Here is a 90,290-nt window from a genome sequence, read left to right as displayed (position 1 = left end):
GCCTCGCCCGCCGCTGGCGCGGCGACTGCGGCGGGCTCGGCCCTGTCCGGGACCGGGGCAGCGGGCGGATCCTCGCGGCGGGGCGGCGCGGAGGCGGCGGCACCGTCCGCCGGGAGGTAGCCCTTCCCGGTCTTCTCCCGCACCAGCCGGTCCAGTTCCGCCTGCGCCGCGGCGGGGGCGGCGAAGGTCTTGTCCTTGGACTGCCCCTGGGTTCCGATCCGGCCGAACCGGACGGTGAGAACGTTGCCACGGATTCCGGCTTCCCAGAACTTGGACGACGATCCCGCCGTCAGCTCGTAACGCTGCATGCAGTTTCCTCCGGGCATGAGACATCCTGTCGAGCCGGCTCAGGTCAAGCCGTAGCGGGTGAGGCGGGCGGCGACCCGCGCCTCGTGGGCGAGGGCGGCGGCCTGATCGAGGGGACGCGCGCGCTGGCGCATCCAGGCCAGGGCCTCGGCCTCGGCCCGGGCCTCGCCGGCGCCGGACCGGCGCAGGATCGCCACGGCGATCCGCTCGCGCTCCCGCGGCGGGAACCAGCCGAACGCCATGCGCAGGGAGGGCAGCGCCCGCAGGAAGTCGTCGTCGTCCCAGGCGCCGACGAGATCCTCGACGGCGGCGAGCGTCGCGTCGCCGGCGATCTCCTCGCGGGCGAGCGCGAACAGGCCAGCCAGGAAATCGCCGAGGCTGTCGGGCCGGCCGAAGCGGCGCAGGCGGCGCACCGCATCGTCGGCCCCCGCGGCCGCCTCGCAGGCGACCAGGAAGCCGAGGGCCGCCCCGGCCAGGGCCGGCGGCGCGCCGGGGTCGGCGAGGCGGCGGCGCAGCATCGCCACGAACGGCGCCCGCAGGGGGCCGAGGCCGGCGAGGTCGGGACAATCGCGAAACAGGTCGCGGCAGGCGAGCAGCAGGTCGACGGTGCCGAGCCCGGCGCGGGGATCGGCGACCAGTTCGATCAGGACCAGGGCGCGCTCGGCGAGAACGAGGCCGAGCCTTGCCAGGGCGGCACCGGCCGCGTCCCCGAACGCCCCGCCGAAGCGGTGCAGCCGCACGATCCGGCGCCCGGCCGCCCCGAGGGCGGCGGGGTCGTGCGCGGCGGCGAGGCCGGCGCGCAGCCGCGCCAGCAGGTCGCCGTCGATCGGCAGCCCGGCGAACAGCGCCTGCGACAGGGCGCCGGCGAGGACGGGGAGCGAATCCGGCTCGGCCTCGATCCGGGTGGCGAGGCGGGCGCCCGCCGCCATCTCCAGCGTGCCGCCCCATTGCGACGCCTCGATCAGCGCGCCGGGCCAGTGCGGGTGGCGCAGGACCGAAAAGCCCTCCCGCGGCAGGCCCGGCTCGGCGAGGTCCGGCCCCTCCTCGCGGGCGATGCCCGGCAGGCCCAGGATGACGAGCCGGTGCAGCAGGTGCGCCCGCGCCCGGTCGGCCGCCTCGGCCCAGTCGAGGGCGATGTGGCGGCGGGTCGGGCCCGGCTCGAGGCCGGCCGCGCGCAGGCGCTCCTCGACGTCGGCGGCGAGCGGCGGCCGGCGGGTGCCGGGGGCGAGCCGGCCCTCGCGGGTGCCGGTCAGCGCCCGCAACATCGCGGCGAGCGCCGGATGGCCCGGGGCGCCGGTGCCCGCCGCCCAGGCCGGGGCCGCGTCGAGGGCGTCCTTGACGAGGCAGGCGAGCGCGCCGTCGATGAGGTCGGCGCGCAGCACCGCCGGATGCGCCCGCAGCCGCGCCAGCGCGCCGGCATGGGCCGCCCAGGCGATGCGGTCGGCGGTCGAGACCACCTGCCCGGCCTCGCGCAGGGCGGCCGCGATCGCCCCCGCGGCCCAGTCCGCCGCCGGCCCGAGCCCGTCCGCGGCGACGCGCTCGTAATAGCCCGGCGAGGGCATGCCGGCGCCGTAGCCCGAGAAGCGGTCGAGGCGGGCATAGGAGTACGGCACCACGTAGCTGCCGGTGCGGGTCCCCTCCTCGGCCGGCGCCGGCGCGGGCCGGGTGCCGTCGGCCTGCGCGGCGTAGCGCCGGATCGCCTCGGCGTGCCAGCCGCCGCAGACCAGCACCACCGGCCGGCCGCCGGCCTCGCGCAGGGCCCACGCGGCATGGGCCGCCATGAAGCGCTCGCGCGCCGCCTCGGCCGGGTCGTCGGTGCCGGGCGGGCGCAGGAGCGCGAAATAGCGGTCGAGCCGGGCCGGCAGCTCGTCCTCCGGCGCGGCCTCCGCGAGGGCGTCCCACAGGGCGTCCTGGTCCTCGGCGCCCAGCGCCGCGGCGAGCGCCCGCTCGGCCACCGCCGCGCGGGCGCCGTGCGGGTCGGCGTAGCGGTTGCGGCGCTGGCCGAAGGCCGGGTCCCAGGCCGGCAGGTCGCAGAACAGCGTCCCGGCCCCGACCTCGCGGCCGGCGACCAGCGCCGCCCATTCCGGCGAGAAGGCGCAGAACGGCGAGTACGAGGCCGAGCTGCCGCGGTCGTCGGCGCGGAACGAGAAGATCGCCACCGGCAGGGCGTGGTCGAGGGCGAGATCGGCGAGGAACGGGTTGTAGTCCGCCGGCCCCTCGACCAGCACGAAGGCCGGGCGCAGCGCCGCGATCGTGCGGCGCACCAGACGGGCGCAGGCCGGCGAATGGTGGCGCACCCCGACGACCGCGAGGGCGCCGGTGTCGGATCCGCTCATTGCGGGGTGAGCAGGTGGCGCGCGGCGTGCAGCTCGCGCCACGCCTCGCCCTTGCGGCGGCCGGCGCGCTGGTCGAGGTAGCGCCGCAGCCGCGCCAGATCCTCGGGATCGTCCTTGGCGGCGGTGCCGGCGAGGCAGGCGACGATGTCCTCGGGCCGCCCGGCATCGCCGCGCAGGAAATGCGCCTTGACGCCGATGGCGTGGGCGACGCTGACCGCCTCCGCCGTGCTCATCACCGCCGACAGCTTCTCGAGCCCGGTCCCCTCGTCGTCCACCGCCTCGCGCAACTCGCGAAAGCAGGTGACCAGGAGGTCGAGCACGTCCGGGTCGGGCGCGCGCGGCACGCCGGAGCGGGCGAGCAGCGCCGTCGCCTCCCGGCGCACCAGTTCGCGTTCCGCCGCCGGGTCGGCGATCGGAAACACCGTCTCGAAGCCGAACCGGCGCTTGAGCGCCGCCGACATCTCGTTGACGCCGCGGTCGCGGGTGTTGGCGGTGGCGATGAGGTTGAAGCCCTCGCGGGCATAGACCATGCCGGCCTCGCCGGAGAGTTCCGGCACCGCCATCACCCGGTCGGACAGGACCGAGAGCAGGCTGTCCTGCACCTCCAGCGGGCAGCGGGTGATCTCCTCGAAGCGCACGAGGCGGCCCTCGCGCATCCCGCGGTGGAGGGCGCCCGGCACCAGGGCGCGCTCGCTCGGGCCCTCGGCGACGAGGAGCGCGTAGTTCCAGCCATAGCGGATCTGGTCCTCGGTCAGCGAGGCGCCGCCCTGGATGGTGAGGGTCGAGCTGCCGCTGATCGCGGCGGCGAGCAGCTCGGACAGCAGGCTCTTGGCGGTGCCCGGCTCGCCGACGAGCAGGAGGGCGCGGGAGGTGGCGAGCGTCACCATCGCGCGCTCGACCAGCGCCGGGGCGCACACCACCTTGGCCGCGCCGGCAGGGTCGCCGCAGATGAAGCGTCGCACCGCCTGGAGCGAGAGCTGCCAGCCGGGCGGGCGCGGCGCGGAATCCTCGGCCCGCAGGCGCGCCAGTTCCTCGGCGTGGATCACCTCCGCCGGGGGGCGCTGCCGCGCTTCGTCCTCCGCCCGCGTCCGTCCGGCCTTCGCCATGCGCTCGCTCCTGATGCCCGCGCCCGTCACCCCAAGGCAGGACCGCCCGGCGGGCGGCCCATCGAACAGGATCCCGGATGGTCGACGGCGCCCGGTCGAAGGGTGATCGCAAAGGTGAGATGGCGAACGGGCGCGTTCCACGTCATGCACGCAAGATTAACCCGACCGGCGCCGACTTGCCAACCCTGCCGAACGATGCTTTACCACCGTCCGTTCGCGGCTATACTCGCGACGATGACACGATGACGACAGGCTGCCCGCATCGCGCCGTGCGGGAGCCGCCGAGGCCGGCCTCGAGCGCACTTCCGGCGCCGGTGACGCTCCGCAAAAACATTCGCGGCCCGTCCGCGAAACCGGTTCTGCCCCGCCCATGCCCCTGTCGAGGGCGGGCGATCCCCCGCCGGACCAGGGAGACCATCATGAACCGGACGACGATTCTCGCGCTCGCACTCGCCGCCGCCTTCGCCGCCCACCCGGCCCGGGCCGAGGAGGCGCCGCGCGGCAACCAGGAGTTCATCGGCGTCGATCTCGACAATGGCGGCGTGTACTACGACGGCCGCAACTCGGGCCGGTACTGCCTCTACCGCACGGTCGAGGTGTTCAACCGCGCCACCGGCTACGTCGAGCCGCGGCGGGTGCGCCGGTGCGGCCGCGGCCTCTACCTGCCGTAGGGCGCCGGCGGATGGTCGGACGCCGTCAGCGGCGGCACTCGCCCCCGTGCCTGGCTCCGCCGGCGTCGAGGCAGCCATCCCGCGCGATCGCGTCGCGCAGCCGGTGCCAGCCCGCCGCCGCGCCGACCGCCACGAGCGCCGCCACCATCCACCGCCTGACCGCCCGCCGCCTCATTCCCACCAGGATAATCCCGTGATCCGTCCCCGTCATGCCCTCCGCCGGTGGCCGGCGCCGCTGCTGCTCGCCCTCCTCGCCGGCCCGGCGGGCGCGCAGGAGAATGATGCCCGCAACGAGTGCCGGCGCACGCCCTCGCTCTCCGCCGGGCCGGCCCTCGCCTTCGGCCGGATCGCCGCGCCCGGCCGCACCGCCTTCGTCAAGGACGGTCTCGCCCGGGCGGGCTGTCCCGGGCCGGACCCGGCCTGCCGCGAGCGGGCCTATCTGGTGCCCGGCGACGGGGTGATCCTCGGCGAGCGGCGCGGGGCCTGGATCTGCGCGACCTATCAGGGCGACAAGGACGATATGGGCCGCACCGGATGGCTCCCGGCCGACGCGGTGGCGGTCGAGACCGCGCCCGCCGTCGCGCCCGAGGGCTGGCTCGGCACTTGGCTCGGTACTTGGACCCGGGCCGAGGCGCAGATCCGGGTGATTCCGGGCGGGCGGCCCGGCACCGTGTCGGTCGAGGGCGGCGCCACCTGGGGCGGCGGCGACCCGGATCGCGTGGCGCGCGGCGGGGTCCATATCGGCGAGATCGCCGGCACGGTCGCGCCCGCGGGCGATTCCGCGAGCTTCGCGATGGGCGAGAGCGAGACCCTGCCGGTCGAGAAGGGCGATCCCGCCGATTGCAAGGTCTGGCTGCGGCGCCTCGGCCCCTGGCTCGTCGTGGACGACAACCTCGCCTGCGGCGGCGTCAACGTCACGTTCCGCGGCGTCTACCGGCGCCGGCCGTGAGGCTGCGGGCCGGGCCGGACGAACCGGGCACCGGAAGGGAGACACGAGCCATGACGCGATTCGCGCGCCGCCGCGCCGGCCTGCTGCTCGCCGCGATGCTGGCCGCGGCGCCGGCCCTCGCCCAGGACGGCAGCCCCGCCCTGCCCTTCGCCACGTCGCAGCAACTGCGCGCCGCCACCGTCGCCCGCGAGGTGCAGGCCCTGCGCGCCACCAACCCGATCGGGGCGGCCGAGACCGCGCGGGAACTCGCCCGTCACGATTACGACGCGGTCTTCCGCGGCTTCCTCGCCGGCACGCCCCTGCGCGAGGACGATGCCGGCGACGTGCTCACCGCGTTCATCGTGCTGCAATGGATGGTGGCCAACGATGCCACCGCCGAGCCGAGCGCGGCCGCCCTCGCGGCGGTGCGCCGCCGCTTCGTCGTGCCGATGGCCGAGCGCCCTCCGCTGTCGCAGCCCGCCGCGCGCGCCGCCTTCGCCGAGCAGGTCAAGCTGCGGGCGGTGCTCCATCACGCCGGCTGGCAGGCGGCCAGGCAGCTCGGGGTGCTGCCGCGCTTCCTCGCCACCCTGTCGAACGAGTTCATCCCGGCAGCCCGGCTGCGCTCGCTGGCGCTGACCGACGACGGGCTGGTGCCCAAGGACGGCGCCAGGGGAGATCCCGACCGCCGCCCGTCCCGCCGCCCGCCGCCGTCGGCCGACGCCCGTCCGGGACCCACGCCCGCCCCGGTCGCCGCCGACGCCTCGGCGCCGCCGGCGCACGCGGCGAACTGGGCCGGAGTCGAGGGGGTGTATTTCCGCTCGACCACCGGCTTCGGCGTCGGCGGCCTGATGATCGTCGACTTCGAGCCTCTGATCGTGCTGCGCGACGGCACCTACTACGAGATCGGCGACACCGCGCTGGAGGATGTCGACCTCGCCGCCGAGCGGGCCGCCCGGCCGCGCCGCTTCGGCCGCTGGCGCAAGGCGGGCGAGAGCTTCGTGCTCACCGATTCCCGCGGCAACGCCAACGACTACAAGCCCGGGGACGGCAGCTTCTTCCCCGCCTTCCCGGCATCCGCCGGCGAGAGCGTCGGGCGCGCCTACCGGCGGCTGTCGGGCGGCGGCAACAGCGCCATGGGCGGCGACGTGGCGGTCGCGGTCGAGAGCCGCTACGACTTCCGGCCGGACGGCAGCTACGGCCGCGGCGGCTCGGTCGGGGCGATCAATTCCGGCGCCGGCACCGGCGTCGGCAGTTCGGTCAGCCGCCGCCGCGCGCCCGAGGGCGGCCGCTACGCCCTCGACCGCCACACCCTGACGCTGACCGGCGCCGACGGGCGCAGCCGACGCCTGTTCTTCGCCTGGGGCTCGCAGAAGGACCCGCCCGAGCCCGACCGCGACATGCTCTTCATCGGCGACGACGTGTTCACGTCGGCCGATTGAGAGCCTGTTTGACTCTCGATCTAAAGAACAAGCTCCCCCTTTCCCGGACGACTGGAACGCAGTGGAAGGAGATCCGGGATCCAGCACAAGAAGTCGCGAAGCGTCCATATGCAGCGACAGTGCCGGCACACGGAGCCGCTTCGCGGCACATCTGACGTCTGGATCCCGGATCTCCTTCCGCTATCGCTTCAGTCGTCCGGGAAAGGGGTGCTTCGCGCGATAAATACGATGGACCATCGCTCAAATAGGCTCTGAAGCAGCGCGGTCCATTTACGAAAGGGAAGACACTTCGTCGTATGGCTTCGTTCCAGGATGGGGGCAAGCCATGAAAATGTTTACGATGACCGTCAGGAAGCTCCTGATGGCGATGTTCGCCGCCCTCCTGTCGGTGACGGTGATCCAGGGCTGGATGGCGATCTCCCGGCTCGACGCGATCGGCGACAGGACCTCGGTCCTTCTCGACAACAGCATCCCGTCGATGAACGAGGCCCATGCGATCAACCAGCTCGTCGCGCGCACGCGTCTGTGGCAGTTCCGTTACATGACGGCCAAGAGCGAGGCCGTCCGGATCGACAGCATCGCGAAGGTCGAGGATCTGATACGCGAGCGGGATGCCAAGGTTACGGGCTACAAGACACTGGTCTCGTCGGCTGAGGAACAGAAGGTCTACGATTCCCTGCTGAGCGGGCTCGACGTGCTCCGGGCGAACTGGCGCGAGCTTCGCGCGTTCCCGCCGGGCGAGCGCGACAAGGCGATGGATTTTCTCCTCGGCGACATGAGCAGGAATTATCTGGCCGTGTCTGATGCCGCCCGGGCCCTCGTCGAGGTCAACCTGTCGGCGAGCCAGTCCGTCGAAGGCGAGATCCGGTCCGAGCAGTCCTCGGCGATCCGCAACACCTCGCTGATGCTGTGCGTCGCCGCCGCCATCGCGATCGGCGCGATGGCGTTCTCCTTCGCCGGCGTCGTGCGGCCGATCGACCGGATGACGCAGGCGATGGCGCGGCTCGCCGGCGGCGACACCGCATTTCCCATCCCGTACGCCCGGCGCCGCGACGAGATCGGCGCGATGGCCGGGGCCGTCCAGGTGTTCAAGGACAACCTGATCCGCACCCGGGCCCTGGAGGAGGAGACCGCCCTCGCCCGGGCCTCGGCCGAGGAACAGCGCAGGATCGGCATGCACCGGATGGCCGACGTCTTCGAGGGAGCGGTCGGCGGCATCGTCGGGCAGGTGTCGGCCGCGGCGACCGAGCTGCAGGCGACGGCCCGGCAGATGACCGCCACCGCCGGCGAGACCGCGGCGCAGTCCACGACCGTCGCGGCGGCGGCCGAGCAGGCGGCCTCCAACGTCGGCACCGTGGCGGCGGCGGCCGAGGAACTCGGCGCCTCGGTGGCCGAGATCGGCCGTCAGGTCTCCGGGTCGGCCGGCCTCGCCCAGGTGGCCGTCACCGAGGCCGAGACGACCGCGCAACTGGTCCAGGCCCTCAGCAGCGCCGCCACCCGGGTCGGCGACGTGGTGGCGATGATCTCGACCATCGCGAGCCAGACCAACCTCCTGGCCTTGAACGCCACCATCGAGGCGGCGCGCGCCGGCGAGGCGGGACGAGGCTTCGCGGTCGTCGCCGCCGAGGTCAAGGAACTGGCGAACCAGACGGCCAGGGCGACCGAGGAGATCGCCGGCCAGATCGCCCAGATCCAGGGGGCGACCGGGCAGGCGGTGGGCGCCATCGACGGGATCGGTGCGCGGATCCGCGAGATCAGCGAGGTGTCGGCCTCGATCGCGGCGGCGGTGGAGCAGCAGGGCGCGGCGACCCAGGAGATCGTGCGCAACGTCGCCCAGGCGGCGACGGGCACCGGCGAGGTCACGAGCAACATCGCCGGCGTGGCCGGCGCGGCCGAGGAGACCGGAGCGGCGGCGAGCCAGGTTCTGGGCGCGGCGTCCGAACTCTCGCGCCACTCCGAACACCTCTCGACGGAAGTCGACCGGTTCCTGGCGACCGTGCGGGCGGCCTGACCGGCGGCCGGCCGCGATCCCCGGGGATCGCGGCGAAGCCGTCAAGGGCGTCCGGCCCGCGCGATGGCGAGCAGCCGGTCGCAGTCGACGTGGGCTTCGAGGTGACCGGCCAGCCCATCGAGGACCCGGTCGATCTCCGCCTCGTAGGAGGCGCCCGAGACCGGGGCGCCGAGGCGGCCGAGCCACAGCGCGCGCTGGCGGTCGTCGGCGAACAGGCCGTGGACGTAGGTGCCGCAGACGAGGCCGTCCGCCGAGACCGCCCCGTCCGGGCGGCCGTCGGCGAGGCGCAGGAGCGGCCGGGCGGCGTCCGGCCCGGCGGTCGTGCCGAGATGCATCTCGTAGCCGGCGAACGGCGTGCCCTCGGGCAGGCTGGTCCCGGTGACCGCGACGAGGCGCTTGTCCGGCGTCATCACGGTGGCGACGTCGAGCAGGCCGAGGCCGGCGATCTCCCGCGGCCCGCCCTCGATCCCGTGCGGGTCCGACAGGTGCGTGCCGAGCATCTGGTAGCCGCCGCACAGGCCGAGGATCCGCCCGCCGCGGCGGCGATGCGCCTTGAGGTCGATGTCCCAGCCCTGCTCGCGCAGGACGACGAGGTCCGGGATCGTGGTCTTCGATCCCGGCAGCAGGACGAGGTCGGCCTCGGCCGGGATCGGCCGGCCCGGCTCGACCAGCACCACGCTGACCCCGGGCTCGGCCCGCAGCGGGTCGAGATCGTCGAAATTGGCGATGCGCGGCAGGACCGGCACCGCGACCACCCGAGCGCCGGGGCGCTCGCTGCCGCGCAGGCCGAGCACGTCCTCGGCCGGCAGCCGGGCCGCCTCGGGATAGTGCGGCACGAGGCCGAGGGCCGGCCAGCCGGTGCGGGCGGCGATCAGGGCCATTCCGTCGGAGAACAGCGCCGGGTCGCCGCGGAAGCGGTTGACGAGGAAGCCGCGCACCAGCGCGGCATCGTCCGGGTCGATCACCGCACGGGTGCCGACGAGGCTCGCGATCACCCCGCCGCGGTCGATGTCGCCGAGGAGCACCACCGGCGTGCCGCTGGCGCGGGCGAAGCCCATGTTGGCGATGTCGCCGGGCCGCAGGTTGACCTCCGAGGCCGACCCGGCCCCCTCGACCAGGACGAGGTCGGCCTCGGCGCAGAGATGCGCGAAGCTGTCGAGGACGGCGCCGAGCAGGCGCGGCTTCCACGCCTGGTATTCCCGCGCCCGCGCGGTTCCGGCCATCCGGCCCTGGACCACGACCTGCGAGCCGGTCTCGCTCTGCGGCTTGAGCAGGACCGGATTCATGTGGACGCTCGGCGCCGCGAAGGCCGCCCGGGCCTGGAGCGCCTGCGCCCGGCCGATCTCGCCGCCGTCGGGCGTGACCGCGGCGTTGTTCGACATGTTCTGCGGCTTGAACGGCCGCACCCGCAGGCCGCGGCGGGCGAAGGCGCGGGCGAGGCCGGCGACGATCAGCGACTTGCCGACGTCGGAGCCGGTCCCCTGGATCATCAGGGCGGGCGTCGTCATCGCGGGCCCTGCCCCGCCCGCACCCGCTCGGCCGTCTCCATGGCGCCCCCCGCGATCCCGGCACGGGGAGCCCGTGCGCCGGGAGCAGTATCGCGCCGCGGGCGATCGCGAAACCGCCCGGCCGATGCCGGCTCAGCCGGTGCCGGGGTCGACCTCGTCGCCCTGCCGGTCGGTGGCGTCGGCGCCGGACCCCTTGCCGCCCTTGCCGTCGCCGTCCTGCGGCACGGCGCTGACGCCCTTGAGATCCTCGGCCGTGATCGTGTCGTCCTTCGCCGTCTCGGCGCGCTTGCGCTCGTCCATCGATGCCCTGCCCTCTCGTGCTTCCTGCCGTACCAGATTCTCCCGCGCGCGGTCCGTCGCCGCGGCGCCGGACCTACCAGTCCACCTTGCCGCCGGTGCGCTCGGTCCGGGACCCGCCGTCGGCGACCTTGCGGCCCTCGTTCGGGCCCTGGGCTGCGACCTGATCGGAATGTCCGCCGGAACTGCCGCCGACCGAGACCGGAGGCCGGCCCTTCTCGCCGCCGGCCTGCGCCCATTCGGGGTTGCGCTCCCTGTCGTCGCGCCCACCCTCGCCCTGGCGGGTGATGGCCGCCTGCTGGGCGGTCTGGTGGCCGTCGCCGGCGGCGGGACCGCCGCGGGTGCCGACGTCGTCGTCGGGCTTGCGCGTCATGTCTCGTCTCCCTCGTCCTGCCCGAGCGCGGCGGTGGCGCGCTCGACCGCCTCGCGGGCGGGTCCCTCGGGCGGGGGCGGCACGGCCGCGTCCTTCGCCGCCGCGTCGGGCGTCAGCCGCCGCACGTCCCGGTCGTTGCGGTCACCGTAGGGATCGAACCCGTCCGGCCGCTTTTCCGGCTCTGGCCCCGACATGCTTGCGCCTCCTCGCGCCGCCGAGCGGCGGTGTCGCCATCAACCGGCCGGAGCCCGAGAAGTTGCCGGCGGGCCGCGTGATACGATCCTCGCCTCGCTCCAGCGCCGCGCGGGCTGGGGATCCGTGCACGGATCGAATGCGGGGCATGATCCAGGGTTCTTGGCTTCCGGGGCGACGTGCCGCACTCTGGCGCGATCAGGCCGCCGCAGAGCGGCCCGTCGTCTGGAGGTACGCCATGGTCACCGCCAACCGTCTGGTGAAGTCCGCCTGGATCGCCGCGGAAGTCGGCCGCGAGCGGTCCGAGAAGGTCCTGGTGGTCGAGGCCTACATCGCCGTGAGCCCGCTAGAGATGGGCTACGACGCCGTGCGCTACGGCCACCTCGTCGAGGACGTGCGCCGCATCCTGGCCGAGAACCCCGACATCGACCGCGCCTCGATCCTCAGCGTCCACCGCGAATCGCGCTGCTCCGCCCTGTTCCGCCGCGCCGCGCCGGAGATCGCCGAAGCGCCCGAACTCGTCGCCTGAGGCGCGCGTTCGTCCCTGGGGCGCGCGCCGACTCCCTCGCGACATCCTGGCATCGCCGCGCCCGAGGGGCCGCAGCCTCTTGCGGGGTCGGCGGCTTTTGCCGAGATGGAGCGCATGCCGGGCGGACCGCGGGTCCGCCGCCTGACCCGGGACGACCCATGCGCCGCCGCACCCGCTCGCTGATCGGGACGATCGTGATGATCGCCTTCGTGTTCGTCTACGCGCCGCTGGCGATGGCGCTCGCCGACAGCCGCATCGCCGAGACCCCGCCCCTGGTCCAGTCGGTGCTCTACGCCGTGCTCGGGATCGCCTGGATCTTTCCGCTGATGCCGCTGATCCGGTGGATGTCCCGCCCGGATCCAGAGCCGACGCGCTGACCGGCCGACCTCGGCCGGTTTTTCGCCCAACTCCTCCGCCAGAACCCCGCGCACAGGCTTGGCGGCGTCCGGATCCGGACGTCCCCGCACGGCCCGCCCCCTCCCGTTCTGCCAAGGCTCCCGACGCCCATGCGCCCTGCATACGCGCTGCTCCTCCTGATCGGTCCCCTGGCGGCACCGGCCCTCGCGCAGGGAGCGCCGCGCTCGGTCGGCGAGTGCGAGCGGATCCGGGGCGACCTCGCCTACAACCAGTGCCTGTCGCTGTTCGGGCCGGCGGCGCCGATCAAGGCGGCGACCGGGGCCGCGATCCCGGCCATGCCGGCGCCGGCCGCAGAGGCCCGCCTGCCCCAGACCGCCTCCGCCGCGGAGGTCGAGGCGCCGCGGAGCTACCGCGGCCGCAGCCGCTACGGCCGCCATCTTCGCCTCGGCCGCCAGCGCGCCACCTTCGCGGCCATCAGCGGTTCGCGCCGCCACACCCGCCGGCGCTGACCCTCACGCCACGTCGAGCCGCCGCCCGCGGTTCCAGGCCAGGAACGGCACGCCCGAGAGCAGCGCCCGCAGGGCCGCCTCGGTCTGGAAGCAGCCGTTGACGGAGACCCGCGGCAGGGCGTGCAGGTGGGCGGCGTGGCCGGCGAACAGGTGCCCGGGTCGGGTGGTGACCCCGGTGGAAAAGCCCGCCTCGCGGGCGAGGCGGAACTCCCGCGGTCCCGCCGAGCCGGCATCGCCCACCGGATAGGAGACGTGGTCGGGCGCCCGCCCGAGACGGTCGGCGATGATCCGGCGGGCGGTCTCGATCTCCCGGCGCGCCGTCACCGCGTCGTGCTTGGCCAGCATCGGGTGCGACAGGGTGTGGGCGCCGATCGTCACCGCCTCGTCGCGGGCGAGGGCGCGGATCTCGTCCCAGCTCAGGCACAGGCCGCGGGTGACGGCGGCGGAATCGAGCCCGGCCTCCCGCACGAGACGCGCGACCTCCGCCCGCAGCACGTCCTCGGGGCCGGCCCGCAGGCGGGCATAGACCTGCGCGAAGGCGGCGTTCCTGCCGGCCTCGTTTGCCGCCGGCAGGTCGAGCCCGGCCTCCGGCAGCACGATCCGGTCGAGGCGTGCGATCGCCCGCTCCAGCTCCACCCACCACAGCCGGCCGGTCCCCTCGGCGAAGTCGGTGGTGACGTAGAGCGTCCAGGGCACGCCGTGCCGGCGCAGCACCGGCAGCGCGTGCTCGACGTTGTCGCGGTAGCCGTCGTCGAAGGTCAGCACCGCGAACGGCCGGCCGGCCCGGCCGGCGCCGAGACGGGCCGGGACCGCATCGAGGCCGATCACCTCGAAGCCGCGCCCGGCGAGGCAATGCAGCGTCCGGTCGAGGAAGTCCGGGGTGATCGAGAGCAGCCGGTTGGGCGCGTAGGCGCCGGGGGGCGGCGCCTCGGGCGTCACCCGGTGGAAGGTCAGGATCACCCCGCGGCCGCGGGCGACCGGGGCGAGCCAGCGGTCGGCCCCGGTCGCCGCGATCGCCGCGAAGCCGGTCTGGAAGAGGCGATGGCGGTCGATCGGGATCATGCGGCGATCCTGGCCCGCGATCCGACGAGATTTCGTTACCGCCGCGATGCCGAGACCCCGACGAGGCCGGCCCCGATGGCTCGGATCTTCGCCATCGCCATCCGGAACTCTTTACGACCGCCCCGCTAGGATGTGCCCGAGCGAGGGGAAGGGATCGGGATGGATCTGGCGATGGAGCGGACCGGCTTCGGGGCGAGCGCCGGGTCCGTCACCCTGGTGCCGGAGGTCCATGACGGCCTCCCGGCGGCGGAGGCGGTGTGGCGCGAGGCCGAATCCCGGCCCGAGGTGCTGATGACGCCCTACCAGCGCTTCGACTGGATCCGCGCCTACGCGGCGGCCTTCGGCCCGGGCGAGCGGCTGCAGCCGCGGGTCGCGGTGCTGCGCGATCCGGGCGGGCGCCTGCGGCTGCTGCTGCCGCTCGGCGTGTGCCGGGAGGGCGGCCTGCGCGTGGCGCGGCCGATCGGCCGGCGGCAGGCGAACTTCCACATGCCGCTCTTCGCCAGCCGCGAGGCCGCTGCCCTGTCCGCCCCGGACCTCGCCGCCGCCCTGCGCCGCCTCGGGCGGGTTCTGGGGGTCGACGCCTTCGCGTTCCCCCACCAGCCGCGGGCCTGGAACGGCTGCCCCAACCCGCTCGCGGCCTTCGGCGAGCCGGCGGCGAGCGACGCCTTCGGCCTCGCCCTCGATCCCGACCCGGAGGACGCGGTGCGGCGCGCCTTCAGCGGCGACGCCCGCAAGAAGCAGCGTCAGAAGCTCGCCCGCCTCGTGGCGGCGCACGGCCCGGTCGAGCACCGCAGGGCGGCCGGCGAGGCCGGCCTCGCCGCGGCGCTCGACGCGTTCCTGGCCCAGAAGGCGGCCCGGTTCGCGCAGCTCGGCCTCCCGGACTCCTTTCGCGATCCTGCCGCGCGGGACTTCCTCTCCGCCCTGTGCCGGCCGGGGCCGGACGGCGGCCTGCCTGCCGCCGAACTGCATGCCCTGGTCGCCGCCGGCAGCGGACGGGTCTTCGCCACCTTCATGGGCGCGGTCGATGCCGGCCGGTTCAGCGGCATGCTGACCTCGTTCGACCCCGACCCGGAGGTCGCCCGCTCCAGCCCGGGCGACCTGCTGCTCGCGGCGCTGATCCGCGATCAGGCGGCGCGCGGCCGTACGGCCCTCGACCTCGGCGTCGGCGAGGCGCGCTACAAGGCGAGCGTGTGCGACGAGACCATCGCGCTGGTCGACGCGGTGGTGCCGGTCACCCTCCCGGGCCGGGCCTACGCCTGGGCGGCGAGGCGCTCGGTCCGGCTCAAGCGCCGGGTCAAGCAGGATGCCCGCCTGACCGCGGCGCTGAACCGGCTGCGCCGCGGGGCGCAGGACCGCTTCGCCCGTCGGAAGTCCTGATCGGGTCGAGCGCGGCGAGCGGTCCCGGCGGCCGACGATCCGCCACGACGAGAAGCCCCCGACGCCGGAGCGCCGGGGGCTTCGATCGGGTCTGCATCCACTTCACCGCCGAAACCGCGACCGTTCCGGCGAGCGATGCCGAGGAAAGGTCGGCTCAGCGCGGCGCGCGGTCGAGCCAGCCGATCGTGCGGCCGTCCTGCTGGCGTCCGCCGGCGGGGCGGCCGTTGCGGGTCTGGCCGGGGCCGCCCTCGCGCGGGGCCTGCCCCTGACGGTTCGGCTGCTGCGGCCGTCCCGCCTGCTGCGGCCGGCCCTCGTGCTGGGCGCGTCCCTCCTGGGCGGGACGGGCCTCGCGGGGGCCGCGCGGCTCCTGCGGCCGCCCGGCGCCGTGGCGCTCGCCGCGCGGGGCGCCGCCGTTGCGCGGGGCCTGGCCCGGCCGGCCGCCCTGGGGACGGCCGCCGCGGCCCTGCTGCGGCCGGCGCTGGTCGCGCTGCGCCTCGGCGATCGCCTCGGCCGCCTCCTGGCGCGACGGCGGCACGAAGCCCTCCGGCAGCGGCGCCACCGGCACCTTCTGGCGGGTCAGGCGCTCGATGTCGCGCAGGTAGGCGCGCTCCTCGTCGTTGCAGAACGAGATCGCCAGCCCGGCGGCGCCGGCGCGCGCGGTGCGGCCGATGCGGTGGACGTAGGCCTCCGGGACGTTCGGCAGGTCGAAGTTGACGACGTGGGACACGCCCTCGACGTCGATGCCGCGGGCGGCGATGTCGGTCGCCACCAGGACCCGGCAGGTGCCGGCCCGGAAGGCGGCGAGCGCCCGCTCGCGCTGGGGCTGGGACTTGTTGCCGTGGATTGCCGCCGAGCCGATGCCGTCCTTCTCGAGGCCGCGCACCACCCGGTCGGCGCCGTGCTTGGTGCGGGTGAAGACCAGCACCCGGTCGATGGCGTCGTCGCGCAGGATGGTGGCGAGCAGCGCCTGCTTGGCGCCGGTCGAGACGTGGATGACCGACTGGTCGACCCGCTCGGCGGTGGTGGCGACCGGGGTCACCGCGACCTGGACCGGGTTCTTCAGGTACTGGTCGGCGAGGCCGGCTATGTTCTTCGGCATGGTGGCCGAGAAGAACAGGCTCTGGCGCTGCTTCGGCAGCAGGGTGACGATGCGCTTGAGGGCGTGGATGAAGCCGAGGTCGAGCATCTGGTCGGCCTCGTCGAGGACGAGGTACTCGACGCCTTCGAGCGTCAGGGAGCGACGGTCGATGAGGTCGAGGAGCCGGCCCGGGGTGGCGACCAGGACGTCGACGCCGTTGGCCAGCGCCCGCTCCTGGCGGCCGATGGTGACGCCGCCGAACACCACCGTGGTGGTGAAGGGCAGGTAGCGGCCGTAATCGCGGAAGCTCTCGGCGATCTGGCTGGCGAGCTCGCGGGTCGGCGACAGCACCAGCACGCGGCAGCCGCGGCGCGGCGCGCGGCCGGCCGGGGTCTGGCTGGCGAGGCGGTGCAGGATCGGCAGCGCGAACGAGGCGGTCTTGCCGGTGCCGGTCTGGGCGATGCCGCAGAGGTCGCGGCCCTCCATGGCCGGGCGCAGGGCCTGGGCCTGGATCGGGGTCGGCGTCACGTAGCCGGCCTGGGCGAGCGCCTGGAGGAGGGGCGCCGCGAGGCCGAAATCGGAAAACTGGGTCAAGGAAGGACTTTCGAGAACAGCAGCGGGATCGCCGCGGCGCCAGGGGCGCCGGGGTGTACGCGATCCACCGAACGGGAGGCCGCCCGCGTGATGGGGCAGACTTGTGGTTCGAGCGATTGAAGAGAGGGGCCGGGCTGCCGCGCGAGGAAAACGCCGGCACTCCGTCACGCAGCCCCCTCAAGCGGCCCTCTTCGGACCGCTGACGCTGCACTGCCGCATATGGCGGGGTGCGGCTGCGAAGTCAAGCCGTGGAACGCGGCGAAGTCCGGATGATTGCCGGAAGGTCAGCGAAACCGTACCGGCCCGCCGCCTTCCGGCGTCCCGGTCAGGGACGGAGTGTCGACGACCGCGGCGTCGAGGACGAGGTCGTCGCGGGACTCGAGCAGCCAGAGGCGATCGACCGTGAACCGCAGCAGCGGCCGGTCCCAGGTCTCGTCGATCAGCCGCGCGAGCGCCGCGGCTTCCGGCGCCGAGAGGTCGTCGGTCAGGTTGTGGAGCCCGACGAGGGCGAGGTCGGTCTCCGGGCGTCCCAGTGCCCGTTGGACCAGCCGGAACGCGCTCTCGTCCCCGCGCCGCTCGGGATAGGCGCGCAGGTACAGGCGGCCGACATTGAGCGTGCCGGAGAACAGACCGCGCAGTTCGACCCCGATCGGACCGAGGCGGGCGAGCGCCGCCCGCTCCCCGGCACCGATGGGCCGCGCCGCCTCGGCCGGGCCGAGGCCCGCCAGCGTCGCGTGCAGCCGGTCGCGCCGCCGCGCCAGCAGGGGCCAGGCGATCTTGCCGGCGAAGGGCGCCGCCCGCAGGGCCGCGTCGAGGGCGCGGAAGGCCGGCGCGGCGTCGAGTGCCTCGCCCGGGACCGGCACCACCACCGACCGCGTTGGCGCGCGGCGGCCTATGCGGTAGCCGCGTCCCTCGCGGATCACCCCGGGATGGTCGGGCGCGACCAGCGGCAGGTGGGCGCGGCGGTAGGACTCGTCGAGGAGCAGGCCCTCGCCGGGGCGGAACACGGTCCGGCTGCGCCGGTAGCCGAGTTCGTCGTCGTCGCAGAAGGAGGGCACGGCGGGCTCCGGTCCGGGCCCGGCGAGGTATGGTGTCGGAGCACGGCATCGGCAAGGCCGGACAGGACTTGCGATTCGGGCGGATGCCGCAGGCTGGATCCCTGCGCCGTACGGAGGACCGAGGAGGACGCGGTGACGAGGCCCGGAACGACGATCGCCCTCACCTGGTATCGGCCCGAGGACTACCCGCGGGTCCTGGAGATCATGGAGGATGCCGACGACCTGCCGGACACCTATCTGGAGTGGCTGGAGAAGGCGACGGCACTCCTGGTCAAGCTACATGGCGAGGGCTTCGTGGCGCTTCCGGCCGTCCTGGAGCCGGACCGGTTCCTGGCGTGGTGCCGCGAGAACGGTCAGTCGCCCGCCGCCGTCGCCCGCACGGACTACGCGGTGGTGGTGGCCAACGGCGCGGTTCCCGCGCCGGGCACCAAGGGCGTCTTCGACCGGCGGCTGCATCGGCTGTAGCGGGTGGGGTCCGGAGGACCCGCGTCCGGAGGACCCGCGTCCGGGACGCCCTTGTCAGTGCGTCCGGTTCGGCGTTGGCTGAACGCGGACCCGATTCCGCCGAGATCCGCCGATGCCCGACACCCACCCCGCCCTCGCCCGTGCCCGCGCCTTCTGCGAGCGCTACGGCCTGCGCCGCCCGATCCTGCTCGCGCCGATGGCCGGCGCCTGCCCGCCGGCCCTGTCGGTCGCAGTGATGCGGGCCGGCGGCCTCGGGGCCTGCGGGGCGCTGCTGATGGGGCCGCCGGCGATCCGCGACTGGGCGGCGGCGGTGCGGGCCGGCAGCGACGGGCCGTTCCAGATCAACCTGTGGATCCCCGACCCGGCACCTGTGCGCGACGCCGGCCGCGAGGCCGAGGTCGCGGCGTTCCTCGGCGGGTTCGGGCCGGCGGTGGCCCCCGGCGCCGGCGACGCCCGCCCGCCGGACTTCTCCGCCCAGTGCGACGCGCTGATCGAGGCGGCGCCCGCGGTGGTGTCGTCGGTGATGGGGCTCTATCCGCCGGACGTCGTCGCCCGGCTGAAGGCGAAGGGGATCGCGTGGTGGGCCAACGTCTCGACGGTCGCCGAGGCGATGGCCGCCGAGGCCGCCGGCGCCGACGCGGTGGCGGTGCAGGGCGCCGAGGCCGGCGGCCATCGCGGCTGCTTCGAGGCCGGACAGGCCGAGGCCGGCATGGTCGGGCTCGTCGCCCTGGTGCCGGCGGTGGCAGATGCGGTTCGGATCCCAGTGGTGGCCACCGGCGGCATCGCCGATGCCCGCGCGGCCGCCGCCGCCCTGCTGCTCGGGGCGAGCGCGGTGCAGGTCGGCACCGGCTTCCTGCGCTGCCCCGAGGCCGGGCTGCCGCCGGCCTGGGCCGCGGCGCTCGGCCGGGCGCGGCCGGAGGACACCCGGGTCACCCGCGCCTTCAGCGGCCGGGCCGGGCGCAGCCTCGCCACGGCCTATGTCCGGGCGGCCGCGTCGCCCGAGGCGCCCTCCCCCGCGCCCTACCCGGTCCAGCGCGGGCTGACCGCGGCGATGCGCGAGGCGGCGGTGAGGGAGAACGACGTCGAGCGGATGCAGGCCTGGGCCGGGCAGGCCGCCGGCCTCGCCCGGGCGGTGCCGGCCGGCACCGTGGTCGAGGAGATCGCGGCCGGCGTCGAGGCGCTGCTGCGCTGACCGATCAATCCGCCGCGAGCGGCCGGGCGACGTCCTCCAGCGACTTGCGCTCGGCCGCCACGCCCCAGATGCCCGCCACCACGGCGGCGACCACCATCAGCACCGAGGCGAGGAGGTAGCCGCCGAGGACCGCGGTGCGGGACTGGCCCTCGATCAGCACGCCGAACAGGGCCGGCCCGGCGGCGCCGACCGCGGTGCCGAAGGCGTAGAACAGCGCGATGGCGAACGCCCGGATCTCGAGCGGAAACACCTCGCTCACCGTGAGATAGGCCGAGGAGGCCGCCGCGGAGGCGAAGAAGAACACCACCATCCAGCACGCCGTCATGGTGGTGGCGGTGAGCAGGTCCTGCTGGAACAGCACCCCGCTTCCCGCCAGCAGCAGCCCCGACATGGCGTAGGTGAAGGCGATCATCGGCCGCCGGCCGATCGTGTCGAAGAACCGCCCGAGCAGCAGCGGCCCGAAGAAGTTGCCGGCGGCGAAGGGCAGGATGTACCAGCCGACGCCGCCGCCGGGCACGCCGAAGAAGTCGATGAGGATCAGCCCGTAGGTGAAGAAGATCGCGTTGAAGAAGAACGCCTGGGCGGACATCAGCACCAGCCCGACCGCGACCCGGCTGCGGTAGCGCGCGAGGGTCGAAAACACCTCGCGCAGCGGCGTGTGGGTGCGCTGGCGCAGGCGCGTCGTCGGGAACGGCTCGGATTCGAGGTCGTGGCCCTCGCGGCGGAACCGTTCCTCGATGCCGGCGACCACCGCCTCGGCCTCGGCGGTGCGGCCGTGGGTCATCAGCCAGCGCGGGCTCTCGGGGATCCAGGTGCGCAGGAGCAGGATGACGAGGCCGAGCCCGGCCCCGAGGAAGAACGCCGCGCGCCAGCCCCAGTCCGGCGCGAACAGGTCGGGGTCGAGCACGACCAGCGAGGTGCCGGCGCCGAGCACCGCCCCGAGCCAGAAGCTGCCGTTGATGACGAGGTCGGTCCAGCCGCGGGCGCGAGCCGGAATCAGCTCCTGGATGGTCGAGTTGATCGCCGTGTACTCGCCGCCGATCCCCGCCCCGGTGAGGAAGCGGAAGAGGCAGAAGCTCCACAGGTTCCACGAGAAGCCGGTGGCGGCGGTGGCCGCGAGGTAGACCGCCAGCGTGATGAAGAACAGCTTCTTGCGCCCGAGCCGGTCGGTGAGCCAGCCGAAGCCGATGGCGCCGAGCACCGCGCCGGCGAGGTAGCTCGCCGTGGCGAGGCCGACATCGGCGGCGGAGAATTGCAGCACCGGGCTCGCCCGCAGCGCCCCGACCAGGGCGCCGGCGAGCGTCACCTCCAGGCCGTCGAGGACCCAGGTGATGCCGAGCGCCAGCACCACGAGGGTGTGGAAGCGGCCCCAGGGCAGCCGGTCGAGCCGGGCCGAGATGTCGGTCTCGGCGACGGAGGCCGTGGCGGGAGGGGGCATCGAAACCTCGGAGTGGCGGACGGGCTCACGGGAAACCGCCACCCCCGTGGCAAGTTCAGCCGTCGCGCCCGGTCGGCTTGAACACCCCGCTCGCCGTCGCCACCAGGGCCCCGGCCTCGCTGGTGATGTCGGCGTCGCAGAACAGGATCGACCGGCCGGCCCGCGTCACCCGCCCCTCGGCGGTGAGCACGCCGTGGCCCGGCGACAGGAAGCGGGTCTGCATGTCGAGGGTCACCACCGGCCGCCCGGCGGCGAGCCGCGCCGCGGTGCCCATGGCGATGTCGAGGAGCGTGCAGATCAGGCCGCCATGGGCGATGCCGAGGTTGTTGCCGTGCTGCGGCCCGAGGGCGAGGCGCAGCCGGGTCCGCCCCTCGACCACTCCGAGCGCCTCGACGCCGCAGAGCTGCGCGAACGGGATCGTGGCCCCGAAGATCGTATCCGGCGCGTCGCCCTCATTCATCCGCGATCACTCCCCCGATGCCGTTCTATGCTCAGCCGGTCCTCGACTTGCAACCTCTCGCGTTCCATCAGGGGCGCCCGCACGGCAACGATCCGCTGTGAAGGAGGGTCGAGATCTCGGCACACGTTCTCGCCGGTCACTCCTGCCGATCGCAGAAACAGGAGTGACAAGCCGGAGAACTGCCATCTAATGTGCGGAAATGCCGAGCTTGCCGACTCAATCAGAGATTACGAAGTCGATTTTTTCCTTGCGGCTGAAAAATTTCTCGAAAATGGCGAGCCGTCTTGGTCCCGCTCTGCGTATCCAGGTGAGTTGCAAGCCACATGGGGCATCATCGATGAGGATGGCATCCGAAGTGGTTCTCTGCGGTTTCGATGCCGTATGGATCGTTCCGATCCCAGTATCACGGTACTCTGGCGTGACAAGCTCATCTGGAGGACGGACTTGGTTGATCCGTTAGCCTGCAAGCCCAACCCCCTGGCGGCCTTCGGCATGGGGCTGCCCGCGATGGTATGCGGATCTCATCATCATTCCTGGCCCGACAACAAGGCTCATGTCGGGCGACACGGTTTCGGGTCGCTGCCGATCCGACGTCCTCTTCGTCCTCAGATCCGCCGTTTCCCGCAGGCCATGCTGGCTCTGGCCAGTGAGATCAATCTGACGCTACATACCCATCAGAGGGGTTTCGATCTTCCGCCGGTGACGGATCTCTTCGATGGGATGCAGTGATCGATGGCCTGCGACGATATCATGGCTGCCTTGAGCAGTTTTCAGGCTTGCACCGAGACACCGCATGGATCTCGCCTCGCAACACATTGTCTGTATCCGTCGTTCGAGCCTGTCGACGTTTATGTCCACAAATTCGGAGATGGATTTCGCGTTCACGATTGCGGCGGGGCCAGAAGAGAGGCTTGGCTGAGCGGTATCGATGATGCGTATGTCGCACGTCTCCTAAACAAAGAAGCGGCTCGATATCAGATCGAAGTAGAAGATGGTTGCCTGCGAGCAACTGCGCAAACAGCGGATTGGCTGCTTGCAGCCGTTCTCGCTGTGGCCAATGCTGCCGCGAGCGTAGCCCGCATCGCTGCAGACAAAGCCGAGACTGTCGCTCAAGGAGAACTCAAGGCACGCATCGACGAGCTTCTTTCATCGAGCTTTCCTGGCATCGTCCGCAGAGATTACGCGTTCCGTGGGAAAAGCGGAAAAGATCATCATTTCGACTTCGCGCTGAAGCCATCGATGGATCAATCGCTTTTAATCAATGCAGTTTTCCCTCATCACGCATCAATTTATGCAAATTATGTTATGTTTGCAGATACAAAAATCGAAGGCTATGAAAATATCGGAAGAATGGTTGTGTTCGACAAGCCCTTGAGCGAACCAGACAAGATTTTGCTCGAACAGGTGACCTCCATCGTTCCTGTGCGGTCTTTGCCTGTGGGTACAGCCCGTCTGCTGGAGCGACATAAGGTCGGGAGTGCATGAAAGTCCATGAGTAGCCCGACTTCTCCGCCCTTCGTCCGCACGCGCTGGTGGTGGGTGCGCCATGCCCCCGTCCGGAGCGACGGCGGCAAGATCTACGGCGGCGCCGACATCGCCTGCGATTGCGGCGACACCCACGTCTTCGACGCCCTCGCGCCGGTGCTGCCACGCGGCGCGGTCTGGGTGTCGAGCCATCTCGGCCGCACCCGACAGACCGCCGAGGCCCTGTGGCAGGCGGGCGATTTCTCGGTGGACGGCCGGACGCCGTCCCTGACCGCGCTGCCGGCGCTGGCCGAGCAGAATCTCGGCGAGTGGCAGGGCCGGGACCGCGCCCGCTTCTTCGTCGATCGCCCGCCGCTCGCCGCGAGCTACTGGTTCGCCCCGGCCGACGAGCAGCCCCCCGGCGGCGAGAGCTTCTCGCAGTTGTCGGACCGGGTGCGCGGCGCGATCGACGAACTCACCGTCGAGCATCGCGGCCGCGACATCGTCGCGGTGGCGCATGGCGGCACGATCCGGGCGGCGATCGCGATCGCCCTCGGGCTGCCGCCGCAGGGCGGGCTCGCCTTCGCGGTCGAGAACTGCTCGCTGACCCGCCTCGACCATTACGACGGCGCCGGCGGGACCGGCTGGCGGGTCGGCATGGTCAACGGCCAGCCCTGGCTCGGCGCGAGCCCCGAGGGCGGCGGGCCGATGGTCTGAGGCTCGCGGGGCGGCCGCAACCGCCCCGCCCGCCGCTCACTCCGTCAGCGCCGCGTAGGTCAGCACCCGCAATTCGCGCCGCAGCGGCAGGGCCGAGGACGGCATGAGCTGGGTCAGCAGGATCACGAACAGGTCCTCGGCCGGGTCGATCCAGAACGCCGTCGAGGCGGCGCCGCCCCACGCCACCTCGCCCGGCGTGCCGAGGATCTGCGCCTTGGCCGGATCGAGCATCACCGAGAAGCCGAGTCCGAAGCCGATGCCGCTGTAGCTCGATTCCGAGAAGCGCGGCTGGCCCATGTCGGCGAGGTCGCCGCGCAGGTGGTTGCTGGTCATCAGCTCGACGGTCTTGCGGCCGAGGAGCCGCACGCCGTCGAGCTCGCCCCGGCCGAGGATGAAGCGGCAGAACCGGGCGTAGTCGGCCGCCGTCGAGACGAGGCCGCCGCCGCCGGAGGGCACGCCGCGCGGGCGGGCGTAGCGGCCGTCCACGGCGTCGTCGATGAGCGTCAGGCGCCCGTCGGCGCCGCGGACGTAGTTCGAGGCGAAGCGGCCGAGCCTGTCGGCGGGCACGTGGAAGTCGGTGTCGACCATGCCGAGCGGCCGGATGATGCGCTCGCGCAGGAAGTCGTCGAAGGGCTGTCCGGCGATCACCTCGACGAGCCGGCCGAGGACGTCGGTGGCGATGCTGTAGTTCCACTCCGCCCCGGGCTGGGCGAGCAGCGGCATCCTGGCGGCGCGGGCGACCACGTCGGCGAGCGAGGTCTCGGCGGTCTGGAAGTCGACGCCGCCGTCCCGGTACATCCCGTCGACGAGAGTCGAGTCCATGAAGCCGTAGGTCAGGCCCGAGGTGTGGGTGAGCAGGTCGCGAAACGTGATGTCGCGCTCCGCCGGCACGCTCTCCCACTTGCCGCGGCTGCCGCCGGTGAAGACCCGCATGTCGCGGAACTCCGGCAGATGGCGGGTGATCGGATCGTCGAGCTGAAAGAGGCCCTCCTCGTACAGCATCAGGATCGCGGTCGAGGTCAGGGGCTTCGTCATCGAGTAGATGCGCACGATGGTGTCGTCCGCCATCGGCGTCCCGCGGGCGAGGTCGGCGAGGCCGTGGGCGCGCCGGAACGCGATTCGGCCGCGCCGCGACACCAGCACCGACAGCCCGGCGAGCTGGCCGGTCTCGACGTAGCGCTGCATCCACGGGACGATCCGCTCCAGCCGCTCCGACGAGAGGCCGACGGCCTCGGGCTCCGTCATCGATCCGTGCACCGGCACCACTCCCTGTCGTTGTCCCAGGCCGATGTAGCGCGACCGCGTTTGCGTGTCTCGGCCGCGCCCGTTGACCGTGGCGGGAGCGGGTGCGATGCCGGAGGCCGAGACGCGGGCCCGCGCAGGCCCGCCCGCCACGGGAGACCCGCCGCCGATGTCCCTGCCCGACCGCCTCGCCAACGCCCTCGCCCTGCCGGTGGTCGCCTCGCCGATGTTCATCGTCTCGGGGCCGGATCTCGTCATCGCCCAGTGCCTCGGCGGCATCGTCGGCTCGTTCCCGGCCCTCAACGCCCGGCCGAAGGAGGCGCTGGACGAGTGGCTGACCCGGATCGACACCGCGCTCGCCGAGGCGCGGACGGCGGACCCGTCGCGGATCGTCGCGCCCTACGCGGTCAACCAGATCGTCCACGCCTCGAACGACCGGCTGGAGCACGACCTGGAGGTCTGCGGCAGGCACCGGGTGCCGATCGTCATCACGTCGCTGCGGGCGCCGGACGCGGTGGTGTCGGCGGTGCACGGCTGGGGCGGCCTCGTCTTCCACGACGTCACCACCGTGCGCCACGCCCACAAGGCGCTGGAAGCCGGGGTCGACGGCCTGATCCTGGTCTGCGCCGGCGCCGGGGGCCACGCCGGCACCCTGAGCCCGTTCGCCCTGGTGAGCGAGGTGCGCCGGTTCTACGACGGCCCGCTGATCCTGTCGGGGGCGATCGCCACCGGCTCGGCGATCCTCGCCGCGCAGGCGATGGGCGCCGACCTCGCCTATATGGGCACCCGCTTCATCGCCACCGAGGAGGCCAACGCCGCCCCGGCCTACAAGGAGATGCTCGTCGGCACGAGCGCGGCCGACGTGGTCTATACCCCTTACTTCACCGGCGTGCCGGGCAACTATCTCGGCCCGAGCATCAGCGCCGCCGGGCTCGACCCCAATGCCCTGCCCCACGCCGACAAGACCAAGATGGATTTCGGCTCCGGCACCACCAAGGCGTGGCGCGACATCTGGGGCGCCGGCCAGGGCGTCGGCACCATCGACGACGCACCCTCGACCGCGGCGGTGATCGACCGGCTCAAGGCCGAGTACGCCGCGGCGCGCGAGAGCCTGCGCGGGCGCTCGGCCTTCGGCTGACGTTGGTCAGCACGCCCGCAGCCAGTCGCGCAGGCACGCCTCCGCGGAGCCCGGCGCGAGCGGGCGCGGCGCCAGCAGGCGGTAATCGGAACCGTCGGCGACGAAGCCGAGCGGTGCCGCGAGGAGCCCGCTCGCGATGTCGTCGCGGACGAGGCGCTCTGGTCCGATCGCGACCCCGAGCCCGGCGGCGGCGGCCTGGAGGCTGAGGTAGAAGTGCTCGAACGCGCGCGGCGGCCCGTCCGGGATCGGGCAGCCGCTACGCCCCGCCCAATCGACCCAGGCCCCCGGCCTCGACCGGGTGTGCAGGGACGGAGCACCGGACCGGAAGGCGGAATCCCCTCCGGGCGCGAGGAACTCGTCGACCCGGGACGGGGCGCAGACCGGCCCGACCCGCTCCTCGAACAGCACCGCCTCGTGCGTGCCGGGCGTCACCGGGTGGTCGTTGCGCCGGATTGCCAGATCGAGCCCCTGATCGAACCGCGCCGTGCCGCCGCCGGAGACGAACTGGAGCGCCACGTCCGGATGCACCGCGGCAAGCTCGCCGATCCGCGGGATCAGCCAGCGCATCAGCAGCGTCGGCTCGCAGGACAGGACCAGCGGCCGGTGACGCGCCCGCGCCCGCAGCATCCGGGTCGCCGCGCCGATGGTGCCGAACGCCTCCGCCACCGCCCGATGAAGGTCCACGCCGGCCTCGGTCAGGAACACCCGGCGGCTGCGCCGTTCGAACAGCGCGACGCCGAGCTCGTCCTCGATCGCCCGCACCGCGCGGCTGACGGCGCCGTGGGTGAGGTGCAGTTCCGCCGCCGCGCGGGTGAAGCTCTCGAGCCGGGCCGCGGCCTCGAAGCAGCGGAGCGCGCCGAGCGGCGGCAGGCGCTCCGGCCCGATCGGTGATCCAGGCTCACCGTCACGGTCAGCAATCATCGTTATGAGCCGCGGCAGGGGTGACGCTAGATCACCGATACCGCCTCAACGTCCCGAAGGACAATCCCGTGACCGAATGGCTCGCCGTCCTCCTCATCACCCTCTTCGCGGTCGTCAGCCCGGGGCCCGATTTCGCGATGGTCTCTCGCAACAGCCTCGTCCTGTCGCGCCGGGCCGGCCTGCTGACGGCGTTGGGCATCGGGCTGGGGGTCGCGGTCCACGTCGCCTACACCCTGCTCGGCCTCGGCCTCGTGATCCGGCAGTCGCTGGTGCTGTTCACCGCCCTGAAGCTCGCCGGCGCCGCCTACCTGATCTGGCTCGGTCTGCGGATGCTGGCCGCCCGGCCGCACGCCCCCGCCGAGGCCGCGCCCGCCGCCACGGACCGCGCCGCGCTCCGCACCGGCTTCCTCACCAACGCCCTCAATCCGAAGACCTCGATCTTCATCGTCAGCCTGTTCATGCAGGTGGTGCAGCCCGATACCCCGCTCGCGGTCCAGGTCGCCTACGGCGCCTTCATCATGGCGGCGCACGCCCTGTGGTTCGCCATCGTGGCCCTGGTGCTGTCGCAGGCGAGGATCCGCCGGCGCATCCTCGCCGCGGGCGCCTGGATCGACCGCGCCTTCGGGCTCGTCCTTACCGGGTTCGGCACGGCGCTGGCGGTCGCCACCCTGCGCGACTAGGACGGCGCGGCACCCCGTGCAGGGCCGTCCTGCGCCGGACGCCGCCTCCGCAGGCACGCCGCTCGCATGCGGCGCGCCAAACGCCCTGCCACCCCGCGAGGATCCCGATGGCGACCAACCTTTCCGTGAACGGCTCCCGGCTCTGGGACACCCTGATGGTGTCGGCCTCGATCGGCACCGGACCCCGCGGCGGCCTGCGGCGGCTGACCCTGACCGAGCCCGACCGGGCGATGCGCGACCAGCTCAAGGCCTGGGCGGCCGAGGGCGGCTATCCGCTGACGATCGACGGCCTCGGCAACATGGTGCTGCGCCGGGAGGGCTCCGAGCCCGACCTGCCGCCGGTGGTGATCGGCAGCCACCTCGACACGCAATGGGCCGGCGGGCGCTTCGACGGCATCCTCGGGGTGCTCGCCGGGCTGGAGGTGCTGCGCACCCTCGACGACCTCGGGATCGCCACCCGCCGCAGCATCGAGGTGGTGAACTGGACCAACGAGGAGGGCGCGCGGTTCTCGCCGCCGATGCTGTGCTCGCTCGCGTGGTCGGGACAGGCCACGCCGGACTGGGTCGAGGGCCGGCGCGACCGCGACGGCGTGCGCTTCGGCGACGCCCTCGACGGCATCGGCTATCGCGGGCCGGAGCCGGTCGGCGGGCGCGCGATCGACGCCTATTTCGAGCTGCACATCGAGCAGGGTCCGGAGCTCGACGCCGCCGGGGTGCCGGTCGGCATCGTCACCGGGGGCTTCCCGAGCCTCGGCATGCGCATCGCCGTCGAGGGCGCCACCGCCCATACCGGCCCGACGCCGATGCGCGAGCGCCGCAACGCGCTCGTCGGCGCCGCGATGGTGGCGGTGGCGGTCAACGACATCGGCTGGGCCCACGCCGACACCGACGCCAAGGCGACCGCCGCCCGGCTCGACCTCGTGCCGAACCTGCCCGGCACCCTGTCGGAATATGCCGAGCTGTTCATCGACATGCGGGCGCCGGCCCTCGACACCCTGAATACGATGAAGGCCGCGCTGCTCGCCGCGCTGCCCGCCTGCGGCGAGCGCTCGCGCACCGAGATCCGGGTCGCCGAGGAATGGGGCTTCGGGGTGTTCTCGTTCGACGACGGCCTGGTGGAGCTCCTGCGCGACACCGCCGGGCGCCTCGGCATCCCGACGATGGACCTGCGTTCCCAGGCCGGCCACGACGCCTACCACGTCGCCCGCGTCGCCCCGGCCTGCATGATCTTCACGCCGTGCCGCGAGGGCATCACCCACAACGAGGCCGAGGACATCGACCTCGACGCGACCCTGCCGGGCGTGAGCGTCCTGCTGCACGCGGTGCTGGCGCGGGCGAACCGCTGACGGAGCCTTGCCGGCGCCGTGTCCCGCGATAGAAGCGGACCTCATGCACCCGCAGCGTGCAAGCCCGGAGTGACGCCCCATGTCGATGAGCCGCCGCACCCTCATGGCCGGAGGTCTCCTGGCCGGTCCCGTCGCGGCGAGCGCGCCGGGCGTCGCGGCGGGCGGTGCGCCGTCCGCGGCCGGGCTGCCCGGCATCTACCGCTACGCGGTCGGCGACGCGACGGTGACCGCCCTGCACGAGGGCATGGCGCGCCGGCCGCTCGATGCCGGCTTCGTGCGCAACGCGCCCTTCGCCGAGGTCCAGGCGGCGATGGCCCGGGCCTTCCTGCCGACCGACGTGTTTCCGACCACCTTCACCCCGCTCCTCGTCGAGTCCGGCGGCCGGCGCGTGCTGATCGATGCCGGGTTCGGCGACAACGGCCCGCCGGGCTCCGGCGGCACCCTGAAGGGGCTGGCGGCCCTCGGGCTCGACCGAGGTCGCATCGACGCCGTGGTGGTGAGCCATTGCCACCCCGACCACATCCTCGGCCTGCGCCTGAAGGACGGCAGCCTCGCCTATCCCAACGCCCGCATCCTGGTGCCAGAGGCGGAATGGGCGTTCTGGATGGATCCGGGCCGCGTCGCCAACCCGCCCGAGGCGCTGAAAGCCGCCTTCGCGGCCGTGCAGCGCACCTTCGGGCCCGAGGCCGGCCGGGTCGAGCGCTACGCGCCGGACAAGGAGGTGGTGCCCGGCCTCACCGCGCTCGCCACCCCCGGCCACACGCCGGGCCACACCTCGTTCTGGCTCGAATCCGGCGGCCGGCGCCTGCTGGTGATGTCGGACGTCACCAATCACCCGGCCCTGTTCGTGCGCCATCCGGACTGGTCGGCGGTGTTCGACATCGACGCCGATCAGGCCCGCGCCACCCGCCGCCGGGTTCTCGACATGGCGGCCTCGGAGCGCGCCGCGGTGGCGTTCTACCACGCGCCGTTCCCGGCCGCCGGCCACATCGCCCGCGCGGGCGACGGCTACGAGATGGTGCCGCTGCAATGGGGGCTGGAGGTGGTGTGATACGGTTTTGCGATCCGTCCAGAAACCGCGTCGAAACCCGCGCCGCGCATGTAGGAGGGTCGGCGGTGCGTGGGCGAGCCCGTGGCGGGCCGGCTCTGGATCCGCACACCGATATCGCGCCGGATGCGCCTCGATTCCCGATCTCCGCTCCGCAGCGCGTCGGTCCGGCCTTGCCAATCCCGCACCCGGCTTGTATGAGGCCCGCATCCCGCCGCCGCTTCGACGCGACCGGCCGGCGCCGCAATAGCTCAGCTGGTAGAGCACCTCATTCGTAATGAGGGGGTCGGGGGTTCGAATCCCTCTTGCGGCACCACTCTATCTCCGCGACATCCCGATCCTGCGCCGCGATAGCGGCCTTCCCTGCCGTGATCACGGATGCGGCATGCCGTGGAGTTAATCCCGGCGAGAGCCTTTATTTTTTGCACGAACTGAATTGATCCGAGGCAGCCCCTGGCGCGTTGAGCGGCATATGCTGATCACGGAGCAGGCAATGTCGAAGACGATCCGCCACTGCCTCGCCGCCGCCGCCCTCGCCGGAGGCATGGCCTTCGCCGGCGCCGCCCAGGCCCAGACCGCCGCCTCGCCCGAGATGCCGTCGCGCGCGCCCATGACGATGCCCGGCCAAGCGGTCAATCCCAACGCCGACATCGCCACCGGCACCGTCAGCCCGCGCCAGCCGCAGAGCGACCAGATCCGCGGCCCGGTCGAGGACAGCATGGGCCGCACCCGGCCGGGGAACCCGTCGCCGTCGGTGCGCTGAGCCGCATCCCACACGAAAAAGGGGCGCGACCGCGTGGCGGCGCGCCCCTTCCCGTTGGTGGATTACTCCGAATCCTCGCCCTCGTCGTCGATGTCGACCAGGAACAGGATGTCGACGTCGTCCTCCTCGTCCTCGTCGTCCTGACTGTCGGACGCCGCCGTCCGCTCGCCCGGGACCTCGTCCTCGTCCTCGAAATCCTCCTCGTCCATCGCGTCGTCGAAGGTCTCGGCCTCGTCCTCGGTCGAGGGACGCAGCTTGAGCGCCGCGGCGTCGCCCGACCACAGCGGCTTGCCCTCGCTGGTCATGGTCCGCAGGTCGTCCTTGAAGCCCTCGACGTCGAGAAGCTCCCGGGCCCGGGCCTCGCTCGACCGGATGATCGCGACCGGCGTGCCGTCGATTTCGAGTGTGAACATCGTGCTGACCTCGGCATCAACCCGCGAACGGGGCGCACGTGCCGCGGGCGGAAGAGGCGGCGTCGTCGACGCCGGGCGGCCCCGTGGGTGAGGTCCGCGCATCCCGCCGGCGCGTGGCCCCGGCTCTGTAGGCGGGTTCCGCGCCCGGGCCAACCCTGCGGCTCCTCTAGCGCATGCACTCCGCCAGCCCGCCGAGCCGGGCCATGCGCACCTGGATCCGCCCGGCCAGCGCCTTGAGCGCGCGGCTCGGCCGGGCCGGGTTGCGGGCGATCGGGTTCGGCAGCGCCGCGACCAGCAGGGCCGCCTCGCCCCGGCTGAGGTCGCGCGCCGGCTTGCCGAACCAGTGCCGGGCCGCCGCTTCGGCCCCGAAGATCCCCTCCCCCCATTCGGCGACGTTGAGGTAGACCTCCATCGTGCGCCGCTTGCCCCACACCGCGTCGAGGGCGAGCGCCAGGGGAATCTCCAGCGCCTTGCGCAGGTACGAGCGGCCCGGCCACAGGAAGACGTTCTTGGCCGTCTGCATCGTCACCGTCGAGGCGCCCCGGCTCGGCCCGTCCTCGTCCGAGACCACGCTGCGCAACGCCCCCCAGTCGACGCCGCCGTGAGCGCAGAAGCGCTGGTCCTCCGAGGCGATCACGCCCTGGACCAGGGCCGGGGCGATCGCCTCCAGCGGCACCGCCTCGCGGGTCGCGCCCTGCCCGCTCAGCCAACGGCCGAGCATCAGGGTTGAGGGCGGTGTCACCGCGCGATAGACGAGCGCCAGGGCCAGCACGAGGGCGACCGTCATGACGGGGACGAGCACGAGCGCGCGCAGGGCGCGGCGCCGGCGCGTTCCCGGCCTCGGCGCCGCCGTCGGCGACGGCCGGACCCGGCCGGGATTCCCGTCGCGATCCGTCGTGGCGCGCGGCTCCTGAATCCGTCCCTCCCCGTCCTGCCCGGGCGGCTCCATTCCGAGGCCCACACCATGACGTCGATGCAGGCTCACCCCGCGGCCCGGCCGCCCCTCTCCCAGGATCCCTCCGCGCGTGCCTACCCGCAGGCGGCGGATTTCACCAGCCGCCTCACCGCCGTCGCCGACGCCGTCGAGGACTTTCTCGCCGACCGCCTCGGCGACGGGCTCCAGCCCGGCGAGATCGCCCGGCCGCCGCGGCTGATGCAGGCGATGCGTCACGCCGTGCTCGGCGGCGGCAAGCGGCTGCGGCCCTTCCTCGCCATCGAGACCGCCCGGATGCTCGGCGGCGCCTATCCGGGCGCCCTCGCGGCCGGGGCCGCGGTCGAGCTGGTCCACTGCTACTCCCTCGTCCACGACGACCTGCCGGCGATGGACGACGACGACCTGCGCCGCGGCAAGCCGACCGTCCACAAGGCCTACGACGAGGCGACCGCGATCCTCGTCGGCGACGCCCTCCAGACCCTCGCCTTCGAGATCCTCGCCGACGAGACCTGGCAGCCCGACGCGCGGATCCGCGCCGACCTCGTCCTCGGCCTCGCCCGGGCCTCGGGCCTCGGCGGCATGGTCGGCGGCCAGCTCCTCGATCTCGGGGCGGAAGGCCGCTTCGGCCCGGCCAACCTCGACGTCGAGGCGACGCTCCAGCTCCAGGCGATGAAGACCGGCGCGATCCTCGCCCATTCCGTCGAGGCCGGCACCCTGGTCGGCGGCGCCGACGCTGCCGGCCGCGCCGCCCTCCTGCGCTACGGCCGCGCCCTCGGGCAGGCGTTCCAGGTCGCCGACGACATCCTCGACCGCGAGGCGTCCTCCGAGGCGATGGGCAAGCGCACCGGCAAGGACAAGGATGCCGGCAAGGCCACCCTCGTCGACCGCCTCGGCCTCGACGGCGCCCGCGCCGAATGCGAGCGGCTCGTCGGCGAGTGCGAGGCCGCCCTGGCGCCCTGGGGCGAGGCGGCGCAGACCCTGAAGGACGCCGCGCGCTTCACCGTGGCGCGCAAGACCTGACCCACAGCAAGGCCCAGGGGCGCCGCCCCTGGGAGCCCCGGCAGGGGACGTGACATCCCCTGCACCCCCTGACTTCGAGTTTTCCATGGCCAGCTACAAGATCCTGCTCCTGCCGGGCGACGGCATCGGTCCCGAGGTGGCCCACGAGGCCGAGAAGGTGCTGGCGTGGTTCGGCCGGGCCGGGCTCGGGACGTTCGAGACCGAGACCGATCTCGTCGGCGGCGCCGCCATCGACGCCCACGGCGTGCCGCTCACCGAGGCGGCCCTCGGCCTCGCCAAGGCCGCCGACGCGGTGCTGTTCGGCGCCGTCGGCGGGCCGAAATGGGCCGGCGTGCCCTACGCCGTGCGCCCGGAGGCCGGCCTGCTGCGCCTGCGCAAGGATCTCGGCCTGTTCGCCAACCTGCGCCCGGCGATCTGCTACCCGGCGCTCGCCGCCGCCTCCTCGCTCAAGCCCGAACTGGTCGAAGGCCTCGACCTGATGATCGTGCGCGAGCTCACCGGCGGCGTCTATTTCGGCGAGCCCAAGGAGATCGTCACCCTCGAGGACGGCCAGCGCCGGGCGGTCGACACCCAGATCTACACCACCGGCGAGATCGAGCGCATCGCCGCGGTGGCCTTCGACCTCGCCCGCAAGCGCCGCAACAAGGTCGCCTCGGCCGAGAAGCACAACGTGATGAAGTCCGGCGTGCTGTGGAAGGACGTGGTCACGCGCCTGCACGCCGAGCACTACGCCGATGTCGGGCTGGAGCACGTGCTCGCCGACAACTGCGCCATGCAGCTCGTGCGCAACCCCAAGCAATACGACGTCGTCGTCACCGACAACCTGTTCGGCGACATCCTGTCCGACGTCGCCGCGATGCTCACCGGCTCCCTCGGGATGCTGCCCTCCGCCTCCCTCGGCGCGGTCGAGAACGGCACCCGCCGCGCCCTCTACGAGCCGGTCCACGGCTCGGCCCCGGACATCGCCGGCCAGAACGCCGCCAACCCGCTGGCGATGATCGGCTCGCTGGCGATGGCCCTGCGCTACTCCTTCGGCCTGTCCGACGCCGCCGACCGGCTCGACGCCGCGATCACCCGGACGCTCGCCGGCGGCACCCGTACCCGCGACATCGCCGGGACGGGCGTCAACGCGGTCGGCACCGGCGAGATGGGCGACGCGATCATCCGCGAGCTCGAAGCGCCGGCGCACTGAGGAGGATGACGATGCGGCTATGCGTGTTCTGCGGCTCGAACGACGGCGTCGCCCCGCTCTACCGCGAGGGCGCCCGGGCCCTCGGCCGGCATCTCGCCGGGAACGGCATCGACCTCGTCTACGGCGGCGGCAAGGTCGGGCTGATGGGGGCGGTGGCGGACGCCGTCCTCGCCGCCGGCGGCCGGGCGATCGGCGTCATGCCGCGCCCGCTGGTCGAGAAGGAGATCGCGCATCACGGCCTGACCGAGCTGCGCGTCGTCGGCTCGATGCACGAACGCAAGGCGCTGATGGCCGACCTCGCCGACGGCTTCGTGGCTTTGCCCGGCGGCCTCGGCACCTTCGAGGAACTGTTCGAGGTCTGGACCTGGGGCCAGCTCGGCTATCACCCGAAGCCGATGGCGGTGCTCAACCTCGGCGGCTTCTACGACCCCCTGCTGGGCTTCCTCGACCACGTCGTCGACCAGGGCTTCGTGCGCGAGGCCCATCGCGGGATGCTCATCGTCGCCCGCGATCCCGACGAACTCCTCGCCGGGATCCGGGGCTACACCCCGCCGACCCTGACCAAGTGGGTGAAGTCGGGCGAACGCTGAGGCGCCCCCTGCCCGGTCCGTGCCGCGCTTCGTCTCCGGCGCGGCCGCCTCAATGCGCCCCGCCGGCGGCCGTGTGACGGCCGGCCGCCTCCGCCTCGTCGCGGGCGCCGACGAAGCGGCCGAGCCCGCGGCCGAGCAGCCGCGACAGGCTCTCCATCAGCAGGAACACCGCCGGCACGAACACCAGCGACAGCAGGGTCGAGACGATCAGGCCGGCGATCACCGCCACCGCCATCGGGGCCCGGAACTCGCCGCCAATGCCGAGCGCCAGCGCCGAGGGCACCATGCCGGCCGCCATCGCGATCGTCGTCATCACGATCGGGCGGGCGCGCTTGCGGCCGGCATCGACGATCGCCGTGACCGGGTCGACGCCGCGGGCCATCTCCTCGACCGCGAAGTCGACCAGCATGATCGCGTTCTTGGTCACCAGCCCCATCAGCATCAGGATGCCGATCACCACCGGCATCGAGATCGGCATGTTGCAGATCAGGAGGCCAAGGATCGCCCCGCCGATCGACAACGGCAGCGAGAACAGGATTGTGAGCGGCTGCAGGAACGAGCCGAACAGCAGCACCAGCACCGCGTAGACCATCATCACGCCGGCGCCCATCGCCAGCAGGAAGCCGGAAAACACCTCCTGCATGATCTCGGCGTCGCCGGTCTGCTTGATCGTCACGCCCGGCGGCAGGGTCTTGGCGGTCGGGGTGTCGAGGGCCTGGGCGATCAGCGAGCCGAGGGCGTCCGAGCCCTGCATGTTGGCCTCGACGGCGACGCGCACCGCGCGGTCGTAGCGCTCGATCGCGCCGGGACCCTGGTCGAGCTCGATGTCGGCCACCGCCGCGAGCGGCACCGCGGCGCCGTTCTTGGCCGGCACCTTCAGGTTCTCCAGCCGCGAGACCGCGCCGCGGGCGCTTTCGGGCAGCATCACCCGGATCGGGATCTGGCGGTCCTTGGCGTTGAACTTGGCGAGGTTCAGGCCGATGTCGCCGATCGTGCCGACCCGCACCGTCTCGGCGATGGTGTCGGTCGAGACGCCGAGATCGGCCGCCGCGCCCTCGCGCGGGCGGATCCGCACCTCGGTGCGGTTGAGCGGCGCCGTCGACATCACGGCGACGAGGTGGGGGATCGCCGCCATCTCGCGCTGGAGCTTCGCCGCCACCTCGGTCACCACCTCGACGTCGGGCCCGGCCACCACCAGGGCGACGTCGCGCCGGCCGTCGCGCATCGTCCAGGAGCGGATGTCGGGCTCCTCGGCGAGCAGGGCGTTGATCTCGGTCTCGAGCTCGGCCTGCTTCTTGGTGCGCTGGTTCTTCGGCGTCAGGTTGACGATCAGCGAGGCGAGCCGCGTCTCCTTCTTGCCGCCGATCTGCCGGCCGCCGTCGACGAAGACCGAGGTCACCTCCGGCAGGGAGCGGATCCGCTCGGCGACCCGGTCGGCGACCGCGACCGTGTCGGCGAGCCTGGCGCCGGGCGCCAGCTCGACCATGAACAGCGTGCGGGCGTTGTCCTGCTTGGGCAGGAAGCCGGAGGGCAGGAGCCCGGTCGAGAACAGCGAGGCGGCGAACAGCCCCAGCCCGAGGATCAGCGTGATCGCCCGGTGGCGCACCGACCATTGCACGAGGCGGGTGTAGCCGCGCATCACCGGCCCCTCGCGCTCCTCGTGGTGGCCGTGGTCGCGCAGGAAGTAGGCGGCGAGCATCGGGGTGATGAGCCGGGCCACCAGCAGCGACATGAACACCGAGACCGCGATGGTCAGGCCGAACTGGATGAAGTAGCGCCCGGCGATGCCGCCCATGAACGACACCGGGGCGAACACCGCGATCAGCGTCGCGGTGATGGCGATGACCGCGAGCCCGATCTCGTCCGCGCCCTCGATCGCGGCGCGGTAGGGCGACTTGCCGAGCCGCATGTGCCGGACGATGTTCTCGATCTCGACGATCGCGTCGTCGACCAGGATGCCGGTGACGAGGGTGATGGCGAGCAGGCTGATCCCGTTGAGGGTGAAGCCGAGCGCGTCCATCGCCCAGAAGGTCGGGAAGATCGACAGCGGCAGCGCCAGGGCGGCGATGAGCGTGGCGCGCCAGTCGCGCAGGAACAGCAGCACCACCACGACCGCGAGCAGCGCGCCCTCGATGAGGGTGTGCATCGCCGAATCGTAGGAGCCGAGCGTCGCCGAGACCGAGGAATCGATCTTGTCGAACTGGATCTCGGGGTGCTCGGCGGCGAAGACCGCGATGCGCTTCTCGACCGCCGCCGCGACCTCGGCGTCGCTCGCCCCCGAGCCGCGGGAGATCGCCAGGGCGATCACCGGCTCGCCGTTGAAGCGCGCGAAGGTGCGCGGCTCCTCGATCGTGTCCTCGACGGTGGCGAGGTCGTCGAGGCGGACCTTGCGCCCGCCGGGCAGCACGATCGAGGTCGCCTTGAGGTCGCGCACCGAGCGCGAGGCGGCGAGCGTGCGGATCGACTGCTCGCGCCCGCCGACCTCGCCGCGCCCGCCCGCCATGTCGGCGGAGGTGAGGCGCAACTGCCGGTTCACGTCGGCGGCGGTGATCCCGAGCGCCAGCAGGCGGTCGGGCTGGAGCGCGACGCGGATCTCGCGGGCGACGCCGCCGACCCGCTCGACGCCGCCGACGCCCTTCACGCCCTGGAGCGTGCGGGCGACGGTATCCTCGACGAACCACGACAGGTCGGCCGGCGTCATCGCGGGGGCGCGCACGCCGTAGATGAGGATCGGCAGGCCGGCGATCTCGACCCGCTGGATCACCGGCTCGTCGATGGTGCGCGGCAGGTTGATGCGGATCTTCGAGATCGCGTCCTTGACGTCGTTGACCGCCCGGTCGGTGTTGACCTCCAGGCGGAACTCGACCGTCGTGACCGACGAGCCCTCGGTGATCGCCGAGGTGATGTGCTTGACCCCGCGCACGCCGGCGATGGAATCCTCGACCCACTTGGTGACCTGGGTCTGGAGCTCCGAGGGCGCGGCGCCGCTCTGGGTGATCGACACCGAGACGATCGGCACGTCGATGTTCGGCATCTGCGTGACCGCGAGGCCGCGGAAGCTCACCAGCCCCAGCACCAGCAGCACGAGGAACAGGACGAGCGACGGGATGGGCGTGCGGATCGCCCAGGCGGAGACGTTCAGGCGCATCGGGCGGTCCGGTGGTGGGAGAGGACGGGAGGGGCGCGGCTCAGGGCGCGCCGGCCTCCGCCGTGTCGCGGCGCGGCTCCGCGAGGCCCGGGGGCGCCGGGATGCTCGACGTCGTGGCGATGCCGGGCGCCTCGGCCGGCGGGACGAGGACCGGGCGCACCCGGTCGCCGTCGCGCAGGAAGCTGCCGGCCCGGGCGACGACCCGCTCGCCGGGTTCGAGCCCGGCCCGGATCTCGATGTCGTCGTCGTCGCTGAGCCCGGTGCGGACGGTGCGGGCCTCGACGACGTCGTTGGCGACCACCAGCACGCTGCTGCGCTGCGGTCCGCCGTAGAGCACCGCCGCCTGCGGCACCGTCACGCCGCGGGTGCGGGCGAGTTCGACCGCGCCGCGGGCGAAGGTGCCGATGCGCAGGCGCGGGTCGGGGTCGAGCCGGACCCGGACCTTGCCGAGCCGGGTCGCCCGGTCGACCTCCGGGTAGACCGCGCGGACGCGGCCCTGGACCCGCTCGCCCTCGGCGAGCTCGATCCAGGCCGGGGCGCCCTCGCGCAGGCGCGGCAGCCGGGTCTCGACGACCTCGCCCTCGAGTTCGATCTCGCCGCGGGCGATCAGGCGGAACAGCGGCTCGGCCGAGGCCGAGGCGGTCATGCCGACCCGGGCGGTGCGCCGGCTGACGATGCCGGCCTCCGGCGCCCGGATCTCGGTGCGGGCGAGCCGCAGGTCGAGCTCGTCGCGCACCGCCCGGGCCTGGTCCAGCTCGGCCCGGGCCATGACGAGGCCGTTGCGGGCGAAGGCGAGCCGCCCTTCGGCCTGCCGCAGGGCGGCGGTGCGGCCCTCCATGATGACCGCGGTGGCGTTGCCCGACTGCATCAGCTGCTTGGCACGGTCGAAGGCGAGGCGGGCCTCGGTCTCGGCGGCCTCGGCCTGCTCGATGGTGTTCTGCGCCTGCGGCACGGCGGCCTCGGCCTTGGCGACGAGCGCGCTCTGCTGGGCGATCTGGCGGTCGACGAGGTCGCGCGAGAGGCGCGCCAGCACCTGCCCGCGCTCGACCCGCATTCCTTCCTCGGCGAGCAGCTCGGTGATGCGGTAGCCGTCGATCTCCGGCGTCACCAGGATCTCGTCGCGCGGAACAAGGGTGCCGGTGACCACGACCGCCTCGGTGATCTCGCGCCGCGCCGCCTCGACCACGCTGACCGCCGGGGCCCGGGGGGCGGTGGCGGCAGGCTTCGAGGCAGGACTGGCGGGCTTGTCCTCGGCGAGCGCGCCGGTGACGCCGAGGGCCAGGAGCAGGAGCGCGGGCCGGATCCGCGTGAGGACGGGGCTCATCGGCCGGGCTCCTTGCCGGGGGACGGGGCGGACGGGAGGCGGCCGGCGAGGCCCGCCTCCATCAGGGCGTGCAACTGCGCGACGCCCGGGGCCGGGTCGTAGTCGGACGACAGCGCCCGCTCGATGACGAGGCCCTTCATCACGATGCTCATCGCGGCGTAGAGGGCGCCGGGATCGCAATCCGGCGAGGTGGCGAGCGCCGCGAGGGTCTCGACGAACCACGACCGCGCCTCGTCCTCGATGCGGGCGACCATCGCGCCGATGTCGGGGTTGCGGTTGGCCTCCGACCACAGGTCGAGGCGCAAGAGCGCCATCTCGCGGCTCGCCTGCAGGAAGTAGCGTTCGAGGATGCTCATCAGGGCGCCGCGCCGGTCGTCGGCGCGCTCCATCTCCTCGATGAGGACGCAGCCGCGCTCGTGCTCGCGGTCGGCGAGGCCGAGGACGACGGCCTCCTTGGACTCGAAGTAGCGGTAGATGTTGCCCGGGCTCATGCCGGCCTCGCGGGCGAGGTCCTGCATCGTCGAGCGGTGGAAGCCGTTGCGCACGAAGCACGCCTCGGCGGCGTCGAGGATGTGCTCGCGCCGGGCCGTCTGCGCGCCGCGCGCGTCGAGCACCGCGTTGGCCGCCGGGCTCACGAGGCGCTCCGTCCGGTCGCGGTGCCCTGCACCCCGTCGCAGGCCAGGGCCGGCGCATCGGCGCCGCACAGGCGCGCCTGCCAGCCGGTCGGGCCGCTCCAGCCGAGCAGCATCGCCCAGCCGAGGATCAGCGCCGCCGCGAAGACGAGGTTCTGCGGGGTGCAGGCCGCCCGCAGGGCCCACCAGGCTGTCCGCAGGGCCCACCACGCCGGGACCGGCCGAGGCTGCCGGGCGCCCCAGTGGGGAACAACGAACGGACGGGTCCCGGACATCGCCTTGCTCCTACGCTGGATCCGACCATAATGAACGTTCATTCTCGGGTCAATGAATGTTCATTCTCATCCGGTCCGGGTGTGGCTTCCGGGCCACCGGGCACGGGACGCTGCCGGAGTCAGGGGACGACCCTGCCGGCGGGAGGTTGCCCGGGGCTGTGCTGCCGGCCTCGCGCCGTGCCACAAGCGGGCGCGAGGGGGCCGCGGCTTCCGGCGAGGCGACCGATGGCATCCGTGTTCGATTTCGTTCCCCGGGCGGCGGACGGCAGCCCGCACCCGCTGGCGCAGTACCGCGGCCGGGTGCTGCTGATCGTCAACACCGCCTCGCGCTGCGGCTTCACCCCGCAATACGAGGACCTGGAGGCGCTGTGGCGGCGCCACCGCGAGGCCGGCCTCGTCGTGCTCGCCCTGCCCTGCAACCAGTTCGGCGCCCAGGAGCCCGGCGACGCCGAGGAGATCGCGCGGTTCTGCCGCCTCACCTACGAGGTCGGGTTCCCGGTCCTCGCCAAGGTGGCGGTGAACGGGCCCGGGGCCGACCCGCTGTTCGCGCATCTCAAGCGAGCCCGCCCCGGCCTGCTCGGGACCGAGGGCATCAAGTGGAACTTCACCAAGTTCCTAGTCGGCCGCGACGGCTGGGTGATCGGTCGCTACGCTCCGCGCACCCGCCCCCGCGAGCTCGATTCCGCCATCGCGGCGGCCTTGGCCGAGCCGGCGCCGGCCGGCTGAGTGGGAACCGAGGCGGGCTGGACGAGGGCAGCCTTGGAGCCAGAGTGATCCCTTCTTGAGCCGAGGCGAGCGGCGCTGTCCCCGCGCTCTCGTCGTTCGTCGGGTACGGGCCGACTCATACCAATGGCCCAGGATGCGGACGCATCACCATCGATCTGTCTCGAATTTTCTATGCCAAATCAGAGGCTTAGCGAAAAAATCGAGAAAGGAATCAAAGGTCGTTTTCCAACGACCGTTGGTATCAGTTGCACACCGGCATGGCCGTCCCTTGCGGATGAAACGGGGCGGCGGTCGTCTGCACCCGTTGCCCCGGTCGAAGGCGGCTCTCGGTGTGGCGCACCTCCCCTCTCCCGAGTGGGAGAGGGGCCGGGGGGGGGGGGGGGGGGGGTGGCTCGGACTCAGAATGAAACGCCGAATGTCGAGCTGTGCGGCTCGACCGTTGGTGCCTGATCCTGAGCCCGAGCCACCCTCACCCCTACCCCTCTCGGGAGAGGGGGATCCCGCGTTCAAAAATTACCCGTCAAGTCAGTCTCTTGAAGACAGTTTCCATTTAGACCACGACGAGGTCGTTGGCCGTCAGTGTCGGGTTGCCCGACAGCATCGCCAGCAGCGTGTCGCCACCGGTGGGCCCACCCGGTTTCCACCACAGGCTGCCGTTGCTCGTGCTGTAGAACAGGCCGGGTGACGGGGTGTTGCCCCTCATCATGGCGCCGGACGTCAGCGTCACCCCCGCGGCCGAAGCCGAATCGATCACGCCGGAGAGTCGGACCTCCAGCTTGTCAACGCCGGACGTGAAGTCGGTCAAGGTGTCGACCGAGGTCCCGCCGTCGCCCACGATCAGCACGAACGTGTCGGCCCCCGCCCCGCCGGTGAGGCGGTCGTAGCCCGCCCCGCCGATCAGCCGGTCGCTGCCGACGCCGCCGTCGAGAACGTCGCTTTTGGCGCCGCCCAGAAGCAGGTCGTCGCCGTCCTCGCCGAACAACTGGTCGGCCCCGGCAAGGCCCGACAGCGTGTCGTTGCCGGCCCCGCCGCGCACCGTGTCGGCGGCGGCGCTGCCCGAGAGGCTGTCCTCCTGGTCCGAGCCGATCAGGCCGGAGATGCGGCTGTAGCGGTCGCCGGCGGCGTCGCCGGTGTTGGCGGCGGCATTGCCGAGCTCGGCGGTGAGGCCGGTCAGGGCCGAGGCGTAGGACGCGGTGTTGAGCCCGTCGCCGCCGCTCAGCAGGTCGGCTCCGGCACCCCCGTCCAGCGTGTCGTCGCCGGCCTCGCCGAACAGCCGGTCGTTGCCGGCACTGCCGAACACGGTGTCCGTGCCGGTGCCGCCGTAGACGCGGTCGTCGCCCTCGTTGCCGTCGACTCGGTCGTCGTCGTCGTCGCCGAACAGCAGGTCGTTGCCGACCCCGCCGAGCACGGTGTCGTTGCCTCTGCCGCCGGAGCCGAAGTCGTCGCCCAGACCTCCGAGCACCGAGTCGTCGTCGTCGCCACCGTACAACTCGTCGTCGCCGGTATCGCCCTTGACGAGGTCATTGCCGCCTTCGCCGTCGAGCCGGTCCTTGCCCTCGCCTCCGAACATCGTGTCGCTGCCGATCCCGCTCCGGGCATGGTCGTTGCCGGCTCCGCCGATGAGGCGATCGTTTCCGGCCTCGCCGAACAGCAGGTCGTCGTCGGCGCCCCCGTCGAGGACGTCTTCACCGCCTCCGCCGTGGAGGGTGTCGTCGCCCGGCCCTCCGTTCAGCAGGTCGTTGCCGGCCTCTCCATCGTACTGGCGGACCGCGGCGGCATCCCTGCCCTGGACCGAGACGTTGAGCGTGTAGGTCCCGCCCGCCGGGATGCCGCCGACGAGGCTCCCGACCCCGATCATGTACTCGCCATCGATCGGCACCTCGAAAGACAACGCAGCATCATAAGTTCCGGTCGAGCCGGGGTCGTTCGCACCGTAACCGCCGAACGCGAGAAGATTACCGAGGGGGTCGAACAGGATCAGGCTGCTCAGGACGCTGGTCGCATCCGACGACCCCTTGTCGGCGCCGTCGATGTCAACGACGATCTTCGTGCCGCCGCTGACGTGGATCTTGTAGTATGCGTTGTTTCCGTCCCCCGTCGCGTTCACCGTCGTATGGGGATTGACCGTCGAATCGGCGATGTTCGGATCGTTGTCCAACGAGAACCGATCGGTGAGATCCAGCGCCGTGGCGGCCGAGGTGTTGCCGCTGCCCTGCGCCAGGGTCTGGACGGAGATCCCCATGCCGATGCCGATGGGCGGCGCGGTCCCGGCATCACCGAAGAGGACGTCGTCGCCCTCTCCACCCGACAGCGTATCGTCGTTGGCGCCGCCGATCAGGTAATCGTCGCCCTTTCCGCCGTTGAGCGTATCGTTCGTGACGTCTCCGACGTAGAAATCGCCCCCGTCGGTGCCGTTCGCCGTCACGGCGTTCACCATGTGGGCTTGCATCGTCATGGGAAGCGCCGAGGCGAATGTCGCAAAGCTCGGGAGCCAATGCCCGGACCCGATATCGGCGCCCAGTTCCGCCGCATAGGTCTCGGCGAAATCGACGATCCTGTCGTAGGCCCGGCCGAAGGTGATGACGCCCGTCTCCTGGAACAGCGCCCAGTACCCGTAGGCGGCCGTCAGGAGCAGGCCGGGAAAATGGCTGAAGCCGACTCGTCCGCTGGCGACATCGGCCGTCGTCTTTGCGATCAGCTCGTCCAGGCTCCCGTCCGAGGCGGAGGTGAGCATGCGATCGTAGGTCGTCTCGAATTTGGCGGTGTCGGTGACCCCCATCGCCACGTGCGAATACGCAGAGAGCCCCAGATTCGACCAGAAATTGTTGGTATTTGCGCCGAAATCGATCGATGTATAGGCATTTACCGGCTGGGCATCCTCGTTTTCAAGAAAAATATCTTTTGCTCTGTTGCTGATATCTGGTCGATTATTGCTTTTTCCCCATGTGTAGAGATTGGCCAAGAACCAGCGCGCGTCGGAATGCTGACCATAATCAGAGGAATTGGGAGCGAGTTCTTGCGCCTTGGTCAACAGGGCGCTGGCAAAGACGGTGGCGGCAGGATCGAGATTGTCGAAGCCGTGATCCTTGAGTTTCCGATCCAACTGCAGGAGCCATGCCCACCCGTACGGATCGTTCTGAAACCGCGTGATCTCTCCTTGCACGGCGTCCGGAGTGAACGTGCGTTCGACATAGGCCGCCAGACCGGCCTCGTCGCCGGCAGCTTCGAACCCCGAGATCACCGCGAGGTTCGAATGCACGCTGGAGTGCCAGTCGAAGGACCCGCTGAAGACCGGGCCGCTCTCGTACGGGTTGCTCTTCACGCCGACGTACAAACCTGCGTAATGCGCGTTCTGGGCGACCGCCTCTGCGTCGACATATCCGTCGAGGTAGAACTCCTTGGGATCGAATGAGATGGCGGCCATCCGTGATTGTCCTTCCGAATAGTTTGGCTGTGTCCTTCGTTCCGCAATCCGCGAGATCCAAATCTTCGACGAGAAAGATCGGATTGTCGGACGACGGATGAATGCTGGATTTTCTATCTTGACATGCCGACAGCTGGCACCGCCCGCCGCGGCGCGCCTCATCGATCGCAGCCTGGATTCGAGTCGATGCCGGACCATCCGGCGTGGATGGCGGGAGGCGACGCAGCGGCCGCGAGGCCAGAGAAGAACAGCGTCGTTCGTGAGAGCGGCCCGACGATGGGCAACCCGGTCGGCACGAGGCTCTCGCGCCAGTCGGACTTGCCGCTTACTGTTTCGGGCGGCATGTCATGTCGGGCCGGCGAACTGGTGACCCAGGGTTCCGGCTCGATGGATACAGCGTGTTCTTCAACCGACGAGGAGTCAACATTGTTGAACAAAAATTTCATGCTGCACTGCAATTATGCCTGCGAGCTGAGCAAGCTGACTGCTATCTAGCGCTTTTCGGGCCGCGATTGCCCAATCGTCGGACACGCACCGTGTGCGGAGCGCGAGACGATCGTCACGTTCGGAGACCAGAGTGACTCGTCAGGAGCCCGAACTCCCGCTGTCGGAGAAGCTAGCCCAGCGGATTCTCGACCTCGTGATCACGGGAGAGCTCCCGCCGGGGCGCAAGCTCTCCGAAGCCGAGTTCAGCGAACGGTACGACGTGTCGCGCAATACCCTGCGCGAGACGTTTCGGCTCCTGACCAAGGACGGATTGCTGCGGCACGAAGCCCATCGCGGGGTCTTCGTCAGCATCCCGACGACGGACATGATCCTCGACATCTACCGTGTGAGACGGATCGTCGAGTGCGGCTCCGTGCGGCAGGGGTGGCGGCAGCATCCGGCCGTGAGGGACATCCGCAGGGCGTACGAGAGGGCGCTCGCCTCGCAGGCCCAGGGAGACTGGCAGGCGGTCGGAAGCGCCAACATGGCCTATCATGCCGCCGTGGTCGATCTGTCGGATTGCGTCAGGCTGAGCGGTCTCTTCAAGCGGGTCTCCGCTGAACTGCGGCTCGCCTTCGGTGCCATCAGCGATCCGGAGCGCGTGCATGCGTCCTTCGTCGACATGAACGGGTCTATCCTCGCGCTCATCGAAGCCGGCGACATGGCGAAAGCGGCCGACGCCATGTCGACCTACCTCGATGCGTCCGAGAGAATGGTGCTGAAGCATTTTGCCTCGCAGCCTCCGGCGAGGACGTGATCGTCCGTGTCCGGCGACACCGGGACCATCGACCGGCGCAAACGCGGCGTGCGCGAGCGGACGCGCGCCGCTCGGACGGACCGGTGGCCGGGAACCGAACGGACCCCGGGTCCATTCCCTCCTCGACCGTAGACCCGCCAAGGAGGGGGCGATGACGACGATGCGGATTCCGATGGCGCTCGTGCTGGGCGCGCTCCTGAGCAGTGCGGCCCTGGCGCAGGCGGTGGACACGCCGCAGCGCAGCCGCGAGCAGGCCCCGAACATGCCCCCGGCCCACGAGACCGTGCCGGAGCGGGTGCGCCCGACCGATCCCGATGCCACCGGGACGACGAGGGGCGTCCTGCCGCCGGGCGAGGCCCCGAAGACCTCCGACGGCCTGCTGCGGCCGCAGAAGACCTCGACCGGCGAGTAGAGCCCGCTGTCAGGCGCTCGCCCGCGTGCCGGTTCCGAGTTGGCGCAGCCGGGCCTCGACCCAGTCGGCCTCCCGGCGCAGCAGCCGGGCGATCTCGCGCTGGCGGTCCTCGCGCAGGCGGCCCTCGATCGCGGCGATCGACAGGGCACCGACCGCCCGGCCGCCCTCGCCGCGGATCGCCACGCCGATGCCCCAGGAATCGGCCAGCAGCATCCCGGGATTGAGGGCGTAGCCCCGGGCCCTCGTTTCGCCCACCAGGGCCCGCAGTACCCCGCCGGCGTAGCGCGGGTAGTGCGCGGCGAGCACGTCGGCGTTGGCGGCGAGGATCTCGTCCACCTCCGTGTCCGGCAGGGCGGCGAGCAGCGCGAGGCTGCCGGCCCCGACCCCGAGCGGATGGCGGTCGCCGGCCTGGAGCGCGTGGACCCGGATCGGGTAGGCGCCGTCCTCCCGGTGCAGGCAGATCGCGTAGACGTCGCGGGCGACCGACAGGAAGGCGGTGTCGCCGGTCTCCTGGCTCAGCCGCACCAGGGCGCGCAGCGAGACCGGGTGCAGCCCGAACCGCGCGCTCGCCAGCGTGCCGAGCACGTAGATCTCCGGGCCGATGTGGTAGCGACGGGTCTCCGGCACCTGGTCGAGCAGCCCGGCCCGCACCAGGGCGGTGAGCATCCGGTGCACCGTCGGCTTGGCGAGGTCGGTCTGCGCCACCAGATCGGTGAGGCGCGCGCCCTGCGGCCCGGCCCGCCCGACGAGCAGCAGCAGCGTCGCGGCCCGGTCGATGCTCTGGGCGCCCGCCGCCTCGGCCGTGCTCTGGACCGCCTTCCGGGCCGAGATGCCGCGCGGATATTCCATATCGTGGACCTCTTGCGGCCGCCCAGGCCATGAGTCCCTAAGGGAAGACCCGTCCGCGCACGTTCGCGATTGACAGGCGGTTCCGTCGTTGTATCGATGGAGCGGTAAAACACAATGGTCCACCAAATGGACCACCATGGTCGAGGAAGCCCAGAGGGGGCCGGAAGGCTCTCCCTCTCTCGAACGGGCCGCGAGGTCCGCTCTTCAGGTCGAAGGGGCCGCGAGGCCCCGTTCAGGAGGTCCGTTCCAGCATGACCGTTTCCCGTCGCACCCTGCTCGCCGCCGGTTCGTCCGCCCTCGCGGGCGGGATCCTCGGGGCGCCGTGGGTCGCCCGCGCCCAGTCGGCCGAGTTCGTCTACAAGTTCGCCAACAACCTCGCCGACACGCATCCGCTCAACATCCGCGGGCGCGAGATGGCGGCGGCGATCAAGGCCGAGACCGGCGGCCGGGTCGAGATCCAGGTGTTCCCGTCGAGCCAGCTCGGCTCCGACACCGACACCCTGAGCCAGATCCGCTCCGGCGGCGTCGAGTTCTTCACCCTGTCGGGCCTGATCCTGTCGACCCTGGTGCCGGCGGCCTCGATCAACGGCATGGGCTTCGCCTTCCCGGATTACGACACGGTCTGGAAGGCGATGGACGGCGACCTCGGCGCCTACATCCGCGGCCAGATCGCCAAGGCCAACCTCGTGGCCATGGACAAGATCTGGGACAACGGCTTCCGCCAGACCACCTCGTCGACGAAGCCGATCACCGGCCCCGACGACCTCAAGGGCTTCAAGATCCGGGTGCCGCCCTCCCCGCTCTGGACCTCGATGTACCGGGCGTTCGACTCGGCCCCGACCTCGATCAACTTCAACGAGGTCTATTCCTCGCTGCAGACCCGGATCGTCGAGGGCCAGGAGAACCCGCTCGCCATCATCGCGACCGCGAAGCTGAACGAGGTGCAGAAGTACTGCTCGCTCACCAACCACATGTGGGACGGGTTCTGGTTCCTGGCCAACCGCCGCGCCTGGGAGCGGCTGCCGGCCGACCTGCGCACCGTCGTCGCCAAGCACATCAACGCCGCCGGCGTGAAGGAGCGCGAGGACGTCGCCAAGCTCAACGCCTCGCTGCAGCAGGAGCTCAGCGCCAAGGGGCTGGCCTTCAACCAGCCCGATCCGGCGCCGTTCCGCGAGAAGCTGCGCAAGGCCGGCTTCTACGGCGAGTGGAAGGGCCGCTACGGCGAGGAGGCCTTCGCGATCCTCGAGAAGAGCACCGGCAAGCTGGCCTGACCGACGAGGGGGGCGCCCGACCGGCGCCCCCGACCGGCCCGGCTCCGCCGCATCGGAGCCCATCGACACGGGAGACGAACATGGCGCGCGCGAGCATCGTGGGCTGGGCCCACACCCCCTTCGGCAAGCTGGAGGATCCGGACGTCGAGAGCCTGATGGCCCGGGTCTCCGGCGAGGCCCTGAGCCATGCCGGCCTCGGGGCCGAGCAGGTCGACGGCATCTATGTCGGGGTGATGAACAACGGCTTCTCGAAGCAGGGCTTCGAGGCGGCCCAGGTCGCGCTCGGCCTGCCCGAACTCGCCCACGTCCCGGCGATGCGCCTGGAGAACGCCTGCGCCACCGGCTCGGCCGCCCTCTACGCCGCCCTCGACTTCGTCGAGAGCGGCCGCGGCCGGGTCGCCCTGGTGGTCGGCGCGGAGAAGATGACCGCGACGCCGCTGGCCCAGACCAGCGACATCCTGCTCAGCGCCTCCTACCGCAAGGAGGAGGCCGACATCGACGGCGGCTTCGCCGGCGTGTTCGGGCGCATCGCCAACACCTACTTCCAGAAGTACGGCGACCGCAGCGAGGAGCTGGCCCGCATCGCCGCCAAGAACCACCGCAACGGCGTCGAGAACCCCTACGCCCAGATGCGGCGCGACTTCGGCTTCGAGTTCTGCAACCTCGTCTCCGACAAGAACCCCTACGTCGCGGCACCCCTGCGCCGGACCGACTGCTCGCTGATCTCGGACGGCGCCGCCGCGATCGTGGTCGCCGACGAGGAGGTCGCCGAGGGGCTCGCCCGCTCGATCGGCTTCCGCGCCCGGGCCCAGGCCAACGACATCCTGCCGCTGTCGCGGCGCGACCCCACCGCCTTCGCGGGCGCGCGTCTGGCCTGGGACAAGGCCAAGGCGGCGGCGGGCATCACCCTCGACGACCTCGACCTCGTCGAGACCCACGACTGCTTCACCGTCGCCGAGATGATCGAGTACGAGGCGATGGGCCTTGCCGAGCCGGGCCAGGGCTACCGGGTGGTGCGCGAGGGCATCACCCAGAAGGACGGCCGGCTGCCGGTCAATGCGTCGGGCGGCCTCAAGTCGAAGGGCCACCCGATCGGCGCCACCGGCGTGTCGATGCACGTCATGGCCTGCCTGCAGCTGATGAACGAGGCCGGCGGGATGCAGATCCCCGACGCCAGGCTCGCCGGCGTGTTCAACATGGGCGGCGCCGCGGTGGCGAACTTCGTGTCGATCCTGGAGCGCCGCCGGTGAGCGCGGCCGTCCATCCGAAGGGGGGCGTCGCCCCCTGCTCCCGGCGGGCGATGAACCTCGCCCACTGGGTGCGGCAGGCGGCCCGGCGCTTCCCCGGCGCGGTCGGCCTCGCCTGGGGCGACCGCGACTGGACCTGGGCCGAGATCGACGCCCGGGTCAACGCGATGGCGGCGGGGCTCGCCGAGCGCGGCGTCGCCAAGGGCGACCGGGTGCTGGTGCAGTCGAAGAACTGCAACCAGATGTTCGAGTCGCTGTTCGCCTGCCTGCGCCTCGGCGCGGTCTGGGTGCCGACGAACTTCCGCCAGACCCCCGGCGAGGTCGCCTACCTCGCCCAGGCGAGCGGCGCCTCGGCGATGATCTGCCACGCCGACTTCCCCGACCACGTCGCGGCGGTCCGCGAGGCGGTGCCGGATCTGCGCTTCGTGCTGGCGATCGGCCCGGCGGCGTTCGGCGAGGATTACGACGCGGTGGTGGCGGCTCATGCCGGCGCCGTCCCGCCGATGGCCGACGTCGAGTACGACGACCCGTGCTGGTTCTTCTTCACCTCCGGCACGACCGGGCGGCCGAAGGCGGCGGTGCTGACCCACGGCCACATGGCCTTCGTCGTCACCAACCACCTCTGCGACCTGATGCCGGGCACGACGCAAGCGGACGCCTCGCTCGTGGTGGCGCCGCTCTCGCACGGGGCCGGCATCCACCAGCTCACCCAGGTCGCCCGCGGAGCCAAGACCGTGCTGCTGACCAGCGACCGCTTCGACGCCGACGAGGCGTGGGGGCTGGTGGCGCGGCACCAGGTGACGAACCTGTTCACGGTGCCGACCATCGTGAAGATGCTGACCGAGCACCCCTCCGTCGACCGGCACGACCACTCGTCGCTGCGCCACGTCATCTATGCCGGCGCGCCGATGTACCGCGAGGACCAGAAACACGCCCTGCGCAAGCTCGGCAAGGTGCTGGTGCAGTATTTCGGGCTCGGCGAGGTCACCGGCAACATCACGGTCCTGCCCCCCGCCCTGCACGACCCGGAGGACGGCGGCAACACCAAGATCGGCACCTGCGGCTTCGAGCGGACGGGCATGCAGGTCTCGATCCAGGACGAGCACGGCCGCGAGGTCGGCCCGGACGAGACCGGCGAGATCTGCGTCTGCGGCCCGGCGGTGTTCGCCGGCTACTACGACAACCCCGAGGCCAACGCGAAGGCGTTTCGCGACGGCTGGTTCCGCACCGGCGATCTCGGTCACCTCGATGCGGAGGGCTTCCTCTACATCACCGGCCGCGCCTCGGACATGTACATCTCCGGCGGCTCGAACGTGTATCCGCGCGAGATCGAGGAGAAGGTGCTCAAGCACCCGGCGCTGGCCGAGGTCGCGATCCTCGGCGTGCCGGACAGGACCTGGGGCGAGGTCGGCGTCGCGGTCTGCGTGCTGCGTCCGGGCGAGACCGTCAACGAGCGCGAGCTGCTGACCTGGCTGGAGCCGCAGGTGTCCCGCTACAAGCTGCCCAAGCGGGTGTTCTTCTGGGACGAGCTGCCGAAATCGGCCTACGGCAAGATCACCAAGAAGTCGGTCCGGGCCGAGCTGGAGGCCCGCGGGCAGGTGCCGCTGGACCAGCCGGTGCCGGCCGCCGGCTGACGCGCCGCAGCACCCTCCCCCCTCTGCGGGGAGCTGCTCGGCGAAATGTCCGGCGACGAGACTGGCGCCGACTTCTCCTCTCCCCGCGGGCGGGGAGAGGGCTGTGCTCCCGTTCAGGGAGCGCAGCGAGCGCGATCCGCCAGGATCGTCGCGAGGGTGAGGGGGTGTTTCCGGAAGTGTCTCACTCGTCGACACCCCCTCACCCCCGCTCCGGCTTCGCCTGCGCTTGCCGTGTCCCCTGAACGGTGACACGGCCCTCTCCCCGCCCGCGGGGAGAGGGGAAAACCCGCGCCAGACATTCTCCCCCGAGGCTCCCCATGCGACCCCAGCCCACCCACGGCCAGCCCCGGGCGCGCACGCTCATCCATCCGGGCCGGTTCAACCCGGTGCGGATCCACAGCCAGCGGGCGCCGCGCGGGCGCCACGTCCGGCTGGCGCTCCAGCCGGGAACGAGCCTGTTCGACGGGCTGGTGCGGCCGCTGGCGGAGGCCGGGATCTTCCACGCCTCGACCACGATCCTCGGCGGCTGGTTCGAGTCGCTGCACTACTGCGTCGCCCCGCCCGACCCGACCGGGCAGGCGGTGATCGCCTACGGGCCGCCGATCCCGGCCGGCGAGACCTACATGGTCTTCGGCAACGCCACCCTCGGCAAGAGCATGGCCGGGCAGCCGCTGGTCCATTGCCACGCCACCATCCGGACTGAAGCCGGGCCGGTGAAGGGCGGGCACATCCTCACCGAGAGCTGCATCGTCGCCCGCCACCCGATCCCGGTCCTCGTCACCGCGCTCGACGGGTTCGAGCTGCGGCAGGCCTACGACCCCGAGACGAACATCCCGCTGCTGCAACCCTACCGCGAGAACCCCGATGAGTGAGGCACGCATCACGGTCGAGAGAGGCGCGATGGGCCGCGTCGCCTATGCCCGCATCGCCCCCAACGAGGATCTGGTCCAGGGCGTGGAGAAGCTCTGCCTCGCCGAGGGGTTTCGCAACGCCTTCGTGCGCGGCGCGCTCGGCAGCCTCGTCGATGCCTGCCTCGGCACGATCGACGGCCGCTACCAGCACGTCCGCGGCCCGGCGGTCGAGATCGTCAGCCTCGCGGGCGAGGTCCGGTCGACCCCCGACGGCTCGGTGCGGGCGGCGCTGACCGGCGTAGTCGCCGACCCGGAGGGCAACGTCCATGGCGGCCCGTTCGTCGCCGGCGCCAACACCATCTGCATGACCTTCGAGGTCACGCTGGAGGAGTGGCTGCCCGAGGCGGCCTCGGCCTGACGGATTAGACCGGACTGCCGCGACGTTACACTCTCGGGCTCCCCTGCGTCAGGGGAGCGAGGTGGGACGTCAGAATGGTATCGCCGGCAATCCTGATCCGCTCGCTCGTCCCGTTCACCCCCTACCCCTACGTCGGCGAGTCGACCGACTGCAACCTGTGCGGGTCAGGCGAGTCCGTGCTGGTGGCGGCGAGCGACCGGCGCCTCAAGCGGCTGCGCTCGGTCGCCTGCGCCTGCTGCGGGCTGATCCGCACCGACCCGATGCCGACCGCCGCCGAGCTCGCGGCGTACTACGCCGGCGGCTACCGGGCCGACTACCAGTTCGCCTTCGCGGGCGGGCCGCCGCGCCACCATCTCCGCCGGGCGGAGCGCGAGGCCGGCCGCCGCGCCGCTCTCCTCGCCCCGGTGCTGGCGCCCGGCGCCCGGGTGCTCGATTTCGGCTGCGGCTCCGGCGAGTTCCTGGCGGCGGCGCGGGCGCGCGGCTGCGAGGCGGTCGGCGTCGAGCCGGGGCGGGACTACGCCGACCACGCCCGCCGGCAGCACGGCGTCGCGGTGTTCGACGACCTTGACCACCCGCCCGTCGCGGCGGGCGGCTTCGACCTCGTCACGGCGCATCACGTCCTCGAACACCTGCGCGACCCGGCCGACGCGATGGCGCGGCTCGCCGGTCTGCTCGCCCCGGGCGGCCTGCTCCACGCCGCGGTGCCGGACATGGCCGCGACCGGCAAGCCGGCCCACGAGCGGTTCCACTTCGCCCACGTCCACGGCTTCGTGCGCGAGACCCTCGACCTCGCCGCGCGCCGGGCCGGGCTGGTGCCCCATGCCGGCTACGCGCGCGAAGGCACGGCGGCGGTCTACCGCCGCACCGACGCGCCCTGTCCGGTTCTGGCCAATCCCGGCCTCGCCGGGCGGCTGGCCGAGGCCCTGCGGCCGGTGGACCCGGCCGCGTGGCTGGTCTCCGGGGCGTGGCTCGCCCCGGCTGTCCACCGCAACGCCCGGGCGATCCGCGACATGGTGGCGCCGCGCCCGTCCTGACCCTCCTGCCGCTGGCACGCCTCGTGCGTCGTCCGGGGGATGACGGACGCCTTCCCCTTCCCCGCCGGCTATGCCCCGACCGAATCCGGCTCCGGCCCGGTGACGCTGCCGGCGCGGCCCGAGGCGCTCCGCCTCCGCGCCGACCAGACCGCGCTCATCGTGGTCGACATGCAGAACGCCTATGCGTCGCCGGGCGGCTATCTCGACCTGGCCGGGTTCGACATCGCGGGCGCGGCGACCGTGACCGCCAAGGTCGCGCAGGCGGCCGCGGCGGCGCGGGCGGCCGGCATCCCGGTGATCTACTTCCAGAACGGCTGGGACGCCGAGTACCGCGAGGCCGGCGGCCCCGGCTCGCCGAACTGGCACAAGTCCAACGCCCTCAAGACCATGCGGCGGCGGCCGGAACTGGCCGGCACGCTGCTCGCCAAGGGCTCGTGGGACTACGCCCTCGTCGAGGCCCTGACGCCGCAGCCGGGCGACCTCGTGGTGCCGAAACCGCGCTACAGCGGCTTCTTCAACACCGCCATCGACAGCCTGCTGCGCGCCCGCGGCATCCGCACCCTGGTCTTCACCGGGGTCGCCACCAACGTCTGCGTCGAATCCTCCCTGCGCGACGCCTTCCATCTCGAATATTTCGGGGTCGTGCTGGAGGACGCGACCCATCAGGCCGGCCCCGACTTCGCCCAGCGCGCGGCGCTCTACAACATCGAGACCTTCTTCGGCTGGGTCTCGACGGTGGCGGATTTCTGCGGCGCGGTCGGGCAGGTCCCGCCGCAGGAGGCGGGCTGAGCCGATCACGCCGCGTCGGTGAGCGCCCGCGAGTCGGCGCCGAGTCGCGCCAGAATCCGGTCGCGCCACGCCGCCACCGGGTCGTCCGCCTCCAGCAGGACCGTGCCGCTGACGGTGCGCGCCCACAGGAAGGCGCCGGCCACCGCGTAGTCGGCATAGAGCGGCGCCTCGCCGCCGAGGAAGGGCTGCGACTTCAGGGTGTGGCGCAGGGGCGAGAGCGTGCGCCGGAAGGTCGCGAGCTGCGCCTCGCGGTCGGGGCACACGGCCTCCAGCGGCTTGCCGAACCGCGCCTCGCGGCTCTGGCGGAAATAGTCCTGGTCCTCCGGGCGCAGATGGTCGTGGATGTCGGCGAGGAGCAGCGGCACCAGGGCCGGGTGCAGCACGCCGTCGGTCCACGCCTCGACGAACCGGGTGAGCGCCTGCCCGCCCGGCCCGCCGAACAGCGACGGCCGGTCGGGATAGGCCTCCTCCAGATAGGCGGCGATGCGGCCGGAATCGGCGATCGTCCGCTCGCCGTCGACCAGCACCGGCACCGTGCGGCTGCCCGAGAAGGCGAGCGCCCCGGTCTCGGTGAAGCGCCACGGCCGGCCCTCGAACGGCAGGTCCTTGTGCTCCAGCGCGAGGCGGATGCGCCAGCAGAACGGGCTGAAGCGGCGGTTCGCGTCGGCGCCGGCGAGTTCGTACAGGGTGCGGGTCATCGGGGCTCCGGCTCAGGTGAACGACAGGGTGATCGGCGCGAGGTCCAGGCCGTCGAGGGTCGCGGCCCAGGTCTCGCCGGGGGCGACCGGGCAGGCCCGGGTGAGCGTGCCGGTCGTGACGACGTCGCCGGCCTCGAGCCCGCGCCCGAACGGCGTCCCGGGAAGCCCGGCGGCGAGATGCGCCAGGGCGTTGAGCGGGCTGCCGAGCACGGCCTCGGCGGCGCCATGGTCGGCCACCGCGCCGTCGCGGGTCAGCGTCGCGGAGAAGCGGGCGAGCCGGTCGGCCCAGCCCGGCCCGTCGAGGGCAACCCAGGGCCCGCGATACAGGCGCCCGTGCAGGGCGAAGGCCGCCACGGTGTCGGGCGCGCGGAAGCGCCAGCCGGGATAGAGCGACTGCACCACCTCGAAGCCGAGGGCGACCCCGTCGAGGCAGGCGAGCAGCGCCTCGGCGCCGGCCCCCTCCGGCGGCGTGCGCGCGAGGCGGAACACGATCTCGGGCTCGATGCGCGGCTCGGCGAAGCCGGCGAGCGCGCAGGGGGTGCCGTCGAGGATCCGCAGGGTGGTGTCGTAGACCGGCCCCCAGACCGGGGCCCGCACGCCGTACTCGTCCCACATCCGCCGGTTGGTGAAGCCGATCTTCCAGCCGGCCGGCCGCTCGCCCCGGGCGGCGCGCGCCCGCATCACCGCCGCGGCGATCCGGTAGGCGCGCGGCAGGTCGAACTCCGGATCGCGCCCGGTGAAGGGCGCCAGCCCGGCGCCGGGCTCGGAGCCCGCACCGGCCGCGGCCAGGATCTCCCCGGCGACCGCATCGTCCGTCATCGTCCCTCCCCACCCGGAGGCGGCTCCGGCGCCGGGTCGTTGCCCGGCCGGTCCGAGGTATCCGGCATCGCGGGGGCCGGCAAGCGGACGGCCGCACCGGGGGACCTCGCCGCCGGCCCCGGGACCCCGCACCTCAATCCGCCGCAATCCGCCGCCATGATCGGTTCCGATTCGGTCGCGGTGCATGCAAAAGCGCCCGGCGGCGTCCGTTCGGCGAGAGTCGCATCGACGCCCCGGCGCGGATTTGATAACTCCGGGGACGATCCGATGCGGTCGGCCCGCCCTCCATCGTCAGGGGTCACGATGCTGTCGAACCTGTTCCGCCGCGACGGGGAGCCGAGCGCCGCCACGATGATGGGCGGCTTCGACCCGGTCTTCTATCTCGATGCCTATCCGGACGTGAGGGCGCACGGCTGCGACCCCCTCGACCACTACCTCTCGGTCGGCTGGAAGGAGGGGCGCGACCCCTCGGCCGAGTTCAGCACCCGCGGCTATCTCAGCGCCAATCCCGATGTCGCCAGAGCCCACATGAACCCGCTGGTCCACTTCCGCATCCACGGACTGCGCGAGCGGCGCAAGGGCTGGCAGAGGAGCGCCTGACCCGGCGCCATCGGCACCGCAAGCCCGCCCTCGGCGGGCTTTTTTGTTGCATCGCACTTGCTGCAACTGCGAAGACAGCCCATCTTCAGACCTCGGCACCGCCCAGGAAGCGATCGCTGCCCCGGCGGAGAAAAATCTTACGCGACAACGACTAAGCCGGTTCGCCATGGGCGAATCCGTCCGTCGGAGCCTCGCGCCGGCGGCCCTTCGCCGCCGGGGTGTGATCCGGCCGGGGCGGCGGACCCACGCGACCGTACTCGCTGAGCCAGGCCGGGCGGTCGACGCCCGGTTCCGCGTCTCCCAAGGGCCCGGCCCCAGTGCCGGCGCCGCCGTGCCTCGTCGATGGCGTCCCTCCGGCCCGGCCGGGGCGACCCGTGCGAGGACCGGCAGAAAGGTGCAGATCCATGCGCAGCAAGCTCCTTCCCGGCGTCATCGAGGCCACCCGGCTCACCGGGGCCGGCCGCCTCGGCGAGGCGGTCGCGGTGATCCAGCGCAACCTGCGCGGCGAGGCCGCGGCCGAACCCGCCGGGCAGGCCGGGGTTCTCGAACCGCCGACCCTCGACCTCGTGGCCGAGCGCGTCGCCGAGCCTGGGCCGCGGCCCGAGCCGCAGCCTGCTGCCGGCGAGGCCCCGCGCGAGCGCGGCGCGGCGGAGATGCCGTCCGGGTTCCCGTCCGGCCTGCCGGCAGGGGGATTTCCGCTGGGCGGCCTGCCGACCGGCGGCCTGCCGGCCGGGGGATTGTCGGGCCTGCCGGAGGGCCTGCGCGACCTCGCCCAGCGGTTCGGCCGCCCCCTCGGCCCGCTGCTCGACGGCCTGACCCCCGGCTCGTCCCCGGCGCCCGACCTCGGCATGGAGGAGCGCAGCTTCGCCGGCACCGCCGGTCAGCGCGGCTACAAGCTCTACGTGCCGGGCGGGTATCGCGGCCAGCCGGTGCCCCTCGTCGTGATGCTGCACGGCTGCACCCAGAACCCCGACGACTTCGCCGCCGGCACCGGCATGAACCGCATCGCCGAGGCCGAGACCTTCCTGGTCGCCTATCCGGCCCAGACCGCCGCGGCCAACCACGCCCGCTGCTGGAACTGGTTCAACACCGCCGACCAGGGCCGCGACCGCGGCGAGGCGGCGATCGTCGCCGGCCTGACCCGGGCGGTGATGGCGGAGTTCGCGATCGATCCCCGGCGGGTCTACGTCGCCGGGCTCTCGGCCGGAGGCGCGGCGGCGGCCAATCTCGGCGCCGCCTATCCCGACCTCTACGCGGCGGTCGGCGTCCATTCCGGCCTGTGCGCCGGGGCCGCCCACGACCTGCCCTCGGCCATGATGGCGATGCGCCAGGGCGCCGCCGCCGCACCCCAGGGCGGCGCCCTGGCCCCGACCATCGTGTTCCACGGCGCCCGCGACACCACGGTCCATCCCCGCAACGGCGCCCAGGTCATCGCGGCCGCCGCCGTGGTCGAGCTGCGCCGCGAGGCCGGGCAGGTCTCCGGCGGCCATTCCTGGCAGCGGACGATCTACCGCGACGCGCAAGGCCGTCCAGACTTCGAGCACTGGGTGATCGAGGGCAGCGGCCACGCCTGGTCGGGCGGCGACCCGGCCGGCAGCTACACCGACCCGCACGGGCCCGACGCCTCGCGGGAGATGTGGCGGTTCTTCGCCGAGCACCCAATGCCGCAGGGGTAACCTAAGCAGATTTCGCAGAAGTGGCCGCCGGTTCTGCGACAAAAATCTGCGACAAAACAATGAACTAAGCGGACGAAGCGTTGGCTTGCCAACGCAAGTCTGCTTAGCGGTACTGCGTCGGGTCGAGCCCGTGGCGGGTGAGCTTGTCGTAGAGCGTCTTGCGCGGGGTCCCGAGCGCCTCCGCCGCGAGGCGCACGTCGCCGCCGGCGGCGATCAGCTCCTCGCGGATCAGGGCGCGCTCGTGGCGGTCCATCTGCTCGGCGAGGCTCAGCGCCCGCGCGGTCCCGGCCGCCGGGGCCTCGATCTGGGCGAAGCCGAGGGCGTAGCGCTCGGCGAAGTGGCCGAGCTCGCGCACGTTGCCGGGCCAGTCGTGCCGGCGCAGGTGGTCGCGCACCGCCTGCGTCACCGCCGGCGCCTCGCGGTTGAACCGCTCCGCCGCCCGGGCGAGGAAGTGCTCGAACAGCAGCATCACGTCCTCCCGCCGCTCGCGCAGCGGCGGGATCGCCACCGAGACCACGTTGAGCCGGTAATACAGGTCGTCGCGGAACGTGCCCTGGGCCGCAGCCTGCTGCAGGTCGACCTTCGTCGCCGCCACCACCCGGATGTCGACCGGGCGGATCTCGTTGGTGCCGAGCGGTTCGACCGCCCGCTCCTGCAGAACCCGCAGGAACTTGACCTGGAGCCCGAGCGGCATGCTCTCGATCTCGTCGAGGAACAGCGTGCCGCGATGGGCGTGCTCGATCCGGCCGACCCGGCGCTTGAGCGCCCCCGTGAAGGCGCCGGCCTCGTGGCCGAACAGCTCGCTCTCGACCACGCTGTCGGGCATCGCGCCGCAATTGAGCGCGACGAAATGGCCCCGCGCCCGCCGGCTCCAGCGGTGCAGCGCGTTCGCCACCACCTCCTTGCCCGATCCGGTCTCGCCGAGCACCAGCACGTCGACGTCGGCCTGCGCGACGTCGCGCACGAGCTGGCGCAGGCGCACGACCTCCGGCGAGACGCCGAGGAAGGCCGGATCGTCGGCGAGCGCCGCGTCGAGGCTCGCCCGCAGCGCCCGGTTCTCGGTCACCAGCCGGCGCCGCTCCAGGGCGCGGCGCACCGAGCCGACGAGCTGGTCGGCCGGATAGGGCTTGGCGAGGAAGTCGTAGGCTCCCGCCCGCATCGCCCGCACCGCCATGCGGATGTCGCCGTGGCCGGTGATGAGGATGACCGGCAGGTCGGGATCGGCCTCCGCGATCGCCTCGAACAGCCCGATCCCGTCGAGGCCGGGCAGCCGCACGTCGGTGACGACGACGCCCGGCGGCGCCGCCAGGATCGCCCTGAGGGCGGGCTCGGCGCTGTCGAACGCCTCGACCGTGAAGCCGTCGAGTTCGAGGCTCTGCCGGTTGGCCCGGCGGACGTCCTCCTCGTCGTCGACGAAGATGATGCGATCGGGGTCGGTGCTCATCGGCGGCTCCCGGCCGGCGGCTGCGAGAACTTGTCGGGGAACGGGGCGGCGAGGTCGGGGGCGCGGGAGAGTTCGACGCGCATCAGCGCCCCGCCCTCCGGGGCGACGCCGACGGTGAGCGTGCCGCCGCTCTCCTCGACGATGCCGCGGGAGATGGCGAGCCCGAGGCCGAGGCCCTCGGGCTTGGTGGTGAAGAAGGCGTCGAACACCCGCGCCCGCTCCTCCTCGGGGATGCCCGGGCCGTTGTCGGCGACCTCGAGCGCCACCCGCTCGCCGGCCTCGGTCACAGAGAGCCGGACCCGGGGGGCCGGGTGGTTCGCCACCGCGTCGACGGCGTTCTGGAGCAGGTTGACCACGACCTGCTCCAGCCGCGGCCCCTCCCCGAGCACCGCCGGGACCGGGTCCGGCAGGCTCGGCGCCAGGACGACGCCGGCGGCGAGCGCCCGGGCCTCCACCACCTCGAGGCTGCCGCGGATCACCGCCGCGAGGTCGACCGGCTCGCGCCGGCCCGAGGCGCGCCGCGCGAAGCCCTTGAGCTGGCGCGTCAGCCCGGCGATGCGGTCGGTCAGGCGGCCGATGGCGGAAAAGTTCTCGCGCGCGTCGTCGAGGCGGCCGCGCTGCACCAGGATCGCGGTGTTGTCGGCATAGGAGCGGATCGCCGCCAGCGGCTGGTTGATCTCGTGCGCCATGCTGGCGGCGAACTGGCCGAGGGCGGCGAGGCGCGCCGCCTGGGCGAGCTCGTGGCCGAGGCGCTCGCGCTCGGCCTCCGCCCGCCGGCGCTCCTCGATCTCGGCGAGGAGCCGCCGGTTGGCGCCGGTGAGTTCGCGGGTGCGCTCGTCCACCCGCGCCTCCAGTTCCTCGCGCCGGGCCGCGGCCTCGGCAAAGCGCACGCTCACGCGCCGCCGGCGGTCGAGGACGATCGCGAGCCCGATGCCCGCCAGGCCGGTGACCAGGGCGGCGATGATCTGGGCCTGGACGCGCTCGCGCTCGAGGGCGGGCCCGGCCGGCGTCAGGGTGTGCAGGCGCCAGCCCGCCCCCGGCCCCACGCCGTCCGGCGAGACCGGGGCCTGCCGGTGCAGGAACAGCCGCGCCGGCACCGGGCCGGCGGAGACCCGGATCAGGCCCTCGTCGCCCTCGGCCGGGAAGAACGGCAGCGGCGAGAGCGGTGCGGCGCCGAATTCGAGGCTGTGGCGGATGCGCTGGCGCTCCTCGGGCGAGATCGGATCGAGGGCGGCGAAACGCCAGGCCGGGTCGCTCGCCACCAGCACGATGCCGCGGGGATCGGTGACGAACACCGATTCGCCCGCCGCCTGCCACGCCGCCTCGATGGTCTCGAACTCGATCTTGACCACGACGACGCCGGCGCCGCCCGGGGCCGGCACCCTCCTGGACAGGTAGAGGCCGGCCCGGCGGCTGGTGGTGCCGAGGGCGAACTGGGAGCCGCCTCCGGTCTCCAGCGCCTGTCGGAAGTACGGGCGGAAGGCGTAGTTGTTGCCCACGAAGCTCGTCGGCTCGCCGGAGTTGCTCGCCGCCACGGTCAGGCCGTTGCCCCGGATGACGTAGAGGGTGGCCGCTCCGGTCGCCGACGCGATCTCGGCGAGCCGCCGGTCGACCGCCCCGAGCAGGGCCGGATCGGGATCCGGTCCGACGGCCGCGGCGATCTGCGGATCGGTGGCGAGCGCCAGCGGCAGCGCGGCCTGCGCGCGCATCTCGGCCCGCAGCGCCGCGCCCTGGAGCGCGAGGGTGGCGTCGGCGGAGCGCACGAGGTCGGCGAGGGCGAACCGCGCCGCGACCCGCCCGGCCAGGAGCGCCGCCAGCCCGATCAGGACCAGCCCGGCGATCCACGGCAGCAGCCGCGGCCAGCCCGGCGGCGGCGCCCCCGGCCGCGTGCGGATTTCCGCACGGATTTTTTGGCCTTCGTGCGAAACCCCGGATGACGTCGCGGCGCCGGATTCGCCGGCGTCGGAAAAATTCTTCGTTTGACAGACAGTTAACGGAATTTTCGTTCCGATCGCCGGCTGGCACGCCGGTTGCCATTCCAGGCTCGTAACGCAGCCATGCCGCTTGAGCAGGGCTGCCAGCCGCGAGGCCAAGACCAAGCGCGACGGAGCCCGGGCCCCCGCCCGCGTCCCGAACCGCCGATCCTTCAACTCCACAGCCCAGGGAGAACGTCCGATGGCTGCCGTTCCTTCACCGCTCACCGCGCCCCACGCCCCCCCCGCCCCCAAGCCGATCTACCGGACCCTGTACTTCCAGGTCCTTGTCGCGGTCGCCATCGGCATCACGCTCGGGCACTTCTACCCCCAACTCGGCGCCGACATGAAGCCGCTCGGGGACGCCTTCATCAAGCTCGTCAAGATGATCATCGCGCCGGTGATCTTCCTCACGGTGGTGTCGGGCATCGCCGGCATGACCAACCTCGAGAAGGTCGGCCGGGTCGGCGGCAAGGCGCTGCTCTACTTCCTGACCTTCTCGACGCTGGCGCTGATCGTCGGCCTGATCGTGGCGAACCTCGTCCAGCCGGGCGCGGGCATGCACATCGATCCGAAGTCGCTCGATCCCAAGCAGATCGCGATGTACGCCGAGAAGGCGAAGACGCAGACGATCACCGACTTCCTGATGAACATCATCCCGTCGACCGCCGTGGGCGCGTTCTCGGGCGGTGAGATCCTCCAGGTCCTGTTCTTCTCGGTGCTGTTCGGCTTCGGCCTCGCCTTCCTGGGCGACCGCGGCAAGCCGGTCCTCGACTTCATCAAGATCCTGTCCGAGGCGATCTTCGGCGTCGTCCACATCATCATGAAGGTCGCCCCGATCGGCGCCTTCGGCGCGATGGCCTTCACCATCGGCAAGTACGGCATCGCCTCGCTCGCCAACCTCGCCTACCTCGTCGGCGCCTTCTACCTGACCTCGGCGATCTTCGTCTTCCTCATCCTCGGCGCGGTCGCGCGCTACAACGGCTTCTCGATCGTCAAGCTGATCCGCTACATCAAGGAGGAGCTGCTCCTCGTCCTCGGCACCTCGTCCTCCGAGTCGGCCCTGCCCTCGCTGCTCGAGAAGATGGAGCGTGCCGGCTGCTCGAAGCCCGTCGTCGGCCTCGTGGTCCCGACCGGCTACTCGTTCAACCTCGACGGCACCAACATCTACATGACGATGGCGGCGCTCTTCATCGCCCAGGCCACCGACACCCAGCTCGGCTACGGCGAGCAGGCCCTGCTGCTCCTCGTCGCGATGCTCTCCTCCAAGGGCGCGGCCGGCGTCACCGGCTCGGGCTTCATCACCCTGGCGGCGACCCTCGCGGTGGTCCCCTCCGTGCCGGTCGTCGGCATGGCGCTGATCCTCGGCATCGACCGCTTCATGTCGGAGTGCCGGGCGCTCACCAACTTCATCGGCAACGCGGTCGCCTGCATCGTGGTGGCGCGCTGGGAAGGCGAGTGCGACGACGCGCGGCTCAAGGCCGCCCTCGACGGCAGCCCGCTCCCCCTGGCCGACGAGCGGCTGCCGGCCCTCCAGCCGGCGGAGTAAGGCCGGCGTCACTCCCCGGATGCCGGACCTTGCTTGCGGCGCGCGACCCCCAGGTCGCGCGCCGTTCTCGTTCGGGGACGGCTGCCGCCGGCGGCCGAGCGAGCAGGGGAGCCGCGGCCCGTTAAGAAATCCTGCGGTTTCGTGCAGGCGGACGCGCCTCGTTAACAGTCCGGTAACCATGGCGCGTGCTTGATGGGGCTCGTTCACAACTCGTCAACCAACGTGACCAGCATCAGCCCCACCCGCCCCTCTCTTCCGCTGCGCGGCCGCTCCTTCCGGGCGCTCGTGCTCGCCCCGGAGATGCCCCTCGGCGACTGGTTCGCGAACCTGGACGCCCTGCTGGCCCGCTCCCCGACGCTGTTCGCCGAGCGCGCCGTCATCCTCGACCTCGCGGGGATGACGCCGGTGCCGGCGCCGCAGCCCGCCGCGGACGCCCCGGCGCCCGAGGCTCCGGCCGCGCCCGCGACCTCGTCCGAGGCGCAGGCCTCGCCCGAGGTGGAGACCTCGCCCGAGGTTCCCGCCGCTTCGACCCCGGTCGCGGCGTCCGCCGAGGCGGTTCCGGCCGAGCCGATGCCGCCTGCGGTCGAGGCACCCGAGGCGACCGCCCCGACGCAGGCCGGGCCGGACATCGGCGCCGTCCTCGCCGAGCTCGAGCGCCGCGGCATCCGCATCATGGGCATCGAGCGGGCCGACCCGTCCTGGCTCGTCCCCGGCCTGCCGCCGCTCCTCGCCGGCGGCCGTCCGGCCGACGCCACGACGGTTCCGGTGCCGCCGGCTCCGCCGGTGCCGGCGCCCGAGAAGCGCAAGCCGAGTTCCCTGGTGCTGGAGAGCCCGGTCCGCTCGGGCCAGTGCATCTACCACCCCGAGGGCGACGTGACGGTGATGGGCTCGGTCGCCTCGGGCGCCGAGATCCTCGCCGGCGGCTCGATCCACGTCTACGGCACCCTGCGCGGCCGGGCCATCGCCGGCGCCGGCGGCAATCCCCGCGCCCGGATCTACTGCCGGCGCTTCCAGCCGGAGCTGCTCGGCATCGACGGGCTGTTCCGCACCGCCGACACCACCGACCCGAAGCTGCGCGACAAGCCGGTCCAGGTCTGGCTCGAGAGCGACGCCCTGCGCATGGCGCCCCTCGACTAGAGCACGTCACGATCGCGCTGCAATCGCGAAGCTTCTCTAGGTCTTTGAGCTTGCCGCATTTTCTACGACGAACCGGTTTCCACTTCGTCGGAAAATGCTCCAGCCCACGGAATGCCTCCGGGCGGCCCCGCCCGGATCCACCTCACGCGACGACGATGCCCTTTCAGGGGAGCGACACGATGGCAAAGGTTCTGGTTGTGACATCGGGCAAGGGCGGCGTCGGCAAGACGACGACCACCGCCGCCCTCGGTGCGGCCCTCGCCCAGCAGGGGCAGAGCGTGTGCGTCGTCGATTTCGACGTCGGCCTGCGCAACCTCGACCTCGTCATGGGTGCCGAGCGCCGGGTGGTCTACGACCTCATCAACGTGGTCCAGGGCGACGCCAAGCTGCCGCAGGCCCTGATCCGCGACAAGCGCCTCGACGGCCTGTCGCTGCTGCCGGCCTCGCAGACCCGCGACAAGGACGCGCTGACCGATGCCGGCGTCGCCCGGGTGATGGACGAGCTTCGCGACAAGTTCGACTGGGTGATCTGCGACAGCCCCGCCGGCATCGAGCGCGGCGCGACGCTGGCCATGCGCCACGCCGACGTGGCGGTAGTGGTCTGCAACCCCGAGGTCTCCTCGGTGCGTGATTCCGACCGCATCATCGGCCTGCTCGATGCCAAGACCGCCCGCGCCGAGAAGGGCGAGGCGATGGAGAAGCACCTCATCCTGACCCGCTACGAGCCCGGCCGGGCCGAGCGCGGCGAGATGCTGCGGATCGACGACGTGCTCGAGATCCTGTCGATCCCGCTCCTCGCCGTCGTGCCCGAGAGCGAGGAGGTGCTGAAGGCCTCGAACGTCGGCAGCCCGGTCACCCTCAACAACCCGGCCTCGGCCCCGGCCCGCGCCTATGCCGACGCCGTGCGCCGGCTCAAGGGCGAGACCGTCGCGATGGTGATCCCGACCGAGCGCCGCTCGCTGATGTCCAAGCTGTTCCAGCGGAGGGCGGCATGAACCTTCTCGGCTTCCTCACCCGGCGCGGCTCGGCGCCGGTGGCGCGCGAGCGGCTGCAGATCCTGCTCGCCCACGAGCGCGCCGCCTTCGGCCGCTCCGACCTCGTCACGGTCCTGCGCAAGGAGATCCTGGCGGTGATCGCCAAGCACATGGCGATCGACGGCGAGAAAGTGAAGGTGACGATGGACCGGGGCGGCGACGTCTCGACCCTCGAGATCGACATCGAGCTTCCGACCACCCCGGCCACCCCCGCGCTCGCCACCGCATGAGCGCGACCGGAACGGCGTGACGGCCCGCCTGCGGTGACCCCGCAAGGCGGGCTTCGTCATGTCCGGGCCATCGCGCCGGACCTCCGGCCCGGCGCGTCGTCTCTATGCCGGTTGATGCCGCCCCTCCCGGATGGGTAAGGGAGAGCGGGACATGGCGGAGAGGCCGGTGGCGAGAACCTTCGGGCTGCGGGGCAGGGTCGCGCTCATCACGGGAGCCGGCAGCGGCATCGGCGCCGCCCTGGCGGCGGACCTCGCCGGACGCGGCGCCCGCCTCGCCCTCGTCGACCGCGACGCCGGCGGGCTCGACGCCGTGGCGGCGGCGCTCGCCGCCCGCGGCACCGACGTCAGCGCCCATCCCCTCGACGTCACCGACGCGGCCGGGCTCGCCGCCCTGCCGGACGCGGTACTGGCGCACCACGGCACCCTCGACTGCCTCGTCAACAATGCCGGCATCGCGCTCGCCGGCCGGGTCGAGGATCTGTCGCTGGAGGATGTCGAGGCCGTGATGGCGGTGAACTTCACCGCCGCGATGCGGCTGACCCACCATTGCCTGCCGATCCTGGCGGCGCGCCCGGCGGCGCAGATCGTCGCGGTGTCGAGCCTCTACGGCCTCGTCGCCCCCGCCGGCCAGAGCGCCTACGCGGCGAGCAAGTTCGCCCTGCGGGGGTTCTTCGAGGCCCTGCGCCACGAATACGCGGGCACCGGCCTCGGGGTCACCCTGGTCCATCCCGGCGGCGTCGCCACCGGCATCGCCCGCAACGCCCGCATCGGCGCCTGGGTCGACCCGGCGGCGGTCGAAACCGGCCGGGCGGCGTTCGAGCGCCACCTGCGCCTCGACCCGGCCGAGGCGGCGCGCCAGATCGCCCGCGGCATCGAGGCACGGGCGCCCCGCCTCGTCGTCGGCAAGGATGCGCGGCAGGTCGACCGGCTCCAGCGCCTGATGCCGGTGCGCTACTGGGCGATCCTCGCCCGGGCCATAGGAGACGTGTGAATGGCGACCCTGCGCGCCTATTTCGCCGACTGGATCATCCGCACCCAGGTCAAGCCGAAGCTCGCCCGGGCCCGCGACCCGATCGAGGTCCGCCGGGTGTTCGAGGCCGCGCGCCTGCCCGACCCGCCCGGCGTGCGCTTCACCGAAGGCCGCCTCGGCGGGGTCGCGGGCGAATGGGTCGAGGCCGCCTCCGGCGGCGGCGGGCCGCGCCTGCTCTACCTGCACGGCGGCGGCTTCATCGGCTGCTCGCCGCGCACCCACCGGCCGATCACCGGGGCGTTCGCCCGCCACGGCTTCCGGCTGTTCGTCCCCGATTACCGCCTCGCCCCCGAGCATCCGTTCCCCGCCGCCCTCGACGACGCCGCCGCCGCCTGGGCCGGCATGGCGGCCGAGGGGCCGGCCTTCGTCGCGGGCGATTCCGCCGGCGGCAACCTGTCCCTGGCGCTGATGCTGCGGGCGAAGGCCGAGGGGCTGCCGCTGCCGGCCGCCGCCGTGCTGTTCTCGCCGGCGACCGACATGCTCGGCACCGGCCCGTCGATGACCCGCAATGCCCGGCGCGACGCGATGTTCGACCCGTCCGGGATGGCGCCGCTGGTCGAGGCCTACCTCGCCGGCCACGACCCCGCCGACCCGCTGGTCTCGCCGCTCTACGGCGACCCCGCCGGGCTGCCGCCGCTGCTGTTCCACGTCGGCGAGCGCGAGGTGCTGCGCGACGATTCGGTGCGCTTCGCCGAGAAGGCCCGCGCCGCCGGCGTCCCGGTCACCCTGAAGCTGTGGCCGGTGGTGCCCCACGTCTGGCAGATGTCCGGGGCGTTCCTGCCCGAGGCCCGCCGCTCCCTCGCCGAGGCCGCCGCGTTCCTGCGCGACCACCGGCCCGGAGCCGCCCGGTGAGTCCCGAGCCCCTGGCGGTGGCGATCGTCGGAGCGGGATTCTCGGGCCTCGCCATGGCGATCCGCTGCCGCGAGGCCGGCATCGGCCCGCTGCGCATCCTCGAGAAGGCCGGCTCGGTCGGCGGGGTGTGGCGCGAGAACACCTATCCGGGCGCCGCCTGCGACATCCCGGGCCACCTGTACGCCCTGTCCTTCGCCCCGAAGGCCGACTGGTCGCGGCTCTACCCGACACAGCCCGAGATCGCCGCCTACCTGGAGGCGGTGGTCGAGCGGTTCGGCCTTCGCCCCCACCTGTCCCTCGACACCACCGTCACCGGCGCGGTCTGGGACGAGGCCCGCGCCCTGTGGCGGATCGAGACCGATCGCGGGCCGCTGCTGGCCCGGGCGGTGGTCTCGGCGGCCGGCGGCCTGCACCACCCGGCCCTGCCCGACATCCCCGGCCGCGGCAGCTTCGCCGGCCCCGCCTTCCACAGCGCCGCCTGGGACCACGGCGTGTCGCTCGCCGGCCGGCGGGTCGGGGTGATCGGCACCGGGGCGAGCGCGATCCAGATCGTGCCGGCGATCGCGCCCGAGGTCGCCAGCCTCACCCTGTTCCAGCGCTCGCCGCCCTGGGTGGTGCCGCGCAACGACCACGCCCTCGGGCCCCGAGTCGCCGCCGCGTTCCGGCGCTGGCCGCTCCTGCGCCGGGCGTTCCGCGGCCTGCTCTACGGGCAGCGCGAGATCCCGGCCGTGCTCGGCTTCACCCGCGGCTCCTTCGCCAACCGCATCGGCGAGTTCACCGCCCGGCGCCACTTGCGCGGGGCCATCGCCGACCCGGCCCTGCGGGAGAAGCTCACCCCGCGCTACCGCCTCGGCTGCAAGCGCGTGCTGGTCTCGGACGACTACTATCCCGCCCTCGCCCGATCGAACGTCGCGGTCGAGACCGGGACGATCCGGGCGATCACGCCGCGCGGCGTGGTCACGCAGGACGGGACCGAGCACGCCCTCGACGTGCTGGTCTACGCCACCGGGTTCGACCTCGCCGGCAGCGTCGCGCAGCTTCCGGTGACCGGGCGCGGCGGGCGGACCCTCGCCCGGGCCTGGGACGGCGGCATGGGCGCGCATCGCGGCATCGCGCTGTCGGGCTTCCCGAACTGGTTCTTCCTGCTCGGCCCCAATACCGGGCTCGGCCACAACTCGGTCGTGCTGATGATCGAGGCCCAGGTCGCCTACGTGATCGCCTGCCTGGAGCGGCTCGCCGCTTCGCCCGGCACCGCCCTGGAGCCGGCGCCGGAGGCCCAGGCGCGCTTCCTCGCCGAGCTGCACGCGGAACTCGCCGGCAGCGTATGGCAGCGGGGCGGCTGCGCGAGCTGGTACCAGGACGAGGGCGGGCGCAACGTCGCCCTGTGGCCCGGCACGGTGGCGAGCTACCGCCGCGCGGTGCGGTCCCCGGTCTGGGACGAGTACGTGACCGCGAAGTCCGAGTAGGTCGGGTGCCGCATCCACCCGGGATCAGTCGTCCAGGGCCATCGCTTCAGAGCGATTGCCCTGTATCCCGCTTGGCCTCAGGCGCCGGCAGTCACATCCGCTCACTTGGCTCTCGCTCCGCTCTGTGTTCGAGCGGACAAGCGTCCCCTCGAACCCGCTCCGCGGGGCGCTTTTCGCGCCCGCCATGCAGCGTCGCCCTGCGGGCGACCGCAGGACAATCGCTCTGAGGCGATGGCCCTGAGCGGTCGTCCTCCGACCGTTGACGCCTGCGGATGCCGGCCGTAAGTTCCTGCTTTGTTCGAGGTGCGGATGCGGCAGGACGGCGCGCAGATGGATCAGGCACCCTCCCGCAGGACCGCGCCGGACCGGGCGGGCATGGGCAGGACGGCGGGCAGGAATCCCGGCAAGACGCTGTTCTTCTTCGAGAAGCCGTCGGCGATGCGCCAGCTCCAGCGGTTCTTCCGCTCGCCGAGCACCGTCTGCGTCGCCGCTGAGGGCCACCTGCTCACCGCGCAGGAGCCCGGCGACGTGCGGCCCGAGTGGAAGCCCTGGCACTTCGACGCCCTGCCGATCGCCCTCGACACGATCCCGGTCGCCTGCGGCCAGGGCCGGTCGGGCCAGTCGCACGCGCCGAAGATCGCGGCGATCCGGCAGGCGCTCGCCGGGGTCGAGCGGGTCATCGTCGCCACCGATCCGGGCCGCGAGGGCTCGATGATCGCCTGGGAGGTGCTGGAGCATCTCGGCTATCGCGGGCGGATCGACCGGCTGCGCCTCGGCGCCCTCGACGAGGTGTCGATCCGGCGCGCCTTCGCCCAGATGGCGGCCGAGCCGGAATCCGGCGAGCGCGACTACGCCGCCTATCTCGAAGCCCTGTGCCGGCAGTACGAGGACTGGCATCTCGGCCTCAACGGCACCCGGGCGGTGTCGCTGCGGCTGCGCCCGCCGGCGTTCCGCGAGCCGTGGCGCTTCGGTGGCGTGCAGACCCCGACTCTCGCGCTCCTCGCCGACCTGGAGCGGCGCATCCGCGACTTCGTGCCCCGCGACTTCCACAAGGTCGCCCTGCCGGTGACGGTCGAGGACGGCGCCGAACTGGTGCTGTGGCATGCGCCCAAGGAGCGGATCTTCGACCCCGCCGAGGCCGAGGCGATCCGCGCCGCCGCCTGCTCCTGGCGCGGGCCGCTGGCGGTCGAGCAGAAGGACGTGCGCCGGGCGCCGCCGAAGCTGTTTTCCAAGGACACCCTGGCCCGGCGCTGCGCCAAGCGGTTCGGCTGGGACCCGCAGGTCACCGCCCGCCACGCCCAGGACCTCTACGACCGCGGCTTCCTCAGCTACCCGCGCACCGAATCCGAGCACCTGCCCGAGAGCCAGGCCCGCGACGCCGCGGCGGTGATCGCGGCGAGCGCCGCCGTTCTCGGCGCGTTGCCGGTCGCGGCGCCGGACGCCGACGAGGTGGTGATCCGGCGCGGGCCGCGCGGGCACTACGTCAAGGACCCGGGCGAGCACCATGCCATCGTCCCCCTGCGCAAGGCGCCCCGCCCCGGCGAGGTCGGGCCCGAGGCGTGGCGGCTGTGGGAACTGGTCGCCAAGGGCTTCCTCGCCGCGCACCTGCCGGACGGGATCGACGCCCGCACCACCGTCGCGGCCGAGGTGGCGACGCCGCTCGGCCCCAGACGGTTCGCCGTGTCGGGCAGCGTCGTGACGGTGCCGGGCTGGCGCGCCCTCTACGGCGCCGAGGCCGACGCCGACGCCGAGGCGGTGCCCGGCAAGGCCAGGCGCGACGACGAGCCCTCCGCCGGGCGCCTGCCGCCGGTGCGCGACGGCGCCGCGGCCGAGGGCGGCGAGGCGACGGTGGAGGTGTCGAAGACCGAGCCGCCGCGGCGCATCACCCGCGGGGAGATGCCGGTGGTGATGGGACGCCTGATCGATCAGGTCGAGGATCCGCAGATCCGCCGGGCGCTGGAGAACCCGGTCAACCCCAACGAACCAAAAGGCCTCGGCACCGCCGCGACCCGCGACGCGGTGCTGCCGAAGCTGGTCAAGAGCCACTACGTCGCCCTCCTCGGCGGCAAGGACCCGGCGATCGAGGTGACCGAGGTCGGGCTCGCCTTCATCGACGCGGTGCGGCGGGTTTTTCCGGCCTATGGCGACCCGGTCGGGCGGGCGGTGTTCGAATCGGAACTCGCCGAGATCGGCCGGGCGACCACGCGGGTGGAGGCGACGCGCCGCGCCGACGCCTTCCGCGCCCGCACCCGGGCCCGGGTCGAGGCGCTGATCGAGGCAGTGGCGGGTGCCGAGCGCCTCGCGGTGATCCCGGGCGCCCCGCCGCAGGCCGGCGGCGGCCCGCGCCGCGCGCCCACCGCCGCGATGGTCGGCTTCGCCACCTCGCTCGCCGCCCGCAAGGGCCTGCGCCTGCCGCGCGGCCTCAAGAGCGACGCGGCGATCTGCCGGGCGTTCCTCGACGAGCATGCCGGAGCGCGCGCCGCGGGCCCGCGGGAGCCCGCCCCGGACGGCGGAACCTCCGCCCGGTCACCGAGCCCGGCGATGCTGCGCTACGCCGCGTCCCTCGCCCGGCAGAAGAACCTGCCGGGGCTGCCGCCGGAGGTCGAGACCGATTTTGCCGCCTGCCGGCGCTTCCTCGACGCCCATGCCGGCCCGGCCGAGCCGGAGGGCAAGGCGGCACCGAAGCGGCCGGCCGGGCGGACGGACAAGCCGAAGCGAGCGCCCCGCGCCACGGCCGCCCCGCGCCCGCGACGCGGCCGGTCCGGTGCCGAGAACAGACCGCCGGCTTGATACGGTTTTTGAACGATCAGTTCAAAAGCCGTATCAGAAGCCCGCGCGGCGCCTGAGCGAAGCCGGTTTCTGCATCGCGAAGCGATCCCGCAGGGATCGCCGAGCGATCATTCAGAAACCGTATGAGACGATTCGGCGAGAGTCTTTTTGTCCTCCGGCCCCGTGACCCACGGGCGGTTTGATGGTTAAGACAGGCCGTTGACCAGCGCGCCGCGGCGACAGAGGCGGCGCCGATCAGGACCACGGCCGATGACCGACTTCCACCGCATCAAGCGACTGCCGCCCTACGTCTTCGAGCAGGTGAACCGGATCAAGGCCGCCGCCCGCGCCAACGGCGCCGACATCATCGATCTCGGCATGGGCAACCCGGACCTCGACGCGCCCCGCCACGTCATCGAGAAGCTGGTCGAGACCGCCGGCAAGCCGCGCACCGACCGCTACTCGGCCTCCAAGGGCATCGCCGGCCTGCGCCGGGCCCAGGCCGGCTACTACCAGCGCCGGTTCGGCGTGACACTCAACCCCGACACCCAGGTCGTGGCGACGCTCGGCTCGAAGGAGGGCTTCGCCAACATGGCCCAGGCGATCACCGCCCCGGGCGACGTGGTGCTGGTGCCCAACCCGAGCTACCCGATCCACGCCTTCGGCTTCCTGATGGCCGGTGGCGTGATCCGCTCGGTCCCGGCCGAGCCGACCCCGGCCTTCTTCCCGGCGGCCGAGCGGGCGATGCAGCACTCGATCCCCAAGCCCGTGGCGATGGTGGTGTGCTACCCGTCGAACCCGACCGCCTACGTCGCGTCGCTCGACTTCTACCGCGACCTCGTCGCCTTCGCGAAGAAGCACGACCTGATCCTGCTCTCCGACCTCGCCTATGCCGAGGTCTACTTCGACGATTCCAACCCGCCTCCCTCGGTGCTGCAGGTGCCCGGCGCGATCGACGTCACCGTCGAGTTCACCTCGCTGTCGAAGACCTTCTCGATGGCCGGCTGGCGGATGGGCTTCGCGGTCGGCAACGAGCGGCTCCTCGCGGCGCTGACCCGCGTGAAGTCCTACCTCGATTACGGCGCCTTCACGCCGATCCAGGTCGCCGCCACCGCGGCGCTGAACGGCCCGGAGGCCTGTATCCACGAGATGCGCGCGACCTATCGCCGGCGGCGCGACGCGATGGTCGACGCGTTCCAGAAGACCGGCTGGGACATCCCGATTCCCTCGGCCTCGATGTTCGCCTGGGTGCCGATCCCGGAGAAATTCAGGAGCCTCGGCAGCCTTGAATTCTCGAAGCTCCTGGTCGAGAAGGCCGACGTGGCGGTGGCGCCGGGCATCGGCTTCGGCGAGCACGGCGACGACTTCGTGCGCATCGCGCTGGTCGAGAACGAGCAGCGCATCCGGCAGGCGGCGCGCAACATCCGCCGCTTCTTCGACGGCGCCGACCGCACCCTGCACAACGTCGTGCCGATGCAGAAGGCGGTGTGAGTCGGATTTCGGATATTCGTTCCGAGGTCCGTATCGCGGGTCCGCGCGGTGGAGCCGGAGGCTCCACACGCATGTGCGCAGCCGGTTTCCGCATCGCGAAGCGATCCCGCAGCAATCGCCGAGCGATCAATCGGAAGCCGTATGATCCGCCGGTCTGTGGCGGTGGGGAGACACCGGAGGATGAAAGCCCGGGCGGCGGAAGGCGCCGCCGGGGCCCGGCTTGATCCCCCTGCCCGCTTGGGGCCAGGGTTGCGGCCACGCTCACGCTTCAACCCAGGTCATCCATGCGTCGCCCGATGAAGGCCGCCCTCCTCGCCGTGACGGTTCTCGTCCCGGCCGCCTGCGCGCCGAACCCGATCATCGCCCGCGATCCGATTCCGGCCCCGGGCCCGGACCAGGCCTATCGCTGCCGCTCGCGGCCGATCGTGCTCAACCTCTACGATACGGGCTGCGAGCCGGTGCTGCGCGAGCAGGACGTGGTGGTGCGCAGCAAGGGCTGATACGCTTTTCGGACGATCAGTTCCGAAAATCGTATCACCAGCCCGCGCGGCGTCTGAGCGAAGCCGAAATCCGCATCGCGAAGCGATCAGTCGGATTTCGTATGACCCCACTCACCGAGCCGCCGCGTCAACCGGCCGGATACCAGACCGCGAGGATCCCGGGGCGCTTGGACGCCCCCGGTCGAACCATCGCCGTCCCCCGCGCGTTTCCAGGACCTGCCTCCCCGGCTCCGGAATCCTGCGCGTGTCCCGTTCGCTTCTCCTGTCCCTCGCCGTCGCCGCCTCTGGGCTCGGCGCAGGTGCCGCCTCGGCCCAGCCGGCGCCGCTCTCGGTGCGCGTCCGCCCCGAGCCTCCCGTCTACCAGGACGTGTATTCCCGTGCCGCGGCCTTCGGTCCGGTCGTGGTCGACGCCGGTCCCGGCTTCGGGCCGGGCGTGCCCCTGCGCGCGATCCCGATCGCGGCGGTCACCAACGGCGCCGCCTTCGGCCCGACAGGCTACGGATACTACGAGGATGCGGTGAGCGAGGGACCGCTCAACCGCCGGCTGCCACCCCGCCACTATTACCTCGGCGCGTTCCCGCGCTGACCGACAGGGACCCTCCGCATGCGCGCGTCATTCGTCGCCGCCGGCCTGCTCGCCGGCTTCCTCGGCCTCGGTGTCGTCGGCCCGGCCGCGGCCCAGAGCGTCGGCTACGTCACCGGCTTTCCCGGCAAGGACCCTGCCGACGACGACGGTATCGGCTGGGGACCCGCCTACCGGCCCGAGACGAGCTTCTCGCAGCCCGGCGTTCCGCCGACCCCGGGCGATTTCGCCGGCTCGGCCTACCGGGCCCGCACCGGGCGGGGGCCGTATGACGGCATCCAGGCTCCGATCCGTCCGATCCGCGGCATCGCCGATCCCTATGGCGGCTATGCCGCGACCGATCCCTACGGCCAGGGTTTCGCCCCGCCGCCGCGGCGGTCGCGGGCGATGATGAAGGCGCAGCGCCGCGCCTACGAGCGCCGCCACGCCATCCGCTGACGGGTCAGCGCCCGCAGGCCGGAGCGTAGCCGGCATAGACCACCCGCACCGGCTTGCCGCAGGGCGCCGGTGCCGGGGCGGCCCGGGCGACGCTTGGGGCGGCGGGCGCCGCGACCGGACGGGCGGCTCCGGAGGCTCCGCCGGCCGCCTTGACCACCAGCGGGGTGGCGGCGAGCGAGGTCAGCGCGGCCGCAGCCACGACGGCGAACCGGAAGTTCACGGCAAGTCTCCTGAAGTCTTCGGCTGCTCTCGTGCTGCAGCATGATCGTCATATGCCCGACAACGAGCGTGGCCGTGGTGCGGTTCCGCACCGGTCCGCGGGAGGCGGCGGCCGGCGGCGTGCTTGACTTGCGCCATCCCGCGTTCCAACGCTCCGGCGCCTTTCCGCCCCGATCCGTGACAAGCATGACCGACACCGCCGATCTCCAGCCCGCGCGCTCGTTCCAGGGCCTGATCCTGACCCTTCAGCGCTTCTGGGCGGCGCAAGGATGCGTGATCCTCCAGCCCTACGACATGGAGGTTGGTGCCGGCACGTTCCATCCGGCCACCACCCTACGGGCGCTGGGCCCGAAGCCCTGGAAGGCCGCCTACGTGCAGCCCTCGCGGCGGCCGAAGGACGGGCGCTACGGCGAGAACCCGAACCGGCTCCAGCACTATTACCAGTTCCAGGTCATCCTGAAGCCGAACCCGCCGAACCTCCAGGACCTCTACCTCGCCTCCCTCAGGGCGATCGGGGTCGATCTCGGGCTGCACGACATCCGCTTCGTCGAGGACGACTGGGAGAGCCCGACGCTCGGCGCCTGGGGGCTCGGCTGGGAGTGCTGGTGCGACGGGATGGAGGTGAGCCAGTTCACCTATTTCCAGCAGGTCGCGGGCTTCGAGTGCGCTCCCGTCGCGGGCGAGCTGACCTACGGGCTGGAACGCCTCGCGATGTACGTCCAGGGGGTCGAGAACGTCTACGACCTCAACTTCAACGGTGGCGAGGGCGCCGACACGGTCACCTACGGCGACGTCTTCCTGCAGGCCGAGCAGGAATACTCGCGCCACAACTTCGAGGCCGCCGACACCGAGATGCTGTTCCGGCACTTCCGCGACGCGGAGTCGGCCTGCCGCCGCTACCTCGACGCCGGCGAGCCCGCGGGCGGCGAGGGCCGGCACCGGATGGCGCAGCCGGCCTACGACCAGTGCATCAAGGCGAGCCACGTCTTCAACCTGCTCGACGCCCGCGGGGTGATCTCGGTCACCGAGCGCCAGAGCTACATCCTGCGGGTGCGCGAACTCGCCAAGGCCTGCGGCGCGGCATGGCTGCGCACCGCCGGCGGCGGCGCAGCGTAAAGCTCGGCGTTACCTCGACGCCGGCCGGGCGCCTCCTTACACTGGGTCAGTCCCGCGCGCAGACGCGGGCGCCAGACCAGGAGGACGCCCATGAGACCCGTCATCGCGCTCGCCGTCGCGGCCGGCTGCCTTGCCGCGCCATTCGCCGCCCCGATCGCCGCCGCCCAGGAGATCCCGGTCTCGCGCTGGGGCGCCGACGACGAGATCGGCGCCGCCAACCACCTGTCGCCGGCCAAGGTGCAGGAGGCGGTCAGGCTCGTCACCACCGGCAAGACCTACGCCCTGGGCATCCCGGTCGACCGCGGCACCCCGGCGTTTCCGCCGCGCAACATCGCCGTGACCGTGATGGCGCCCAACCAGCCCGAGGGCGTCACCTTCGGGTCGAACAAGATGAGCTACCTCGACGACATGGTGACCGGCTGGCTCGGCGTTGGCACCCAGATCGACGGGCTGGCCCATCTCGGCACCGATTCGACCTTCTACAACCGCAACAAGATGAAGGACATCTTCGACACGACCGGCGTGAAGAAGCTCGGCGCCCACAAGATCCCGCCGATCGTCACCCGCGGCGTGCTCCTCGACGTCGCCAAGGCCAAGGGCAAGGACCGGCTGATGGAGGGCGACCTCGTCACCGTCGACGACATCAAGGCGGCCGAGAAGGCGGCCGGAATCAGCCCCGGCAAGGGCGACGTGGTGGTGCTGCACACCGGCTGGCTGTCGATGCTCGGCGAGGACGCCAAGCGGTTCGGGGCCGGCGAGCCCGGCATCGACGCCGAGGGCGCGCGCTACCTTGCCGGCAAGGACGTGGTCGCGGTCGGGGCCGACACCTGGGGCATCGAGGCGGTGCCGTTCAAGTCCGACCGGGTCTGGGAGGGCCACCAGATCCTGCTCGCCCAGAACGGCATCTACATCCTGGAAACCCTCGACACCCGCGCCCTGGTCAAGGACGGGGTGAGCGAGTTCCTGTTCGTCCTCGGGGCGCCGCGCTACACCGGGTCGATCCAGGCGATCATCAACCCGGTGGCGATCCGCTGAGCCGCGGCACCCGCCTCGTCTCCGGCCGGGCCATCCCGGCCGGCGGCCCTCAGGCGAAGCGCTGCGAGATCTCCCGCAGCTTGCGCGTGGACTGGTCGACCTGCTCGGTCGCGGTCGCGATCGTCCCCATGCTGGTGGCGATCGCCGAGGCGCCCTGCGACACGGTCTGCATCGACACCGACATCTCGCGCGTCACCACGGACTGCTCCTCGACCGCCGCCGCGATCGCCGCCGAGACGCTGCGCAGCGTCTGGATCGTCTCGTGGATCGAGCCGATCGCGGTGACGGCCTCCTGCGTCGCGCTCTGGGTGGCGCCGATCTGCTGGCGGATCTGCTCCGTCGCCTTGGTGGTCTGCTCGGCCAGTTGCTTGACCTCCTGGGCGACGACCGCGAAGCCCTTGCCAGCCTCGCCGGCGCGGGCCGCCTCGATGGTGGCGTTGAGCGCCAGCAGGTTGGTCTGGCTCGCGATTCCCTGGATCAGCGCCACCACCTCGCCGATCTGGGTCGCCTGGGTGCTGAGCCCGGCGACGATGCCGATGGCGGTGCGGGCCTCGACCACGGCCTTCTCGGCGACGTCGGAGGCATGGGTGACCTGCTGGCTGATCTCGCCGACGGAGGCCGACAGCTCCTCGGCGCCCGAGGCGACCGCCTGGATGCTCATCGAGATCTGACCGGTGGTGGCGGCGGCCTCGGTGGTCTGCGTGGTGACGTTCTGCACCGTCTCGGCGATCGCCGCGAGGTCGAGCCGGATCTCCTCCTGCGCCTTCGAGCGCCGCTGGCGCGCCTCGACGTCGCCGGTGATGTCGACGGCGAACTTCACGACCTTGATGGTGCGGCCATGGGCGTCGAGGATCGGGTTGTAGCTGCCCTGGATCCAGATCTCGGATCCGTTCTTGGCGATCCGCTTGAATTCCGCCGCCTTGAACTCGCCCCGTCCCAGGGCTTCCCAGAACTGCCGGTACTCGGTGCCGGCCCGCTCGCCGGCCTCCACGAACATCGAGTGATGCTTGCCCTGGATGTCCTGAAGCGTGTAGCCGAGCGTGGTCAGGAAATTCGCGTTGGCCGTGAGGATCGTCCCGCCTCGATCGAACTCGATGATCGCCTGAGACCGGTCGAGGGCGTTGATCTTGCCCGCAAGGTCCTTGGAGCGCTTGAACATACCGGTGCCCTCGATGATGCCGCTGTCTTGGAACCCGCGGGGATCCGGTGCGAACTGATTCCGCAGCGGTCGCATCGGATGAAAGGATAGGACTACATTCACGACCCGTCCCGCTATAGACCGATGTAATGCGCGCGATTTAAAATACCGTGAAGCGTCTGACGTAGAGAAAATCAACATCCGGTTGCATCGTCGTATATGAAACACGTACTCCGGGCAGGCCTGCGGGCCGGGCCCCGGCTCGCGCCCGCTCCCGCGGCCCGTGCCCGACCGGTCGCAGCGAGGCGCATCGGAGACGGCCGGACGCCTCGACACCCTCGGCGCGGCCTCCTAAACCCGCCCCAGCCGACGCCGCGCGCGCCACGATCCCGATCATCCCCTCCCCCGGAGGGCACCAGGCTGTCCGATGCCCGATCTGCTGCTCGAACTCTTCTCCGAGGAAATCCCGGCCCGCATGCAGCGCCGTGCCGCCGAGGACCTGCGCAAGCTCGTCACCGACGCCCTGGTCGAGCGCGGCTTCCTGTACGAGGGCGCCCGCGCCTTCGCGACCCCGCGCCGCCTCGCGCTCCACGTCGCCGGCCTGCCGGCGCGCGGGCAGGACGTGCGCGAGGAGCGCAAGGGGCCTCGCGTCGGCGCCCCCGACGCGGCGGTCCAGGGCTTCCTCAAGGGCGCCGGCCTTGCCGGCCTCGATCAGGCCAGGGTCGTCTCGGACCCGAAGAAGGGCGAGTTCTACGTCGCGGTGATCGAGCGGCCCGGCCGCGACACCCTCGACGTGCTGGCCGAGATCCTGCCGGCGATCGTCCGCGGCTTCCCGTGGCCGAAATCGATGCGCTGGGGCGCCGCCTCGGCGGAGCCGGGCGCCCTGCGCTGGGTGCGGCCGCTGCACGGCATCGTGGCGAGCTTCGGCCCCGAGACCGAGACGCCGGAGCGGGTCCCGTTCGCCGTCGACGGGATCGAGGCCGGCTTCGTCACCCACGGCCACCGCTTCCTGGCGCCCGGGCCGATCGAGGTGCGCCGCTTCGCCGACTACCTGCCGGCGCTGGAGCGGGCGAAGGTCGTCCTCGACGCCGACCGGCGCAAGGACATCATCCTGCACGACGCCCGCGACCTCGCCTTCGCCCGCGGGCTCGAACTGGTCGAGGACGACGGCCTGCTGGAGGAGGTCGCCGGCCTCGTCGAGTGGCCGGTGACCCTGATCGGGAGCTTCGAGGAGCGGTTCCTGGCGATCCCCCCGGAGGTGATCCGCGCCACCATCCGGGCCAACCAGAAGTGCTTCGTGCTGCGCGCGCCCTCCTCCGACGGCCGCGAGCGGCTCGCCAACGCCTTCGTGCTGGTCTCGAACCTCGTCGCCTCGGACGGCGGCGCCGCGATCGTCGCCGGCAACGAGCGGGTGGTGCGGGCGCGCCTGTCGGACGCCGCCTTCTTCTGGGACACCGACCGCAAGGTGCCGCTGGCCGACCGGCTGCCGAAGCTCGAGAGCATCGTCTTCCACGAGAAGCTCGGGACGCAGTACGCCCGCGTCGAGCGCATCGCCGCCCTCGCCCGCGCCCTCGCGCCGGTGGTCGGGGCGGACGCCGATCGCGCCGAGCGTGCCGCCCGGCTCGCCAAGGCCGACCTCGTCACCGAGATGGTCGGCGAGTTCCCCGAGTTGCAGGGCCTGATGGGCCGGTACTACGCCGCCGAGCAGGGCGAGCCGCCGGAGGTCTGCGCGGCGATCGAGGAGCACTACAAGCCGCTCGGCCCGGGCGACCGGGTGCCGACCGCGCCGGTCTCGGTCGCGGTGGCGCTCGCCGACAAGCTCGACACGCTGGCGGGCTTCTGGGCGATCGACGAGAAGCCGACGGGGAGCAAGGATCCGTATGCCCTGCGGCGGGCGGCGCTCGGGGTGATCCGGCTGGTGCTGACCAACGGGATCCGGCTTCCCCTGCTGCCGCGCTTCGCCGAGGCGCTCGGCGCCCATGCGGCGGCGTCCGGCGCGGGTGCCGGCCCGGACCTCCTTGCCTTCCTCGCCGACCGGCTGAAGGTGCATCTGCGCGAGCAGGGCGCCCGCCACGACCTCATCGACGCGGTCTTCGCCCTGCCGGGCCAGGACGACCTGCTGATGGTGGTGCGCCGGGTCGAGGCGCTCGGGCGCTTCCTCGACGGCGAGGACGGCCGCAACCTGCTTGCCGGCACCCGGCGGGCGGCCAACATCCTGCGGATCGAGGAGAAGAAGGACGGCCGCGCCTACGACGCCGCGCCGGACCCGGCCCTGTTCGCCCTGGCGGAGGAACGCGCCCTCGCGGCCGCCCTCGACACGGCCCGCGCCGAGGCGGGGCGCGCGGTGGCGGGCGAGGACTTCGAGGGCGCGATGCGGGCGCTGTCGGTGCTGCGGGCGCCGGTCGATGCGTTCTTCGACAAGGTCACGGTCAACGCCGACGACCCGGCCCTGCGCGCCAACCGCCTCGCCCTGCTGAACGCCCTGCGCGCCGCGACGCGGGAGGTCGCCGACTTCTCGCGGATCGAGGGCTGACGCGGCAGCCGGTCGGCGGGAACGGCCGGCGGCGCGCGGGCTCATGATGCGGCATCCGGACGTAATCCTCCGGATACCGTGTCAGGCGGTGCGCGACCGCTCGACCGACGCTGCGACCCGCGGATCGTCCGGCCGCACGGGCTCGGGGTGCGGCACTGGCGGGAATAGGTCGCCGAGGCCGTGGGCCACGCCGTTCAGGACCGGATCGTAGCCCGTCCGGAAGCTGCGCAGGGGTTTCACGGCGACCCGGAGGCCGCTCGTGGTCGGTCGGTGGTGCGGGGGCATGGGAGCCATCCTGGCCCGTTGTCGAGACCGGTCAACGTCGCAGCGCACCATCCGTTGCACCCGCCGGGCGGCACCGGGCCGGTTATCCCCGGCTTCCCCGATTGTCCCCGGGAACCGCGGGGCCGGGCCGGTGCCGGACCGGCGGCCCGGCCGGATGGGGCCACCGCACGAGCAGCGACGCCAGAACGAAGACCGCCGCAGGACCGAAGCTGAGCAGGTAGAGCATCGCCCCCAACCCGCTTCGTCGCCTTCCGGTTGCACGGCCGGCACCCGCAATCCGTCGGCCGGGTGACGGCTCGGCGCGCTTCGGCCATGCCGGGCGGCTATGATCCGGTTCCGGTCAGGGGATGGAGTCTGTCGTGCGGATTGGTCGGTCGCTTCTCGTGCTCGCGGCTCTCATGGCGTGCCTGCCCGCGCGCGCCGCGCCGGACCTGTCCCGGGACGTCCTGTGGGTGGCGCTGCAGGGCTGCCTCCTCAACAAGCGGACGACCGGCCGTGCCTTCCCGTGCCTGTCGGTCGATCCCGGTGACCGCGACCGGCCCGGAACGGCGGTGCTGCGGGCGCCCGGCGAGCCGACGCATCTCGTCGTGATGCCCACCGCCGACGTGGTCGGGGTCGAGGCGCCGGACCTGCAGACGCCGAAGGGCGCGGTCTACTGGCGGGCGGCGCTGGCGGCCCGGCGCGAGGTGTCGGCGGCGATCAGGGGCGGGCGCCCGCTCGACGAGATCGGCCTCGCGGTCAATTCGTCGGGCGGGCGCAGCCAGGACCAGTTGCACATCCACGTCGATTGCGTGCGGGCGAGCGTTCTGGCCGAGTTGCGGCAACGCGCCGGCATCGTCCTGCCGGGAACCTGGACGGGGATCCCGCTGCCGGTCGGAGAGCGGCGCTGGCGCCGGTTCCTGGCGATGCGGATCTCCCTGGCCCAGGCCGAGGCGTTCAACCCGTTCGAGGCCGCGACGCGGCTTCCGGGCGCCGGACGGAAGCCGGCCGGGCCGGACCTGACCCAGGTCAGCCTCGCTATGGTGAGCACGCCGCCGGGCGATCCGCATCCGGGCTACATCGTGCTGGCGCACCGCTCGCCGACCAGCCACGCCGAAACGCTGCTCGACCATCGCTGCGCCGCGCCGGTGCGCTGATCGGTCGGCGGTGCGCGAACGGAACGAAGGCGGCGTTGGGAAATTACTCCCCCGGAGCATCTTCCCGGGCCTCGGGCGGGGCGGGTGCACCGTCCTGCATCGGAGCTTTTCCACCATGCATCGTCGCGATTTCGTCGTCAGAATGCTGTCCGCCACCGCCGCCCTCGCGGTGACCCGGACCGCCGTCGCGCAGCCGGTGCCCGCCGGCGCGATGCCGACCGCCGCCTATCTCGCCATGGCCACCAAGGGCGGCCTGTTCCTCGAGAACACCGCCCGCGACGCCTTTGCCAAGACCAGCAACCCGCGGGTGAAGAAGTTCGCCCGGGCCGAGGTGACCGAGCAGGTCGCCCTCGCCAACAAGATCGATGCGGCGACCGGCGGCGTGGTCCCGGTGCCGATGGCCGGCGGCGCGCCCGGGCCGGGCGGCGTCGTCGGCGGCCTCGTGGCGGCGCCGTTCGCCATCGCGGGCGGTGCGGTCGGAGCCGCGACCGGGGTGGTCGGCGGCGTCCTCGGCGCTCTCGGCGGCGGGGGTGGTCCGGGTGGGATGACCACCGACGAGCAGAAGGCGCAAATCCAGGCGCAGCTCGCCGGGCTTCAGCCCGGCCCACAATACGACGCGACCTTCGTCGGCGCCTCGCTGCAGGGGCATCAGGAGGCCCTGGCGATTCACGGCTCCTACGCCGAGTCCGGCGAGGATCCGAACCTGCGCCGTATCGCCCGTGGGGCCCTGCCGTTGATTCGCCTGCACATCTCGCAGTTGTCGCAGATGCAGCGGATGATGGGTGGCGCCGCCGAAGGGTGAGGCCCGGCCGGAGCCGGTGCGGCCGCCGGCACATCGGTGGCCGAACTGCCAATCGTGAATCAGTCGTTAATGGGCCGGCGAAGATGCCGGGGTGCCGAATGCTGGTCCGCCGGTCGTGATCGGCATTCCGGCCGGCCCGATCGACTGCGGTGTTTCGGGAACGACACACCGATGTGCTTCGCCGCACGTCGCGAGCGGTCCGGCCGGAGCGCGGAACACGCTTCCGCCGGATTCCCGCGTGAGGGTACTGCCGTCGTCCGGCCCAGGCCGGATATTCCGAATCAGGCAGGGCCCGTGGTCGATACCTCGTTTCTCTCGCTCGCCGGTGCGATGGCCCTGGTCGCCGTGGCCGGCCGGGGCATCGGCTGGGCCCTCGATGCCTGGGTGCGCAGGGCGGCCGATCCCCTCGGCGCCGGCCGCGGCGGAAAACGCCTCGCGACGCCGTCCGCGTAGATTCCCGTCTCGTCGCAGAGTCCCGGCCCGAAACCGGCAACCACTTCTGCCGAATCTGCCCGAGGGCGGCGAATGCGGTTCGACGCCCGGGCGAAGCCGACATGCACGACGCCCGGCGACCGCGAGGCGGTCGCCGGGCGTTTGTTCGAGTCCCGCGTGGTTCGCTCGGGAAGGCGTTGCGCCCGTTCGGGCGCTTCATGCCGACGGCCCGGGATGCGGACGCATCCGGGCCGTTGACCCATCTCGAATGTCTGCACGCAGGCCAATGGCTTGGCTGCAATTCGAGAGCGGAACCAACGGTCGGTGAAAATGACCGTTGGGATCAGGCGCCCTGGAGACCCTCGATCGGGCCGAGGCCGACCTCGGGGGCGGCGAAGCCCTGGAGACGGCGGACCGGCTGCGGCCGGTCCTCGAGCCACGCCCCCTGGGCAAGGTCGAGCCGGGCGGCGGCGGCCTCGACGGCGGCCTGCATGCCCTCGCGCCGGTAGTACACGCCGCGGATCTGGATGTGGGCCACGATCGCCTTGATGAAGGCTTCCCACAGGTCGGGGCGCGGCGCCTCGCCCTCGGTCCAGAACCGGTCGAGGGGACCCTGGAAGGTCAGGCCGGCGACGTCGTAGACGGCGGCCCCGAGCGTCATCGTCGGCTTGCCGGCCCGCATCGACCACATGCCGACGGTGCTGTTGACGGTCACGACGCCCTGGCAGCCGTCGAGCATCCGCCCGAGATCGCCGCCGTCGAGGTAGTCGACCCGGTCGGCCACACCCCATTTCTGCGCCGAGCGGCGCACGATCCGGCCCCAGTTGCGCACCCCCGGATCGAGGGGATGGACCTTGATGAGCAGCCGCGATCCCTCCGGCGCACTGCCGGCGAACGAGCGGATCACGGTGTGGATCGGCGTCTTCAGGTCGAAGAACGGCGAGTAGGCCCGCAGCTGGAAGTCGTTCTCCATCTGCAGCGGCATCACGTAGTAGCGCGTGCCGGCGGCCTTGATCGCGTCGACGGCGGCGTCCACCCGGGGCCCCCGCCGCCGGGCGGTGAGGATGTGCAGGCCGGTGCCGAGATAGACCAGCGCCGGATGGTGCACCTGATGCGACGTGTAGGACGGATAGAGCCACCACAGCCAGTTGCTGAGCAGGTGGTAGGCCATGTCCCAGACGATCTGGGTGAGGAAGCTGTCCTTGTAGCGCGGCGCGAGGTCGGGTTCGGGCGCCTTGCCGGCGAGGTCGAGGATCGCCTCGGGGTCGCGCGGGAAGCAGCTGTCGCCCGACATGCCGTCGCGCTCGAGCGTGATCCAGTCCGGCCGCAGGTAGCCGAAATCCGTCACCGTGACGTGCAAGCCCCGGGCCTTGGCGGCCGCGATGGCGACCTTGTGGTAGTAGCGCTGCTCGCCGAGGAGCACGAGGTCGGTCACGCCCTCGCGGTCGATCAGGTCGGCGACGTAGGCCGGCCACTTCTCCCGCGACGAGCGGAAATCGTGGGCGCCGGCGCGGCGCCAGAACAGCCAGTCGCCGAAGCATAGGTTGACCCGCAGGCAGCGGTGGCCCCGGGCCTCGAGGGCGTCCGCGATCCGCGCGAAGAACGGCGTGACCGGGCCCTGCAGGAACAGGAAGACCTGACGCCGGCCGCCGGCCGGGGAGACAACATCGGCGCTCACGGGCTCACCTCACGGGTACGCGGAGGGACGGGGTGCGGGCGGAACCCGGACGGAGGCTATCGGCCGGCTCGGGAGGGGCAATGGCAGGAATGCAACACTCTCCGGGATTCACCGGCCGGTCCTGACGACGGGCGCGCCGTGTCCGGACCGCATGGCGGGTCCGACGCCCTGCAAAGGCAACAGGATCGCGGCAGGAAAACGACCGCCGGCGATTGGATGGGCGATCCTCCACCGGTGTTGCACGCATGCCACGGGCGCGGGGCCGGATCGCCGCGCTCGCGCCGCATTTGCCGGCGAGCGGCCGGGGCGGCCGGCACCGCGCATGTGTAAACCGGGCAACACCGGCCAAGGCTTTGCGCCGGGGCCCGATCGTTACCGTCCGATTCATCGATCGGAGCGATCCAGGCTGCTAAGGTGCCGCCGCGCGGTTCCCGCTCCGCGGGCAGCCGCGGACACGATCATCCCGGGCCGGCCCGCCCGAGCGACGCGGCTCGGACGGGCCGGCGGATCGGGCGGAGTTCGGGACTCAGTACCCGCGTCGGGGCCGCTTCGAGGCCGTTCCGGCGTTCGGGCCTGTTGGAGGAAGGTGTATGGTGCGTGTCGGTACGCTCGCGGCCTTGGCGGCTCTCCTGCTGTCCGGCTGCAGCGGCGTTCTGCCGGCGTCGGGTCCTTCCACGGAGGCGGTCGCCACCGGAGGGGACATCGCCACCGACCAGGGCCTCCTCGCCCGCTACGAGATCATCGACGTCAACGCCGCCGTGGTCGAGGCGATGCGCGGCCGTCCCCTCGACAGCCTGCTGGCCTCGTTCGGGGACCGGCGCGCCTCGGTCCAGCCGGTCATCGGCATCGGCGACACCGTCTCGGTCACGATCTGGGAGGCGGGGTCCGGCGGCCTGTTCTCGGCCCCGGCCCTCCCGGACGGCCTGTCGGCGAGTTCCAAGGCCTCGGTGATCCCCGAGCAGGTGGTCGGTCGCGACGGCGCGATCTCGGTGCCCTATGCCGGGCGGATCAAGGTCGCGGGCAAGCGGCCGCAGGACGTCCAGGCCCAGATCGAGGCCGACCTCGCCGGCAAGTCGATCCAGCCGCAGGTCCTCGTCGCCGTGACCTCGCCGCTCAGCTCCAGCGTCACGGTGGTCGGCGAGGCCGCCGGCGCCTCCGCCCGCGCGGCCCTGGCCGGGCGCGGCGCCGGCCCGGCGGCGCTCCTCGGCGGCGGCCGGGTTCCGCTGACCGAGACCGGCGACCGCCTGCTCGACGTCATCGCCACCGCGGGCGGCGTCTCGGCCCCGGTCAACGAGACCTTCGTGCGGCTGTCGCGCGGCCAGACCACCGTGACGGTGCCGCTGCTCGCCGTCGTCTCGAACCCGCAGGAGAACATCTACCTGCGGCCCGGCGACACGGTCACGCTGGTGCGCGACCCCCAGACCTTCCTGGCGATCGGGGCGCTCGGCACCCAGTCCGAGATCCCGTTCAGCGCCGACGGCATCTCGCTGTCGCAGGCGCTCGCCAAGGCGCGCGGCATCTCGGACGCCAACGCCGACGCCACCGGGGTGTTCATCTTCCGGTTCGAGCCGTCGTCGCTGGTCCGGCGCCTGCGCCCCAACAGCCCGCTGCTCGCCGCCCCGCAGGTGCCGGTGGTCTACCGGCTCGACATGCGCGACCCCAACACCGTGTTCGTCACCCAGGCGTTCCGGATGCGCAACCGCGACCTCCTGTACGTGTCGAGCGCGCCGTTCAACGAGGTCCGCAAGGTCCTCGGCGTGTTCTCGACCATCACCGCCCCGATCACCGCCGGCGCCGCGGTCTACGGCACCGCCCGCTGAATCCTGGCGGGGCTCCGTCCCGCCCCGGAACGAGAAGAGGCTCCGCCGGCGGTCCGGCGGAGCCTCTTCTCGTTCCGGGGCCAGGGCACGGGGGCGTCCGCCCCCGCCCCCGCCGTCAGCGGCTGAACTTCTTGTACTTGATCCGGTGCGGCGTGGTGGAGTCGATGCCGAGGCGGCGCTTCTTGTCCTCCTCGTAATCGGCGAAGTTGCCCTCGAACCACTCGACGTGGCTGTCGCCCTCGAAGGCGAGGATGTGGGTCGCGATCCGGTCGAGGAACCAGCGGTCGTGGCTGATGATGACGGCGCAGCCGGCGTAATCCTCCAGCGCCTCCTCCAGCGCCCGCAGGGTGTCGACGTCGAGGTCGTTGGTCGGCTCGTCGAGCAGCAGCACGTTGGCGCCGCTCTTCAGGATCTTGGCGAGGTGGACCCGGTTGCGCTCGCCGCCCGACAGCACTCCGACCTTCTTCTGCTGGTCGGAGCCCTTGAAGTTGAAGGCGCCGCAATAGGCTCTGCTGTTGATCTCGCGCTTGCCGAGATACAGGATGTCGTTGCCGCCGGAGATCTCCTGCCACACCGTCGCGTCGGGGTTGAGCGCGTCGCGCGACTGGTCGACGTAGCCGAGCTTGACGCTCTCGCCGACGCGGATCTCGCCCTTGTCCGGCGTCTCCAGTTCGTTGATCATCCGGAACAGCGTCGTCTTGCCGGCGCCGTTGGGGCCGATCACCCCGACGATGCCGCCCGGCGGCAGCTTGAACGACAGGTCGTCGATCAGCAGCCGGTCGCCGAACGCCTTCTCGAGGTGGTCGAACTCGATGACGTTGTTGCCGAGCCGCTCGGCGATCGGGATGACGATCTGGGCGGTGCTCGGCCCCTTCTCCTGGGACTTGGCGACCAGTTCCTCGTAGCGGGTGATGCGGGCCTTCGACTTGGCCTGCCGGGCCTTCGGCGAGGCTGAGACCCATTGCTGCTCGCGCTCGATGGTGCGCTGGCGCGCCTCCTCCTCGCGGCCCTCCTGGGCGAGGCGCTTCTGCTTCTGCACCAGCCAGGAGGAGTAGTTGCCCTCGTAGGGGATGCCCCGGCCGCGGTCGAGTTCGAGGATCCAGCCGGTGACGTTGTCGAGGAAGTAGCGGTCGTGGGTGACGATCAGGATCGCGCCCGGGTAGTTGCGCAGGTGGTTCTCCAGCCACCCGACCGTCTCGGCGTCGAGGTGGTTGGTCGGCTCGTCGAGGAGCAGCAATTCGGGCTGCCACAGCAGCAGCTTGCACAGCGCAACCCGGCGGCGCTCGCCGCCCGACAGGGTGGCCACCGCGACGTCGTCGCCCGGGCAGCGCAGCGCGTCCATCGCCTGATCGACCTTGGAATCGAGATCCCACAGGCCCTTGGCCTCGATCTCGTCCTGGAGGCGGGTCATCTCGTCCGCGGTCTCCTCGGAATAGTTCATCGCGAGGTCGTTGTATCGGTCGAGGATCGCCTGCGATTCGGCGACGCCCTCCATGACGTTCTCGCGCACGGTCTTGGCCGGGTCGAGCTGCGGCTCCTGCGGCAGGTAGCCGACCCGCGCGCCCTCGGCGACGAAGCCGTCGCCGGAATAGTCCTTGTCGATGCCCGCCATGATGCGCAGCAGGGTCGACTTGCCGGCGCCGTTGACGCCGAGCACGCCGATCTTGGCGTCCGGGTAGAAGGACAGGTGCACGTTGTCGAGCACCTTCTTGCCGCTGGAATAGGTCTTGGTCAGACCCCGCATGTGGTAGATGAATTCACGGGCCATCGGGTGATCCTCGGAAACGGGCGGGGCGGGTCCTGCCGAATCGGAACGGCCCGGGCGGTTCGGACCGCTGACAGGGGCGCCTGGCGCGACGGATTGGGAGTTGCTCCCGCGATTACCAGGGCCGCCTGAGCCCCGCAAGCGCCTCACCCGAACGGGTTCTTCACCGTCTCGGTCGCCGCCGCGGGAGCCTCTGCGCGCTCCGGCAGGTCCTGCCCTTCGAGGGCCTTCACCACCGCCTCGACGATCCGCCCGAGGGCGCGGGCGCGCTCCAGGCTCCGGCGGTCGCGGGCGAGGTCGAGGGAGCCGTGCAGCGCCACCCGCCCGGTGCCGTTCTCGATCGTCAGGTCGCCGAGGGTCTGGACCGCGCTGTCGTCGGCGAAGGGCGTGAAGGGGCGCTCGGCCATGGGCGGGCCTCTCAGAACAGGGAGCGGAGGAAGTCGCGCCACGCCCGGCGGGCCATGCGGCGCAGTTCGGCCAGCAGCCAGTCGACGAAAGACGGCTCGCGGCGGCGGGCGCCGCCATAGGCGTCGCGCTGCGGCTCGGGCAGCGCCATGGTGCGGGAACGGGCCGCCGCCGGCAGGTCGGGAAACACCGTGATGCCGCCGATCTCGGCGAGGCGCGCCGGCGAGACCGCCTCCCAGCGCCCGCCGGCGGCGTTGGGGGCGAGGTAGATCCCGGCCTCGCGCCGGGCCGGGTCGTAGACCGCCTTGAACAGCCGGGTCGGGACGAGAACCCGGCCGCGCAGGGCCTGGACGCTGCCGCCCTCGAACAGCGGCCCGGTGACGACGTAGAGCCCGCCGCGCTCGACCGCGAGGTTGCGCACCGCCGCCTCGATTCCCGCCCACAGGGTGCGGTTGAACTCGGGATACTGCGGCACGATGTTGGCGAGGCTGAACGAGTCCTCCTGCGCCTCCGGGTCCGGCATGTCGCCGGAGGGCGCCATGTGGCCGCGATCCCAGCCGCTTCCGGCGTAATCGTCAAGGGCCGAGCGGGCGCTCTCCGGCAGCCGCCGCTCCTCGTGGAAGGCGTCGACGCGGTCGATGCTCCGTGCCGCCCGCACGCCCGCGGCGGTCAGGTGCTCGGCGGCGTAGAGCGGCGTGCGCGACAGTCCGGAATACAGCAGCGCGAAGGCGCGGTAGCACAGTGGCGTCGTCCCGGCCGCCAGCCGCGGATTGTCGAGCACCGGCGCGAGGCCGCCGGCGAAGAACCCGGGACAGCTCTCCGCCGCCGCCGGCCCGGCGACCACGACCGTCAGGAGCAGGAATGCGGCGGGCTTGCGCATGGCCGGCGGCTCAATAGCAGACCCGGACCTTGCGCGGGCCCTCCGGCGTCGGCCGCCAGCGCCAGCCGCAGGGCGGGCGGTAGACCGGGTTCCAGGTGCAGTGCAGGAAAAGGTCGCAGGTCTCCCCGGCCGGCGCCGCCGCGGGGGCGTTCGAGGGCGGAACCGGCGCCGCGCCCGGCTCGGCCGCCCGGGCGGCCGCGCTCAGCAGCAGCACCGCCAGCAGGGCGGTCGGGGCCGTGCCAGCCCGGTCGACAGATCGCATCGGCCTCCCCTCCGGCCCGTTCCAGGCGCTGAGACATAGCGGAAACCCGCCGGCGCGTCGCGGCGATCCAGGGCATGATTCAGCCCGAGTTCAGGTTTATCTTTCAAGTTGCTCCAAAGCGACGCGCCCGGCCGATGGCGATTGTGACACCACAATGGCGGTGTCGGGTGCTTGCGTGATAAAGGCTGCCGATTGTAGGGGTTCCGGCAATCATGCCCGGCTGTCCCCGGCCTGTCAGACCCCCGTGCGGGAGAGGGCGGCAGGCCCCGGCCGACGAACAGAAAACAGGTGTCGCTCTTGTCCCAACCGGTTTTTCCCCTCCTCGATCAGGTCCGGATCCCGTCTGATCTTCGCCGGCTCCCCGAGAGCGACCTGCCGCAGGTCGCCGCGGAGCTGCGCGCCGAGACCATCGACGCGGTGTCGGTCACCGGCGGCCATCTCGGCGCGGGCCTCGGCGTCGTCGA

At 72.4% G+C, this 90,290-nt stretch carries 89 protein-coding genes and 1 tRNA gene; 55 read left to right on the top strand and 35 right to left on the bottom strand.

Annotated features, from left to right (window positions below; translation table 11 throughout):
• The 3 genes from EOE48_RS21100 to EOE48_RS21090 all read right to left on the bottom strand — a co-directional run.
• Positions 1-308: WGR domain-containing protein (locus tag EOE48_RS21100; RefSeq protein WP_127732843.1), on the bottom strand; the 308-nt coding region annotated here is incomplete at its 3' end.
• A 39-nt stretch (positions 309-347) separates the two neighbouring features.
• On the bottom strand, positions 348-2,642 hold the full coding sequence (locus tag EOE48_RS21095; RefSeq protein ID WP_127732841.1) for a DUF5682 family protein: 2,295 nt from the start codon (positions 2,640-2,642) through the stop codon (positions 348-350).
• Complete coding sequence (locus tag EOE48_RS21090) at positions 2,639-3,748, bottom strand: ATP-binding protein (RefSeq protein ID WP_127732839.1); 1,110 nt, start codon at positions 3,746-3,748, stop codon at positions 2,639-2,641. The genes EOE48_RS21095 and EOE48_RS21090 overlap by 4 nt, the downstream gene beginning before the upstream one ends.
• A 419-nt stretch (positions 3,749-4,167) precedes the next feature.
• On the opposite strand from EOE48_RS21090, the gene EOE48_RS21085 reads away from it, so the two are divergent.
• On the top strand, positions 4,168-4,419 hold the full coding sequence (locus EOE48_RS21085; RefSeq protein WP_127732837.1) for a hypothetical protein: 252 nt from the start codon (positions 4,168-4,170) through the stop codon (positions 4,417-4,419).
• Positions 4,420-4,444: 25 nt separating this feature from the next.
• Here EOE48_RS21085 and EOE48_RS30280 read toward each other — a convergent pair whose 3' ends face one another.
• Complete coding sequence (locus EOE48_RS30280) at positions 4,445-4,567, bottom strand: hypothetical protein (RefSeq protein ID WP_281292790.1); 123 nt, start codon at positions 4,565-4,567, stop codon at positions 4,445-4,447.
• A 45-nt stretch (positions 4,568-4,612) separates the two neighbouring features.
• On the opposite strand from EOE48_RS30280, the gene EOE48_RS21080 reads away from it, so the two are divergent.
• From EOE48_RS21080 to EOE48_RS21070, 3 genes are all read left to right on the top strand, one after another.
• Positions 4,613-5,368 (top strand): hypothetical protein, encoded by a 756-nt coding sequence (locus tag EOE48_RS21080; RefSeq protein WP_246154656.1) that lies wholly within the window; start codon positions 4,613-4,615, stop codon positions 5,366-5,368.
• A 50-nt stretch (positions 5,369-5,418) separates the two neighbouring features.
• Complete coding sequence (locus EOE48_RS21075; RefSeq protein ID WP_246154655.1) at positions 5,419-6,786, top strand: hypothetical protein; 1,368 nt, start codon at positions 5,419-5,421, stop codon at positions 6,784-6,786.
• Between the two features lie 325 nt (positions 6,787-7,111).
• Positions 7,112-8,797: a methyl-accepting chemotaxis protein gene (locus EOE48_RS21070; RefSeq protein ID WP_246154654.1), complete on the top strand. Its 1,686-nt coding sequence runs from the start codon at positions 7,112-7,114 to the stop codon at positions 8,795-8,797.
• A 41-nt stretch (positions 8,798-8,838) separates the two neighbouring features.
• Here the strand turns inward: EOE48_RS21070 and EOE48_RS21065 are convergent, their stop codons facing one another.
• The 4 genes from EOE48_RS21065 to EOE48_RS21055 all read right to left on the bottom strand — a co-directional run bounded on the left by EOE48_RS21065 (position 8,839) and on the right by EOE48_RS21055 (position 11,169).
• Complete coding sequence (locus EOE48_RS21065) at positions 8,839-10,305, bottom strand: cobyric acid synthase (protein ID WP_246154653.1); 1,467 nt, start codon at positions 10,303-10,305, stop codon at positions 8,839-8,841.
• Positions 10,306-10,437: 132 nt separating this feature from the next.
• Entirely contained in the window at positions 10,438-10,605 is a 168-nt protein-coding gene (locus tag EOE48_RS29310) for a hypothetical protein (protein ID WP_187371498.1), read from the bottom strand.
• Positions 10,606-10,678: 73 nt separating this feature from the next.
• Positions 10,679-10,975: a hypothetical protein gene (locus tag EOE48_RS21060; RefSeq protein ID WP_127732835.1), complete on the bottom strand. Its 297-nt coding sequence runs from the start codon at positions 10,973-10,975 to the stop codon at positions 10,679-10,681.
• The gene (locus EOE48_RS21055; protein WP_127732833.1) at positions 10,972-11,169 is read right to left on the bottom strand and encodes a hypothetical protein; all 198 of its coding nucleotides are present in this window, start codon (positions 11,167-11,169) and stop codon (positions 10,972-10,974) included. Before EOE48_RS21055 ends, EOE48_RS21060 begins: the two co-directional genes overlap by 4 nt.
• A 236-nt stretch (positions 11,170-11,405) precedes the next feature.
• Here EOE48_RS21055 and EOE48_RS21050 point away from each other — a divergent pair, with 236 nt between their 5' ends.
• From EOE48_RS21050 to EOE48_RS21040, 3 genes are all read left to right on the top strand, one after another.
• On the top strand, positions 11,406-11,696 hold the full coding sequence (locus tag EOE48_RS21050) for a hypothetical protein (protein ID WP_127732831.1): 291 nt from the start codon (positions 11,406-11,408) through the stop codon (positions 11,694-11,696).
• Positions 11,697-11,854: 158 nt separating this feature from the next.
• Entirely contained in the window at positions 11,855-12,073 is a 219-nt protein-coding gene (locus EOE48_RS21045; protein WP_127732828.1) for a DUF2842 domain-containing protein, read from the top strand.
• 129 nt (positions 12,074-12,202) lie between these two features.
• Positions 12,203-12,562: a hypothetical protein gene (locus EOE48_RS21040; protein WP_127732826.1), complete on the top strand. Its 360-nt coding sequence runs from the start codon at positions 12,203-12,205 to the stop codon at positions 12,560-12,562.
• A gap of 3 nt (positions 12,563-12,565) precedes the next feature.
• Here EOE48_RS21040 and EOE48_RS21035 read toward each other — a convergent pair whose 3' ends face one another.
• The gene (locus EOE48_RS21035) at positions 12,566-13,624 is read right to left on the bottom strand and encodes a polysaccharide deacetylase family protein (protein ID WP_127732824.1); all 1,059 of its coding nucleotides are present in this window, start codon (positions 13,622-13,624) and stop codon (positions 12,566-12,568) included.
• Positions 13,625-13,783: 159 nt separating this feature from the next.
• On the opposite strand from EOE48_RS21035, the gene EOE48_RS21030 reads away from it, so the two are divergent.
• Positions 13,784-15,001, top strand: coding sequence for a GNAT family N-acetyltransferase (locus tag EOE48_RS21030; protein WP_127732822.1), 1,218 nt, complete (start codon positions 13,784-13,786; stop codon positions 14,999-15,001).
• 154 nt (positions 15,002-15,155) lie between these two features.
• Here the strand turns inward: EOE48_RS21030 and EOE48_RS21025 are convergent, their stop codons facing one another.
• Together EOE48_RS21025 and EOE48_RS21020 are read right to left on the bottom strand one after the other, a co-directional pair.
• Positions 15,156-16,673 carry a DEAD/DEAH box helicase gene (locus tag EOE48_RS21025; RefSeq protein WP_127732820.1) on the bottom strand — a complete coding sequence of 506 codons (1,518 nt, stop codon included), beginning with the start codon at positions 16,671-16,673 and terminating at the stop codon, positions 15,156-15,158.
• Positions 16,674-16,957: 284 nt separating this feature from the next.
• Complete coding sequence (locus tag EOE48_RS21020; protein ID WP_187371497.1) at positions 16,958-17,731, bottom strand: hypothetical protein; 774 nt, start codon at positions 17,729-17,731, stop codon at positions 16,958-16,960.
• 132 nt (positions 17,732-17,863) lie between these two features.
• On the opposite strand from EOE48_RS21020, the gene EOE48_RS21015 reads away from it, so the two are divergent.
• A complete protein-coding gene (locus EOE48_RS21015; RefSeq protein ID WP_127732818.1) occupies positions 17,864-18,196 on the top strand; it encodes a hypothetical protein in 333 nt (110 codons plus the stop codon).
• Positions 18,197-18,308: 112 nt separating this feature from the next.
• Complete coding sequence (locus tag EOE48_RS21010; RefSeq protein ID WP_127732816.1) at positions 18,309-19,388, top strand: NAD(P)H-dependent flavin oxidoreductase; 1,080 nt, start codon at positions 18,309-18,311, stop codon at positions 19,386-19,388.
• A gap of 4 nt (positions 19,389-19,392) precedes the next feature.
• Here the strand turns inward: EOE48_RS21010 and EOE48_RS21005 are convergent, their stop codons facing one another.
• Together EOE48_RS21005 and EOE48_RS21000 are read right to left on the bottom strand one after the other, a co-directional pair.
• Entirely contained in the window at positions 19,393-20,826 is a 1,434-nt protein-coding gene (locus EOE48_RS21005; RefSeq protein WP_127732814.1) for an MFS transporter, read from the bottom strand.
• Between the two features lie 55 nt (positions 20,827-20,881).
• Positions 20,882-21,286, bottom strand: a complete 405-nt coding sequence (locus tag EOE48_RS21000) for a PaaI family thioesterase (protein ID WP_127732812.1) — start codon at positions 21,284-21,286, stop codon at positions 20,882-20,884.
• A gap of 189 nt (positions 21,287-21,475) precedes the next feature.
• Between EOE48_RS21000 and EOE48_RS20995 the strand changes: the two genes are divergently transcribed.
• From EOE48_RS20995 to EOE48_RS20985, 3 genes are read left to right on the top strand one after another with little or no spacing between them, the layout of a single operon-like run.
• Complete coding sequence (locus EOE48_RS20995) at positions 21,476-22,015, top strand: hypothetical protein (protein WP_127732810.1); 540 nt, start codon at positions 21,476-21,478, stop codon at positions 22,013-22,015.
• Positions 22,016-22,018: 3 nt separating this feature from the next.
• Positions 22,019-22,771: a hypothetical protein gene (locus tag EOE48_RS20990; protein ID WP_127732808.1), complete on the top strand. Its 753-nt coding sequence runs from the start codon at positions 22,019-22,021 to the stop codon at positions 22,769-22,771.
• 6 nt (positions 22,772-22,777) lie between these two features.
• On the top strand, positions 22,778-23,467 hold the full coding sequence (locus EOE48_RS20985) for a histidine phosphatase family protein (RefSeq protein WP_127732806.1): 690 nt from the start codon (positions 22,778-22,780) through the stop codon (positions 23,465-23,467).
• A gap of 36 nt (positions 23,468-23,503) precedes the next feature.
• Here the strand turns inward: EOE48_RS20985 and EOE48_RS20980 are convergent, their stop codons facing one another.
• Positions 23,504-24,712, bottom strand: a complete 1,209-nt coding sequence (locus EOE48_RS20980; protein ID WP_127732804.1) for a serine hydrolase domain-containing protein — start codon at positions 24,710-24,712, stop codon at positions 23,504-23,506.
• A gap of 166 nt (positions 24,713-24,878) precedes the next feature.
• On the opposite strand from EOE48_RS20980, the gene EOE48_RS20975 reads away from it, so the two are divergent.
• A complete protein-coding gene (locus tag EOE48_RS20975; protein ID WP_127732802.1) occupies positions 24,879-25,847 on the top strand; it encodes an NAD(P)H-dependent flavin oxidoreductase in 969 nt (322 codons plus the stop codon).
• 6 nt (positions 25,848-25,853) lie between these two features.
• Here EOE48_RS20975 and EOE48_RS20970 read toward each other — a convergent pair whose 3' ends face one another.
• Positions 25,854-26,768: a LysR family transcriptional regulator gene (locus tag EOE48_RS20970; protein ID WP_127732800.1), complete on the bottom strand. Its 915-nt coding sequence runs from the start codon at positions 26,766-26,768 to the stop codon at positions 25,854-25,856.
• A gap of 68 nt (positions 26,769-26,836) precedes the next feature.
• On the opposite strand from EOE48_RS20970, the gene EOE48_RS20965 reads away from it, so the two are divergent.
• The 5 genes from EOE48_RS20965 (at position 26,837) to EOE48_RS20945 (ending at position 30,605) form a co-directional block, all read left to right on the top strand.
• Positions 26,837-27,448: a LysE family translocator gene (locus EOE48_RS20965; protein WP_127732798.1), complete on the top strand. Its 612-nt coding sequence runs from the start codon at positions 26,837-26,839 to the stop codon at positions 27,446-27,448.
• Between the two features lie 107 nt (positions 27,449-27,555).
• Positions 27,556-28,794, top strand: a complete 1,239-nt coding sequence (locus EOE48_RS20960) for a Zn-dependent hydrolase (RefSeq protein ID WP_127732796.1) — start codon at positions 27,556-27,558, stop codon at positions 28,792-28,794.
• A gap of 79 nt (positions 28,795-28,873) precedes the next feature.
• The gene (locus EOE48_RS20955) at positions 28,874-29,845 is read left to right on the top strand and encodes an MBL fold metallo-hydrolase (RefSeq protein WP_127732794.1); all 972 of its coding nucleotides are present in this window, start codon (positions 28,874-28,876) and stop codon (positions 29,843-29,845) included.
• A gap of 237 nt (positions 29,846-30,082) precedes the next feature.
• Positions 30,083-30,158 (top strand) — tRNA-Thr (locus tag EOE48_RS20950).
• Positions 30,159-30,335: 177 nt separating this feature from the next.
• Complete coding sequence (locus tag EOE48_RS20945; RefSeq protein ID WP_127732792.1) at positions 30,336-30,605, top strand: hypothetical protein; 270 nt, start codon at positions 30,336-30,338, stop codon at positions 30,603-30,605.
• A gap of 62 nt (positions 30,606-30,667) precedes the next feature.
• Here EOE48_RS20945 and EOE48_RS20940 read toward each other — a convergent pair whose 3' ends face one another.
• Positions 30,668-31,018, bottom strand: a complete 351-nt coding sequence (locus EOE48_RS20940; RefSeq protein WP_127732790.1) for a hypothetical protein — start codon at positions 31,016-31,018, stop codon at positions 30,668-30,670.
• A 166-nt stretch (positions 31,019-31,184) separates the two neighbouring features.
• A complete protein-coding gene (gene mtgA / locus EOE48_RS20935) occupies positions 31,185-31,967 on the bottom strand; it encodes a monofunctional biosynthetic peptidoglycan transglycosylase (protein WP_127732788.1) in 783 nt (260 codons plus the stop codon).
• Between the two features lie 15 nt (positions 31,968-31,982).
• Between mtgA and EOE48_RS20930 the strand changes: the two genes are divergently transcribed.
• The 3 genes from EOE48_RS20930 to EOE48_RS20920 all read left to right on the top strand — a co-directional run bounded on the left by EOE48_RS20930 (position 31,983) and on the right by EOE48_RS20920 (position 34,754).
• Positions 31,983-32,972 carry a polyprenyl synthetase family protein gene (locus EOE48_RS20930; protein WP_246154651.1) on the top strand — a complete coding sequence of 330 codons (990 nt, stop codon included), beginning with the start codon at positions 31,983-31,985 and terminating at the stop codon, positions 32,970-32,972.
• 85 nt (positions 32,973-33,057) lie between these two features.
• The gene (gene leuB, locus EOE48_RS20925) at positions 33,058-34,164 is read left to right on the top strand and encodes a 3-isopropylmalate dehydrogenase (protein ID WP_127732786.1); all 1,107 of its coding nucleotides are present in this window, start codon (positions 33,058-33,060) and stop codon (positions 34,162-34,164) included.
• Between the two features lie 11 nt (positions 34,165-34,175).
• Positions 34,176-34,754: an LOG family protein gene (locus EOE48_RS20920; RefSeq protein ID WP_127732784.1), complete on the top strand. Its 579-nt coding sequence runs from the start codon at positions 34,176-34,178 to the stop codon at positions 34,752-34,754.
• A 49-nt stretch (positions 34,755-34,803) separates the two neighbouring features.
• Here EOE48_RS20920 and EOE48_RS20915 read toward each other — a convergent pair whose 3' ends face one another.
• The 4 genes from EOE48_RS20915 to EOE48_RS20900 are packed head-to-tail and all read right to left on the bottom strand — an operon-like array spanning position 34,804 to position 40,133.
• On the bottom strand, positions 34,804-37,902 hold the full coding sequence (locus EOE48_RS20915; protein ID WP_127732782.1) for an efflux RND transporter permease subunit: 3,099 nt from the start codon (positions 37,900-37,902) through the stop codon (positions 34,804-34,806).
• Between the two features lie 40 nt (positions 37,903-37,942).
• The gene (locus tag EOE48_RS20910) at positions 37,943-39,226 is read right to left on the bottom strand and encodes an efflux RND transporter periplasmic adaptor subunit (RefSeq protein ID WP_127732780.1); all 1,284 of its coding nucleotides are present in this window, start codon (positions 39,224-39,226) and stop codon (positions 37,943-37,945) included.
• Complete coding sequence (locus tag EOE48_RS20905) at positions 39,223-39,861, bottom strand: TetR/AcrR family transcriptional regulator (protein ID WP_127732778.1); 639 nt, start codon at positions 39,859-39,861, stop codon at positions 39,223-39,225. The genes EOE48_RS20910 and EOE48_RS20905 overlap by 4 nt, the downstream gene beginning before the upstream one ends.
• Positions 39,858-40,133 carry a hypothetical protein gene (locus EOE48_RS20900; protein ID WP_127732776.1) on the bottom strand — a complete coding sequence of 92 codons (276 nt, stop codon included), beginning with the start codon at positions 40,131-40,133 and terminating at the stop codon, positions 39,858-39,860. Before EOE48_RS20900 ends, EOE48_RS20905 begins: the two co-directional genes overlap by 4 nt.
• Before the next feature lie 225 nt (positions 40,134-40,358).
• Here EOE48_RS20900 and EOE48_RS20895 point away from each other — a divergent pair, with 225 nt between their 5' ends.
• Positions 40,359-40,859 carry a glutathione peroxidase gene (locus EOE48_RS20895; protein WP_127732774.1) on the top strand — a complete coding sequence of 167 codons (501 nt, stop codon included), beginning with the start codon at positions 40,359-40,361 and terminating at the stop codon, positions 40,857-40,859.
• A gap of 550 nt (positions 40,860-41,409) precedes the next feature.
• Here EOE48_RS20895 and EOE48_RS20890 read toward each other — a convergent pair.
• Positions 41,410-44,283: a DUF2891 family protein gene (locus EOE48_RS20890; RefSeq protein WP_187371495.1), complete on the bottom strand. Its 2,874-nt coding sequence runs from the start codon at positions 44,281-44,283 to the stop codon at positions 41,410-41,412.
• Between the two features lie 186 nt (positions 44,284-44,469).
• Between EOE48_RS20890 and EOE48_RS20885 the strand changes: the two genes are divergently transcribed.
• From EOE48_RS20885 to EOE48_RS20875, 3 genes are all read left to right on the top strand, one after another.
• Positions 44,470-44,778, top strand: a complete 309-nt coding sequence (locus EOE48_RS20885) for a hypothetical protein (RefSeq protein WP_127732770.1) — start codon at positions 44,470-44,472, stop codon at positions 44,776-44,778.
• Positions 44,779-44,860: 82 nt separating this feature from the next.
• Positions 44,861-45,526, top strand: a complete 666-nt coding sequence (locus tag EOE48_RS20880; RefSeq protein ID WP_127732768.1) for a GntR family transcriptional regulator — start codon at positions 44,861-44,863, stop codon at positions 45,524-45,526.
• Between the two features lie 151 nt (positions 45,527-45,677).
• Positions 45,678-45,938 carry a hypothetical protein gene (locus EOE48_RS20875; protein ID WP_246154649.1) on the top strand — a complete coding sequence of 87 codons (261 nt, stop codon included), beginning with the start codon at positions 45,678-45,680 and terminating at the stop codon, positions 45,936-45,938.
• Between the two features lie 9 nt (positions 45,939-45,947).
• Here EOE48_RS20875 and EOE48_RS20870 read toward each other — a convergent pair whose 3' ends face one another.
• On the bottom strand, positions 45,948-46,787 hold the full coding sequence (locus EOE48_RS20870) for an IclR family transcriptional regulator (protein ID WP_127732766.1): 840 nt from the start codon (positions 46,785-46,787) through the stop codon (positions 45,948-45,950).
• 251 nt (positions 46,788-47,038) lie between these two features.
• Here EOE48_RS20870 and EOE48_RS20865 point away from each other — a divergent pair, with 251 nt between their 5' ends.
• The 7 genes from EOE48_RS20865 (at position 47,039) to rutB (ending at position 54,031) form a co-directional block, all read left to right on the top strand.
• Positions 47,039-48,058, top strand: coding sequence for a TRAP transporter substrate-binding protein (locus EOE48_RS20865; protein ID WP_127732764.1), 1,020 nt, complete (start codon positions 47,039-47,041; stop codon positions 48,056-48,058).
• A gap of 80 nt (positions 48,059-48,138) precedes the next feature.
• A complete protein-coding gene (locus EOE48_RS20860) occupies positions 48,139-49,308 on the top strand; it encodes an acetyl-CoA acetyltransferase (RefSeq protein WP_127732762.1) in 1,170 nt (389 codons plus the stop codon).
• The gene (locus tag EOE48_RS20855; RefSeq protein ID WP_127732760.1) at positions 49,305-50,939 is read left to right on the top strand and encodes an acyl-CoA synthetase; all 1,635 of its coding nucleotides are present in this window, start codon (positions 49,305-49,307) and stop codon (positions 50,937-50,939) included. The genes EOE48_RS20860 and EOE48_RS20855 overlap by 4 nt, the downstream gene beginning before the upstream one ends.
• Positions 50,940-51,256: 317 nt before the next feature.
• Positions 51,257-51,811 carry a PPC domain-containing DNA-binding protein gene (locus EOE48_RS20850; protein ID WP_127732758.1) on the top strand — a complete coding sequence of 185 codons (555 nt, stop codon included), beginning with the start codon at positions 51,257-51,259 and terminating at the stop codon, positions 51,809-51,811.
• Positions 51,804-52,208, top strand: a complete 405-nt coding sequence (locus tag EOE48_RS20845; RefSeq protein ID WP_127732756.1) for a PPC domain-containing DNA-binding protein — start codon at positions 51,804-51,806, stop codon at positions 52,206-52,208. The genes EOE48_RS20850 and EOE48_RS20845 overlap by 8 nt, the downstream gene beginning before the upstream one ends.
• 74 nt (positions 52,209-52,282) lie before the next feature.
• On the top strand, positions 52,283-53,242 hold the full coding sequence (locus EOE48_RS20840) for a class I SAM-dependent methyltransferase (RefSeq protein ID WP_127732754.1): 960 nt from the start codon (positions 52,283-52,285) through the stop codon (positions 53,240-53,242).
• Between the two features lie 39 nt (positions 53,243-53,281).
• Positions 53,282-54,031, top strand: coding sequence for a pyrimidine utilization protein B (rutB, locus tag EOE48_RS20835; RefSeq protein ID WP_127732752.1), 750 nt, complete (start codon positions 53,282-53,284; stop codon positions 54,029-54,031).
• 5 nt (positions 54,032-54,036) lie between these two features.
• On the opposite strand, the gene EOE48_RS20830 is transcribed toward rutB, so the two are convergent.
• Both EOE48_RS20830 and EOE48_RS20825 read right to left on the bottom strand, forming a co-directional pair.
• Entirely contained in the window at positions 54,037-54,729 is a 693-nt protein-coding gene (locus EOE48_RS20830; RefSeq protein ID WP_127732750.1) for a glutathione S-transferase family protein, read from the bottom strand.
• A gap of 12 nt (positions 54,730-54,741) precedes the next feature.
• Positions 54,742-55,548 (bottom strand): 2-keto-4-pentenoate hydratase, encoded by an 807-nt coding sequence (locus tag EOE48_RS20825; RefSeq protein ID WP_127732748.1) that lies wholly within the window; start codon positions 55,546-55,548, stop codon positions 54,742-54,744.
• A 303-nt stretch (positions 55,549-55,851) separates the two neighbouring features.
• On the opposite strand from EOE48_RS20825, the gene EOE48_RS20820 reads away from it, so the two are divergent.
• A complete protein-coding gene (locus EOE48_RS20820; RefSeq protein WP_246154648.1) occupies positions 55,852-56,148 on the top strand; it encodes a hypothetical protein in 297 nt (98 codons plus the stop codon).
• A 404-nt stretch (positions 56,149-56,552) separates the two neighbouring features.
• Positions 56,553-57,824 carry an extracellular catalytic domain type 1 short-chain-length polyhydroxyalkanoate depolymerase gene (locus tag EOE48_RS20815; RefSeq protein ID WP_127732746.1) on the top strand — a complete coding sequence of 424 codons (1,272 nt, stop codon included), beginning with the start codon at positions 56,553-56,555 and terminating at the stop codon, positions 57,822-57,824.
• Between the two features lie 103 nt (positions 57,825-57,927).
• On the opposite strand, the gene EOE48_RS20810 is transcribed toward EOE48_RS20815, so the two are convergent.
• Positions 57,928-59,268: a sigma-54-dependent transcriptional regulator gene (locus tag EOE48_RS20810; protein WP_127732744.1), complete on the bottom strand. Its 1,341-nt coding sequence runs from the start codon at positions 59,266-59,268 to the stop codon at positions 57,928-57,930.
• Entirely contained in the window at positions 59,265-61,031 is a 1,767-nt protein-coding gene (locus tag EOE48_RS20805) for a sensor histidine kinase (RefSeq protein ID WP_425463681.1), read from the bottom strand. Before EOE48_RS20805 ends, EOE48_RS20810 begins: the two co-directional genes overlap by 4 nt.
• 412 nt (positions 61,032-61,443) lie before the next feature.
• Between EOE48_RS20805 and EOE48_RS20800 the strand changes: the two genes are divergently transcribed.
• From EOE48_RS20800 to EOE48_RS20745, 12 genes are all read left to right on the top strand, one after another.
• Complete coding sequence (locus EOE48_RS20800) at positions 61,444-62,790, top strand: dicarboxylate/amino acid:cation symporter (protein WP_127732742.1); 1,347 nt, start codon at positions 61,444-61,446, stop codon at positions 62,788-62,790.
• A 222-nt stretch (positions 62,791-63,012) separates the two neighbouring features.
• Positions 63,013-63,927, top strand: coding sequence for a septum site-determining protein MinC (minC, locus tag EOE48_RS20795; RefSeq protein ID WP_425463680.1), 915 nt, complete (start codon positions 63,013-63,015; stop codon positions 63,925-63,927).
• Positions 63,928-64,106: 179 nt separating this feature from the next.
• Entirely contained in the window at positions 64,107-64,922 is an 816-nt protein-coding gene (gene minD, locus EOE48_RS20790; RefSeq protein ID WP_127732740.1) for a septum site-determining protein MinD, read from the top strand.
• Positions 64,919-65,191, top strand: a complete 273-nt coding sequence (gene minE, locus EOE48_RS20785) for a cell division topological specificity factor MinE (RefSeq protein WP_127732738.1) — start codon at positions 64,919-64,921, stop codon at positions 65,189-65,191. The genes minD and minE overlap by 4 nt, the downstream gene beginning before the upstream one ends.
• Before the next feature lie 166 nt (positions 65,192-65,357).
• Positions 65,358-66,182, top strand: coding sequence for an SDR family NAD(P)-dependent oxidoreductase (locus EOE48_RS20780; protein ID WP_127732736.1), 825 nt, complete (start codon positions 65,358-65,360; stop codon positions 66,180-66,182).
• Positions 66,183-67,073, top strand: a complete 891-nt coding sequence (locus EOE48_RS20775) for an alpha/beta hydrolase (protein WP_127732734.1) — start codon at positions 66,183-66,185, stop codon at positions 67,071-67,073. It begins immediately after the preceding gene.
• The gene (locus tag EOE48_RS20770; protein WP_246154646.1) at positions 67,070-68,539 is read left to right on the top strand and encodes a flavin-containing monooxygenase; all 1,470 of its coding nucleotides are present in this window, start codon (positions 67,070-67,072) and stop codon (positions 68,537-68,539) included. Before EOE48_RS20775 ends, EOE48_RS20770 begins: the two co-directional genes overlap by 4 nt.
• Before the next feature lie 438 nt (positions 68,540-68,977).
• Positions 68,978-71,329: a type IA DNA topoisomerase gene (locus EOE48_RS20765; protein ID WP_246154657.1), complete on the top strand. Its 2,352-nt coding sequence runs from the start codon at positions 68,978-68,980 to the stop codon at positions 71,327-71,329.
• A gap of 249 nt (positions 71,330-71,578) precedes the next feature.
• Positions 71,579-72,799 carry an LL-diaminopimelate aminotransferase gene (locus EOE48_RS20760; RefSeq protein WP_127732732.1) on the top strand — a complete coding sequence of 407 codons (1,221 nt, stop codon included), beginning with the start codon at positions 71,579-71,581 and terminating at the stop codon, positions 72,797-72,799.
• 284 nt (positions 72,800-73,083) lie between these two features.
• Positions 73,084-73,299 carry a hypothetical protein gene (locus EOE48_RS20755; RefSeq protein WP_127732730.1) on the top strand — a complete coding sequence of 72 codons (216 nt, stop codon included), beginning with the start codon at positions 73,084-73,086 and terminating at the stop codon, positions 73,297-73,299.
• A 244-nt stretch (positions 73,300-73,543) separates the two neighbouring features.
• On the top strand, positions 73,544-73,885 hold the full coding sequence (locus EOE48_RS20750; protein WP_127732728.1) for a hypothetical protein: 342 nt from the start codon (positions 73,544-73,546) through the stop codon (positions 73,883-73,885).
• An 18-nt stretch (positions 73,886-73,903) separates the two neighbouring features.
• Positions 73,904-74,320 (top strand): hypothetical protein, encoded by a 417-nt coding sequence (locus tag EOE48_RS20745; protein ID WP_127732726.1) that lies wholly within the window; start codon positions 73,904-73,906, stop codon positions 74,318-74,320.
• 4 nt (positions 74,321-74,324) lie between these two features.
• Here the strand turns inward: EOE48_RS20745 and EOE48_RS20740 are convergent, their stop codons facing one another.
• Positions 74,325-74,540 carry a hypothetical protein gene (locus EOE48_RS20740; protein ID WP_127732724.1) on the bottom strand — a complete coding sequence of 72 codons (216 nt, stop codon included), beginning with the start codon at positions 74,538-74,540 and terminating at the stop codon, positions 74,325-74,327.
• 185 nt (positions 74,541-74,725) lie between these two features.
• On the opposite strand from EOE48_RS20740, the gene EOE48_RS20735 reads away from it, so the two are divergent.
• Both EOE48_RS20735 and EOE48_RS20730 read left to right on the top strand, forming a co-directional pair.
• Positions 74,726-75,655, top strand: a complete 930-nt coding sequence (locus tag EOE48_RS20735; protein ID WP_127732721.1) for a glycine--tRNA ligase subunit alpha — start codon at positions 74,726-74,728, stop codon at positions 75,653-75,655.
• 90 nt (positions 75,656-75,745) lie between these two features.
• On the top strand, positions 75,746-76,690 hold the full coding sequence (locus EOE48_RS20730; RefSeq protein WP_127732719.1) for a cyclase family protein: 945 nt from the start codon (positions 75,746-75,748) through the stop codon (positions 76,688-76,690).
• Between the two features lie 49 nt (positions 76,691-76,739).
• On the opposite strand, the gene EOE48_RS20725 is transcribed toward EOE48_RS20730, so the two are convergent.
• Positions 76,740-77,849: a methyl-accepting chemotaxis protein gene (locus tag EOE48_RS20725; protein WP_342791866.1), complete on the bottom strand. Its 1,110-nt coding sequence runs from the start codon at positions 77,847-77,849 to the stop codon at positions 76,740-76,742.
• Between the two features lie 406 nt (positions 77,850-78,255).
• Between EOE48_RS20725 and glyS the strand changes: the two genes are divergently transcribed.
• On the top strand, positions 78,256-80,361 hold the full coding sequence (gene glyS / locus EOE48_RS20720; RefSeq protein ID WP_127732715.1) for a glycine--tRNA ligase subunit beta: 2,106 nt from the start codon (positions 78,256-78,258) through the stop codon (positions 80,359-80,361).
• Positions 80,362-80,442: 81 nt separating this feature from the next.
• Here glyS and EOE48_RS20715 read toward each other — a convergent pair whose 3' ends face one another.
• Entirely contained in the window at positions 80,443-80,646 is a 204-nt protein-coding gene (locus tag EOE48_RS20715; RefSeq protein WP_127732713.1) for a hypothetical protein, read from the bottom strand.
• A 398-nt stretch (positions 80,647-81,044) separates the two neighbouring features.
• Between EOE48_RS20715 and EOE48_RS20710 the strand changes: the two genes are divergently transcribed.
• The 3 genes from EOE48_RS20710 (at position 81,045) to EOE48_RS29305 (ending at position 83,037) form a co-directional block, all read left to right on the top strand.
• Positions 81,045-81,782 carry a CDP-diacylglycerol diphosphatase gene (locus EOE48_RS20710; RefSeq protein WP_246154644.1) on the top strand — a complete coding sequence of 246 codons (738 nt, stop codon included), beginning with the start codon at positions 81,045-81,047 and terminating at the stop codon, positions 81,780-81,782.
• A 115-nt stretch (positions 81,783-81,897) separates the two neighbouring features.
• Positions 81,898-82,584 carry a DUF4142 domain-containing protein gene (locus EOE48_RS20705; RefSeq protein ID WP_127732709.1) on the top strand — a complete coding sequence of 229 codons (687 nt, stop codon included), beginning with the start codon at positions 81,898-81,900 and terminating at the stop codon, positions 82,582-82,584.
• A 294-nt stretch (positions 82,585-82,878) separates the two neighbouring features.
• Positions 82,879-83,037 carry a hypothetical protein gene (locus EOE48_RS29305; RefSeq protein ID WP_187371494.1) on the top strand — a complete coding sequence of 53 codons (159 nt, stop codon included), beginning with the start codon at positions 82,879-82,881 and terminating at the stop codon, positions 83,035-83,037.
• Between the two features lie 322 nt (positions 83,038-83,359).
• Here the strand turns inward: EOE48_RS29305 and EOE48_RS20700 are convergent, their stop codons facing one another.
• Complete coding sequence (locus EOE48_RS20700; RefSeq protein ID WP_127732707.1) at positions 83,360-84,694, bottom strand: capsule biosynthesis protein; 1,335 nt, start codon at positions 84,692-84,694, stop codon at positions 83,360-83,362.
• Between the two features lie 590 nt (positions 84,695-85,284).
• Here EOE48_RS20700 and EOE48_RS20695 point away from each other — a divergent pair.
• Positions 85,285-86,514, top strand: a complete 1,230-nt coding sequence (locus tag EOE48_RS20695; RefSeq protein WP_127732705.1) for a polysaccharide biosynthesis/export family protein — start codon at positions 85,285-85,287, stop codon at positions 86,512-86,514.
• A gap of 115 nt (positions 86,515-86,629) precedes the next feature.
• Here EOE48_RS20695 and ettA read toward each other — a convergent pair whose 3' ends face one another.
• From ettA to EOE48_RS20675, 4 genes are all read right to left on the bottom strand, one after another.
• A complete protein-coding gene (ettA, locus tag EOE48_RS20690) occupies positions 86,630-88,282 on the bottom strand; it encodes an energy-dependent translational throttle protein EttA (protein WP_127732703.1) in 1,653 nt (550 codons plus the stop codon).
• Positions 88,283-88,425: 143 nt separating this feature from the next.
• The gene (locus tag EOE48_RS20685) at positions 88,426-88,686 is read right to left on the bottom strand and encodes a hypothetical protein (RefSeq protein WP_127732701.1); all 261 of its coding nucleotides are present in this window, start codon (positions 88,684-88,686) and stop codon (positions 88,426-88,428) included.
• Positions 88,687-88,697: 11 nt separating this feature from the next.
• Positions 88,698-89,564 (bottom strand): DNA/RNA non-specific endonuclease, encoded by an 867-nt coding sequence (locus EOE48_RS20680; protein WP_127732699.1) that lies wholly within the window; start codon positions 89,562-89,564, stop codon positions 88,698-88,700.
• 10 nt (positions 89,565-89,574) lie between these two features.
• Positions 89,575-89,826 carry a hypothetical protein gene (locus EOE48_RS20675; RefSeq protein WP_246154643.1) on the bottom strand — a complete coding sequence of 84 codons (252 nt, stop codon included), beginning with the start codon at positions 89,824-89,826 and terminating at the stop codon, positions 89,575-89,577.
• Between the two features lie 297 nt (positions 89,827-90,123).
• On the opposite strand from EOE48_RS20675, the gene EOE48_RS20670 reads away from it, so the two are divergent.
• Positions 90,124-90,290, top strand: a 167-nt coding sequence (locus EOE48_RS20670; RefSeq protein ID WP_148239792.1) for a 1-deoxy-D-xylulose-5-phosphate synthase N-terminal domain-containing protein, incomplete at its 3' end; no start/stop codon positions are given.

This window comes from Methylobacterium oryzihabitans (genome assembly GCF_004004555.2).
In the GTDB taxonomy this organism is placed as follows: domain Bacteria; phylum Pseudomonadota; class Alphaproteobacteria; order Rhizobiales; family Beijerinckiaceae; genus Methylobacterium; species Methylobacterium oryzihabitans.
Note: the sequence above shows the minus strand (reverse complement) of the source record. Positions and strands in the feature narration are given on the sequence as shown.

What these genes read in the sequence shown, in the direction of transcription:
- EOE48_RS21095 (WP_127732841.1), bottom strand. Translation starts at nt 2,642, where the DNA reads ATGAGCGGATCCGACACCGGCGCCCTCGCGGTCGTCGGGGTGCGCCAC.
- EOE48_RS21090 (WP_127732839.1), bottom strand. Translation starts at nt 3,748, where the DNA reads ATGGCGAAGGCCGGACGGACGCGGGCGGAGGACGAAGCGCGGCAGCGC.
- EOE48_RS21085 (WP_127732837.1), top strand. Translation starts at nt 4,168, where the DNA reads ATGAACCGGACGACGATTCTCGCGCTCGCACTCGCCGCCGCCTTCGCC.
- EOE48_RS30280 (WP_281292790.1), bottom strand. Translation starts at nt 4,567, where the DNA reads ATGGTGGCGGCGCTCGTGGCGGTCGGCGCGGCGGCGGGCTGGCACCGG.
- EOE48_RS21075 (WP_246154655.1), top strand. Translation starts at nt 5,419, where the DNA reads ATGACGCGATTCGCGCGCCGCCGCGCCGGCCTGCTGCTCGCCGCGATG.
- EOE48_RS21070 (WP_246154654.1), top strand. Translation starts at nt 7,112, where the DNA reads ATGAAAATGTTTACGATGACCGTCAGGAAGCTCCTGATGGCGATGTTC.
- EOE48_RS21065 (WP_246154653.1), bottom strand. Translation starts at nt 10,305, where the DNA reads ATGACGACGCCCGCCCTGATGATCCAGGGGACCGGCTCCGACGTCGGC.
- EOE48_RS29310 (WP_187371498.1), bottom strand. Translation starts at nt 10,605, where the DNA reads ATGGACGAGCGCAAGCGCGCCGAGACGGCGAAGGACGACACGATCACG.
- EOE48_RS21060 (WP_127732835.1), bottom strand. Translation starts at nt 10,975, where the DNA reads ATGACGCGCAAGCCCGACGACGACGTCGGCACCCGCGGCGGTCCCGCC.
- EOE48_RS21055 (WP_127732833.1), bottom strand. Translation starts at nt 11,169, where the DNA reads ATGTCGGGGCCAGAGCCGGAAAAGCGGCCGGACGGGTTCGATCCCTAC.
- EOE48_RS21050 (WP_127732831.1), top strand. Translation starts at nt 11,406, where the DNA reads ATGGTCACCGCCAACCGTCTGGTGAAGTCCGCCTGGATCGCCGCGGAA.
- EOE48_RS21045 (WP_127732828.1), top strand. Translation starts at nt 11,855, where the DNA reads ATGCGCCGCCGCACCCGCTCGCTGATCGGGACGATCGTGATGATCGCC.
- EOE48_RS21040 (WP_127732826.1), top strand. Translation starts at nt 12,203, where the DNA reads ATGCGCCCTGCATACGCGCTGCTCCTCCTGATCGGTCCCCTGGCGGCA.
- EOE48_RS21035 (WP_127732824.1), bottom strand. Translation starts at nt 13,624, where the DNA reads ATGATCCCGATCGACCGCCATCGCCTCTTCCAGACCGGCTTCGCGGCG.
- EOE48_RS21030 (WP_127732822.1), top strand. Translation starts at nt 13,784, where the DNA reads ATGGATCTGGCGATGGAGCGGACCGGCTTCGGGGCGAGCGCCGGGTCC.
- EOE48_RS21010 (WP_127732816.1), top strand. Translation starts at nt 18,309, where the DNA reads ATGCCCGACACCCACCCCGCCCTCGCCCGTGCCCGCGCCTTCTGCGAG.
- EOE48_RS21005 (WP_127732814.1), bottom strand. Translation starts at nt 20,826, where the DNA reads ATGCCCCCTCCCGCCACGGCCTCCGTCGCCGAGACCGACATCTCGGCC.
- EOE48_RS21000 (WP_127732812.1), bottom strand. Translation starts at nt 21,286, where the DNA reads ATGAATGAGGGCGACGCGCCGGATACGATCTTCGGGGCCACGATCCCG.
- EOE48_RS20995 (WP_127732810.1), top strand. Translation starts at nt 21,476, where the DNA reads ATGTGCGGAAATGCCGAGCTTGCCGACTCAATCAGAGATTACGAAGTC.
- EOE48_RS20990 (WP_127732808.1), top strand. Translation starts at nt 22,019, where the DNA reads ATGGCCTGCGACGATATCATGGCTGCCTTGAGCAGTTTTCAGGCTTGC.
- EOE48_RS20985 (WP_127732806.1), top strand. Translation starts at nt 22,778, where the DNA reads ATGAGTAGCCCGACTTCTCCGCCCTTCGTCCGCACGCGCTGGTGGTGG.
- EOE48_RS20980 (WP_127732804.1), bottom strand. Translation starts at nt 24,712, where the DNA reads ATGACGGAGCCCGAGGCCGTCGGCCTCTCGTCGGAGCGGCTGGAGCGG.
- EOE48_RS20975 (WP_127732802.1), top strand. Translation starts at nt 24,879, where the DNA reads ATGTCCCTGCCCGACCGCCTCGCCAACGCCCTCGCCCTGCCGGTGGTC.
- EOE48_RS20970 (WP_127732800.1), bottom strand. Translation starts at nt 26,768, where the DNA reads ATGATTGCTGACCGTGACGGTGAGCCTGGATCACCGATCGGGCCGGAG.
- EOE48_RS20960 (WP_127732796.1), top strand. Translation starts at nt 27,556, where the DNA reads ATGGCGACCAACCTTTCCGTGAACGGCTCCCGGCTCTGGGACACCCTG.
- EOE48_RS20955 (WP_127732794.1), top strand. Translation starts at nt 28,874, where the DNA reads ATGTCGATGAGCCGCCGCACCCTCATGGCCGGAGGTCTCCTGGCCGGT.
- EOE48_RS20945 (WP_127732792.1), top strand. Translation starts at nt 30,336, where the DNA reads ATGTCGAAGACGATCCGCCACTGCCTCGCCGCCGCCGCCCTCGCCGGA.
- EOE48_RS20940 (WP_127732790.1), bottom strand. Translation starts at nt 31,018, where the DNA reads ATGTTCACACTCGAAATCGACGGCACGCCGGTCGCGATCATCCGGTCG.
- mtgA (WP_127732788.1), bottom strand. Translation starts at nt 31,967, where the DNA reads ATGGAGCCGCCCGGGCAGGACGGGGAGGGACGGATTCAGGAGCCGCGC.
- EOE48_RS20930 (WP_246154651.1), top strand. Translation starts at nt 31,983, where the DNA reads ATGACGTCGATGCAGGCTCACCCCGCGGCCCGGCCGCCCCTCTCCCAG.
- leuB (WP_127732786.1), top strand. Translation starts at nt 33,058, where the DNA reads ATGGCCAGCTACAAGATCCTGCTCCTGCCGGGCGACGGCATCGGTCCC.
- EOE48_RS20920 (WP_127732784.1), top strand. Translation starts at nt 34,176, where the DNA reads ATGCGGCTATGCGTGTTCTGCGGCTCGAACGACGGCGTCGCCCCGCTC.
- EOE48_RS20915 (WP_127732782.1), bottom strand. Translation starts at nt 37,902, where the DNA reads ATGCGCCTGAACGTCTCCGCCTGGGCGATCCGCACGCCCATCCCGTCG.
- EOE48_RS20910 (WP_127732780.1), bottom strand. Translation starts at nt 39,226, where the DNA reads ATGAGCCCCGTCCTCACGCGGATCCGGCCCGCGCTCCTGCTCCTGGCC.
- EOE48_RS20900 (WP_127732776.1), bottom strand. Translation starts at nt 40,133, where the DNA reads ATGTCCGGGACCCGTCCGTTCGTTGTTCCCCACTGGGGCGCCCGGCAG.
- EOE48_RS20895 (WP_127732774.1), top strand. Translation starts at nt 40,359, where the DNA reads ATGGCATCCGTGTTCGATTTCGTTCCCCGGGCGGCGGACGGCAGCCCG.
- EOE48_RS20890 (WP_187371495.1), bottom strand. Translation starts at nt 44,283, where the DNA reads ATGGCCGCCATCTCATTCGATCCCAAGGAGTTCTACCTCGACGGATAT.
- EOE48_RS20885 (WP_127732770.1), top strand. Translation starts at nt 44,470, where the DNA reads ATGCCGGACCATCCGGCGTGGATGGCGGGAGGCGACGCAGCGGCCGCG.
- EOE48_RS20875 (WP_246154649.1), top strand. Translation starts at nt 45,678, where the DNA reads ATGACGACGATGCGGATTCCGATGGCGCTCGTGCTGGGCGCGCTCCTG.
- EOE48_RS20870 (WP_127732766.1), bottom strand. Translation starts at nt 46,787, where the DNA reads ATGGAATATCCGCGCGGCATCTCGGCCCGGAAGGCGGTCCAGAGCACG.
- EOE48_RS20865 (WP_127732764.1), top strand. Translation starts at nt 47,039, where the DNA reads ATGACCGTTTCCCGTCGCACCCTGCTCGCCGCCGGTTCGTCCGCCCTC.
- EOE48_RS20860 (WP_127732762.1), top strand. Translation starts at nt 48,139, where the DNA reads ATGGCGCGCGCGAGCATCGTGGGCTGGGCCCACACCCCCTTCGGCAAG.
- EOE48_RS20850 (WP_127732758.1), top strand. Translation starts at nt 51,257, where the DNA reads ATGCGACCCCAGCCCACCCACGGCCAGCCCCGGGCGCGCACGCTCATC.
- EOE48_RS20845 (WP_127732756.1), top strand. Translation starts at nt 51,804, where the DNA reads ATGAGTGAGGCACGCATCACGGTCGAGAGAGGCGCGATGGGCCGCGTC.
- EOE48_RS20840 (WP_127732754.1), top strand. Translation starts at nt 52,283, where the DNA reads ATGGTATCGCCGGCAATCCTGATCCGCTCGCTCGTCCCGTTCACCCCC.
- rutB (WP_127732752.1), top strand. Translation starts at nt 53,282, where the DNA reads ATGACGGACGCCTTCCCCTTCCCCGCCGGCTATGCCCCGACCGAATCC.
- EOE48_RS20830 (WP_127732750.1), bottom strand. Translation starts at nt 54,729, where the DNA reads ATGACCCGCACCCTGTACGAACTCGCCGGCGCCGACGCGAACCGCCGC.
- EOE48_RS20825 (WP_127732748.1), bottom strand. Translation starts at nt 55,548, where the DNA reads ATGACGGACGATGCGGTCGCCGGGGAGATCCTGGCCGCGGCCGGTGCG.
- EOE48_RS20820 (WP_246154648.1), top strand. Translation starts at nt 55,852, where the DNA reads ATGCTGTCGAACCTGTTCCGCCGCGACGGGGAGCCGAGCGCCGCCACG.
- EOE48_RS20815 (WP_127732746.1), top strand. Translation starts at nt 56,553, where the DNA reads ATGCGCAGCAAGCTCCTTCCCGGCGTCATCGAGGCCACCCGGCTCACC.
- EOE48_RS20810 (WP_127732744.1), bottom strand. Translation starts at nt 59,268, where the DNA reads ATGAGCACCGACCCCGATCGCATCATCTTCGTCGACGACGAGGAGGAC.
- EOE48_RS20800 (WP_127732742.1), top strand. Translation starts at nt 61,444, where the DNA reads ATGGCTGCCGTTCCTTCACCGCTCACCGCGCCCCACGCCCCCCCCGCC.
- minD (WP_127732740.1), top strand. Translation starts at nt 64,107, where the DNA reads ATGGCAAAGGTTCTGGTTGTGACATCGGGCAAGGGCGGCGTCGGCAAG.
- minE (WP_127732738.1), top strand. Translation starts at nt 64,919, where the DNA reads ATGAACCTTCTCGGCTTCCTCACCCGGCGCGGCTCGGCGCCGGTGGCG.
- EOE48_RS20775 (WP_127732734.1), top strand. Translation starts at nt 66,183, where the DNA reads ATGGCGACCCTGCGCGCCTATTTCGCCGACTGGATCATCCGCACCCAG.
- EOE48_RS20765 (WP_246154657.1), top strand. Translation starts at nt 68,978, where the DNA reads ATGCGCCAGCTCCAGCGGTTCTTCCGCTCGCCGAGCACCGTCTGCGTC.
- EOE48_RS20760 (WP_127732732.1), top strand. Translation starts at nt 71,579, where the DNA reads ATGACCGACTTCCACCGCATCAAGCGACTGCCGCCCTACGTCTTCGAG.
- EOE48_RS20755 (WP_127732730.1), top strand. Translation starts at nt 73,084, where the DNA reads ATGCGTCGCCCGATGAAGGCCGCCCTCCTCGCCGTGACGGTTCTCGTC.
- EOE48_RS20745 (WP_127732726.1), top strand. Translation starts at nt 73,904, where the DNA reads ATGCGCGCGTCATTCGTCGCCGCCGGCCTGCTCGCCGGCTTCCTCGGC.
- EOE48_RS20735 (WP_127732721.1), top strand. Translation starts at nt 74,726, where the DNA reads ATGACCGACACCGCCGATCTCCAGCCCGCGCGCTCGTTCCAGGGCCTG.
- EOE48_RS20730 (WP_127732719.1), top strand. Translation starts at nt 75,746, where the DNA reads ATGAGACCCGTCATCGCGCTCGCCGTCGCGGCCGGCTGCCTTGCCGCG.
- EOE48_RS20725 (WP_342791866.1), bottom strand. Translation starts at nt 77,849, where the DNA reads ATGTTCAAGCGCTCCAAGGACCTTGCGGGCAAGATCAACGCCCTCGAC.
- glyS (WP_127732715.1), top strand. Translation starts at nt 78,256, where the DNA reads ATGCCCGATCTGCTGCTCGAACTCTTCTCCGAGGAAATCCCGGCCCGC.
- EOE48_RS20715 (WP_127732713.1), bottom strand. Translation starts at nt 80,646, where the DNA reads ATGCCCCCGCACCACCGACCGACCACGAGCGGCCTCCGGGTCGCCGTG.
- EOE48_RS20710 (WP_246154644.1), top strand. Translation starts at nt 81,045, where the DNA reads ATGGCGTGCCTGCCCGCGCGCGCCGCGCCGGACCTGTCCCGGGACGTC.
- EOE48_RS20705 (WP_127732709.1), top strand. Translation starts at nt 81,898, where the DNA reads ATGCATCGTCGCGATTTCGTCGTCAGAATGCTGTCCGCCACCGCCGCC.
- EOE48_RS20695 (WP_127732705.1), top strand. Translation starts at nt 85,285, where the DNA reads ATGGTGCGTGTCGGTACGCTCGCGGCCTTGGCGGCTCTCCTGCTGTCC.
- ettA (WP_127732703.1), bottom strand. Translation starts at nt 88,282, where the DNA reads ATGGCCCGTGAATTCATCTACCACATGCGGGGTCTGACCAAGACCTAT.
- EOE48_RS20685 (WP_127732701.1), bottom strand. Translation starts at nt 88,686, where the DNA reads ATGGCCGAGCGCCCCTTCACGCCCTTCGCCGACGACAGCGCGGTCCAG.
- EOE48_RS20680 (WP_127732699.1), bottom strand. Translation starts at nt 89,564, where the DNA reads ATGCGCAAGCCCGCCGCATTCCTGCTCCTGACGGTCGTGGTCGCCGGG.
- EOE48_RS20675 (WP_246154643.1), bottom strand. Translation starts at nt 89,826, where the DNA reads ATGCGATCTGTCGACCGGGCTGGCACGGCCCCGACCGCCCTGCTGGCG.